This window comes from Pedococcus sp. P2_E2 (assembly GCF_056403955.1).
The window spans coordinates 341872-451616 of record NZ_JBFUEM010000002.1 but is presented as its reverse complement, the minus strand read 5'-3'; the positions used below and the strand labels follow the sequence as shown (position 1 = coordinate 451616).

At 69.5% G+C, this 109745-nt stretch carries 123 protein-coding genes (2 of these 123 only partly in view); 40 read left to right on the top strand and 83 right to left on the bottom strand.

The window, feature by feature from the left end:
- A protein-coding gene (locus tag AC1DWR_RS07765; protein ID WP_477624149.1) for an HpcH/HpaI aldolase/citrate lyase family protein crosses the window boundary here: on the bottom strand, positions 1-335 show its 5' portion. It extends 757 nt beyond the left edge of the window; only the first 335 of its 1092 coding nucleotides appear in the window; the start codon lies at positions 333-335; its stop codon lies off the left edge, out of view.
- A gap of 51 nt (positions 336-386) precedes the next feature.
- Here AC1DWR_RS07765 and AC1DWR_RS07760 point away from each other — a divergent pair, with 51 nt between their 5' ends.
- The 4 genes from AC1DWR_RS07760 to AC1DWR_RS07745 are packed head-to-tail and all read left to right on the top strand — an operon-like array spanning position 387 to position 3994.
- The gene (locus AC1DWR_RS07760; protein WP_477624148.1) at positions 387-968 is read left to right on the top strand and encodes a hypothetical protein; all 582 of its coding nucleotides are present in this window, start codon (positions 387-389) and stop codon (positions 966-968) included.
- Positions 969-990: 22 nt separating this feature from the next.
- Positions 991-2265 (top strand): magnesium transporter MgtE N-terminal domain-containing protein, encoded by a 1275-nt coding sequence (locus AC1DWR_RS07755; RefSeq protein ID WP_477615638.1) that lies wholly within the window; start codon positions 991-993, stop codon positions 2263-2265.
- On the top strand, positions 2258-2827 hold the full coding sequence (locus tag AC1DWR_RS07750; protein ID WP_477615637.1) for a DUF1003 domain-containing protein: 570 nt from the start codon (positions 2258-2260) through the stop codon (positions 2825-2827). The genes AC1DWR_RS07755 and AC1DWR_RS07750 overlap by 8 nt, the downstream gene beginning before the upstream one ends.
- Before the next feature lie 9 nt (positions 2828-2836).
- Complete coding sequence (locus AC1DWR_RS07745) at positions 2837-3994, top strand: Mrp/NBP35 family ATP-binding protein (protein WP_477624147.1); 1158 nt, start codon at positions 2837-2839, stop codon at positions 3992-3994.
- A gap of 40 nt (positions 3995-4034) precedes the next feature.
- Here the strand turns inward: AC1DWR_RS07745 and AC1DWR_RS07740 are convergent, their stop codons facing one another.
- From AC1DWR_RS07740 to sigE, 4 genes are read right to left on the bottom strand one after another with little or no spacing between them, the layout of a single operon-like run.
- Positions 4035-4385, bottom strand: a complete 351-nt coding sequence (locus AC1DWR_RS07740) for a twin-arginine translocase TatA/TatE family subunit (RefSeq protein WP_477615635.1) — start codon at positions 4383-4385, stop codon at positions 4035-4037.
- A gap of 14 nt (positions 4386-4399) precedes the next feature.
- Positions 4400-5959, bottom strand: coding sequence for a S1C family serine protease (locus AC1DWR_RS07735; protein WP_477624146.1), 1560 nt, complete (start codon positions 5957-5959; stop codon positions 4400-4402).
- Complete coding sequence (locus AC1DWR_RS07730) at positions 5956-6588, bottom strand: anti-sigma factor (protein WP_477624145.1); 633 nt, start codon at positions 6586-6588, stop codon at positions 5956-5958. Before AC1DWR_RS07730 ends, AC1DWR_RS07735 begins: the two co-directional genes overlap by 4 nt.
- Positions 6585-7259 carry an RNA polymerase sigma factor SigE gene (gene sigE / locus AC1DWR_RS07725; RefSeq protein WP_477624144.1) on the bottom strand — a complete coding sequence of 225 codons (675 nt, stop codon included), beginning with the start codon at positions 7257-7259 and terminating at the stop codon, positions 6585-6587. The genes AC1DWR_RS07730 and sigE overlap by 4 nt, the downstream gene beginning before the upstream one ends.
- Before the next feature lie 149 nt (positions 7260-7408).
- Here sigE and AC1DWR_RS07720 point away from each other — a divergent pair, with 149 nt between their 5' ends.
- A complete protein-coding gene (locus tag AC1DWR_RS07720; RefSeq protein WP_477615631.1) occupies positions 7409-8041 on the top strand; it encodes an O-methyltransferase in 633 nt (210 codons plus the stop codon).
- A gap of 3 nt (positions 8042-8044) precedes the next feature.
- Here AC1DWR_RS07720 and AC1DWR_RS07715 read toward each other — a convergent pair whose 3' ends face one another.
- The 3 genes from AC1DWR_RS07715 to AC1DWR_RS07705 form a co-directional block, all read right to left on the bottom strand.
- Positions 8045-8401 (bottom strand): hypothetical protein, encoded by a 357-nt coding sequence (locus AC1DWR_RS07715; protein WP_477624143.1) that lies wholly within the window; start codon positions 8399-8401, stop codon positions 8045-8047.
- Positions 8398-9921 carry a leucyl aminopeptidase family protein gene (locus tag AC1DWR_RS07710; protein ID WP_477624142.1) on the bottom strand — a complete coding sequence of 508 codons (1524 nt, stop codon included), beginning with the start codon at positions 9919-9921 and terminating at the stop codon, positions 8398-8400. Before AC1DWR_RS07710 ends, AC1DWR_RS07715 begins: the two co-directional genes overlap by 4 nt.
- 105 nt (positions 9922-10026) lie before the next feature.
- Complete coding sequence (locus AC1DWR_RS07705; protein WP_082592686.1) at positions 10027-10200, bottom strand: DUF3117 domain-containing protein; 174 nt, start codon at positions 10198-10200, stop codon at positions 10027-10029.
- A gap of 156 nt (positions 10201-10356) precedes the next feature.
- On the opposite strand from AC1DWR_RS07705, the gene AC1DWR_RS07700 reads away from it, so the two are divergent.
- Entirely contained in the window at positions 10357-11220 is an 864-nt protein-coding gene (locus tag AC1DWR_RS07700; RefSeq protein ID WP_477624141.1) for an enoyl-CoA hydratase/isomerase family protein, read from the top strand.
- Between the two features lie 92 nt (positions 11221-11312).
- Here the strand turns inward: AC1DWR_RS07700 and AC1DWR_RS07695 are convergent, their stop codons facing one another.
- The 7 genes from AC1DWR_RS07695 to AC1DWR_RS07665 all read right to left on the bottom strand — a co-directional run bounded on the left by AC1DWR_RS07695 (position 11313) and on the right by AC1DWR_RS07665 (position 16332).
- On the bottom strand, positions 11313-12587 hold the full coding sequence (locus AC1DWR_RS07695) for a hypothetical protein (protein ID WP_477624140.1): 1275 nt from the start codon (positions 12585-12587) through the stop codon (positions 11313-11315).
- Positions 12584-13774, bottom strand: coding sequence for a hypothetical protein (locus AC1DWR_RS07690; protein ID WP_477624139.1), 1191 nt, complete (start codon positions 13772-13774; stop codon positions 12584-12586). The genes AC1DWR_RS07695 and AC1DWR_RS07690 overlap by 4 nt, the downstream gene beginning before the upstream one ends.
- Entirely contained in the window at positions 13774-14355 is a 582-nt protein-coding gene (locus AC1DWR_RS07685) for a DNA-3-methyladenine glycosylase I (RefSeq protein ID WP_477624138.1), read from the bottom strand. The genes AC1DWR_RS07690 and AC1DWR_RS07685 overlap by 1 nt, the downstream gene beginning before the upstream one ends.
- Complete coding sequence (locus AC1DWR_RS07680; RefSeq protein ID WP_477624137.1) at positions 14352-14807, bottom strand: SRPBCC family protein; 456 nt, start codon at positions 14805-14807, stop codon at positions 14352-14354. Before AC1DWR_RS07680 ends, AC1DWR_RS07685 begins: the two co-directional genes overlap by 4 nt.
- A 3-nt stretch (positions 14808-14810) precedes the next feature.
- Complete coding sequence (locus AC1DWR_RS07675) at positions 14811-15083, bottom strand: DivIVA domain-containing protein (RefSeq protein ID WP_477624136.1); 273 nt, start codon at positions 15081-15083, stop codon at positions 14811-14813.
- A gap of 37 nt (positions 15084-15120) precedes the next feature.
- Positions 15121-15375: a hypothetical protein gene (locus AC1DWR_RS07670; protein WP_477615622.1), complete on the bottom strand. Its 255-nt coding sequence runs from the start codon at positions 15373-15375 to the stop codon at positions 15121-15123.
- A gap of 108 nt (positions 15376-15483) precedes the next feature.
- Entirely contained in the window at positions 15484-16332 is an 849-nt protein-coding gene (locus tag AC1DWR_RS07665) for an LOG family protein (RefSeq protein ID WP_477624135.1), read from the bottom strand.
- Positions 16333-16389: 57 nt separating this feature from the next.
- Here AC1DWR_RS07665 and AC1DWR_RS07660 point away from each other — a divergent pair, with 57 nt between their 5' ends.
- The gene (locus tag AC1DWR_RS07660) at positions 16390-17742 is read left to right on the top strand and encodes a serine hydrolase domain-containing protein (protein ID WP_477624134.1); all 1353 of its coding nucleotides are present in this window, start codon (positions 16390-16392) and stop codon (positions 17740-17742) included.
- A gap of 43 nt (positions 17743-17785) precedes the next feature.
- Here AC1DWR_RS07660 and dapE read toward each other — a convergent pair whose 3' ends face one another.
- On the bottom strand, positions 17786-18874 hold the full coding sequence (gene dapE, locus AC1DWR_RS07655) for a succinyl-diaminopimelate desuccinylase (RefSeq protein WP_477624133.1): 1089 nt from the start codon (positions 18872-18874) through the stop codon (positions 17786-17788).
- Positions 18875-18989: 115 nt separating this feature from the next.
- Between dapE and dapD the strand changes: the two genes are divergently transcribed.
- From dapD to AC1DWR_RS07640, 3 genes are all read left to right on the top strand, one after another.
- Entirely contained in the window at positions 18990-19922 is a 933-nt protein-coding gene (gene dapD / locus AC1DWR_RS07650; RefSeq protein WP_477624132.1) for a 2,3,4,5-tetrahydropyridine-2,6-dicarboxylate N-succinyltransferase, read from the top strand.
- A complete protein-coding gene (locus tag AC1DWR_RS07645) occupies positions 19909-20796 on the top strand; it encodes a hypothetical protein (protein ID WP_477624131.1) in 888 nt (295 codons plus the stop codon). The genes dapD and AC1DWR_RS07645 overlap by 14 nt, the downstream gene beginning before the upstream one ends.
- 163 nt (positions 20797-20959) lie before the next feature.
- Positions 20960-21859, top strand: a complete 900-nt coding sequence (locus AC1DWR_RS07640) for a DUF559 domain-containing protein (protein WP_477624130.1) — start codon at positions 20960-20962, stop codon at positions 21857-21859.
- 70 nt (positions 21860-21929) lie between these two features.
- On the opposite strand, the gene AC1DWR_RS07635 is transcribed toward AC1DWR_RS07640, so the two are convergent.
- The 3 genes from AC1DWR_RS07635 to fdxA all read right to left on the bottom strand — a co-directional run bounded on the left by AC1DWR_RS07635 (position 21930) and on the right by fdxA (position 24826).
- A complete protein-coding gene (locus tag AC1DWR_RS07635) occupies positions 21930-23225 on the bottom strand; it encodes a citrate synthase (RefSeq protein WP_477624129.1) in 1296 nt (431 codons plus the stop codon).
- 112 nt (positions 23226-23337) lie between these two features.
- Entirely contained in the window at positions 23338-24492 is a 1155-nt protein-coding gene (dapC, locus tag AC1DWR_RS07630; RefSeq protein ID WP_477624128.1) for a succinyldiaminopimelate transaminase, read from the bottom strand.
- A 7-nt stretch (positions 24493-24499) separates the two neighbouring features.
- A complete protein-coding gene (fdxA, locus tag AC1DWR_RS07625; protein WP_066673553.1) occupies positions 24500-24826 on the bottom strand; it encodes a ferredoxin in 327 nt (108 codons plus the stop codon).
- A gap of 21 nt (positions 24827-24847) precedes the next feature.
- Here fdxA and AC1DWR_RS07620 point away from each other — a divergent pair, with 21 nt between their 5' ends.
- A complete protein-coding gene (locus tag AC1DWR_RS07620; RefSeq protein WP_477624127.1) occupies positions 24848-25882 on the top strand; it encodes a GNAT family N-acetyltransferase in 1035 nt (344 codons plus the stop codon).
- Positions 25883-25935: 53 nt separating this feature from the next.
- A complete protein-coding gene (locus tag AC1DWR_RS07615) occupies positions 25936-26349 on the top strand; it encodes a VOC family protein (protein WP_477624126.1) in 414 nt (137 codons plus the stop codon).
- A gap of 14 nt (positions 26350-26363) precedes the next feature.
- On the opposite strand, the gene AC1DWR_RS07610 is transcribed toward AC1DWR_RS07615, so the two are convergent.
- The 6 genes from AC1DWR_RS07610 to AC1DWR_RS07585 all read right to left on the bottom strand — a co-directional run bounded on the left by AC1DWR_RS07610 (position 26364) and on the right by AC1DWR_RS07585 (position 33848).
- Positions 26364-28043 carry a VanW family protein gene (locus AC1DWR_RS07610; RefSeq protein WP_477624125.1) on the bottom strand — a complete coding sequence of 560 codons (1680 nt, stop codon included), beginning with the start codon at positions 28041-28043 and terminating at the stop codon, positions 26364-26366.
- 13 nt (positions 28044-28056) lie between these two features.
- A complete protein-coding gene (locus tag AC1DWR_RS07605; RefSeq protein ID WP_477613448.1) occupies positions 28057-28593 on the bottom strand; it encodes a flavin reductase family protein in 537 nt (178 codons plus the stop codon).
- Positions 28590-29528, bottom strand: a complete 939-nt coding sequence (gene mshB / locus AC1DWR_RS07600) for an N-acetyl-1-D-myo-inositol-2-amino-2-deoxy-alpha-D-glucopyranoside deacetylase (RefSeq protein ID WP_477624124.1) — start codon at positions 29526-29528, stop codon at positions 28590-28592. Before mshB ends, AC1DWR_RS07605 begins: the two co-directional genes overlap by 4 nt.
- 4 nt (positions 29529-29532) lie before the next feature.
- The gene (locus tag AC1DWR_RS07595) at positions 29533-31311 is read right to left on the bottom strand and encodes an ABC transporter substrate-binding protein (protein WP_477624123.1); all 1779 of its coding nucleotides are present in this window, start codon (positions 31309-31311) and stop codon (positions 29533-29535) included.
- A 16-nt stretch (positions 31312-31327) separates the two neighbouring features.
- The gene (gene typA, locus AC1DWR_RS07590; RefSeq protein ID WP_477613451.1) at positions 31328-33211 is read right to left on the bottom strand and encodes a translational GTPase TypA; all 1884 of its coding nucleotides are present in this window, start codon (positions 33209-33211) and stop codon (positions 31328-31330) included.
- A 193-nt stretch (positions 33212-33404) separates the two neighbouring features.
- Positions 33405-33848, bottom strand: coding sequence for a (deoxy)nucleoside triphosphate pyrophosphohydrolase (locus tag AC1DWR_RS07585; RefSeq protein ID WP_477624122.1), 444 nt, complete (start codon positions 33846-33848; stop codon positions 33405-33407).
- Positions 33849-34099: 251 nt separating this feature from the next.
- Here AC1DWR_RS07585 and AC1DWR_RS07580 point away from each other — a divergent pair, with 251 nt between their 5' ends.
- The 8 genes from AC1DWR_RS07580 (at position 34100) to AC1DWR_RS07545 (ending at position 42226) form a co-directional block, all read left to right on the top strand.
- Entirely contained in the window at positions 34100-35092 is a 993-nt protein-coding gene (locus tag AC1DWR_RS07580; protein ID WP_477613453.1) for an ABC transporter permease, read from the top strand.
- 55 nt (positions 35093-35147) lie between these two features.
- Positions 35148-36845, top strand: a complete 1698-nt coding sequence (locus AC1DWR_RS07575) for an ABC transporter substrate-binding protein (protein WP_477624121.1) — start codon at positions 35148-35150, stop codon at positions 36843-36845.
- A 9-nt stretch (positions 36846-36854) separates the two neighbouring features.
- On the top strand, positions 36855-37868 hold the full coding sequence (locus tag AC1DWR_RS07570; RefSeq protein ID WP_477624120.1) for an ABC transporter permease: 1014 nt from the start codon (positions 36855-36857) through the stop codon (positions 37866-37868).
- Complete coding sequence (locus tag AC1DWR_RS07565) at positions 37865-38956, top strand: ABC transporter ATP-binding protein (protein ID WP_477613456.1); 1092 nt, start codon at positions 37865-37867, stop codon at positions 38954-38956. Before AC1DWR_RS07570 ends, AC1DWR_RS07565 begins: the two co-directional genes overlap by 4 nt.
- 58 nt (positions 38957-39014) lie before the next feature.
- Positions 39015-40073: an ABC transporter ATP-binding protein gene (locus tag AC1DWR_RS07560; RefSeq protein ID WP_477613457.1), complete on the top strand. Its 1059-nt coding sequence runs from the start codon at positions 39015-39017 to the stop codon at positions 40071-40073.
- Positions 40074-40126: 53 nt separating this feature from the next.
- Positions 40127-40435 carry a 4a-hydroxytetrahydrobiopterin dehydratase gene (locus AC1DWR_RS07555; protein ID WP_477613458.1) on the top strand — a complete coding sequence of 103 codons (309 nt, stop codon included), beginning with the start codon at positions 40127-40129 and terminating at the stop codon, positions 40433-40435.
- Positions 40428-41156 (top strand): VIT1/CCC1 transporter family protein, encoded by a 729-nt coding sequence (locus AC1DWR_RS07550; RefSeq protein ID WP_477624119.1) that lies wholly within the window; start codon positions 40428-40430, stop codon positions 41154-41156. The genes AC1DWR_RS07555 and AC1DWR_RS07550 overlap by 8 nt, the downstream gene beginning before the upstream one ends.
- Positions 41157-41365: 209 nt before the next feature.
- Positions 41366-42226, top strand: a complete 861-nt coding sequence (locus tag AC1DWR_RS07545; RefSeq protein ID WP_477624118.1) for a trypsin-like serine protease — start codon at positions 41366-41368, stop codon at positions 42224-42226.
- Positions 42227-42284: 58 nt separating this feature from the next.
- Here the strand turns inward: AC1DWR_RS07545 and AC1DWR_RS07540 are convergent, their stop codons facing one another.
- From AC1DWR_RS07540 to AC1DWR_RS07490, 11 genes are all read right to left on the bottom strand, one after another.
- A complete protein-coding gene (locus tag AC1DWR_RS07540; RefSeq protein WP_477613461.1) occupies positions 42285-42527 on the bottom strand; it encodes a hypothetical protein in 243 nt (80 codons plus the stop codon).
- Positions 42528-42630: 103 nt separating this feature from the next.
- Positions 42631-43287, bottom strand: a complete 657-nt coding sequence (locus tag AC1DWR_RS07535; protein ID WP_477624117.1) for a TOPRIM nucleotidyl transferase/hydrolase domain-containing protein — start codon at positions 43285-43287, stop codon at positions 42631-42633.
- 49 nt (positions 43288-43336) lie between these two features.
- A complete protein-coding gene (locus tag AC1DWR_RS07530) occupies positions 43337-44416 on the bottom strand; it encodes a GmrSD restriction endonuclease domain-containing protein (RefSeq protein WP_477624116.1) in 1080 nt (359 codons plus the stop codon).
- 147 nt (positions 44417-44563) lie between these two features.
- Positions 44564-45259 (bottom strand): hypothetical protein, encoded by a 696-nt coding sequence (locus AC1DWR_RS07525; RefSeq protein WP_477613464.1) that lies wholly within the window; start codon positions 45257-45259, stop codon positions 44564-44566.
- 158 nt (positions 45260-45417) lie between these two features.
- Positions 45418-46305: a hypothetical protein gene (locus AC1DWR_RS07520; protein ID WP_477624115.1), complete on the bottom strand. Its 888-nt coding sequence runs from the start codon at positions 46303-46305 to the stop codon at positions 45418-45420.
- Positions 46292-47236 carry a hypothetical protein gene (locus tag AC1DWR_RS07515; protein ID WP_477624114.1) on the bottom strand — a complete coding sequence of 315 codons (945 nt, stop codon included), beginning with the start codon at positions 47234-47236 and terminating at the stop codon, positions 46292-46294. Before AC1DWR_RS07515 ends, AC1DWR_RS07520 begins: the two co-directional genes overlap by 14 nt.
- 242 nt (positions 47237-47478) lie before the next feature.
- Positions 47479-48564, bottom strand: a complete 1086-nt coding sequence (gene ychF, locus AC1DWR_RS07510; protein WP_477613467.1) for a redox-regulated ATPase YchF — start codon at positions 48562-48564, stop codon at positions 47479-47481.
- A 63-nt stretch (positions 48565-48627) separates the two neighbouring features.
- Positions 48628-49494 (bottom strand): thioesterase family protein, encoded by an 867-nt coding sequence (locus tag AC1DWR_RS07505; RefSeq protein ID WP_477624113.1) that lies wholly within the window; start codon positions 49492-49494, stop codon positions 48628-48630.
- Between the two features lie 69 nt (positions 49495-49563).
- Positions 49564-51873 carry a zinc metalloprotease gene (locus AC1DWR_RS07500; protein WP_477624112.1) on the bottom strand — a complete coding sequence of 770 codons (2310 nt, stop codon included), beginning with the start codon at positions 51871-51873 and terminating at the stop codon, positions 49564-49566.
- A gap of 120 nt (positions 51874-51993) precedes the next feature.
- Positions 51994-52656: a peptidoglycan-binding protein gene (locus tag AC1DWR_RS07495; RefSeq protein WP_477624111.1), complete on the bottom strand. Its 663-nt coding sequence runs from the start codon at positions 52654-52656 to the stop codon at positions 51994-51996.
- Positions 52657-52865: 209 nt separating this feature from the next.
- Positions 52866-53759, bottom strand: coding sequence for an NUDIX hydrolase (locus tag AC1DWR_RS07490; RefSeq protein WP_477624110.1), 894 nt, complete (start codon positions 53757-53759; stop codon positions 52866-52868).
- Between the two features lie 48 nt (positions 53760-53807).
- Here AC1DWR_RS07490 and AC1DWR_RS07485 point away from each other — a divergent pair, with 48 nt between their 5' ends.
- A complete protein-coding gene (locus AC1DWR_RS07485) occupies positions 53808-55004 on the top strand; it encodes a DNA recombination protein RmuC (protein WP_477624109.1) in 1197 nt (398 codons plus the stop codon).
- On the opposite strand, the gene AC1DWR_RS07480 is transcribed toward AC1DWR_RS07485, so the two are convergent.
- Both AC1DWR_RS07480 and AC1DWR_RS07475 read right to left on the bottom strand, forming a co-directional pair.
- The gene (locus AC1DWR_RS07480; RefSeq protein ID WP_477624108.1) at positions 54941-56227 is read right to left on the bottom strand and encodes a cytochrome P450; all 1287 of its coding nucleotides are present in this window, start codon (positions 56225-56227) and stop codon (positions 54941-54943) included. The two genes, AC1DWR_RS07485 and AC1DWR_RS07480, sit on opposite strands and share 64 nt — an antisense overlap.
- Positions 56228-56365: 138 nt before the next feature.
- Positions 56366-57391: a 4-hydroxy-3-methylbut-2-enyl diphosphate reductase gene (locus tag AC1DWR_RS07475; protein ID WP_477613474.1), complete on the bottom strand. Its 1026-nt coding sequence runs from the start codon at positions 57389-57391 to the stop codon at positions 56366-56368.
- Between the two features lie 116 nt (positions 57392-57507).
- Here AC1DWR_RS07475 and xseA point away from each other — a divergent pair, with 116 nt between their 5' ends.
- On the top strand, positions 57508-58770 hold the full coding sequence (gene xseA / locus AC1DWR_RS07470) for an exodeoxyribonuclease VII large subunit (RefSeq protein WP_477624107.1): 1263 nt from the start codon (positions 57508-57510) through the stop codon (positions 58768-58770).
- An 11-nt stretch (positions 58771-58781) separates the two neighbouring features.
- Complete coding sequence (locus AC1DWR_RS07465; RefSeq protein WP_477624106.1) at positions 58782-59102, top strand: exodeoxyribonuclease VII small subunit; 321 nt, start codon at positions 58782-58784, stop codon at positions 59100-59102.
- Between the two features lie 18 nt (positions 59103-59120).
- On the opposite strand, the gene AC1DWR_RS07460 is transcribed toward AC1DWR_RS07465, so the two are convergent.
- Entirely contained in the window at positions 59121-59678 is a 558-nt protein-coding gene (locus AC1DWR_RS07460; protein WP_477624105.1) for a DUF4245 domain-containing protein, read from the bottom strand.
- 96 nt (positions 59679-59774) lie between these two features.
- Here AC1DWR_RS07460 and glpX point away from each other — a divergent pair, with 96 nt between their 5' ends.
- From glpX to AC1DWR_RS07440, 4 genes are read left to right on the top strand one after another with little or no spacing between them, the layout of a single operon-like run.
- Entirely contained in the window at positions 59775-60818 is a 1044-nt protein-coding gene (glpX, locus tag AC1DWR_RS07455) for a class II fructose-bisphosphatase (protein WP_477613478.1), read from the top strand.
- The gene (locus AC1DWR_RS07450; RefSeq protein WP_477624104.1) at positions 60815-61735 is read left to right on the top strand and encodes a carbohydrate kinase family protein; all 921 of its coding nucleotides are present in this window, start codon (positions 60815-60817) and stop codon (positions 61733-61735) included. Before glpX ends, AC1DWR_RS07450 begins: the two co-directional genes overlap by 4 nt.
- A gap of 22 nt (positions 61736-61757) precedes the next feature.
- Entirely contained in the window at positions 61758-63443 is a 1686-nt protein-coding gene (locus AC1DWR_RS07445; protein ID WP_477624103.1) for a fumarate hydratase, read from the top strand.
- On the top strand, positions 63440-63952 hold the full coding sequence (locus AC1DWR_RS07440) for a beta-class carbonic anhydrase (protein WP_477613481.1): 513 nt from the start codon (positions 63440-63442) through the stop codon (positions 63950-63952). Before AC1DWR_RS07445 ends, AC1DWR_RS07440 begins: the two co-directional genes overlap by 4 nt.
- 6 nt (positions 63953-63958) lie before the next feature.
- Here the strand turns inward: AC1DWR_RS07440 and AC1DWR_RS07435 are convergent, their stop codons facing one another.
- Positions 63959-64381, bottom strand: a complete 423-nt coding sequence (locus AC1DWR_RS07435) for an Ohr family peroxiredoxin (protein ID WP_477613482.1) — start codon at positions 64379-64381, stop codon at positions 63959-63961.
- 147 nt (positions 64382-64528) lie between these two features.
- Between AC1DWR_RS07435 and lhgO the strand changes: the two genes are divergently transcribed.
- The 4 genes from lhgO to AC1DWR_RS07415 all read left to right on the top strand — a co-directional run bounded on the left by lhgO (position 64529) and on the right by AC1DWR_RS07415 (position 67837).
- Complete coding sequence (gene lhgO, locus AC1DWR_RS07430) at positions 64529-65728, top strand: L-2-hydroxyglutarate oxidase (protein WP_477624102.1); 1200 nt, start codon at positions 64529-64531, stop codon at positions 65726-65728.
- A gap of 146 nt (positions 65729-65874) precedes the next feature.
- Positions 65875-66234, top strand: a complete 360-nt coding sequence (locus tag AC1DWR_RS07425; RefSeq protein WP_477624101.1) for a GntR family transcriptional regulator — start codon at positions 65875-65877, stop codon at positions 66232-66234.
- The gene (locus AC1DWR_RS07420; protein WP_477624100.1) at positions 66231-67148 is read left to right on the top strand and encodes an ABC transporter ATP-binding protein; all 918 of its coding nucleotides are present in this window, start codon (positions 66231-66233) and stop codon (positions 67146-67148) included. Before AC1DWR_RS07425 ends, AC1DWR_RS07420 begins: the two co-directional genes overlap by 4 nt.
- Positions 67145-67837 (top strand): hypothetical protein, encoded by a 693-nt coding sequence (locus AC1DWR_RS07415; protein ID WP_477624099.1) that lies wholly within the window; start codon positions 67145-67147, stop codon positions 67835-67837. Before AC1DWR_RS07420 ends, AC1DWR_RS07415 begins: the two co-directional genes overlap by 4 nt.
- A 151-nt stretch (positions 67838-67988) precedes the next feature.
- On the opposite strand, the gene glmM is transcribed toward AC1DWR_RS07415, so the two are convergent.
- The 3 genes from glmM to rplM form a co-directional block, all read right to left on the bottom strand.
- The gene (gene glmM, locus AC1DWR_RS07410; protein ID WP_477613484.1) at positions 67989-69344 is read right to left on the bottom strand and encodes a phosphoglucosamine mutase; all 1356 of its coding nucleotides are present in this window, start codon (positions 69342-69344) and stop codon (positions 67989-67991) included.
- A 163-nt stretch (positions 69345-69507) separates the two neighbouring features.
- The gene (gene rpsI / locus AC1DWR_RS07405; protein WP_477613485.1) at positions 69508-70011 is read right to left on the bottom strand and encodes a 30S ribosomal protein S9; all 504 of its coding nucleotides are present in this window, start codon (positions 70009-70011) and stop codon (positions 69508-69510) included.
- Positions 70012-70020: 9 nt separating this feature from the next.
- Complete coding sequence (gene rplM / locus AC1DWR_RS07400) at positions 70021-70464, bottom strand: 50S ribosomal protein L13 (protein WP_140743592.1); 444 nt, start codon at positions 70462-70464, stop codon at positions 70021-70023.
- Positions 70465-70750: 286 nt separating this feature from the next.
- On the opposite strand from rplM, the gene AC1DWR_RS07395 reads away from it, so the two are divergent.
- From AC1DWR_RS07395 to AC1DWR_RS07385, 3 genes are read left to right on the top strand one after another with little or no spacing between them, the layout of a single operon-like run.
- Positions 70751-71362, top strand: coding sequence for a helix-turn-helix domain-containing protein (locus AC1DWR_RS07395; protein WP_477624098.1), 612 nt, complete (start codon positions 70751-70753; stop codon positions 71360-71362).
- Positions 71359-72705 (top strand): MFS transporter, encoded by a 1347-nt coding sequence (locus AC1DWR_RS07390; RefSeq protein WP_477624097.1) that lies wholly within the window; start codon positions 71359-71361, stop codon positions 72703-72705. The genes AC1DWR_RS07395 and AC1DWR_RS07390 overlap by 4 nt, the downstream gene beginning before the upstream one ends.
- A gap of 35 nt (positions 72706-72740) precedes the next feature.
- The gene (locus tag AC1DWR_RS07385; RefSeq protein ID WP_477624096.1) at positions 72741-73400 is read left to right on the top strand and encodes an LmeA family phospholipid-binding protein; all 660 of its coding nucleotides are present in this window, start codon (positions 72741-72743) and stop codon (positions 73398-73400) included.
- 4 nt (positions 73401-73404) lie between these two features.
- Here the strand turns inward: AC1DWR_RS07385 and AC1DWR_RS07380 are convergent, their stop codons facing one another.
- Complete coding sequence (locus AC1DWR_RS07380; RefSeq protein ID WP_477624095.1) at positions 73405-76497, bottom strand: pullulanase X25 domain-containing protein; 3093 nt, start codon at positions 76495-76497, stop codon at positions 73405-73407.
- A 113-nt stretch (positions 76498-76610) separates the two neighbouring features.
- Positions 76611-78293, bottom strand: coding sequence for an ABC-F family ATP-binding cassette domain-containing protein (locus tag AC1DWR_RS07375; protein WP_477624094.1), 1683 nt, complete (start codon positions 78291-78293; stop codon positions 76611-76613).
- A 190-nt stretch (positions 78294-78483) separates the two neighbouring features.
- Between AC1DWR_RS07375 and AC1DWR_RS07370 the strand changes: the two genes are divergently transcribed.
- On the top strand, positions 78484-79356 hold the full coding sequence (locus tag AC1DWR_RS07370) for a hypothetical protein (protein ID WP_477624093.1): 873 nt from the start codon (positions 78484-78486) through the stop codon (positions 79354-79356).
- 89 nt (positions 79357-79445) lie between these two features.
- On the opposite strand, the gene AC1DWR_RS07365 is transcribed toward AC1DWR_RS07370, so the two are convergent.
- Positions 79446-80096 (bottom strand): TetR/AcrR family transcriptional regulator, encoded by a 651-nt coding sequence (locus AC1DWR_RS07365; protein ID WP_477624092.1) that lies wholly within the window; start codon positions 80094-80096, stop codon positions 79446-79448.
- A 62-nt stretch (positions 80097-80158) separates the two neighbouring features.
- Between AC1DWR_RS07365 and AC1DWR_RS07360 the strand changes: the two genes are divergently transcribed.
- On the top strand, positions 80159-80749 hold the full coding sequence (locus AC1DWR_RS07360) for a dimethylsulfonioproprionate lyase family protein (protein WP_477624091.1): 591 nt from the start codon (positions 80159-80161) through the stop codon (positions 80747-80749).
- A 20-nt stretch (positions 80750-80769) separates the two neighbouring features.
- Here the strand turns inward: AC1DWR_RS07360 and truA are convergent, their stop codons facing one another.
- Positions 80770-81639: a tRNA pseudouridine(38-40) synthase TruA gene (gene truA / locus AC1DWR_RS07355; protein ID WP_477624090.1), complete on the bottom strand. Its 870-nt coding sequence runs from the start codon at positions 81637-81639 to the stop codon at positions 80770-80772.
- A 66-nt stretch (positions 81640-81705) separates the two neighbouring features.
- Between truA and AC1DWR_RS07350 the strand changes: the two genes are divergently transcribed.
- Complete coding sequence (locus AC1DWR_RS07350) at positions 81706-82905, top strand: MFS transporter (protein WP_477624089.1); 1200 nt, start codon at positions 81706-81708, stop codon at positions 82903-82905.
- 419 nt (positions 82906-83324) lie between these two features.
- On the opposite strand, the gene rplQ is transcribed toward AC1DWR_RS07350, so the two are convergent.
- From rplQ to rpsJ, 31 genes are all read right to left on the bottom strand, one after another.
- Positions 83325-84044 carry a 50S ribosomal protein L17, sunset domain variant gene (rplQ, locus tag AC1DWR_RS07345; protein WP_477624088.1) on the bottom strand — a complete coding sequence of 240 codons (720 nt, stop codon included), beginning with the start codon at positions 84042-84044 and terminating at the stop codon, positions 83325-83327.
- Positions 84045-84109: 65 nt separating this feature from the next.
- On the bottom strand, positions 84110-85144 hold the full coding sequence (locus AC1DWR_RS07340; RefSeq protein ID WP_477613497.1) for a DNA-directed RNA polymerase subunit alpha: 1035 nt from the start codon (positions 85142-85144) through the stop codon (positions 84110-84112).
- Positions 85145-85286: 142 nt separating this feature from the next.
- Positions 85287-85895 (bottom strand): 30S ribosomal protein S4, encoded by a 609-nt coding sequence (gene rpsD / locus AC1DWR_RS07335; protein ID WP_477624087.1) that lies wholly within the window; start codon positions 85893-85895, stop codon positions 85287-85289.
- A 35-nt stretch (positions 85896-85930) separates the two neighbouring features.
- The gene (rpsK, locus tag AC1DWR_RS07330; protein WP_057378146.1) at positions 85931-86335 is read right to left on the bottom strand and encodes a 30S ribosomal protein S11; all 405 of its coding nucleotides are present in this window, start codon (positions 86333-86335) and stop codon (positions 85931-85933) included.
- Positions 86335-86712, bottom strand: a complete 378-nt coding sequence (gene rpsM / locus AC1DWR_RS07325) for a 30S ribosomal protein S13 (protein WP_477613499.1) — start codon at positions 86710-86712, stop codon at positions 86335-86337. Before rpsM ends, rpsK begins: the two co-directional genes overlap by 1 nt.
- Before the next feature lie 236 nt (positions 86713-86948).
- A complete protein-coding gene (rpmJ, locus tag AC1DWR_RS07320; protein ID WP_010148647.1) occupies positions 86949-87062 on the bottom strand; it encodes a 50S ribosomal protein L36 in 114 nt (37 codons plus the stop codon).
- 68 nt (positions 87063-87130) lie between these two features.
- The gene (gene infA, locus AC1DWR_RS07315; RefSeq protein ID WP_006946284.1) at positions 87131-87352 is read right to left on the bottom strand and encodes a translation initiation factor IF-1; all 222 of its coding nucleotides are present in this window, start codon (positions 87350-87352) and stop codon (positions 87131-87133) included.
- 140 nt (positions 87353-87492) lie between these two features.
- Positions 87493-88335, bottom strand: a complete 843-nt coding sequence (gene map, locus AC1DWR_RS07310) for a type I methionyl aminopeptidase (protein ID WP_477624086.1) — start codon at positions 88333-88335, stop codon at positions 87493-87495.
- Positions 88335-88910 (bottom strand): adenylate kinase, encoded by a 576-nt coding sequence (locus tag AC1DWR_RS07305; RefSeq protein WP_477624085.1) that lies wholly within the window; start codon positions 88908-88910, stop codon positions 88335-88337. Before AC1DWR_RS07305 ends, map begins: the two co-directional genes overlap by 1 nt.
- Positions 88910-90223 carry a preprotein translocase subunit SecY gene (secY, locus tag AC1DWR_RS07300; protein ID WP_477613502.1) on the bottom strand — a complete coding sequence of 438 codons (1314 nt, stop codon included), beginning with the start codon at positions 90221-90223 and terminating at the stop codon, positions 88910-88912. The genes AC1DWR_RS07305 and secY overlap by 1 nt, the downstream gene beginning before the upstream one ends.
- A gap of 213 nt (positions 90224-90436) precedes the next feature.
- Positions 90437-90922: a 50S ribosomal protein L15 gene (rplO, locus tag AC1DWR_RS07295; protein WP_477613503.1), complete on the bottom strand. Its 486-nt coding sequence runs from the start codon at positions 90920-90922 to the stop codon at positions 90437-90439.
- A gap of 2 nt (positions 90923-90924) precedes the next feature.
- Entirely contained in the window at positions 90925-91107 is a 183-nt protein-coding gene (gene rpmD, locus AC1DWR_RS07290) for a 50S ribosomal protein L30 (protein WP_056924254.1), read from the bottom strand.
- Positions 91104-91760, bottom strand: coding sequence for a 30S ribosomal protein S5 (gene rpsE, locus AC1DWR_RS07285; protein WP_477613504.1), 657 nt, complete (start codon positions 91758-91760; stop codon positions 91104-91106). Before rpsE ends, rpmD begins: the two co-directional genes overlap by 4 nt.
- A gap of 40 nt (positions 91761-91800) precedes the next feature.
- Positions 91801-92175, bottom strand: a complete 375-nt coding sequence (gene rplR / locus AC1DWR_RS07280; protein WP_477613505.1) for a 50S ribosomal protein L18 — start codon at positions 92173-92175, stop codon at positions 91801-91803.
- Positions 92176-92178: 3 nt separating this feature from the next.
- Entirely contained in the window at positions 92179-92715 is a 537-nt protein-coding gene (gene rplF, locus AC1DWR_RS07275) for a 50S ribosomal protein L6 (protein ID WP_477613506.1), read from the bottom strand.
- Positions 92716-92726: 11 nt separating this feature from the next.
- Positions 92727-93125: a 30S ribosomal protein S8 gene (rpsH, locus tag AC1DWR_RS07270; RefSeq protein ID WP_477613507.1), complete on the bottom strand. Its 399-nt coding sequence runs from the start codon at positions 93123-93125 to the stop codon at positions 92727-92729.
- A gap of 78 nt (positions 93126-93203) precedes the next feature.
- Positions 93204-93389 carry a type Z 30S ribosomal protein S14 gene (locus AC1DWR_RS07265; RefSeq protein ID WP_035902511.1) on the bottom strand — a complete coding sequence of 62 codons (186 nt, stop codon included), beginning with the start codon at positions 93387-93389 and terminating at the stop codon, positions 93204-93206.
- A gap of 1 nt (position 93390) precedes the next feature.
- Entirely contained in the window at positions 93391-93981 is a 591-nt protein-coding gene (gene rplE / locus AC1DWR_RS07260) for a 50S ribosomal protein L5 (protein ID WP_477624084.1), read from the bottom strand.
- Positions 93982-93986: 5 nt separating this feature from the next.
- A complete protein-coding gene (rplX, locus tag AC1DWR_RS07255) occupies positions 93987-94346 on the bottom strand; it encodes a 50S ribosomal protein L24 (protein WP_477613509.1) in 360 nt (119 codons plus the stop codon).
- A 3-nt stretch (positions 94347-94349) separates the two neighbouring features.
- The gene (gene rplN / locus AC1DWR_RS07250) at positions 94350-94718 is read right to left on the bottom strand and encodes a 50S ribosomal protein L14 (RefSeq protein WP_056923992.1); all 369 of its coding nucleotides are present in this window, start codon (positions 94716-94718) and stop codon (positions 94350-94352) included.
- Positions 94719-94859: 141 nt separating this feature from the next.
- Complete coding sequence (gene rpsQ, locus AC1DWR_RS07245) at positions 94860-95150, bottom strand: 30S ribosomal protein S17 (protein ID WP_477613510.1); 291 nt, start codon at positions 95148-95150, stop codon at positions 94860-94862.
- Entirely contained in the window at positions 95147-95401 is a 255-nt protein-coding gene (gene rpmC, locus AC1DWR_RS07240) for a 50S ribosomal protein L29 (RefSeq protein WP_477613511.1), read from the bottom strand. Before rpmC ends, rpsQ begins: the two co-directional genes overlap by 4 nt.
- On the bottom strand, positions 95401-95820 hold the full coding sequence (gene rplP, locus AC1DWR_RS07235; protein ID WP_477613512.1) for a 50S ribosomal protein L16: 420 nt from the start codon (positions 95818-95820) through the stop codon (positions 95401-95403). Before rplP ends, rpmC begins: the two co-directional genes overlap by 1 nt.
- A 1-nt stretch (position 95821) precedes the next feature.
- The gene (gene rpsC, locus AC1DWR_RS07230; RefSeq protein ID WP_477613513.1) at positions 95822-96643 is read right to left on the bottom strand and encodes a 30S ribosomal protein S3; all 822 of its coding nucleotides are present in this window, start codon (positions 96641-96643) and stop codon (positions 95822-95824) included.
- The gene (gene rplV, locus AC1DWR_RS07225; protein WP_477613901.1) at positions 96643-97011 is read right to left on the bottom strand and encodes a 50S ribosomal protein L22; all 369 of its coding nucleotides are present in this window, start codon (positions 97009-97011) and stop codon (positions 96643-96645) included. The genes rpsC and rplV overlap by 1 nt, the downstream gene beginning before the upstream one ends.
- A gap of 32 nt (positions 97012-97043) precedes the next feature.
- Positions 97044-97325: a 30S ribosomal protein S19 gene (rpsS, locus tag AC1DWR_RS07220; protein ID WP_056923996.1), complete on the bottom strand. Its 282-nt coding sequence runs from the start codon at positions 97323-97325 to the stop codon at positions 97044-97046.
- A gap of 18 nt (positions 97326-97343) precedes the next feature.
- A complete protein-coding gene (rplB, locus tag AC1DWR_RS07215; protein ID WP_056923997.1) occupies positions 97344-98180 on the bottom strand; it encodes a 50S ribosomal protein L2 in 837 nt (278 codons plus the stop codon).
- 35 nt (positions 98181-98215) lie between these two features.
- A complete protein-coding gene (gene rplW / locus AC1DWR_RS07210; protein ID WP_477613514.1) occupies positions 98216-98527 on the bottom strand; it encodes a 50S ribosomal protein L23 in 312 nt (103 codons plus the stop codon).
- Positions 98524-99576 (bottom strand): 50S ribosomal protein L4, sunset domain variant, encoded by a 1053-nt coding sequence (rplD, locus tag AC1DWR_RS07205; protein ID WP_477624083.1) that lies wholly within the window; start codon positions 99574-99576, stop codon positions 98524-98526. The genes rplW and rplD overlap by 4 nt, the downstream gene beginning before the upstream one ends.
- Before the next feature lie 5 nt (positions 99577-99581).
- The gene (gene rplC / locus AC1DWR_RS07200; RefSeq protein WP_477624082.1) at positions 99582-100238 is read right to left on the bottom strand and encodes a 50S ribosomal protein L3; all 657 of its coding nucleotides are present in this window, start codon (positions 100236-100238) and stop codon (positions 99582-99584) included.
- A gap of 10 nt (positions 100239-100248) precedes the next feature.
- Positions 100249-100557 carry a 30S ribosomal protein S10 gene (gene rpsJ, locus AC1DWR_RS07195; RefSeq protein ID WP_009775966.1) on the bottom strand — a complete coding sequence of 103 codons (309 nt, stop codon included), beginning with the start codon at positions 100555-100557 and terminating at the stop codon, positions 100249-100251.
- 279 nt (positions 100558-100836) lie between these two features.
- Between rpsJ and AC1DWR_RS07190 the strand changes: the two genes are divergently transcribed.
- Genes AC1DWR_RS07190 through AC1DWR_RS07180 form a run of 3 tightly spaced genes read left to right on the top strand, consistent with a single transcriptional unit; the run spans position 100837 to position 102844 of the window.
- Positions 100837-100983: a hypothetical protein gene (locus AC1DWR_RS07190; protein ID WP_477613517.1), complete on the top strand. Its 147-nt coding sequence runs from the start codon at positions 100837-100839 to the stop codon at positions 100981-100983.
- On the top strand, positions 100980-102287 hold the full coding sequence (locus AC1DWR_RS07185) for an alpha-hydroxy-acid oxidizing protein (RefSeq protein ID WP_477624081.1): 1308 nt from the start codon (positions 100980-100982) through the stop codon (positions 102285-102287). Before AC1DWR_RS07190 ends, AC1DWR_RS07185 begins: the two co-directional genes overlap by 4 nt.
- A complete protein-coding gene (locus AC1DWR_RS07180; protein ID WP_477624080.1) occupies positions 102287-102844 on the top strand; it encodes a GNAT family N-acetyltransferase in 558 nt (185 codons plus the stop codon). Before AC1DWR_RS07185 ends, AC1DWR_RS07180 begins: the two co-directional genes overlap by 1 nt.
- A 267-nt stretch (positions 102845-103111) precedes the next feature.
- Here the strand turns inward: AC1DWR_RS07180 and tuf are convergent, their stop codons facing one another.
- The 5 genes from tuf to AC1DWR_RS07155 form a co-directional block, all read right to left on the bottom strand.
- Positions 103112-104308 carry an elongation factor Tu gene (gene tuf, locus AC1DWR_RS07175; protein ID WP_477613520.1) on the bottom strand — a complete coding sequence of 399 codons (1197 nt, stop codon included), beginning with the start codon at positions 104306-104308 and terminating at the stop codon, positions 103112-103114.
- 123 nt (positions 104309-104431) lie between these two features.
- Positions 104432-106549, bottom strand: coding sequence for an elongation factor G (fusA, locus tag AC1DWR_RS07170; RefSeq protein ID WP_477613521.1), 2118 nt, complete (start codon positions 106547-106549; stop codon positions 104432-104434).
- A gap of 120 nt (positions 106550-106669) precedes the next feature.
- Positions 106670-107140 (bottom strand): 30S ribosomal protein S7, encoded by a 471-nt coding sequence (rpsG, locus tag AC1DWR_RS07165; protein WP_056915473.1) that lies wholly within the window; start codon positions 107138-107140, stop codon positions 106670-106672.
- The gene (gene rpsL / locus AC1DWR_RS07160; protein WP_056883290.1) at positions 107140-107514 is read right to left on the bottom strand and encodes a 30S ribosomal protein S12; all 375 of its coding nucleotides are present in this window, start codon (positions 107512-107514) and stop codon (positions 107140-107142) included. The genes rpsG and rpsL overlap by 1 nt, the downstream gene beginning before the upstream one ends.
- Positions 107515-108079: 565 nt before the next feature.
- Positions 108080-109745 carry the final stretch of a DNA-directed RNA polymerase subunit beta' gene (locus tag AC1DWR_RS07155; RefSeq protein ID WP_477613522.1) on the bottom strand. The gene runs 2213 nt beyond the window's last position, so 1666 of the gene's 3879 nt are visible here — the last part of the coding sequence; its start codon lies off the right edge, out of view — the gene reads right to left on this strand; it ends in the stop codon at positions 108080-108082.

The following is a 109745-nucleotide window of genomic DNA, read 5'->3' as shown; positions in this document are numbered from 1 at the left end:
ATCTCGGTGACGAGCGTGGTGAGGTCGTCGAGCACCCACGGGCTGTCGAGGGAGTTGACCCGGGTCCACAGCTGGGTCGCGTCGCCGAAGTCGGTGGCCTTGGCGATGGCCACCAGACCGGCGCGGGCCGCCTCCTTCTGGTCCGCCTTGACGGCGTCCTCGAGGTTGCCCAGCAGCACGTCGACCGTGCCGACCATCGCCGGGACCTTGGCGGCCATCTTGTCGTTGCTCGGGTCGAAGAAGTGGATCACTCGTGAGGGGCGGGAGGGCACCTGGGTGAGGGGCGCCGGAGCACCCACCGCGAGAGGGGCGAAGAAGTCCTTGGGGCTGCGCACGCGGCGACGCTAGCAGCGACAGTCACGTGGCGGTTATGACACAGTTCACGTGTGACCGAGCCCGCGCGAGAGCCCGCTGCCGACGCTCCCGCAGCCCCGGCGCCGCTGAACGTCACCGCGCTGTTCGCCGAAGCCGCCACCAAGTCCGGGCTGATGTGGGTTCAGCCACCGGACGACCGCGCGTGGCCGTTCTGGCACGCCTGGGCGGACGAGACCGTGTATGCCGTGTCGGGCCCGGGCGAGCAGACCCTGCCCTGGCTGCCCGAGCAGGTCCGGCTGATCCTGCGCAGCAAGGACACCGGCGGTCGGTTGCTGACCGTGCAGGCGACGGTCCACGAGGTCGGGCCCGCCGACGAGCGCTGGGCCTCGGCCACCGAGGCCCTCAAGGCAGGACGCCTCAACACCCGCAACGACGGTCCGACCGACGACGTCGTCGACCGGTGGGCCCGCGAGTGCACCGTGCGTGCCCTGCAGCCGTTCGGCGCCCCCCTCGAGGCACCCGGTTCGTACCCCACGACCTCGGGTGCGGCGCCGGTGCCGCCGAGCGAGGCGACGACGGCGACCTGGCGTCCCTGGCACTGGCGCGGACGACCGCGCCGACGGCGCGGCAACCGCCTCCCCGACGACGGCTGACCGGACGGATAACCTTGGCCGCGTGAGCACTCCGTCGCGCGTCTTCGTCGGCCGCCTGACCAGCCTGAGCGTGTTCGACCCGCTCGGTGACCAGGTCGGGCGCGTTCGCGACGTCGTCGTGACGTTCGGGGCCTCCCGTCGCCGCCCCCGCATCATCGGTCTGGTGGTCGAGGTGCCGGGCAGGCGTCGCGTCTTCGTGCCGATGACCCGGGTCACCTCGGTCGACGGTGGCCAGGTCATCACCACCGGTCTGGTCAACATGCGTCGCTTCGAGCAGCGCACCAACGAGGTGCTCGTGATGGCCGAGATCCTCGAGCGGCCGGTCACGGTCAACGACCCCGAGGGTGCCTATGAGGCCACCGTCGAGGACGTCGCGATCGAACAGGAGCGAAGCCGCGACTGGGCCATGTCCAAGGTCTACGTGCGCCAAGGTGCCGCCCGCGGCTCGCTCGGCGCGTTCCGGCGTCGCCGCGGCGCCACGGTGCTCGTCCCCGTCGAGGACGTCACCGGCATACACCAGTCCACGGCCGGACAGTCGGCGGCGATGCTGCTCGAGACCTATGACGACCTGAAGTCCGCCGACCTCGCCGACGTCATCCACGACCTGTCGCCCAAGCGTCGCGCGGAGGTGGCCGAGGCGATGGCCGACGACAAGCTCGCGGACGTCCTCGAGGAGTTGCCCGAGGACGACCAGGTCGAGATCCTCGAGACGCTGCCCGTGGGACGCGCCGCCGACGTCCTCGAGGCGATGGAGCCCGACGACGCCACCGACCTGCTCCACAACCTCACGGCGGAGAAGCAGGAGGAGCTGCTCCAGCTCATGGAGCCCGACGAGGCCGCCGACCTGCGCCGGCTGCTGACCTACGACGAGGAGTCCGCGGGCGGCATGATGACGACCGAGCCGGTCATCCTCGGCCCAGAGGCCTCGATCGCCGAGGCCCTGGCCGTCGTGCGTCGCGTCGAGCTGTCTCCCGCGCTGGCCTCCACCGTCTACGTCTGCCGGACGCCGCACGAGACACCCACCGGCAAGTACCTCGGCATGGTGCACATCCAGCGGCTGCTGCGCGAACCGCCGCACGGCGCGGTGGGCAGCATCCTCGACAAGGAGATCGAACCGCTGCGGGCCGATGCTCCGCTCGGCAAGGTCACCCGCATGCTGGCGACCTACAACCTGGTCGGCGTCCCGGTGGTCGACAGCGACGGCCGGCTCATCGGCGCCGTCACGGTCGACGACGTGCTCGACCACATCCTTCCCGACGACTGGCGCGAGGAACGCCACGAGGTGACCCATGGCTGAGCGCGACCGGAGGATGGCCTCCAGCCGGCTGGACCAGCCCCGCGAGACCCGCCGGGCGCTGCTGCCGCGACCCGCCATGAACCAGGAGACGTTCGGGCGATGGAGTGAGCAGTTCGCTCGATTCATGGGCACCGCCCAGTTCCTGCTCGCGATGACGGTGTTCGTCGCCTTCTGGCTGACCTGGAACCTCGTCTCGCCCAAGGACTGGCGCTTCGACAACTACCCGTTCATCTTCCTCACGCTGATGCTCAGCCTCCAGGCCTCGTATGCCGCGCCGCTGATCCTGCTCGCGCAGAACCGTCAGGCCGACCGCGACCGCGTCGCCCTGGAGCAGGACCGTGCCCGCGACGAGCGCAACCTCGCCGACACCGAGTACCTCACCCGCGAGGTGGCGTCGCTGCGGCACGCCATGGGCGACGCCGCCACCCGCGACTTCCTCCGGTCCGAGCTGCGGGGCCTGCTCGAGGAGCTCGAGGACCGTGGGCTGGAGGTCCGGCGACGTGAGCCAGATGACAGCGTGAGCGGACCCACCGGTTCTTCGAAGGACCAGGGCGCGACCTAGCATGGGGGCATGTCCCCCAGCCCGACCGACGCTCCCGCCACGGTGACCGACGACGCCCTGCACCAGGCGCTCACGACCGTCATCGACCCGGAGATCCGCAAGCCGGTCACCGAGCTCGGCATGGTCGAGAGCGTGACGGTCGACGAGACCGGCCGCGTGGCCGTGACCATCCTGCTCACCGTCTCGGGCTGCCCCATGAAGGACACCCTCACCAAGGACACCACCGCCGCCCTGGCCAAGGTGCCCGGCGTGACCGCCGTCGACGTCACCCTCGGGGTGATGAGCGACGAGCAGCGCGTTGCCCTGCGCACCCAGCTGCGTGGCGGCAACGCCGAGCGCGAGATCCCCTTCGCCAAGCCCGGTTCGCTGACCCGCGTGTATGCCGTGGCGTCCGGCAAGGGTGGTGTCGGCAAGTCCTCGATCACCGTGAACCTCGCCGCGTCCCTCGCGCAGAGCGGACTGCGGGTCGGTGTCGTCGATGCCGACGTCTACGGCTTCTCGGTGCCGCGCATGCTCGGGGTCGAGCACCGGCCGACCCAGGTCGACGACATGATCCTGCCGCCCATCGCCCACGAGGTGAAGGTCATCTCGATCGGCATGTTCGTGCCGGGGAACCAGCCGGTCGTCTGGCGCGGACCGATGCTGCACCGCGCGCTCCAGCAGTTCCTGGGCGACGTCTTCTGGGGCGACCTCGACGTGCTGCTGCTCGACCTGCCTCCGGGCACGGGCGACATCGCGATCTCCGTCGCCCAGCTGATCCCCAACGCCGAGATCCTCGTCGTGACCACCCCGCAGCAGGCCGCCGCAGAGGTCGCCGAACGTGCGGGATCCATTGCGTTGCAGACACATCAGCGCATCGTCGGCGTGATCGAGAACATGTCCTGGCTGGAGCTGCCCGACGGTTCGCGCCAGGAGATCTTCGGTTCCGGTGGCGGCAAGGTCGTCGCCGAGTCGCTCACCAGGTCGGTGGGCGCCGAGGTGCCGTTGCTGGGTCAGATCCCCCTCGACACCAACCTGCGTGAATGCTCCGACCAGGGCACCCCGGTCGTGCTCCGCGACCCCGAGTCGCCGGCCGCCGTCTCGCTGCGGGCCATCGCCCGGGGTCTGGGCACCCGGTCGCGCGGACTCGCCGGTCGATCCCTCGGCCTGTCCCCCGTCGGTCGCTAGCTCCCGCTCCTGACCCCTACCCGGGTCTGGCCTCGCCGGTCTAGGTGGCGTCGTCGTCGAACGGCGTCGGCCTGGCAGCGTCGTGGCCGCCCGTGCTCGTCGAGTAGGTCGGACCGTCCCCGTCGGGCTGGACCGGCGTCGGGTCGAGCAGAGCCTCGCGGACGATCCGGCGTGGGTCGTACTGCCTCGGGTCGTACTGCCGCCAGTCGATGTCGTCGAACTCCGGTCCCATCTGCTCGCGCAGCTGGCCCTTGGCGCCCTCGGCCAGGGCGCGGGCCTGACGGACGAGCTGCGCCAGCTTCGACGCGTACTCAGGCAGTCGCTCGGGTCCGAGGATCACCACGGCCAGCACGATCAGCGCGATGAACTCCCAGCCGTTGACGCCCGCCATGCCAGCCCCTGCCGCTACTTGCCCGAGCCGGACAACGTGAGTGTGACGCTGATCGTCTCACTCCCGCGGCGGACCTTCATCGAGACTGCGTCGCCGACGCTCTTGGCGCGGATCGCCACGACGAGGTCGTCGGGGTCGGTCACCCGCCGACCGTCGAACTCGATGATGACGTCCCCTGCCTTGATCCCTGCCTTGCCTGCCGGGCCGTTGGGGTCGACCGGCGGGCCGCTGCTGGTGCTCGGCTTGGCCAGGATGCGCACGCCGTCACCGGTGAACTCGCGGTCGAGCACGACCCCGATCACCGGGTGCTGGGCCGAGCCGGTCTTGATGAGCTGTTCGGCCGTCTTGAGGACCTGGTCGCTCGGGATCGAGAAGCCGACACCGATGTTGCCCGACTGGGTGTCGGTGGTTCCGGGGATCCGTGCGATGGCCGAGTTCACGCCGATCACCTGGCCGGCCATGTTGAGGAGCGGCCCACCGCTGTTGCCGGGGTTGATCGCCGCGTCGGTCTGGATGGCGTTGATGTACGACTGCTGGTTGCCGTCACCGCCGGGGCTCACCGGGCGGTTGAGGGCGCTGACGATGCCGCTGGTGACGCTGGACTCGAGACCGAGCGGCGCACCCACGGCGATGACCTGGTCCCCCACGACGACGTCCTTCGACGAGCCGATGACCAGCGGAACGAGGTCGGTGCGGTTGGTCTTGAGCACCGCCAGGTCGTAGGACGCGTCCCGGCCGGCGATCGTGGCAGCGATCTCGGTGCCGTTGGACAGCTCGACCTTGATCGTGCCCCCGCCGGCCGCGCTGGCGACGACGTGGTTGTTGGTGATGATGTGGCCGTCCCGGTCGAGCACGAACCCCGAGCCGGTGCCGCCGCCGTCGGCGCCGTCGACCTTGATGGTCACGACACTGGGCAGTGCCTTGGCCGCGATGTTGGCGATGGAGCCTTCGGGGCGTGACGTGGCACCGGCGCCGGCGCGTGGGATGGACGAGGGTGTGCGGTCGAGCGAACCGAAGTCGACCCGTCCTGTCGCCCCGAGCCAGCCGCCGAACAGGCCACCGAGCCCCGCCGCGACCAGCGCCGCCACCGCAGCCACCGCGACCAGGGCGCCCCACCCGGGGCCCTTCTGCTGGGGGGCCGTGGCCTCCGCCGGGTGGTGGCCGACCCACGGTGCCGGCTGGCCGGCATACCCCGCATCGGCGGTGGGGGCGGTGATGGGGTCCCAGCCCGCGCCTGTCGGGGCCTGCGTGACCGGATCGCTCGAGGGGTGTGGCGCGGGTCCGGCGGGTGCCTGGTGTGCCGAGGCGTCGCTCGGCCAGCCGGTCGGTTCAGCGGCCCAGACCGGGTCGACGGGTGGCGGCTCGGACGGTGCAGTGCCCGACGCGGGCACACCGGTGGCCCCATGGAGCTCCTGGGTGTGCGACAGGTCGACCGGCTGGGTGCTGTCAGCGGCGGTTCGCCCCGGGGGCGCCCAGGGGTCCCAGGCGGATTCGGCCAGGGGGTCGGGAGCGGACTGGCCGGGGTCGGCCGAGACTGGCTGGTCGGCGCCCGCCGGGTCTCGCTCGTCGCTCATGGAGACGATTGTGCCGAACGACCGCGCCCGGTGCCCACGGCGGGTGCCACGGACGTCGCGGACGGGGTGCCGCCGAGCCCGGGAACGGTGAACGAGGCAGTGGCGAAACCCGGGGTCGCCGGCCTGGCGCGCTGCACCGCCGGAGAGACCGGCTGCGTGGTCGGGGCCAGGCCACCGGTCACCACGAGGCTCAGGGCCGCCGCGGCCGTGGCTCCGGCCGCCAGTCCGGCGTAGACGGTCGCCCGGCCGGCCGAGCGGTGCTGCGCCGGGGCCCCACGGTCGACGACCCGCACGGGCGCGGCCGGGATGGGTGGGAGCAACGGGCCAGACGTGACAGGCGAACCGTCAGGGGCGCGACCCGGGGTCTGGGTGCCCAGGGCGAGCAACATGCCGCGCAGGTCTCCGGGCACGGCGGCACCGAGCGAGGACCGCAGGGCCATCAGCACGCGCCGCTCCTCGTCGACAGCTCCGCGGCAGCACTGACACGCGACCACGTGACGGTCCCACCGCAGCAGGGTCGCCTCGTCCATGGCGCGGTCGGCGTAGGCCGTCAGCTGGTCGCCGAGACACCGGCCGCGTCCCCCCGCGAGGGCCGCACCCGGCATACCTGCCCACAGCGGGCGGTTCATCGCGATCCGTGCACCGCCCGGCCGAGCACCGGCAGGCGGCGCTTGGCGACGGACGCGCGGTCGGCGTCCACTGCGGGGCGGGCGAGGGTGGGGTCACGGTGGGCGAGGGCTTCCCTCAGCTGGGCCCGGCCGCGGTGGATGCGCGAGCGCACGGTGCCGAGCTTGACGCCGAGCGTGGCGGCGATCTCCTCGTAGGACAGGCCCTCGATGTCACACAGCACGACAGCGGCCCGGAAGTCCGGCGACAGGGCGTCGAGCGCTCGCTGCACGTCGTCGTCGAAGTGGGTCGCCTCGAACGTCGCCTCGGGCCCCGCCTCACGGGTGGGCAGGCGCGCGGCGGACTCGTCGGAGAGGGCGTCGAAGCGGATCCGCTGCTTGCGGCGCATCTTGTCCAGGAAGACGTTGGTCGTGATGCGGTGCAGCCAGCCCTCGAACGTGCCGGGCTGGTAGCTGTGCAGCGACCGGAAGACGCGGATGAACACGTCGTGGGTCAGGTCTTCGGCGTCGTGCGGGTTGCCGGTGAGGCGGTAGGCCAGCCGGTAGACGCGCGCGGAGTGCTGCTCGACGATCTCCTCCCACGTCGGGGGCACCCACGCGGTCGCCTCCTGGGTGCCCGGGACGTCCCCCTGGGCAGCCTGTCGGGCCGAACCGATCGTGTCGGTCGCGGTCACGTCCCTCACCTCCGTCGGGCGCCTGGCGGCGCGCACACCCTGCATTCGGTCCAGACGACCGAACGGCTTGCATCGTTCCCCAACAACCTGAGCGTTTCCTGTATGCCGCGTGCCCGGTTCGTCGTGCTTGCGGCAGTAGGGTTTGCCGCATGAGCGCACAGAAGCCGGCCAGCTGGGCCTACGCCGAGGAGTTCGTCACCGAGAACGAGGTGATCGAGTCTGCGCGGCGCCGCGGCGAGGAGCTGGGTGCCGTGCCGGTCGGCAACGGTGCGGGGGTGCTGCTGCGACTGCTGGCGGCCGCGGTGAAGGCGAAGTCGGTCGTCGAGGTGGGCACCGGTGCCGGCACCTCGGGACTGTGGCTGCTCCAGGGCATGCCCGAAGACGGCATCCTCACGACGATCGACGTGGAGGCCGAGCACCAGGGCGTGGCCAAGAAGGCCTACGCCGAGGCGGGCATCGCCCACCAGCGCACCCGCGTCATCACCGGCCGGGCGCTCGACGTGCTGCCCCGGATGACCGACGGCGCCTACGACATGGTCGTGATCGACGGCGACAAGGTGGAGTACCCGGAGTACGTCAGCCACGGGATTCGTCTCCTGCGCTCCGGCGGCGTGCTCGTGCTCGACAACATGCTCTGGCACGACAAGGTGGCCGACCCGGCTGCGCGCGACCAGCAGACGTCGGTGCTGCGCGACCTGGGCAAGGCCCTGCGCGACGACGATCGGTTGATCCCCGCCCTGCTGCCGGTCGGTGACGGCGTCCTGGCGGCCGTCAAGCGCTGACGGTCAGGCGGTGCCCGGACCGGGGCCGCGACGGAACCGACCCGGACCCTCGGCGATCGCCACGACCTCGAACGGCTCGATGAGGGTCGGGGCGGACCCGATGATCCCGCTGCCCGCGGACTCGGCCGCGGTCGCGGTGAACTCACGCTGGAAGTCGTCGCGGTAGACCTTCTCGTCGAAGACGTAGGTGCCCTCGAACCACTTGCCCTCGACCATCCGCCAGGTCTTGAAGGCGAGCCCGTCGAGGAACATGAACCTCGCCATCGACGTGCCCACGACGTAGTCACGCAGCTCCTGGGCGACGCCGTCCGGTGCGGTCTCCAGGGACCATCGCACGCTCAGGCCGTATCCCGCGTTCATGACATCTCCTCCAGCCAGGTGAGCAGCAGGCGGGCACCGAAGCCCGTCCCGCCCTTGGTGAGGAGTCCGCGGTCGACGTCGGAACGACCCACCCCGGCGATGTCGAGATGTGCCCAGCGTCGCGCACCCACGAACTCGCGCAGGAACAATGCTGCCGAGATCGAGCCGCCGCCGCCTCCGATGCCCGCGATGTGGTTGATGTCGGCCACGTCGCTGTCCAGGCTCGGCCGGTAGTCCTCGACGAGTGGCATGGGCCAGAGCAGCTCCCCGGTCGCCTCGCCGGCCCCGACGAGGGCGCGGGTGAGGTAATCCTCGGTCGCATAGACCGGAGCCATCGACCGCCCCAGCGCCACGCGGGCAGCGCCCGTCAGGGTCGCGATGTCGAGGAGCACCGTGGGGTCGAGGCGCAGGTCGGCATAAGCCAGCGCGTCGGCCATCACGATCCGCCCCTCGGCGTCGGTGTTCCCGATCTCGACCGTACGTCCGCCGTACTGCGTGATGACGTCCGAGGGACGGTATGCCGCGCCGCCGACGCCGTTCTCGGCGAGCGCCAGCAGGCCGGTCACCTTCACCGGTACGGCCAGCTCGCGACAGGCCGCGAGCACGGCGAGGACGACCGCCGCACCACTCATGTCCGTCTTCATCGCGAGCATGCCCTCGGCAGGCTTGATGTCGAGCCCACCGGTGTCGAAGGTGATTCCCTTGCCCACCAGGACGACTCTCGGCGTCCTGGCCGTCGCGCCCTGCGGTGCGTAGTCGAGCTGGACCAGTCGGGGAGGCGACGCAGAGGCGGCACCGACGGCCAGGAGACCGCCGAACCCCTCGGCGCGCAGCTCCCTCTCGGACCACACCACCACGTCTAGCCCGGCCCGGCCTGCGAGGGTCCTCGCCTGGGCGGCGAGCCAGGCGGGGTTCTTGATGTTGGACGGAACCACCGCGAGGTTCCGAGCCAGCATCGTGGCTCTGGCGCGCACGACCGAGTGCCGGACCGAGGGCTCGTCATAGGAGCCGACCAGCGCGATCTCCCCCGCCGGACCGGTCGCCGGCTCGGCGTCGTCGCCCACCCATCGCGGGCTGGAGTAGCCACCGAGCGCGAGTCCCTCGGCCAAGGCCGACTGCGCACCTCGGGCGGCGCCGCTGCCGAGGGTGGTCACGAGGGAGGCGTGCCCCTTGGCAGCCCGCCCCAGGGCGGCACCGGCCGTCCGCAGGTCGGACGGGCTCGCGTCACCGACTCCCACCAGGAGCACGGTCCGGGCCGGTCGCTCCCCCGGGACCAGGGGGATCCGTGTGACCGAGCCGGCACCCTCCTTGGGTTCGTGGGCCGCCACCACGTCGGCGGCGTCGAGGCCGACCAACGCCAGGGCTGCCGCGCCGGCGCCCGTCGGCGGCAGACCACCCCTGGGAACCGGGAGCGCCAGCAGCAGGTCGCTGGCGTCGAGGTCCGCGAGGACGTCGGTGAGGGGCTCGGCAGAGATGGTCCAGGCGCTGGAAGCGGGATCGAGCAGTTCGGGTGCACGCACGGACCCGACCCTACCCACCTGTGGTTCGGCCGCGGCATACCCCTGGACTCGCGAGGACCCCCGTCGGACACTGCCGACGGGGGTCCTCGAAACGTGCGGTGAAGGCTACTTGAGGCCCTCGCAGTTGGTGATCGCGTCGCCGAGCGCGCGAACCTCGTCGGGGGTCATCTCGACGACGAGCCGGCCGCCACCCTCGAGCGGCATGCGCAGCACGATGCCCCGACCTTCCTTGGTCACCTCGAGCGGGCCGTCGCCGGTCCTCGGCTTCATTGCCGCCATGAGTGTCCCTTCCGTTTGGCGTGGTCTGCTGCTGGCCACGCGGATCCACGCCAGTGCTTGTGATCATCCCCGCGCGCGCCAGATTTGCTCCATTATCCCGTGAACCCGCTCACAGGCGAAATCCGGGTCGGACGACGGTCCGGCAGGATGGCGCCCATGACCGACACCTCCGACACCGTGGGCACAACGCCCGCCACCAGCGGCAACGCCGCCGCCGACCCGACCGTCCCCCAACAGTCCCCCGTCGTCGTGGAGCGGGAAGGCGCGGTGGCCACGGTGCGGCTCAACCGCCCCGAGGCGATGAACTCGCTCGACATCGCCACCAAGGAAGCGCTCGTCACAGCGCTGACCGACGTCGCGCAGGACCCGACGGTGCGGTGCGTGGTGCTGACCGGCAGCGGTCCCGCGTTCTGTGTGGGGCAGGACCTGCGCGAGCACGTCACCTTCCTGCAGCGCGACGACCCGGCGCTGTGGGACACCGTCGCCAAGCACTACAACCCCATCGTCGAGCTCCTCGCCACCATGGACAAGCCGGTCATCGCGGCGGTCAACGGGGTGGCCGCCGGAGCAGGTGCCGGGTTCGCGCTCGCAGCGGACTTCAGGGTGCTCGTGGACACCGCCGGCTTCAACCTCGCCTTCGCCGGCATCGCACTGTCCTGCGACTCGGGAACCTCCTGGACGCTTCAGCGGATCGTGGGCCCGGCCAAGGCCAAGGAGCTCCTGCTGCTGCCCCGCACGGTGCCGGCCGACGAGTGCCTGGCCCTGGGCTTGGTCACCAAGGTCGTCCCGGCCGAGGAGCTCGAGGCGACGGTGCGCGAGCTGGCGACAACCCTGGCCGCCGGACCGACCCTGGCCTACGGGTCCATCCGGCGGGCCGTCGCGTTCAGCGCAGGGCACGGACTCACCGAGTCCCTCGCCCAGGAGGGCGAGTACATGACGCTCACCGGCGGGACAGCGGACCACCACGCTGCGGTCGCGGCGTTCCTGGCCAAGGAGAAGCCAGTCTTCACCGGCGAGTGAGCCTTCGCCCGACCGAGCACAGGTTCCTCGTTGACGGACGCGTTGCGACCTGTCCCTCAGCGAGCAACCTTTGCTAGCAAGGGTTGCTCGGGTCAGGGTGGGGTGGACGCCCAGGGCGTGTAGGTCAGCAGCGTGCAGGTGAACCAGAAGAGCCCGACGAGCAGGACCACGCCGACGACGCCCACCCGGCGGCGCCAGTGCGTCACGATCTTGGCGCCGGTCGACGTGCGCATCGCCACTGAGGCGACGACCGCGGCGATCGGGAAGTCCAGCAGCAGGAAGCGCCACATGCTCGTGATCGGTCTCACCACGGCGAGCAGGTAGAGCGGGTAGGCCAGCGCCCACACCCGCAGCTCGACCGCCAGCCAGCGACCGTGCCGACCCACGATGAGGGCGATGTAGGTCGCCACGAGGGCGACCAGGATCGTCACGCCGACGATCCCGTGTCCCTCCCACGCCCAGGAGAGCCAGAGCACGAAGGGACCGGACTCGGGCTTTTGCCCCCAGGCCGCCTGCACGTCGAAGAACGCCATCGGCAGCCCGCTGATGAAGCCCACGACGACCGGCCAGGCGAGGGAGGAGATGCCGGTCGCCACCAGCATCAGGACCGCCGAGATGCGGTGGCCCCGTAGTGGCACCACTCCCGCCACCCTGTCCTCACGCCACCGCAGCACCAGGTGGGCGATCGCCGCACACGCGATGGCGGGAGCCGCGGCGCGGGTGAACCCGAGTGCGAGCGTCAGCACGGCCACCCAGGCGTAGCGACGTTGCATGAGCAGCAGGAGCGACCCGGCGATCAGCACACCCGCCAGCGCCTCGGTGTAGGGCATCACGAGGATGCCGGTCGCGGGATAGAGGCACCACAAGACGCCGGTGACCAGCGCGAGTCGTTCGCGAGCCGGCTGGGGGGACGCGTGCATGGCGTAGTTGAAGCACCGCCACACCAACAGGGTGCAGCCGGCACCGAGCACGAGGTTGAGTCCGACACCCGCCACCTCGAACGGCAGGCCGATGGCCATCAGCCCCCGCACCATCATGGGGAAGGCCGGGTAGAACGCCCAGGCGCTGTAGGTGAGCAGCCCGCTGTCAGGGTCCGCAGGCAAGGGGACGGGGTAGCCCTGCGTGGCGACGCGCCGGTACCAGATGCTGTCCCAGCCGCTGAGGATGTCGCCCACGGTCGGGTCGAGGTGACCGACCCCCGCCGGCGTCTGGAACCACGTCGCCGCCACCCACATGGCGAGGAACGCGAGCGCCCTCGTCACGGCATACACGAGCAGCAGGAACACCACTGGACGGCGCAGCGCCCACCGCCCCACGGCGCTGCGGCCCTGCGACGTCACGACGGCCCGCAGGCCGGTCACGGTCACGGCGGGTAGTCCGAGGGCGGCACGAACACGAGCAGCTTCCAGATCCACAGGGCCTGCCCGACGATGCCGAGCGCGACGAGGACTGCGGTGCGAGTCCACAACCACCTCGCCGAGCGCTCCACCCAGCCCCCACCGAGGACCACCGCCACGAGCGGGAAGAGGGGAAGGACGTAGCGGAAGATGCTCGTGAAGGGGTCGAGCACGACGGCGAGGTATGCCGGGTAGGCCAGCGACCAGGCGCGCAGCTCCGGGCCCAGCCGGGTCGCCCAGGGACCGCAGGTGAGCACGACGATGGTGGTGGCGAGCGCCGCGAGGGCGACCGGTCCGTAGACAGCGCCGCCGTCGAAGTCGCGAAACACCCACTGCGACATGCCCAGCCAGGGCTTGAGCGGCGCGATCTCACCCCCGGCCCGCCAGGCGGCCATCGTGTCGGTGTACGCGCTGCGCGACCCTGTGACCCGCCACGTGATGAGGGGCCAGGCCACGGCGCCGACGCCGGAGGCGACCAGCGCGAAGGTTCCCGCGGCGTACTCGGCGCGGTCGATCGGGTCGGCGGCCCGACGGCGCCACCGCAGCCAGAGCATCGCCGCAACCACGGCGGCCACGGGCACGGCAATCGGTCTGGTCACGCCGAACAGCAGTGCAAGGGTTCCCACGGCGAGCCAGTTCCGCCGCATCAACGCCCACAACAGGGCGCACAGGAGGACCATCGCGAGGGACTCCGTGTAGGCGAGCTGCAGGGCGACCGCCGCCGGGAGGGCACCCCAGACGACGACCGTCGCGAGCGCCACCCGGTCGCCGACCCGCTCGGCGAGGAGCCGGGCCATGATGACGGCCGCCCCCAGACCGCACACCAGGGACAGGGACGACGCCACGACAGGGAAACCGAGCCCGGTGGCGGACATGAGCAACCGGGACAGCAGGGGGAACAAGGGGAAGAAGCCCCAGGCGTTCTGGGTGACGCGGCCGGTCGACGCGTCGACGGGCAGCACGTGCGGATAGCCGTGCTCGGCGATGTAGCGGTACCAGCTGCCGTCCCACAGCACCGTCATGTCGATGGGTTCGACGGTCGGGCCGGTCCAGTCCGGCATGACGACCTGGTCGTGGCTCGCGAGCACGAGCAGCACGGCCGAGACGGCACGCAGCGCCAGGTAGGTCAGCACCACCCTCGCCGTGAGGGTGCGCATCACTGGTGTCCGCCCGCCCGGTGGCAGCCGACGAGGTGGTCGTCCACCAGCCCACAGGCCTGCATCGCGGCATACATCGTGGTGGGGCCGACGAAGACGAACCCGGCCTTCTTCAACGCCTTGGCGAGGGCCACCGACTCGGGCGAGGTGGCCCGCAGCTGCTCGGTGGTGGCCGGCGGGGTGTGGTGGGCCGGGGCGTGCGACCAGATGAGCTGATCCAGCCCGCCGAGGTCGCGCAGGGCCAGCACCGCGCCGGCGTTGTGGATGGCGGCGTTGACCTTCAGGCGGTTGCGCACGATCCCCGCGTCGGCCATCAGGCGGGCGCGGTCGTCCTCGCCGAAAGCCGCCACGACCTCGGGGTCGAAGCCGGCGAAGGCCGACCGGAACCCCTCGCGCTTGCGCAGGATGGTGATCCAGGCGAGCCCGGACTGGAAGGCCTCCAGGGTGAGCCGTTCGTAGAGCGCCTGCTCCCCGTGGACCGGCACTCCCCACTCGGTGTCGTGGTAGGCGAGGTAGTCGGGCGTCCAGCCGGCCCACGCACACCGGGCGAGTCCGTCCTCGCCCACGACCAGACCGCTCACCGGTGACGCTCTTCGGCCCGGGCGACCATGGCGTCCACGGCCCGCCCGTAGAGCCAGTCGCTGGCCCTGCGCAACAGGGGCGTGAAGACGCGCTTGAACGGCAGCGGCCGCACGACGACGTCCTCACGCCAGTCCAGACGGGTGCCCTCGCCCGCCGGTTCAACGCAGATCTCAGCCCAGCCGCCCAGCAACCATCCCGTCTTGACGACCCGGAAGCGGCCGACTCCCCCGGCGTCCGGAGGCTCCCACACGGTCACCAGCATCGAGTCCGAGAACCCGACTCTGCCGATCCCGCTGAACCCCGCGAAACCCCAGCCCGGCCGCGGACCGCCCGCGTCCACCCGCATGCGGGTGAGCGGCATCCAGTCCCCGTATGCCGCGAAGTCGCTCACGACGTCCCACACCGTGGTGGGCGGCGCGGCACAGTGCCGGGTGAGGTGGAGGTCGGCCATGGGTCAGCGGCGGGGATCGCTGCCGGCCTCGAGCTCCGCGATCCTGGTCTGCAGCCGGTCGAGCACAGCGTCCACCTGGTCCATGCGATAGCCGCGCAGCGCAGTGTCGAAACGAACAGCCGAGATCTCTCCGGAGCCGAACTCCTCGGAGAGGATCGGATCCGCCTGGGTCGTCGTCGCCTCGGCCAGGGGGTCGTAGCCCACCCGTCCCAGGACGAGAGCGGCGATCGCGCCGATGACCAGCACGCCGACGGCGATGAAGAAGACCCAGATCACGGGGCGATCGTCGCACGAACTCCTGACGACGACCTAGTCAGCCCGCCGTGCTGAGGTCACGGACCTCGTCGGGGGCTCCGTCGGACCGCGCGATCGCCGTGCGCGTGAGCATCTCGACGAACTGCGGGACGTCTTCGGGCGTCAGTCGGAGCGTGGCGCGACACACCGTGTCCTGCCAGATCGACAGCACCACGCGGCCGGACTCGGGGTGACCTGAGATGCGCAGGGTGCGCCCGGCGACGTCTCGACCGACGATGACGTCGCCATGTCGCGGCAGGGGCGAGATGGTCACGCCTCCATCATCGGCGGCGGCAACCGTCCCGTCCACCCTCCGTCCACCACCGCTACCTGGGTCCGGCGCGGCTCGGGCCGGGCAAAGGGGACTCGGCGAGGTGGCGGGCTACTCCGGGCGCTTGGGCGCGACCGGCTCCTCCGCGTCGGTGACGATGCGGACGGCTTCGTCCACGTCGTCGGTCAGGTGCAACAGGTCGACGTCCCTGGCACTCACGGTGCCGGCGTCCAGGACGGTGCTGCGCAGCCAGTCGAACAGGCCACCCCAGTACTCGGTGCCCATCAGCACGATCGGGAACGACGTGACCTTCTGGGTCTGGACCAGGGTGACTGCCTCGAACAGCTCGTCCAGCGTCCCGAACCCACCCGGCAGCACGATGAACCCCTGCGCGTACTTGACGAACATGGTCTTGCGGGCGAAGAAGTACCGGAAGTTCACGCCGAGGTTGACGTACTCGTTGAGACCCTGCTCGAACGGCAGCTCGATGCCCAGGCCCACCGAGGCACCGCCGGCGTCGCGGGCACCCTTGTTGGCCGCTTCCATGGCGCCGGGGCCGCCGCCGGTGATCACGGCATACCCCTCCTCGACGAGGCGACGACCCACGTGGGCGCCCATCTCGTAGAAGGGGGTGCCGGGCTTGGTGCGGGCCGACCCGAAGACGCTCACGGCGGGGCCGAGCTCCGCGAGGGCACCGAAGCCCTCGACGAACTCGCTCTGGATCCTCATCACTCGCCACGGGTCCGTGTGGACCCACTCACTCGAGCCACCGCTGTCGAGCAGTCGCTGGTCGGTGGTCGACGCCGGGACGCGCGAACCCCGCAACGTGACCGGGCCCGTGTGGTAGTCGAACCCGGGGTACTCGTGGTCGCGCTCGGTGGCGCCTGCGGTCTGCGTCCGGTCATCGGGCGTCTGGTCGTCAGGCGTCTGGTCGTCGGGCTGCTCGCTCACGGGGGCCAACCTACGCGAGGACGGCTGGTCGGCGAGCGGCGACCGGACCCTCGCTAGGGTCGACGGGTGGACACCACTGTGCAGGACGCCACCCGTCGCCAGCTGCGAAACCTGGCGCTGGACCGCCAGCGGACAGGTCGCGTGCCGGGCCTCGCCGCCGCCGTGGTCCGTCGCGGAGAGCCGGTCTGGACCGACGGCATCGGCACCGTCGACGTCGCCTCGCCGCGGGTCCCCGGCCCCGACGACCAGTTCCTGATCGCCTCGAACACCAAGAGCTTCACCGCCGTCCTGGTGATGGCCCTGCGCGACGAGGGGCGCCTCGACCTCGAGGACACCCTCGACCAGCACCTGCCCGGCGTGACGCAGCGGGCCACGGTGCGACAGGCCCTCTCCCATGCGACCGGCCTGGCGCGCGAGCCGCTCGGTGACATCTGGGAGACCTTGGAGCAGCCCGACGCCGCCACGCTGATGAGCGACTTCAACGCGATCGAGCGCGTCGGCCGGCCCCACGACCACTGGCACTACTCCAACATCGTGTATGCCGTGCTGGGCCAGCTCGTGGAGCAGCTCGAGGGCCGCTCGTGGGAGGAGTCACTGCGCGCCCGCATCCTCGAGCCGCTGGAGATGACCCGCACGAGCGTCGGCTTCGACGGCGGGCCACGGGCGACGGGCTACCACGTGCAGCCCTTCCACGACGTGCCCCGGGTGGAGCCGGTGCTCGACCTCCGGGCGATGGGGCCGTGCGGGGCACTGGCCAGCACGGTCACCGACCTCGCCCGGTGGTCCGGCTTCGTGGCCGCCCCGGATGCGGCCATCCTGTCCCCCGACACGCTCGAGGAGATGTGCCAGCCGCAGCTGCTCGTCGACCCCGAGGGGTGGGGTGGCGCGATGGGTCTGGGCTTCTTCCTGATGCGCTCGACCACCCGACGCACCTGGGTCGGGCACACGGGCGGGATGCCGGGTCAGGTGTCCGGCGTCTTCACCCACCGCGAGAGCGGCACCGGAGGCATCGTCCTGATGAACAGCTCCTCGTCGCCCGACCCAGCGGCCTTCGCGATCGCCCTGGGCGACCACGTCCTCGAGAACGACCCTGCGGAGGAGGAGCCCTGGCATGCGGGCACGTCCGTCCCGGAAGACCTCGCACCCCTGCTGGGCCGGTGGTTCTCAGAGGGTTCGGGGTACACCTTCTCGGTGCGCGAAGGGCGGCTCGAGGCACGCGCCGACTCGGCTCCGGCCGACCGCGCGCCATCGGTCTTCGAGCGGCTCGACGAGAGCACCTTCCGCACCGTGTCGGGTCGCGAGCGCGGCGAACAGCTGCGGGTCACCCGCGCCTCCGATGGCACCGTGATCAAGATGAACTGGGCGACCTACCTCGTCACGCGCGCGCCGCTGGGCTTCGGGGAGTCGCTCGAGGGATGACCGCGGGGTGTGCGGAGGCGTCTCGCGGCCGGGCCTCAGGCGCTCACGCGAGCCAGCGCAGCAGGGCGGCCTCCGCGGACTCGAGCTGGCTGACGGGGCAGCGCTCCTCGTCGTGGTGGGCCAGGTTCGGGTCGCCCGGGCCGAAGTTCACGGCCGGCACACCCATGGCGGAGAACCGCGCGACATCGGTCCAGCCCTGCTTGGCCACGACATCGACACCCAGGGCCTCGACGAAGGCCTTGGCTGCCGGCAGGTGCAGGCCGGGCCGGGCGCCGGGGGCGTTGTCCTTCACCTCGACGACGTAGCCGCTGAACAGCTGGTGCACGACGGCGAGCGCGTCCTCGGGAGACTTGTCGGGGGCGTAGCGGTAGTTGACCGTGACGACGCACCGGTCGGGGATGACGTTGCCGGCGATGCCACCCGTGATGCCCACGGCGTTCATGGCTTCGCGGTACTCCAGGCCGTCGACCACCACGGTCTCGGGCTGGTAGGTCGCGAGGCGGGTCAGGACCTCGCCCGCGTCGTGGATGGCGTTGTGGCCGTTCCAGGGTCGGGCGGAGTGGGCGGCGATGCCCTTGGTGACGACCTCGGCGCGCAGCGTTCCCTTGCACCCGCCCTCGACGATCGAGCCGGTCGGCTCGAGGAGCACCGCGAAGTCGGCGTCCGCGATGAGGTCCGGACGTTGCCGGTCGATGTGAAGCAAGCCGTTGAACTCGCTGTCGATCTCCTCGCCCTCGTAGAACACGAACGTCAGGTCGCGGCTCGGCTCGGCCACGAGGGCCGCCTTGAGCTGGACGGCGACGCCACCCTTCATGTCGACCGTTCCGCGGCCCCAGAGGTCGTCACCCTGCCGGTGGGTCGGCAGGTTGGCGGGGTCCTGGGTCAACGGCACCGTGTCGATGTGGCCGGCGAGGACGACCCGCTCGTCGCGACCGAGGTCGGTCCGGGCCACCAGGGTGTTCCCGATCCGGGTCACCGTGAGGTGGGCCAGCGGGGCGAGGGCCGACTCGATGGCGTCACAGATCGCAGCCTCGTCCAGGGAGACCGACTCGATGTCGCACAGAGCCGCCGTGAGGGTGACGATGTCCGCCGACAGGTCGAGCGGCACGGTGTCGACAGGTGAGTTCGCCATGCCAGAACCCTATCCACCGCCACTTCTTCGGAAGATCCGCCAGGTCCCTGGCACGGCGCATCTTCCGAAGACCCATGGGTCTGGGCGACACCACCCCGTCTCGTAGGCTGGTCCCATGAGCAGCGAACGCACCGCATGGGGTTTCGGCCTGGCGACCATCCACGACGACGGTGCGGTCCTCGACGCGTGGTACCCGCAGCCCACCCTCGGTGCCCGACCCGCTGGGAGCCACGCCCCGGCCGAGCTCGAGGCGCTCGTCGGCAAGGACGACGTGCGGCACGTTCGCCGCGAGGTCGTCGCGACCGAGATCGACCTCGACGCCGCCCCGGCCGACCCGGCCGACGCATACCTGCGCCTGCACCTGCTCTCCCACACCCTGGTGCAGCCCAACACGATCAACCTCGACGGCTTGTTCGGCGTCCTGGTCAACGTCGTCTGGACGACCCAGGGACCGTGCTCGGTGGACGGTTTCGAGCTGACTCGTGCCGGCATGCGCGCCCGTGGTCCGGTGCAGGTGCTGGGCGTCGACAAGTTCCCGCGGATGACCGACTACGTCGTGCCCGCCGGCGTCCGGATCGGGGACGCCGACCGCGTACGCCTCGGCGCGCACCTCGCCTCGGGCACGACCGTCATGCACGAGGGCTTCGTCAACTTCAACGCCGGCACGCTCGGCCACTCCATGGTCGAGGGTCGGATCAGCCAGGGCGTCGTCGTCGGCGACGGCTCCGACATCGGTGGTGGCGCCTCGACGATGGGCACCCTGTCCGGCGGCGGCACCGAGCGGGTCAGCATCGGCGAGCGCTGCCTGCTCGGCGCCGAGTCGGGCCTGGGCATCGCCCTCGGCGACGACTGCGTCATCGAGGCCGGTCTCTACCTCACCGCCGGCACCAAGGTGACGTTGACCGACGACCGGGTGGTCAAGGCCCGCGAGCTGTCGGGCCAGTCCAACCTGCTGTTCATCCGCAACTCCGTGACCGGCACCGTCGAGGCCCGCGCCCGCGACGGTCACGGCATCGTCCTGAACTCGGCCCTGCATGCCAACGACTAGGCGCGGCGGGGTCGTGCTCTCGGAGCAGCGGCCACCGTCGCGCAAGCGCCGGCTCGCCACCCGACTGGTCGTGCTGGTCCTGGCGGGCGGAGTCGTCGGGGCCGGCATCGTCGGCGCTCGGGGTGTGATCAGCAACTTCGGTGGGCCCCGCTGCCAGGCGACCGCCTCGGGGACCAGCGTCGACTTCGACCCCAGCCAGACGGCATACGCAGCCACGATCGAGGCGGTCGCGGAGAAGCGCGGTCTCCCCGCGAGAGCCGCCACGATCGCGATCGCGACAGCGATCCAGGAGTCCAAGCTGCGCAACCTCAAGTACGGCGACCGCGACTCCGTGGGGCTGTTCCAGCAGCGGCCGAGCCAGGGCTGGGGCACCGTCGACCAGATCCTCGACCCCGTCTACGCGACCAACAAGTTCTACGACGCGCTCGTGAAGATCGACGGCTACGAGGGCATGCGGATCACCGAGATCGCGCAGAAGGTGCAGAAGAGCGCCTACCCCGAGGCCTATGCCGACCACGAGCAGGAGGGGCGGCTGCTCGCCTCCACGCTGAGCGGCCACTCCCCCGAAGGTCTCGGCTGCCGGCTCAACGACGCGACCACCGGCGACCCGGCAGCCCTCAAGGCGGCACTCAAGACCGAGCTCGGTGTGACCTCCGCGGTCAGCGGCCGGACCCTCACCGTGACAGCCGGCTCCGAGCGCGCCGCCTGGAGTGCCGGGGCGTATGCCGTGGCGACGGCCTCGCTGCACGGCGCCACGTCCGTGCGCGTCGGGTCGCGGGAGTGGACGCGGACGCGCGACTCCTCCGGCTGGGAGTGGCACGACGCCAAGGCCGGCGGCAAGGCCAGCACCGTCACCATCACCTTCGCCGCCTGACGCCTGACGCACCCCTCCCCCTGCCCTGCCATGCGAGGGAGCCCGTCACCTGAGTGAGCGCCAACCCACTCTCTGGACGGGCCAGAGAGTGGGTTGGCGCTCACTCACCCAGGCCCTGTGGAGAACGTCGGCCACGCGCGCCCGCCGCCACCATGCTCGGACGATGCCGCTCCCGCGCCGTCCACTGCCACCTACGCTGACGGGCCGGTCGTTCACGGTGGCCCAGGCAGTCGAAGCCGACGTCCCGGAGCACCGCCTCCGGTCACCGGACCTCCACCGCCCGACCAAGGGGGTCCGGTGCCACCGGGACGCCACCACGCTCGACGACCTGGCCGCCGACCTGGCCCTCGCACTGCCCGCGCCCTGGGCCTGGTCCCACCTCACGGCCGCTCGGCTCTTCCGGCTCCCCCTCCCGACGTCGTGGACACGCCATGAGCCGCTGCACGTTGTGCGCCCCACCGAGTCCGCCCAGGTCAGGAGACCCGGCCTGGTCGGCCACCGCGGCCTCGAGAACCGCGAGGCACACTTGCTGCGCGGCCACCCGACGACGACCGCAGCGTGGACGTGGGCCGACCTCGCCAGCCTGCCGACCCTGTCGGTCGAGGATCTCGTCATCGCAGGGGACGCGTTCGCCACCCGCGACCCCGACCTGTTGGATCAGCTCGTCACGATGGGTCGCGGCGGCAGGACCCGACGCGGAGCACGAAAGCTCAGGGCAGCGGCGGCGCTGCTGAGGTCCGGGAGGGGGTCGCCGATGGAGACGCGGGCACGGCTGGCGTTCGTCGAGGCGGGTCTGCCCGAGCCCGAGCTGAACGCGACCGTGAGCGGTCCGGACGGTCACTTCCTCGCGCGGGTCGACTTCCTCTGGCGTGCGGCCGGCGTGGTCGTCGAGTACGAGGGCGACCAGCACCGGACTGATCGACGGCAGTGGCAGAACGACATCGCCAGGGTGCGCCTGCTGGAGGAGAGCGGGCTGCGGGTCATCCGCATCACGAGTCTCGACCTGTTCGACGCCAGCCGGCTGCGGGTCCTGGTCGCGCTCCTGCGCAGCCTCGTCACGTGAGTGAGCGCCAACCCACTCTCAGGACGGGCCGGAGAGTGGGTTGGCGCTCACTGAGCAAGCCCTCGAGGGGTCAGCGGCCGCCCATGGCGACGTAGTCGCGCTCGGTCGCGCCGGTGTAGATCTGGCGCGGGCGGCCGATCTTGGTCTGCGGGTCCTCGATCATCTCGCGCCACTGGGCGATCCAGCCCGGGAGGCGGCCGAGGGCGAACAGCACGGTGAACATGCGCTCGGGGAAGCCCATCGACTTGTAGATCAGGCCGGTGTAGAAGTCGACGTTCGGGTAGAGCTTGCGCTCCACGAAGTAGTCGTCCTCCAGGGCCCGCTGCTCGAGCTGGAGCGCGATGTCGAGCAGGGGGTCGGAGACGCCGTCCTTGGTGAGGATCTTGTCGGCGGTCTTCTTGATGATGGCGGCGCGCGGGTCGTAGTTCTTGTAGACCCGGTGGCCGAAGCCCATCAGCTTGACCCCGTCCTCCTTGTTCTTGACCTTCTTGACGAAGGTGTCGACGTCGCCACCGTCCTGGTGGATCGTGTTGAGCATCTCCAGGACCGCCTGGTTGGCCCCACCGTGCAGCGGGCCGAACAGCGCGTTGATGCCGGCCGAGACCGAGGCGAACAGGTTGGCGTTCGAGGAACCCACGAGTCGCACGGTCGAGGTGGAGCAGTTCTGCTCGTGGTCGGCGTGCAGGATCAGGAGCAGGTCGAGGGCCTTGACCATGTCCTCGTCCATGTCGTACGGCTCGGCCGGGAAGCCGAACGTCATGCGCAGGAAGTTCTCCGGCAGCGACAGCGAGTTGTCGGGGTAGAGGAACGGCTGGCCGACCGACTTCTTGTAGGCGTAGGCCGCGATGGTCGGCAGCTTGGCCAGCAGGCGGACCGTCGAGATCTCGACCTGCTCCTTGTCGAACGGGTCGAGGCTGTCCTGGTAGAACGTCGACAGCGCGGACACGGCGGACGACAGCACCGGCATCGGGTGGGCGTCGCGCGGGAAGCCGCCGAAGAACGCCTTGAGGTCCTCGTGCAGCAGCGTGTGGCGCCGGATCTTCTGGTCGAAGTCGTCGAGCTGGGTCTGGCTCGGCAGCTCGCCGTAGATGAGGAGGTACGACACCTCGAGGAAGCTCGACTTCTCGGCAAGCTGCTCGATCGGGTAGCCGCGGTAGCGCAGGATGCCCTCGTCACCGTCGATGTAGGTGATCGCGCTGCTGCACGACGCGGTGTTGACGAACCCGGAGTCCAGGGTGACGTTGCCCGTCACCTTCATCAGCTTGGAGACGTCGTAGCCGTCGTTGCCCTCGGCTGCCTTGACCAGCGGGAGCTCGAGGGTCTTGCCCCCGGCCGTCAGGGTGGCGCCAGCGGTTGCGTCTGTCATCCGAAATCCATCCTCCACGTCGTGCGGGCGCCCCGATCTGGTGTGCGTGCCGGGCGCTTCTCGCGCACTGCGACGCTACCCCAACTCACGGGGCTGTCGGGAATCGGCCCGGCTACCTGGCGAGACGCTCGGCGGCCGCGGCGATGCGTTCGTCGGTGGCGGTGAGGGCGATGCGCACGTGCTCGCGGCCAGCGGCGCCATAGAAGCTGCCAGGAGCCGCGAGTATGCCGCGGGCGGCCAGCGCGCCGATGGTCACCCAGGCGTCCTCGCCCCGAGTCGCCCACAGGTAGAGGCCGGCGTCGGAGTGGTCCACCCGCAGGCCGAAGGCCTCGACGGCGGCACGGAGGGTGGTGCGCCGCGCGGCATACCGGGCCTTCTGCTCGGCAACGTGGGCGTCGTCGCCGAGGGCGACCGTGAGGGCCTGCTGCACCGGCCACGGCACGATCATTCCGGCGTGCTTGCGCACCTCGAGCAGTCGGCGAACCAGCGTCACGTCGCCGGCCACGAAGGCAGCGCGGTAGCCCGCGAGGTTGGACTGCTTGCTCAGCGAGTAGACAGCCAGCAGTCCCTCGTGGCTGTCACCGCAGACCCGCGGGTCGAGGATGCTCGGCGTCGTGGGGACGTCGGGGTCGCGCTCGGAGTCGGGCCGCCAGTCGAGCTCGGCGTAGCACTCGTCACTGGCCACGACCACACCGTGCTGGCGAGCCCAGGCGACGACCTTGGCCAAGTGCGACACACCCAGGACGCGACCGGTCGGGTTGCTGGGACTGTTGAGCCACAACAGCTTCGGCGTCGTGGCAGGAGTCAGGGGTCCCAGCGCGGCGAGTCCGTCGACCACCTGGGGTCGCGCCCCGGCCAGCCGAGCACCGACGTCGTAGGTCGGGTAGGCCACGCCCGGGAAGCCCACGATGTCACCGGCACCCAGGCCCAGCAGGGTCGGCAACCAGGCCACCAGCTCCTTGGAGCCGATGGTCGGCAGGACCCCGTCCGGGTCGACGCCAGGCACGCCGCGACGTCGGGCGAACCACGCCGCCACCGCCTCGCGCAGCGCGGGCGTGCCGTAGGTCTGCGGGTAGCCCGGCGCGTCGGAGGCGGCACGCAGCGCCTCCTGGACGACGGCGGGTGTCGGGTCCACGGGCGTGCCGACGGACAGGTCCACCAAGCCACCGGCCGGTCCTCCAACAGCGAGACTCGCCCGCTCCTTGTACGGAGCGAGCGAGTCCCAGGGAAAGTCAGGCAGGGCGCGCAGGCCCTCGCCGCCGATCACCCGTCGATCACTCGTCGTGGGACTGCGGCGGCAGGTCGGCGATCAGCGGGTGGTCCTTGGGGATCAGGCCGAGCTTGGCCGCACCGCCGGGGCTGCCGAGGTCGTCGAAGAACTCGACGTTGGCCTTGTAGTAGTCGGCCCACTGCTCGGGGGTGTCGTCCTCGTAGTAGATCGCCTCGACCGGGCAGACCGGCTCGCAGGCACCGCAGTCGACGCACTCGTCGGGGTGGATGTAGAGCGACCGCTCCCCTTCGTAGATGCAGTCGACCGGACATTCCTCGATGCAGGCCTTGTCCTTGAGGTCCACACAAGGCTGGGCGATCACGTACGTCATGGCGCACATACTATGCGGCCCATGTCGACCGACGTCAGCAACCTCCCCCTCGGGTCCCGAGTCGTGGTCAGGTGGCGACTGGAGAACCCCGACGCGGCCACCGGAGCGACCCTCACCGACAGCGTCGGCACCCTCGTCGGACGCGATGCCGACACCGTGTCGGTCGAGACCTCACGCGGCCCGGTCACCATCGCGGTGGACCGGATCACCGCGGCCAAGGAGGTCCCTCCGAAACCCTCGCGCCGCGGCGCAGCGCACCTCGCTCTGTCGATCGAGGACCTCCAGCGCGTGATGACCCCCTCCTGGGGTGCCGTCGAACGGGGCACCCTGGGGGACTGGGTGCTCCGCGCCTCCGCCGGCTACACCCAGCGCGGCAACTCCGTGGTGCCCGTCGGCAGCCCCGGCAAGCCCCTCGAGGACGCCGTCAGCGAGGTCGAGGCCTGGTATGCCGCGCGCGGCCTCCCAGCGAAGTTCGCCCTCGCGGGGCCGCAGGGCTTCGACCCCGCAAGCGACCCGTTGGGCGCGTTGCTCGTCGCCCGGGGCTATGCCGCGGGGAGCCGCACCCTCAACCTGACGGCAGCCCGCGAGACCATCGCGGCCGCCGACCCCGGGGGTCCGAGCCTGACCCTCAGCGACGAGCTCACGCCGGAGTGGCTGGAGGCCTACCGGCGCACCCGGGCCACGGTGCCCGGAGCCACCGAGGCGGTGCTGCGCGACAGCCCCCGGGTCGTCTTCGCCAGCATCGCACCCGGTGGCGGGCTCTCGCAGCAGCTGGGCCTCCGTGCGCCCGGCGCGGCAGGCACCACGCCGATCGCGTTGGCACGACTGGGGATCGGCGCCGGTTGGGCGGGGCTGGGTGCGGTCTGGACGGACCCGGCATACCGGGGACGCGGCCTGGCCGCGCACCTCACCGCCGCCCTGGCCGCCTTCCTGCGCCACGAGGACGTCGCCCTGATCCACCTCCAAGTGGAGCACGACAACGACACCGCCATCCGGCTCTACCGACGGCTCGGCTTCGACGTGCACTCGTCCTACGTCTACCTCACGCAGCACTGACCGCAGCCGAAACCCGCTGGCGCACAGGTGGCCCCGGCCGACAGAGTCGTCGCATGACCTCCCGCATCTCGCACACGACCGTCGACTCCCGCAACGCCCACGACCAGTCCGTCTGGTGGGGCCGCCTACTCGGGTTCTCGGAGGACCCGCGCGACCCCAACCTCCCCGGTCACGAGGAGTGCATGATCTTCTCCCCCGACGGGCGCCAACGGGTGCTGTTCATCGAGGTGCCCGAGGGCAAGACCGTCAAGAACCGGATCCACTTCGACCTCTGGCCGACCGACCGGACGATGAACGAGGAAGTCGAACGGCTGCTCGCCGACGGAGCCACGCTGGTCCACGACCTGCGCGACCACCACGGTCCGGGCACGGGCTGGGTCACGCTGGCCGACCCCGAGGGCAACGAGTTCTGCGTGCTGCGCAGCGAGTCCGAGCGTCCCGACCCCTATGCCCACCTCGTGAGCTGACCTCAGCCGAGACGTCAGCTGGCGCTGGGGTGCGTGCAGGTGACCTTGTCCTCGGGGATGTAGTGCGTCGAGAAGCTCGACGTCTTCACCGTCTTGCCGCCCTTCTTGAAGACCCGCGTGACCGTCACGTCGAAGCCGGTGCTCGCCGACTGCGTGACGCAGCCCGGCCGGTCGTCGACGATGGTCTTGGGCTGCACGACGTTGCGGCGCGGGCCCTTCACGGACTCGATGTCCCAGACCTTCGTGCCGTGGAAGGTCACGGTGATGGAGCTCGAGGACACCGAGGCCTGGATGAGGATCCCGTAGTTGGTGTCGTTGGTCCACTTCTGGTCCACGTCCGGCCAGGAGACCGTCGCCTCGCGGCCCTCGGGGTAGCGCGAGATGTAGAAGCTGTGCGGCAGGTACTGGTCGATCCGCACACCGGAGAAGAAGGCAGCGTTGAACGTCGTCGTGGACACCTGCGAGACGCCGCCGCCGTAGTCCTTCTTCAGCCGGCCGTCCTCGATGACGGGGGCCGACATGTATCCCTTGGCCGCCGTGCGCTGGCCCAGCGTGGCGTTGAGGCTGAACTGCTCGCCGGGACCGACGTAGGTGCCGTTCAGGGTGCGCGCCGCGATCGTGATGTTGTTGGTGCGCGGCGGGTTGTAGGGGAAGTTGGTCGTGAAGGTCGAGACCACCTCACGTGGCTTGATCTTCTCGGCCTCCGCGGTCGTCAGCTTGGGCTGCACGACCGTCGTGACGACCGTTGCGGTCCGGGCCGGGTCGGTCATGGCCGGGACGAAGGCCGCGACCACAGACTTCTCCTCGAGGGTCGCCCCAGCAGCGGCAGGGACCACGACGACCTTGGTGCCCTTGAAGGTGATCTTGGCGTCTCTGGGCTTCGCCTCGAGACCGGCGGCCGCGGCAGCCTTGCGCACTGCCGCAACGAGCTTCGCGTTGTCGACCACCGGTGCGAGCTTGCCCGTGGGGTCGGCCTGCATCGAGATGCTGGGCGCGTAGGCAGCGGGCGCGACGGCGAAAGACTTGGCGCCGACCTTGACCGTCACGGGGCCCGACATGGCTGGGTTGGCGAACTCGGCCACGGCCCGGTCGACCTCCTCGGCCGACACCGCGGGGGCAACCTGGTGCAGACGGGGAGCGATCCCTGACGTGGTCGGCCATCGCGCAACGATCTCGTCGGCGGTCTCGGCGACCGAGAGCGTGGCGCCCGCCTCGGGCTTGACGACGGCGACCTTCCCACCCGGGAACGTGATGGCAGCCTGCACGACGGGGGTGTCCAGGGTCGCTTCGGCCCCCTTCACCGCCGCCTCGAGCCGAGGCCGGTCCACAGTGGTTCGCAGCTTCTCGTCCGAGCCGCCCGTGAGCTTGTCCCAGAGGTCCGCCGGCTGGGCGCTGAAGCCGGAGAGCCCGTCGACCGTGCCGGCGTAGTCGATGGCCAGCCCGGCAGACCTGGGGTCGATCTCGAACGTCTTGTCACCGGCCTTGAGGGTCAGCTTGGCCGACTCCTTGGCCCCCAGGGCGCGCCGCAGCGTGCTCTCGGCCGAGTGGGGCGACATGCCGCCCACGGGCACGCCCGCGACCGTCGAGTTGGCCGGGATGTGCCGGCCGAGGAACCAGGCCATGCCCAGATAGGCGGCCAGCAGGACCGCCACGGCGACCCCGAGACGCAGCGCCGATGAACCGCTGTCCTTCACGGGTGGACTCCCATCACTTCAGCGCCTGGTAGCGGCTGCGGTAGTACACCAGCGCATCTGCGGGGTGCTCGTTGCTCGACAGCGAGACTACTTCGCCCAGGACGACGCTGTGGTCTCCCGCCGGGTGCACGGCCGTGGTGCGCAGCTCGATCGTGGCGAGCGCGTCACTCAGCAGCGCGACGCCGGTGGCCGGACCTCGACCGTGCGCGATCCGGTCGAGCTGGCCGTGCAGCGGTCGCCCCTGCGTGGACAACCAGTCCGCCACGGGCCGCTGCGCCGCCCCCAGCACGCTGACTCCCCAGACCCCCGAGTCGATGATCGCGTCGTGGAACCGCGCATCCACCTCGACGCACACGAGCAGGAGCATCGGGTCCATCGACACCGAGGTGAGGGCGTTGGCGGTCATCGCGTGGTCGTGTCCCCCGCTGAAGGTCGTCAGGACGGCGACCCCCGTGGCGAACCGCCCCATGGCCAGCCGGAACTGGTCGGGGTCGACCGGGCCCACGCCCAGCGGCAGCGCGGAGTCCCCCGCAGCGTCCAGCGGGCTCATCGCGGCCCACCCAGCGGCCCAGCGAGAAGCCCGGTATGCCGCGTGGTCGCCCCCGCGCCGCCTGCCGCCTCGTCGTGCGCCCCGGCTGTCGCCAGCCGCCCGGTGACCGGGTCGAGCAGCGCGAAACCCTCTCGCCCGGGGATCCGGGCGGCGATGTCGTTCGACAGGGCGTACACGTCTCCCGTGTCGGCCACGGTGACCTGCGTGACGTGGTGCCGCAGGGCGTCAGCCTGCACGGGCACCAAGGCGGGGTCGACCACCTCGTGGGTCACCAGGGCGTCGGCCACGACCGACGGCGGGTACTCCCCGTCGGGGTCGGGCAGCGACCAGCCGGTCCCGACGGGCGGGTGCTCGGCCAGCCACTCGCGGTCCTCACGGGCCCACGAGGCCGGTGTCAGCACGGCATACAAGGGCGGTCGTTCGTCCTCGGGCAGGGCGCGGAGGGCCGCGCAGGTGACCCGATGGGTCTGGATGTGGTCGGGGTGGCCGTAGCCGCCCTGCTCGTCGTAGGTGACGACGACGGCCGGCCCGACCCGGCGCACGACGCCGGCGACCAGGTCGGCGGCCTCGCCGAGGTCGGCGTTGACGAACGCGAGGGGGTTGGCGGCGCTGGGCGTGCCGGCCATGCCGGAGTCGCGGTAACGCGACAGTGCGCCCGTCTCGGCGTCCTCCCCCAGCACCTCGTGGGTGACCCCGAGCGTCTCCATGGCGGCCCGCAGCTCGGCGAGGCGATGGGGCCCGAGCGCGTCTTCGTGCGCCGCGTCCAGGTGCAGGAGCCCGGGCGGGATGACCTCACCCTCCTCGCCCAGCGTGCACGTGAGCACGTGCACGGGGTGACCGGCCCGCACGTAGTGGGCCATCGTGAGGCCAGCCGTCAGCGTCTCGTCGTCGGGGTGGGCGTGGACGAAGAGCAGCGGCTGGGCGGGGACGGTCACGGCGCTATTTCACACCCACCGTGGCGAGGTCGACGAACCCGCCCAGCGCCTCGTTGGCGCCCAGGCCGGTCACCGAGCTGCCGGCGACGTAGAGCGCCTTGCGCTGCGCGAGGGCGATGAAGGCGCCGCGCTCGGCCAACGACGCGTCCAGGGCTGCCCACGCCGTCGCCTGGCTGCTGAGGTCGTGCAGGGCCCCGATCCGAGTGATCTCCTGGTTGACCGCCGGGTCGGAGAAGCCGCCGAAGTCGCGGCCGTTGCCGTTCTTGGTCACGTTGATCCGGCTGTCGAACAGGGGCGGGATCACCGTCGAGGCGGAGGGCCAGGCTGGCGCCCAGTTGGCCCAGAACACGTCGGTCTGGTCAGTGCGGCCGGGAGCCGACACCTCGGCGAAGTAGTCCTTGGCGATCGGCTGGAGCTGGATGGCAAAGCCCGCCTCCTCCCACCCGTTCACGAGGGCGGCCAGTGCCTTGTCGGACGTGGGGGTCGACCGGTAGGCGACGCGGACCTTCACCGGCAGGGTGAGTCCCGACTCCTGCAGCGCGGCCCGGGCCCGGGCCGCGTCACCGGACGGACCTGACCCCACCGGGTCGGCGTCGCTGTGTCCGGGCAGGGAGGGACCGATGAGCGTGTGGGCCGCGCTGGCTGCGCTCGCGCCGCCCAGAGCCGTGACGTACCCCTCGCGGTTCGTCGCGAGGGCAAAGGCCTGGCGCACCTTGGCGTTGCGCATCACGCCCTTGACCTGGTTGGGGGCCAGGTAGTCCACGAACTGTGCCGAAGGGTTGACCGACCGGGCCGAGAGGGCTGCGTCGGAGAGGATGTGCTGCTGCATCGCCGGGGGCGCCGAGTCGAGGGTCAGCGACTGTCGGTTTGCCTCGTCGTCGTTGACCACCCGTTGCACCGCGGTCTGCGACTCCGTGCCCTCGACGTAGTCGATGGACGTCGGCCGTCCTTGGCGAATGGGGTCAGATCCCTTGTCCCACTTGGGGTTTCGCACGAAGGTGCCGCCGGAGCTCGGGTCCCAGGGCGTCTTGAGCTGGTAGGGGCCGTTGGAGAACACGGCATACGTGCCGTCCTTGCCCTTGTCCTGCGACTGCTTGAAGGGGGCGAAGACGGGCAGTGCGACGACCTGGTTGAAGTCGGCCATCGGCGTGCTCAACCGGTAGGTGACGGTCGAGCCGTCGCAGGACACCGCCTTGTCGAAGGCCGCCTGGCCCTTGGGGTCCTTGGCATCCGGACCGGAGTAGCTGGAGGACCCGTCCGCCTTGCGGGGGATGTCGAGGTAGGCCAGCGGGTAGTTCAGGCCCTCGGAGGCAAACGGCTCCGCGAAGGACCGGGAGGCGCCATAGCGCAGGTCCTCGCACGTGACCGGCGACCCGTCCTGCCAGGACACACCGCTGCGGAGGGTGAAGGACCAGGTCTTCAGCGTGGGGTCGACCGTGCCCGCCGTGGTGGCGAGGTCACCCTCGACAGTGCGCTGGTGGGCTGCGTCGGCACGCGCCGGGAACGCCGTCAGGGTGCGCACGAAGACCCTGCCCGCGAAGGCGATGTCCTGCGCCGTCGACATGCGCTGCGGGTCCCAGGTCGCGACCGGTCCCAGGCTCAGGACGGACAACCGGCCCGCCTCGGCGGCACCGCCGCCGCCATCGGACCCGACTCCCGTGCAGCCGGACACCCCGAGGGCGGCAACGGCCACCCCCACGGCGAGGGCCTGAACCCTGCGGACGCATTCCCCGAGGATGCCGCCCCGGAGGGCGGCCGTCCTCGGGATCCGCTGTGCCTGCATCGCTCCCAGCACGCGCTCAGGCGTTGCGGGCCCGAGCCGCGCTGCGCGCGCGCACGGTCTGGTCGAGCTCCACCTTGCGGATGCGGACCGCCTCGGGTGTGACCTCGACGCACTCGTCCTCGCGGCAGAACTCGAGCGACTGCTCCAGGCTCAGCTTGCGCGGGGGCACGATCTTCTCGAAGTTGTCCGAGGAGGAGGCGCGCACGTTGGTGAGCTTCTTCTCCTTGGTGATGTTGACGTCCATGTCGTCGGCGCGGGAGTTCTCGCCGATGATCATGCCCTCGTAGACCTCGGTGGTCGGGTCGACGAACAGGGTGCCGCGCTCCTGCAGGTTGACCATGGCGTAGGCCGTCACGACGCCGGTGCGGTCGGAGACGAGCGAGCCGCTGGTGCGGGTCGTGATGGTGCCGAACCACGGCTCGTAGTCCTCGAACACGTGGTGGGCGATGCCCGTTCCGCGGGTCTCGGTGAGGAAGAGCGTGCGGAAGCCGATGAGGCCGCGCGACGGCACCAGGAACTCCATCCGGACCCAGCCGGTGCCGTGGTTGGTCATCTGCTCCATGCGGCCCTTGCGAGTCGCCAGGATCTGGGTGATGGCGCCGAGGAACTCCTCGGGGGTGTCGATGGTGAGGCGCTCGACCGGCTCGTGGGTCTTGCCGTCGACCTCGCGGGTGACCACCTGCGGCTTCCCGACGGTCAGCTCGTAGCCCTCGCGGCGCATCTGCTCGACGAGGATCGCCAGGGCCAGCTCACCACGGCCCTGCACCTCCCAGGCGTCGGGGCGCTCGGTGGGGAGCACGCGCAACGAGACGTTGCCGACGAGCTCCTTGTCGAGGCGGTCCTTGACCATGCGGGCGGTGACCTTGGAGCCACGGACGCGACCGACCATAGGGCTGGTGTTGGTGCCGATGGTCATGGAGATCGCGGGCTCGTCGACGGTGATGACGGGCAGCGGGATGGGGTTCTCGGCATCGGCGAGGGTCTCGCCGATCATGATCTCGGGGATGCCCGCGATGGCGATGATGTCGCCGGGACCGGCCGACTCGGCAGGCTTGCGCTCGAGGGCCTCGGTCATCAGCAGCTCGGTGATCTTGACCCGCTCGACGGTGCCGTCGACCTTGCACCAGGCCACGAACTGACCCTTGCGGATCGTGCCGTTGTGGACGCGCAGGAGAGCCAGGCGGCCCAGGAAGTTGGAGGCGTCGAGGTTGGTGACGTGGGCCTGCAGCGGCGCCTCGTCGTCGTAGACCGGGGCGGGGATCGTCGACAGGATCGTCTCGAACAGCGCCTCGAGGTCCTCGGCGTCCGGCAGGCCGCCGTTCTCGGGGCGGTTCATGGACGCGCGGCCGTTCTTGGCCGAGGCGTAGACGATGGGGAACTCGATCTGGTGCTCGTCGGCGTCGAGGTCCATGAACAGCTCGTAGACCTCGTCCACGACCTCCGCGATGCGGCTGTCGGGACGGTCGACCTTGTTGATGCACAGGACGACGGGCATCTTGGCCGCGAGCGCCTTGCGCAGCACGAACCGGGTCTGCGGGAGCGGCCCCTCGGACGCGTCCACGAGGAGGACGACACCGTCGACCATGCTGAGGCCGCGCTCGACCTCGCCACCGAAGTCGGCGTGACCCGGGGTGTCGATGATGTTGATGGTGGCACCGTCGGGCAGACCGGCCTCTGCGGCCGCCTTGCCGGCGTAGTGGATCGCGGTGTTCTTGGCGAGGATCGTGATGCCCTTCTCGCGCTCCAGGTCACCGGAGTCCATCGCCCGCTCGTCGACGTGCTGGTGCTCGCCGAAAGCGCCGGCCTGCCAGAGCATCTTGTCGACCAGAGTGGTCTTTCCGTGGTCAACGTGGGCAACGATGGCGACATTGCGGATGTCATCGCGGGTCTTCATAGGCATGAGCACCATTGTCTCAGGCTTTTGAGCACGCGCTGACCATGCGCGCCTGCGCGCGTGAGCACGCCCACACCGCCACCACGGGTGGTGAGGTATGCCCCACCGGGCCCACCCGGCATACCTCACCTTTATCGGGTCTAGGGGTTTAGGGGGACTTCACCCCGGAACCGTTTCGGGGTGAAGGCAGCCTTTGTCCCTAGACCCGATAAAGGTGGGGCGCGATCGCGTCGACGATCGGCAGGTCTGCGGGCAGCCACGGGACGTCGTGGAGCTCTTGCCGGCGCAGCCAGCGCAGCTGGTCATGGTCCTCGATCGGAGCCGCGACACCGGCGGTCACACGAGCCAGCCACACCGTCATGGCGAACGCCTCGCCGAGGGGCCAGCGGCCGTCCTGGAGCGGGCCCGGCACCTGCGCCCCGAGCTCCACCTCGACGCCGAGCTCTTCGCGAACCTCGCGATGCAGCGCCTCCTCCTGGGTTTCTCCCGGGTCGACCTTGCCGCCGGGGAACTCCCAGCCGCCGGCGAGCGCCGGTGGCTCCGTCCGTCGGGCAGCCAGCAACACCGTGGGGTGCAGGAGGTCGTCGACGATGGCCGCGCCGACCACTGCCGCCACGCGAGCCCCCTCCGGCCGGGTCGTCATGCGTCCCACTGTGCCAGTTTTGTCCGTGCTCGCCGCGGACTCGGGATTTCGTGGAGCGGCGGTGGCGGTCCGGAGGATCTCCGTCGCCGCGTCACGATTCGGCATCAGGTTGTTGTGAGGGACCCACGCGAGCCGGATGATGGGCGCCGAAGGGCTCAGCGCGTTCCGTCCCACAGTCGGGTTGTCCGACGCTACGCTGCCCGACGAACAGGCAGGGACACGGTCGTCAACAATGGAGGTGTGCGCCACCCATGAGTGCTCCCCTAGAGCTCGAGCCGGGCGCCACGACAGCGACGCCCGAGAGCGTGCTGGAGGGTGCCGGCAAGATCGAGGGGCGCTCGCTGGGCCAGATCGCGTGGGGTCGCCTCAAGCGCGACAAGCTTGCGCTGGCCGGTGGGCTCGTCGTCCTGGCCCTCATCGTGATCGCGGTGTGCGCGCCCCTGATCGTCGGTCTGCTGGGCCACCCCCCGAACGAGTTCCACCAGAAGCTCATCAACCCCGACACGCAGGTGCCGATCGGCAAGTACGGCGGCGCCTCCGCGGACTACCCCTTCGGCCTGGAGCCGGTCAACGGCCGTGACCTGTTCAGCCGCGTCCTCTACGGCTCGCAGATCTCGCTGCTGATCGCCTTCCTGGCGACCCTGGTCTCGGTGGTCATCGGCACCGCGCTCGGTGCCATCGCCGGGTTTGCCGGGGGGATCGTCGACACGATCATCAGCCGCGTCATGGACATCTTCCTCGCGTTCCCCATCCTGTTGTTCGCGCTGGCCCTCGCCGGCGTGATCCCGGACCGCGCGTTCGGCCTCAGGGGCGATGCGCTGCGGATCTCCGTCATCGTCTTCATCATCGGCTTCTTCAACTGGCCCTACGTCGGCCGTATCATCCGCGGACAGACCCTGTCGTTGCGCGAGCGCGAGTTCGTCGATGCGGCACGCAGCCTCGGCGCACGGTCGCCGCGTGTGCTCGTCAAGGAGCTGCTCCCCAACCTCGTCGCGCCGATCCTCGTCTACTCGACGCTGCTCATCCCGACGAACATCCTCTTCGAGGCAGCACTGTCCTACCTGGGGGTCGGCGTCCAGCCGCCGCGCGCCACCTGGGGCGGCATGCTCTCCGACGCCGCCCAGTGGTACCAGGTGGACGCCTGGTTCCTGCTGCCTCCCGGCCTGGCCATCTTCGTGACGGTGCTGGCCTTCAATCTGTTCGGGGACGGCCTTCGTGACGCCCTCGACCCACGGGCGCGGTAGAACCCACCGCACCCACGCAGTTCCCTCCTACACCGAACAAGGAGCGCAACCACACATGAAGAACAAACGCATTCTGGCGATCGCCTCGGCATCTGCCCTTGCCCTGGGGTTGTCCGCGTGTGCCGACAACTCGGGTGGCTCGGGCAGCTCCGGCAGCTCGAGCGGCGGATCGGACGCCAAGCCGGCTGCCAACGCCGCGGTTGGCAAGATCTTCCGGCCCTCCGACACCAAGGGCGGCACGCTCCGTTTCGGTATGGCGGGTGACTGGGACTCGGTCGACCCCGGGGACACGTACTACGGACTCTCCTGGAACTTCCTGCGCAACTACGCACGCACCCTGGTCGTGTTCAAGTCGGCACCCGGTTCGGGTGGCACCGAGCTCGTTCCGGACCTCGCGACGTCCTTGGGCAAGGCGAGCGACGGCAACAAGACCTGGACCTACACCCTGCGTGACGGGCTGAAGTACGAGGACGGGTCCGCGATCACGTCCAAGGACGTCAAGTACGCCGTGGCGCGCCAGCTCGACAAGGACACGTTCCCGAACGGGCCGACCTACTTCAACGACTTCCTCGCGGACGTCCCGGCGGGGTACTCGGTCTACAAGGACAAGAACCTCGACAACCTCAAGGCCATCGACACCCCGGACGACAAGACCATCGTCTTCCACCTGAAGACGGCCTTCTCCGGGTTCGACTACTTCGCCCAGCTCCCGGCCACCTCGCCGGTCCCCGTGGCGAAGGACACCGGTACCAAGTACCGCGAGCACGTCATCTCGACGGGTCCGTACAAGTTCACGACCTACCAGTTCGGCAAGCGGTACGAGCTCGACCGCAACCCGAACTACGACCCCAAGACCGACCCGGAGTCCGGCCGCAAGGCTCTTCCGGACAAGCTCACGGTCGAGCTCGGTCTCAACGCGCCCGACATCGACAACCGCCTCGAGGCGGGTGACCTCGACGTCGACATCGCCGGTACCGGAGTCCAGGCCGCGTCGCAGGGCAAGATCCTCGCGAACGCCGACCTCAAGGCGAAGACCGACAACGCCGCCGCCGCGCGCACCTGGTTCACCGTCATCAACAGTGACGTCGCACCGTTCGACAACGTGGACTGCCGCAAGGCGGTCGAGCTGGCCTACGACAAGACCGGTTACCAGCGCGCCTACGGTGGCGCCACGGGTGGCGACATCGCGACCAGCCTGATGCCGCCAGTCGTCCCGGGTCACGTCGACTTCGACCTCTACAACTTCAAGTCGAAGCCTGAAGGCGATGTCGAAGGCGCCAAGGCCGCGCTCGCCAAGTGCGGTCAGCCGAACGGCTTCGAGACCACCGTCTCGTACCGTGCCGAGCGCCCGAAGGAGAAGGCAACGGCCGAGTCGCTCCAGCAGTCGCTGGCCAAGGTCGGCATCAAGCTGAACATCAAGCCGTTCCCGACCTCGGACTACACCAAGCTCTACGCCGGCAAGCCCGACTACGCCAAGAAGAACAAGCTCGGCCTGATCATCTACGGCTGGGGCGCTGACTGGCCGGACGGCTTCGGCTTCCTGAGCCAGATCATCGACAGCCGGGTCATCCGTCCGTCGGGTAACACCAACCTCGGTATCAAGATCCCCGCCGTCGACGCACTGATCGACAAGGCTCTCGCCGAGAACGACAAGACCGCGCGCGAGAAGATCTGGGGCGACGCCGACAAGCTCGTCATGGACAACGCCGGTGGCGGTCAGCCGGCCAGGCTGGCTGACCGCCACCGCGTCTAGCCACTCACAGTGCTGACCTACATCATCCGGCGAGTCTTCGGCGCGGCGATCCTGCTCTTCATCGTGAGCGCGGTCGTGTTCTGCATCTTCTTCCTCGTCCCCCGTATCGGCGGCGCCACCGCCGATGACCTCGCCTCCCGCTACGTCGGCAAGAGTGCCGGCCAGGAGCAGATCCACGCCGCTGCCCTGCGCCTCGGCTTCACCGACCCCCTCTGGGAGCAGTACGGACGGTTCGCCAAGGGCATCGTCGCCGGGGCCGACTACAGCACGGGCGCGGGTGTGGACCACTGCCCCRCACCCTGTCTCGGGTACTCCTTCGTCAGCCAGAACCCTGTGCTGCCCGATCTGCTCGACCGGCTACCGGTCACCCTCTCCCTCGCGTCCGGCGCGGCCTTCCTGTGGCTCCTCGGCGGGGTGGCGACGGGTGTCGTCTCGGCGCTACGCCGAGGCACCGCCCTTGACCGGTCGATGATGGGCGTCGCCCTCGCCGGCGTCTCCCTCCCCATCTTCTTCACCGGACTGCTCAGCCTGAGCGTCTTCAGCTACGCCCTCGGCATCACTGCGCCCGGCGGCGCGAACCCGATGGACGCGAGCAACCCCCTCGACTGGGCCTACCGCCTGCTCCTCCCGTGGATCACCCTGGCCTTCCTGTATGCCGCCGCCTACGCGCGGCTCACCAGGGCGGGCATGCTCGAGACCATGAGCGAGGACTACATCCGCACCGCCCGGGCCAAGGGGCTCGGCGAGCGCGACGTCGTCATCAAGCACGGCCTCCGGGCGGCCCTCACCCCGATCCTGACCATCTTCGGCCTCGACCTCGGTCTGCTTCTCGGCGGCGCGATCCTCACCGAGACGACCTTCTCCCTGCCGGGCATCGGGCAGTACGCAGTGCAGGCCGTGACCAACAACGACCTGCCCAAGGTGCTCGGTGTGACCCTGATCGGCGCCTTCTTCATCATCCTGGCGAACCTGGTCGTGGACCTCCTGTATGCCGTCATCGACCCGAGAGTGCGAGCCTCATGACCCAGACCACCGACCGCACGGCAAGCCGCCCGGACACGGTGGGCATCGGCGGTATGGGCGCGCCGGCCAAGGATGCGTTCCTGTCCGTGCGCGACCTGCGCGTCCACTTCCCCACCGACGACGGAGTGGTCAAGTCCGTCGACGGGCTGTCCTTCGACCTTGCCCGCGGGAAGACGCTCGGCATCGTGGGCGAGTCAGGCTCCGGCAAGAGCGTGACGAGCATGTCCATCATGGGCCTGCACAAGCCGGGAACCGTCAACATGTCCGGGTCCATCCTGCTCGACGGCGAGGAGCTCGTCGGCGCCACGCCCAACCAGATCCGGGCCCTGCGGGGCAAGAAGATGGCGATGATCTTCCAGGACCCGCTGTCGGCGATGCACCCGTTCTACACGGTGGGCCACCAGATCATCGAGGCCTACCGGGTCCACAACGACGTCCCGAAGGCGACCGCCCGCAAGCACGCGATCGACCTGCTCAAGCGCGTCGGTATCCCCCAGCCCAGCTCGCGGGTGGACGACTACCCCCACCAGTTCTCCGGTGGGATGCGGCAGCGCGCCATGATCGCGATGGCCCTGTCGTGCGACCCAGACCTGCTCATCGCCGACGAGCCGACGACCGCACTCGACGTCACGGTCCAGGCCCAGATCCTCGACCTCGTCCGCGACCTCCAGAGTGAGTTCAACTCGGCGGTCATCATCATCACCCACGACCTGGGGGTCGTGGCCGAGCTGGCCGACGACATCATGGTGATGTACGCCGGCCGGTCCGTGGAGTACTCCTCCTCCGAGGAGATCTTCGAGCGACCGCAGCACCCCTACACCTGGGGCCTCCTCGGGTCGATGCCACGGCTGGACCGCGAACGCACCGAGCGCCTGCTCCCGATCAAGGGCACTCCGCCCAGCCTGATCAACGTTCCCTCGGGCTGCCCCTTCCACCCACGGTGTGCCTTCGGGGACCGCACCAACGGCCTGGCCACGAGTGAGCGCCCGGCGTTCCGCGAAACCCTTCCTGGCCACTACGTTGCGTGCCACCTCGACGACGGGGAGCGTGGCCGGATCTGGGAGACGGAGATCCTCCCGAAGCTGTGATCCCGTCACCGCCGCCCGACGAACCCATCGCTGACCCCACCCACCTGGGAGCCACATCGTGAACACAACGTCCGACACCACCGAGGCCACGCCGTCGCGGCCCGCGACGAGCGGTGATGCGCTGCTGTCGGTCACCAACCTGACCAAGCACTTCCCCATCAGGCGCGGGCTCCTGCAGCGTCAGGTGGGGGCCGTGCAGGCAGTCGACGGTCTCACCTTCGACGTCGCCAGGGGCGAGACCCTCTCGCTGGTCGGCGAGTCCGGCTGCGGCAAGACCACGACGGGTCGGATGCTCACCCGGCTGATCGAGCCCACGGATGGCAAGATCGTGTTCGACGGCCGGGACATCACGCACCTGTCGACAGGGAAGATGCGGCCGCTGCGACGTGACGTCCAGATCATCTTCCAGGACCCCTACGGCTCGCTGAACCCACGGCACACGGTCGGCACCATCGTGGGCGCCCCCTTCCAGCTCCAGAGGGTCAAGCCCAAGCAGGGCACCAAGAAGGCGGTGCAGGAGCTGCTGGAGCTGGTGGGGCTCAACCCCGAGCACTACAACCGCTATCCGCACGAGTTCTCGGGCGGCCAGCGGCAGCGCATCGGCATCGCCCGCTCGCTCGCCCTGCGGCCCAAGCTGATCGTGGCCGACGAGCCGGTGTCGGCCCTCGACGTCTCGATCCAGGCCCAGGTCATCAACCTCCTGGAGGACCTCCAGAACGAGCTCGGCCTGACCTACGTGGTTATCGCCCACGACCTGTCGGTCGTGCGGCACATGTCCGACCGCGTCGCCGTCATGTACCTCGGCAAGATCGTCGAGCTGGCCGACCGTGACGACCTCTACACGCGCCCCATGCACCCCTACACGACCGCACTGCTGTCGGCCGTGCCGATCCCGGACACCAGCCGCCGGACCAAGCGCGAGAGGATCCGCCTCCAGGGCGACGTCCCGAGCCCGATCAACCCGCCGCCGGCCTGCCGCTTCCACACACGCTGCTGGAAGGCCCAGGAGATCTGCAGCACGCAGGAACCACCCCTGGTCGACCTCGCCCCGCGGCACCAGGTCGCCTGCCACTTCCCCGAGAACGTCTCACCGGCAGCCCCCGCAGCCGGCGGGTGAGGTGAGGCTCGGCTTCGGTGACAGGTGCGGACTTCCTTGCCAGAGTGGGAGGCATGAGCCGACTGCTGACTGACGAGGAGATCGGGCGCCAGCTGGGCGACCTGCCAGGGTGGACCCGCGACGGTGACGAGATCTCGGCGAGCTACGAGGCGCCGGACTTCCCCACGGCGATCCGACTGGTTGACGAGGTCGCGATCGAAGCCGAGGGCATGGACCACCACCCAGACATCGACATCCGTTGGCGCACAGTCAAGTTCGTGCTGTCGACCCACTCCGAGGGCGGACTCACCCAGCTGGACGTCGAGCTCGCCCACCGCGTGGCCCAGGCATCGGCACGGCTGGGGGCGACCAGCGGTGGCTGAGGCCGTGGCCGCCGAGCTCGAGCCGCACGAGGGTGAGGAGCACAGCCATGGCATCGGGGCCCGCCTGAACTGGCTGCGCGCCGGCGTGCTCGGAGCCAACGACGGCATCGTCTCCACGGCAGGCATCGTGATCGGTGTCGCTGCCGCCACTGTCGAGCGCTCGACCATCGCGACGGCCGGGATCGCAGGGCTGGCCGCTGGCGCGATGAGCATGGCCGCGGGCGAGTACGTCTCGGTCAGCACCCAACGTGACACGGAGCAGGCCTTGCTGGACAAGGAGCGCGGCGAGCTGCGGGACATGCCCGAGGAGGAGCTCGAGGAGCTCACCCAGATCTACCAGGACAAGGGGCTCACGCCCGGCCTCGCCGCCGAGGTGGCGCGCCAGCTCACCGCCCACGACGCGCTGGGCGCTCACGCCGAGGCCGAGCTGGGCATCGACCCGGAGGAGCTGACCAACCCCTGGCACGCCGCCTTCGCGTCGATGGTGTCGTTCACCCTCGGCGCCCTGCTGCCCCTCGTAGCGATCCTGCTGCCACCGGTCGGCGCCCGCGTCTGGGTGACCGCGGTGGCCGTCGTGACCGCCCTGGCCCTCACCGGGTGGGGAAGCGCCAGGCTCGGCGAGGCGCCGCCGCGACCCGCGGTGCTGCGCAACGTTGCCGGTGGCGTCCTGGCGATGCTGGTCACCTACGGCATCGGCGCCCTCGTCGGCACCCAGGTCTGAGTCGCCCACACTGGCGCGACACCCGGCCTTCGAGCTGCGGCGGAGGCCGAACACCCGGCGGCGAGCAGCTCGCACGGGTGAGCACGCGGCACACGTGAGCACACGGCATACCTGCGGGGAATCCCCTCGATGAGTCTGGACAGGTGGCGACGCTCGCTGTTGAATGCGGGTCGTCGCCCACCGGGGCGACACGACCGCAGGGAGTCCGCATGAAGCTTCGCCGCGCACTGGCCGTCTTCGGCATCACCACCGCCATGGTCGGGGGCACGACCCTCGCCGCATCAGCCATCACCGGGGGCGACCTCGACGGCAACGCCCACCCGAACGTGGGCATGATCGCGTTCTACGACGGGACCGGACGGTTCCGCTGCAGCGCCACCCTCGTCTCACCGACGGTGCTGGTCACCGCCGCGCACTGCACCGACGGGACGGTCGGCAAGACCCTCGTCACGTTCAAGTCCGTCGTGGCAGAGGCGCCGCCGTCGCCGCTTCCCATCGCAGCCGACACTGCCGCGGGCTACACCTCCGCGGAGCTCGCGGCCGCGGGCTACCTCAGCGGCACCGCGCACACCCACCCGGGCTACTCGAACTTCACCGACCTCAGGAACTGGAACGATGTCGGGGTCATCGTGCTCGACGCCCCAGTGACCGGAATCGTGCCAGCCACCATCGCCCCGACGAACTACCTCGACAAGTACACGCCCAACGTGCTGAACAAGACGCTGTTCACGGCGGTCGGCTACGGCACCGAGGTCCGTCAGGCCGCCAGCGGTCCGCAGAAGCCGACGCCGATGTCCTACCCGATCGTGCGTCGGGTCACCGACGAGGTGGGCCAGAAGCTCACGCCGCAGGTCCTGCAGGTCAACGGCAACGAGAACGACCCGCGTGGTGGCGGTGGCACCTGCTTCGGTGACTCCGGAGGCCCGTCGTTCAACGGTGGCTACCAGGTGACGGTGACGAGCTACGGCTACACGAACAACTGCCGCTACCTCGGTGGCCTCCAGCGGATTGACATCCCCGTCGTCCAGACCTGGCTGCTCACCGAGTTCGGAGTGAGCCACGCCGGCTGATCCCGCACCTTTTTCGCCGAAGCGGCGGCGCCCCACGAGGGCGTCGTCGCTTCGGCGTCTACACATCGTGCTTGCCGGTGGCGACGGCTCCGACGACGGCATCGGCGACGGCGGCGACCTTGACCTGGGCGGGGGCGTGGGTGGCGCCGACTGCCCTGCCCGTCCCCGTGAGGGGGATGGACAGCCCGGCCAGGACGAGGGCGGTGGCTGCGAGGCGATGGCTGCGCTGACGGAAGGACACCGGACGCACGGCGGCTGACGTGAGGGGCACGGGACGGAGGGTGGCGGCTGCGGTGGTCATGGCTCCACCCTCGGTGGTCGGGCTCCGGCCCCGGTATGCCGCCGCTGTGGGGTTGCTGTGGACGTCACCCGGGCCCGCGTGGCGGGCAGACCGGACTCCGGCGTCAGTCGCCGAGCCGGTCGGCAAGCCGGTCGCCGAACTGGTCCGGGGGCGCACCGCGGAGCTGCTCGAATGTCGGCCCGGCGCCGGTCAGTGCCTCGATCAGGCCGGCGAGGGGGGTGGGCAGCGCAGCCATGTCCAGCGTCGCCGCCATCGCGGCCGCCATGAGCTCCTTGCGTCCGGATGCCGCACCGGCGAACCGGTGCACCTGTTCGTGGAAGCTCCCGGACACCCAGGCGGGCTGCTGGGTGAGCATGGCGAACCGCTGCGTGAGGCCGAGGTGGTCCAGCAGGGTCCGGAGACCGTGCTCGCCCAGGTCTCTCATCAGCTCGTCCTCGAGATCGCGGTCGCAGACCTGGAAGCCCCACCAGCGGAGCTCGTCCACGGTCGCGACGGCACACCCGACTCGTCGAAGGGCGCGGACGAAGAAGCGCGCCTCGGGGGCGTCGCACATTCCCAGCACGCGCGGGCTGTCGGTGGCCTCTACCGCGGCCAGCAGGTGCCGCCGGATGTTGGTGGCCCCGTGCATGTCGACCAGCTGGATGCCCTCGTCCGCGAGGCTGACCCCCGAGCGCTCGGCCACCACCCGCACGGCCGCCACGTCGCTGGCGCCCTCGAGCAGGACCCACACGCGACACCCCACGGGCACCGAGACGGTCATGGACCCAATCTGCCAGAGTCCCCACGCCGGGTGGCGTCCGGTGGTGACGTCAACGTTCGCAGACGATCCCGTCGTGGTCGCGGTCCTGGTACCAGGCGTACTCGGGGTCGATGCCGCTCCGGTAGGGGCCGTATCCTGCCGCGTTGGCCTCGCGGCAGGTGCCGAACCTGGGGTCGGTGCCGCCGGAGGTGGAGGGCTCGGGGGTGGTGGTCCGGCTGGGTGTCGAGGCAGCCTGCTCGCGGCCACCGCCGAGCGGAATGGCCCCAGCCTTGGGCAGTGGCTGCCCGGGACAGGCCGTGAGCACCCGCACCATGGCGTCCCGCTCCGCGGTGGTCACCGTCAGTCCGTAGCGGAGCTTCACCGCGATCTGGCGGGCCACGTAGGCGCAGCGGGTGGCCTTGCGCGGCGGCAGCCAGGTGGCGGCGTCTCCGTCACCCTTGCGCAGGTTCGTGGGCCCGTCGACGGCGAGCAGGTTGAGCGGGTCGTTGGCGAAGGCTGTCCGCCGGGTCAGTGACCACTGCTGGGCGCCCTTCTGCCAGGCGTCCGACAGGGCGACGACGTGGTCGATCTGGACGGCGTTCGACGTGCCCTGCCCGCGGACGAAACTGATCGTGGAGCCGGTGTAGGGGTCGTTCAGCGTGCCCTTGAGGACGAGACAGCCGTGGGTGCCGGCCTTGAGGGTGAAGCGCTCGAGGTCGCGGCGAAGGATGTCGTTGCGGGTGTCGCAGCCGTTGCGGTCGACATCGGCCCAGGCCTGGCCGAAGCGGGCACGGTCGTAGCCGGTCCTGGGCGCTCGTCCCTTGATGACCAGCGTGGCCAGCGTGGTGACCGCGGTGCCGGGTCGGACGGTCCTGCTCGGCGTGGGCGTGGCCTGCGGGGTGGCCCTCGGGGTCGGGTCCGTCGGGAGGAGGCCTGCGGCCGGCGTCTGCGCCGTTGGCTCGGCGCTCGAGGTCGCTGACGACGAGGAGGCGGCGACGGCGACGGTCGGCGTTGCGGACGCAGACGCCGGCCCCGCTGAGGTGTCGGGGCTCAGCGAGTCGGCAACCGCAGGGCCGCAGGCCGACACGACAAGCGCCGTCAAGAGTGCACCGGCAGCGGTGGGCCAGTGGAGGTCAGGACGGCGGATCATGAGGCGGGACAGGCACTTTCGCTCGGCAAGGTCGCAATGTCGCAACGCTAGGCGCGGCCGACATCCTTGTGGACCGAACGGGACAATCCTGCCCAAACAGACGATCCAAACCTGGCCGGACTCGCGACGGCGACGCCCGCGCAGCCCCTACTTCAGCAGGCTGACCCCGCGCGCGATGACGAGGACCGACAGCATGAGGGCGGAGACCGACTCGAGTGCCATCAACATCTTGGCGCGCGGCGACAGCGGCATGGTGTCCGTCGGGCTGAACGCCGAGGAGTTCGTCACCGAGACGTACAGGTAGTCGACGAACCCCGGCACCCACCCCGACTTGGCCGCCGAGCGGGCGGCCACCTCGTAGATCGCGTCGTGGTCCTCGTCCTGCGGGAAGCGGAAGTCCGCCACCGGAAGGCCCGGCCGTGCGGTCTGCGTGCGCTTGACGGGACCGCCGCGGTCCAGCTCCCAGTAGGCGAGCGCGAAGACCAGGACGTTGGTCAGCCACACCTGACCAGCGGCGAGCAGTAGTCCGGGTCCATCCTCGGCGGTTCCGCCCACCAGGGCTCGCACGAGCAGGACCAGGGAACCGGCGTTCGTCGCGGCGATGAGCAGCACCAACGCGATCGAGACCCTGCGCAGCCAGCGGTTGTCACGGGTCATCCGGCGCGGGTTGGCGGCCACGAGCGGGATGAACAGGACCGCCTCGAGCACGGGCACGGCAAGGCGCGGGCCGAGCACCAGTCCCGCAGGCAAGGCTGCGTAGAGGCTGATGGCCACGAGGACCGCCAGGGCTGCGGGAAGGCGGACCTCGCCCGGGTGCTGCTTGCGGTGGATCTGGGTGCTCACACGTTTGGTCTAGTGCCCCAAGTGACGAGGATCCGGCTGCCACACCGGAGACGACCGACGATTTACGCGGGCCTGACCTGCAGGTTTGCTGTTCACCCTGCTGCTCTTCGCCTTCGGCTGGCTCTGGACCAACCCGCGCAAGGTCCTCGAGGTGTGAGTCAGGCGGGTGGGTCCTCGGCATCCAGCGCCTTGCGGGCACCGCGTTCTGCCGCGGCCTCGATCTCGGCGTCGGTGAGCTGGTTGCTCTGTGCCGCAGCAAGGGCCTTGATGATCTCTAGTCCCGACGCCGCATCGCGGGCAGCGGCCTGCGCCGCGTTGCGGCCCGCGAGGGACCACTGCATGGCGAACTTGAGTGCGGAGCGCACGCTGACGGTCGGGTTGTCCGGGAACATCGGCGACGGGACGGTGTCGAAGTCCATCAGCTCCTCTGGGGTCGTGTCGACCTCGACTGCCAAGATGCCAGCCGCGTCCGCAGCCGGGATCAGCTGTCGGTCGAGCATCCGCTTGAGCAGCGCCAAGCCACCACACTGCTCGGAGACCGCCGTGGCACTGAAGTTGCCGTCCGACACGAACTTGCCGCGGGTGTAGTGGTTGGTGAAGCTCCAGAGGTACGGCGAGAGGACCTCGGGATGAAAGTCGCGATAGCCGAAGCCGTTGTACTCCTCGAGCTTGAAGAGCAACACGGGGACCGTCCAGGTACCGACCTCATGGAAACCGTGGCCCCTCAGGGCATCCTCGGCGCTCTCCTCCCAGGTGAAGGGAGGGTTGCCATGACTCGGTCGGCCCGGTGGAAACTGGACCGTCCGGGCGGTCAGCGGATCTCCGTTGTGCAGGTGGCCGTTGAAGCTCTGGCCCGACTCGAGGCTGTGGATGGCCGCCACGACGTACCAAGGGGTTCCGACCTTGTTGGCGACAGCTTCATAGCGGCTCTGGTTCGCGACCGCCCGGTCGGCGACCGCGTCGATCGTGGCCACCCGTGCAGCGCGGACGGTGCAGGACGCGAAGAGCTCGTTGTACTCCTCACGGAGGGCATCAGACAGGGCCATTGCCCTCCTCCACCGCCTTGCGGGCACCGCGTTCGGCCGCGGCCTCGATCTCGGCCTCGGTGAGCTGGTTGCTCTGTGCCGCAGCAAGGGCCTTGATGATCTCGAGCCCCGACGCCGCATCGCGGGCAGCGGCCTGCGCCGCGTTGCGGCCCGCGAGGGACCACTGCATGGCGAACTTGAGTGCGGAGCGCACGCTGACGGTCGGGTTGTCCGGGAACATCGGCGACGGGACCGTGTCGAAGTCCATCAGCTCTTCGGGTTTCATGTCATCCTCCTGTGCTGCGATAAACATGGCGTCTGCTGCCGCGAAAATGGCGGCTTGGTCGATGTCGCCGGGGTCCCAGTGGTCGTTGCCGGGCACCTGGCAGTGGCCGAACCACCCGGCCCTGCTGTAGTTGGCCCACGTCCGCGGCACTGGGTCGAACTGCGTCTTCGAGAGTCGGCCATTCCACTGGTCCGGAACTCCCCAGGAGTGGATCGCGCGCATCATGGCCCGGTAGCCGGGTCCTGGCTTCCACTCGTCCGTGAAGACCGCGTGTTGCGTCGTGACGCCGTGGGCGTCGGTGATCGGGCCCGGCCAGGCGATGAACTCGATCTGGATGTTGACGAGCCCGGACCCGTTGGTGCGACGCTTCACAGTCAAGTCAGGGTTGAGCTCGTTCGACAGAGCCCGCGCAGACCGGTCGAGCGGGAAGTACTGACCCAGCCGGTCCGTGACGGGGTCGTAGAGGAAGTGCGGCTCGGCTCTCTTCTCGGTGAGCACGTCATGCATGTCGTCGAAGAGCGCGGTTCCGTCAGGGTTCAACCCCGAGGGGCAGACGGTGACATGGGCAGTGACCTTGGGGTTGCCGCCTTCCATGACGCCGGAAGATCCCGAAGGTGTGAGATCTTCGGCCTCCGGCACCCGCCGCTCACCGTTCACGGTGGACACCAGCCGGTGGGCAGCCGAGCATGCACTCGCGCGCGCCCACGTGGGCGTTCCCGCCACCTGAGCCCGGTGCGGTGCGGTTGCACGGGCGTGAACTGCGTTTGCCCACGCTTCGACTCTCCACGCCCGGGTGAGCCCTGTCATCGCGCGTTTGGCGTATTTTGCGTGAGGGGCGTCGCCACCACACTGACTGTGCTCGCGACCGATCGACGGGGTCCGCTCAGCGACGGACCTGCACAGATGCGCTACACGTTGAAGCGGAACTCGACTACGTCGCCGTCGGACATGACGTAGTCCTTGCCCTCGATGCGCACCTTGCCGGCAGCCTTGGCCGCGGCCATGGAGCCGGTGGCGTCCAGGTCCTCGAACGAGACGATCTCGGCCTTGATGAAGCCGCGCTGGAAGTCCGTGTGGATGACCCCTGCGGCCTGAGGCGCCGTCCAGCCCTGCCCGATCGTCCAGGCGCGGGACTCCTTCGGACCGGCCGTCAGGTAGGTCTGCAGGCCGAGGGTGTGGAACCCGGTCCGCGCCAGCTGGGTGAGCCCGGACTCCTCCGCGCCGAAGGACTCCAGCATCTCCATGGCCTCGTCGGGCTCCATCTCCATGAGGTCGACCTCGAGCTTGGCGTTGAGGAACACCGAGTCCGCCGGTCCCACGAGCTCACGCAGCGAGGCGTGCAGCTCGGCATCGGCCAGCTGGTCCTCGTCGAGGTTGAAGACGTAGATGAACGGCTTGGTCGTGAGCAGGCCCAGGCTCCGCGCCTCGGCGAGGTCGACCCCGGCAGCCGCGCCCGCGGCATACAGGGTGTTCCCCTCCTCGAGCACCTTCTGGGCGAGCACGGCGTTGTCGAACGACGCCTTCTTCTCCTTCTGGATCCGCGACTCCTTCTCGAGGCGCGGCACGGCCTTCTCGAGGGTCTGCAGGTCGGCGAGGATCAGCTCGGTGTGGATGGTCTCGATGTCGGACGCGGGCGAGACCTTGCCGTCGACGTGGACGACGTCGCCGTCCTCGAACGCGCGGACCACCTGGCAGATGGCGTCGGCCTCGCGGATGTTGGCGAGGAACTTGTTGCCCAGCCCCTCACCCTCCGAGGCGCCGCGCACGATCCCCGCGATGTCGACGAACGACACCGTCGCAGGCAGGATCCGCTCGGAGCTGAAGATCTCGGCCAGCCGTTGCAGTCGTGCGTCGGGCAGGGGGACGACCCCGACGTTCGGCTCGATGGTCGCGAACGGGTAGTTCGCGGCGAGCACGTTGTTCTTGGTCAGGGCGTTGAACATCGTGGACTTGCCGACGTTGGGCAGTCCGACGATTCCGATAGTGAGGGCCACGAGGCCGAGAGTCTACCGGCGCCCCGCACGCCGACCGACCACGCAAGGGCAGGGGTATGCCGGTCAGCCGGCCTTCGGGGGCGTCGCCCGGGCGAGCTGGCGCGAGAGCGCCACCAGCCGACCCTCGCTGTCCCAGACCTCCGCGTCCTCCTCGAGGAAGCCTCCAGCCAGCGTCCGGTTCGTCAGGCTGACCCTGAGCCACCCCGGAGCGGGCCGCGCGCGCACGTGGGCGGTCAGCTCGAGCGTCGGGGTCCAGCCCGGCAGCCCGAGCTCGAACGCCACCGGAGGGAGCGCATCGACGGCCAGGAGCAGCAGGAGCGGGTCCGGCTCGCGGCCGTCGGCCATGCGCAGCCAGCCCCGGATCACGCCGTTGCCCGACGGCTTGCCGACCGCCCACCCGGTCGTCGCCGGGTCGAGCCGCATGTCGAGGCGCTCGAGCAGCGACGCGTGCTTGAGGAAGTCGGGCGGCGCCTGGGCGGCGGAGACACACTGGTCCGGTGGAGGCAGCTCCGGTGGCTGGGCTGACGTCGTGAGGTCGCCGTCGACGGACTCCAGGTCGCCATAGGTCGCGAGGAACCGGACCCGCTCGACCTCGCCCCCCGAGCCGTCTTCCTGGAGCAGGGACGCCTGGCCGGTCGACACCGCACGTCCGCGGCGCACGATCGAGGTGCGCACCGTCGCCGGGCCCGGGGCACCCGGCGTCAGGTAGTAGGCACTGATCGCCAGGGGGTCCGGATGGGCGGGACGGCCCGCATCCGCCGTGCCGAGCTCAGCGGCCAGGGCGCGGCCTGCGATGGCGAGCAGCACCCCGCCGTTGACTCCCCCACCGATCCGCCAGCCCTCGCCGAGGACGGCGTCGTAGGCCCCAGCCTCCCCCACCCGTGCCGAAACCGCTGTCCCCGTGTCGAACTCGCTGGCCCCGTTGACCATTCGCTGCTCCCATCCGTGCGCCGCGCGGCATACCTGACGTCACTGGAGGGTATGCCGCGCAGCCGCCCGTCAGGGCGTGGCCGTGGCCTCCGCCACGTCCGCAGGGGCCACCGACGCAGTCGGCGAGGGTTCGGACGAGGGGGCCGTCGGGTTCGTGCTGTCCGTCGGGCTGGTCGAGCCCTCCGGGCCGGTGGACGTGCTCGACGACGACGGGCTGCCGGTCGACCCCGTGGGTCCGGCGGTCGGGGACACCGTGCCGGCCTGGCCTCCTGACTGCGAGGTTGCGGACGAGGTGCCCGTCGAGGGCGCGGTCGGACTCGGCGGGTTGCCCCCGGCCGGGGCAACCCAGGCCGGGTCCTGCTGCACGATCGCCAGGATCTGTCGCTCGTACTCAGTGAGCCGATCCTGAAGCTCGCTGAGCGGGACGCCCCTGATGGACTCTCCGAAGGCCGCGATCTCCTTCCACAGCGCGCCGAGGTCGGCGGTGCTCTGCTCGGTGAGCGGACCGGAGAGGGTCACCACGAGCTGCGTCGCGAGCGCCGCGGTGACGCACTGGACACAGCTGTAGTTGACGGCTGCCGCGACGTTCTCCGGCACCACGACGTGGGCATTCCCGAGGACGAGGACGACCTGGAAGGCCACGGCCACCGTCTGGCACCCCGCGCAGGATGCCAGGGCATAGGCCTCATTGGTGTTGGCCACCGTGTCGCGATCCGCCCAGACGAGGGCGAAGGCCACGTCGTAGAGCGTGGACCCGTCCGTGGTGTTCACGGCCATGGCCTGGTTGCCGCCCTCACCGGGCGGCAACGGTCGGTTGAACGGGAAGACCCAGGTCGGCGGCTCCTGGCCGCCCCGGGGCTGACCGCTCCGCGGCACCATGACCACGGCCAGCTCGGGTTCCTCGGCCGTCGGCAGGGCGTCTCCCTGCGGCCAGACCGCTTGCCCGGCGCCCTCTCGACCTTCCTGCAGCGTGGCGGGCACTCCTGAGCGCAGCGTGCTCGAGACCGCGTCGGCCAACGTTCCCCGCTCGTAGGCCTGGACGGGCCGGTAGGTGCCCGGCTGCGGCCACCAGGACCAGGCGAGCCCGGCCACCACTGCCAGCGCGACCACGCCGGCGAGGGCACGCCGCACCGGACGGTCCTCCGTGGCCCGCCACGTGCCCGCGACGACCTGCCGCACGACCCGGGTGACGATGAAGACGACGCCGAGGACGGGCAGGGCGATGGCGACGATGGACAGCGCCCGCACCAGCACGGCGAGCAGGTCGCCGTCTCCGAGCTGGGTCTCCAGCCGCGCCCACTGCCGACCGACGGACGCCCACGCGGTCCCCGCCACCCGAGGGAAGCTCAGGACCATCATCACGAGGGAGAACAGCAGCAGCGGCACGACGACGACCACCCACAGGGTGACGACCGCCCGGGCCCACGGCTTGAGCACCGTGGCCTCCGGGTCGTTCCAGTGCCGGGGAAGCAGGCCCACGAGGGTCGGCTTGATCCGGTGGTAGAGGTCGGGCACCCCTGTGAGGTCGGCCAGGACGTGGTAGCCGTCGAAGCGCACGAGCGGCGCCAGCTGGCGCACCATCTGGAGCACCTGCGTCGCGATGATCAGGAGGATGGCATCCCATCCGGTGGCCCACCACACACCGAACATCGCGACCGCGACGATCGCGTTGAAGTAGAGGCCGCCGAGGTCGGTGCGGACCCGCCCAGCGCGACCCAGGCGATAGCTGTCGGTCACGTCGGTGTAGAACGCCGGCCAGACGAGGTACAGGCCAGTCCCCATCGCCCCTGGTGTGGCCCCGCCGTAGCGGGCTGCTGCGGCATGCCCGAACTCGTGGAAGCCAGCGGAGACGACGGTCAGGGCGAAGACCGCCAGCAGCAGGGCCGGCTGGTCGAAGGCCTGATGGGTGGCCGACGCGAGTCCCTTGTGGAGCAGCACCCAGCCGCACACCGCGAAGAAGGCGACCACGAGGACCACCACGACGACGGGGGCGAAGAGCAGGGCGAACGGGGCGGTGACTCGCCTGGTCGCCTCCGGGTCCGAGACGACGTACTTGAACCGCAGCGCGAGCAACGGGTTCGAGCGGCGCACCTCCGGGTCCGAGCCATCGACCTTCGTGAGGAGCCCGAGGGTGCGCAGCTTGCTGTCACACAGCGTCTCGACGTCCGCGGCGGAGACCTGACGACCGACGGCCTCTCCCACTGCCTCGGCCACCTCTGCCAGCGACCGGCGGCCGTCCACCTGCTCCAGCACGGCGTAGAGCAGCGGAGTGAGCTGGATCGTCTGGCCGTCGCCGCGGCGCACGAGAGCGGGCGCCACGCGGTAGCCAGACCCGGGCACCGCGCCGAGGAGCTGCACTCCGTCCGCACGCACCGGCACCGCACCCCCATCGGAGAGTGGGGGTGCGGTACCTGCGGGGGTCTGGTCTGGGGCAGGTGCCGGTGCAGCGGGGGCCCCTCGGCCCTCGAAAGGTGTCACGTCAGGAAGACTCCGCGCCGACTACTGGGAGATGTCCGACGACTGGTCGGTCGTCGCGTTCGCGTCGGCGTCGATGTGCTGCACGATGATCGCGTCCTGCTGGGCGAGCGCCGCGGCGTCGGAGTCGATCGACCCGATGTTGGCGGCGACCGCGGCGTCGATGGGCGCAGCCACGTTGGCGTTGGCGGCCACGGCCCCGGCGATCGGGGCAGCGAGGTCGAGGTCGGCGGCGAGGTCGACGTCGACGTTGAGCAGGTCGCCGTCGAGCGCACCGTCGCTGGTGACAGGAGCCGCCGCGTCCGTGGCTCCGCTCGCCGGCGTGGTCGCGTCGACGGGCGCGTCAGCCGCTGCGGCGTCCGGTGCCGCCTGGTCGATGGTCGAGTCCTGACCAGCGTCGGCCACGGCCTCGCCGGTGATGCCCTGGTCGATGACGACACCCTGGTCGGCGAGCGCCTGGGCCTCGGAGCCCACGGAGAGGACGTTCGCGCCCACCGCGGCGTCGATCGGCGCCGCCACGTTGGCGTTGGCGGCGACCGCCAGGTCGATGGGGGCCGCGGCGTCGAGGCCGATGTCGAGGTCGGCGTTCAGGTCCAGGAGGCTGATGACCTCCTTGTCGGGCAGGGCGGTGGCGCCCTCTGCGGCCAGGTCGTCCGCGGTCAGCGGCGGCATGCTCGAGTCAGTCATGGTGCACTCCGTGTTCGACGGTTTCCCCGGCCCGATGACCTTGTGAGGCTATCGGGCACAGTCCCTCAATGCACATCGAAGAGCCCTCTGACCTGCGGCGATGCCCACGGAGACGGCCCTCCCAAGACTCCCCCGGGCCGCCGCAGCGGCGGCTGCCGCGCGGCATACGCAGCGGCGGCTGCCGCGCGGCATACGTGGTCGACCTCACCTCACAGGGCCGGGAGTCCGTCCTCGAGGTATGCCGTGGGGCCCGCATGGACGGCGAGGAAGGCGAGCAGGCGCTGGTTGTAGGGCGCGACACGTTCCTCCCACTCCTCTTCGCCCGCGAAGTGCAGCGAACGAATCTCCCGGCGTTCCAACGTGGTGCGGGCGATGAGGTCGTCAGGTGCGACCCCGAGGTCGAAGACGAAGACCGTCGCGTCGGTCCAGCCGCGCCACGGCGGCAGCCAGTTGACCGCGAGCAGTCCCTTGACCTCCACGTCGATGGCGAGCTCCTCCTTGACCTCGCGCACCACGCAGTGGGCGGGCGACTCGGACGGGTCGACCACACCGCCCGGCAGGTCCCACTCGGCCTTGTAGGTCAGCTCGCACAGCAGGACCCGGCCCTCGGAGTCCCGGAGCACCCCCTGGGCGATGGCGCGCTTGGTCGGGAGTGAGGAGTTGAGCAGCGCGATGAAGCCGTCGCGACTGTCGGGTGCGGCGTCCGTGCGCAGCCGGGCCAGGACCATGGTGTCGCGGCGGTCGCCCGGGCCGGAGAGTGCACCGCGCGCGACCCCCTCCTTGCGCAGACCGGCCCGAAGCGCAGCGCGCACGCCTGCTCGGTCGGCATCGTCGACCCGCGCCTCGATGCGCTGCACATCGAGGGCTTCGAAGGTCCAAGCGACGGTGAGGCGCAGGGCGCGTTCGATGATGCCCACCTCGCGGTACTCCGCGACGACCGCCCAGATCAGGTCGGCGTCACCGGACCCGTCCTCGATCACCTCGATGCGCCCCACCTGCTCGCCCTCCCACACGACCGCGAAGGCGTGGTCACCAAGGCCACCGTCGTCCTCGATGACACGCAGGCTGAGGTCGTCTCCGTCCGTCAGGTGTGGGGTGGGCACCCGGCCAGCCTAGACACGGCTGTCGGCGCCAGGTGGGAAGGTCGGCGCATGGAACTCGTGGGCATCCTCATCCTCGGCCTGGTCGTCGGCGCGGCGGCCGGGTGGTGGGTCGCGCGCACCTCCGGCGCCGCCGCCCTCGCGTCGGCGCGCACCGAGTCCGACCTGCTGCGCGAGCGCGTGGTCGACCTCGAGGCGGCCCTCTCCGACGACGCGCAGACAGCAGCGGCACTGCTCCCCCTGCGCGACGCCCTGGCCCGGGTCGAGCAGCAGGTCGGCACCCTGGAGCGCGACCGCACCAGCCAGTTCGCCGCCCTCGAGACCACGATCGCCGCCGTGCGCGAGTCCACCACCGCCCTCGGCCGCCAGACGCAGTCACTGGCCGGTTCGCTCAACTCCTCGACGGTCCGCGGTGCATGGGGAGAGGTGCAGCTGCGCCGGGTCCTCGAGCACGCGGGGCTGCTCGCGAGGTGCGACTTCGACGAGCAGGTGTGCCGCGTGAGCCGGCACCAGCGTCAGGTGCGCCCCGACGTGGTGGTGCGGCTGCCCGGGGACAAGTACCTCGTCATCGACTCCAAGGCGCCGATGGGCGCGTTCCTGTCGGCCCAGGCGGAGGACCTGTCGGCGACTGAGCGCGCGACCTTCCTGCGAGCCCACGCGGCGTCCCTGAAGTCGCACGTCACGGCCCTGGCCGCCAAGGACTACTGGACCGCCTTCGAGAACTCGCCCGAGATGGTCGTCTGCTTCGTGCCCAGCGACGCGATGCTCGCCGCCGCCCTGTCGGCCGACCCGGCGCTGCACGAGGACGCCATGGCCCGACGGGTCGTGCTGGTCGGCCCGGGGTCGTTGCTCGCCCTGCTGCGCACCGTCGCCTTCACCTGGCAGCAGTACGCCCTCACGGCCCACGCGCGGGAGGTGATGACCCTGGGCCGCGACCTCTACGACCGGCTGGGCACCCTGGGAAGCCACACCATGAAGATGGGCACCGCGCTGCAGAGGTCCGTCGAGGCCTACAACCAGATGGTCGGGGCGCTGGAGTCGCGCGTCCTCGTCTCGGCACGCAGGATGCACGAGGCAGGGATCGTCGAGCAGCCGCTGCCCAGCCCCCAGGCGCTCGAGGCCGGGCCCCGGGTCCTCACGGCGATGGAGCTCATCGAGGCCGCCACCGCCGACGCGGAGCGTCCTCAGCTCGCCTTCGACGACCTCGACGCCGCACCGAGGTGGACCGGCAGGGAGTCCACCGCATAGACGATCGACTTGTCGCGGAACGCCAGGGTCTCCGGCTTCACCGCCAGAGCCAATTCCGGGAACCGGCGAAGCAGCCTGGGGAACGCGATCCGCAGCTCCAGGCGAGCCAGCTCGGCGCCGACGCAGCGGTGGAAGCCGTAGCCGAACGCCACGTGGGGCGACGGTGGCCGGTTCGGGTCGAAGGTGCCGAGGTCAGGCCCGACCCGGTGGTCCCGGTCCGCCCGGCTGAGGGCGGCGATCACGACGTCACCCTTGTGGATCCGCTTGCCGAAGAGGTCGAGGTCCTCCTTGGCGAACCGGGGGAAGGCGATCTGGACGACGCTGAGGTAGCGCAGCATCTCCTCCACCACCCGGTCGATCGCACTGTCTTCGTCGCGGACCAGCTCGAAGTGCTTTCGGTCCTGCAGCAGGACCAGTGAGCCGAGCGCCAGCATGCTGGCCGTCGTCTCGTAGCCGCCCGTGAAGACACCGTCGGCCAGACCGGCAACCTCCTCGTCGCCGACCTCGTCGCCCACTGCGGCGAGGATCCGGCCCAGCAGACCGTCGCCCGGGTCGGCCCGCTGCTTGCGGGTGGCATCGAGGAGGAACAGCTGGCTCTGCGAGATGGCACCGAAGGCGCCCGCGCCGCCGGCCGTCACGTCGAACCTGGCGTGGCTGAGGGTCATGAACCGCGCGCGGTCCTCGGCCGGCAGCCCGAGCAGCTCACAGATGACGAGGAACGGGATCGGGAACGCGAACCGCTCGACGAGGTCGACGACCGGGCCGCCGGCCTCCATCTGGTCGAGCTGCTCGTCGACGATCGCCTCGATGCGAGGCGTCAGCCGGTTGATCCGGCGCATGGTGAACTCCGGGGTGAGCAGGGTCCGCAACCGGGTGTGCTCGGGTGGGTCGCTGAACCCGAGCCCACCGACGCTCGCCCCTGCCGCGCCGACATAGGGACGGATGTCGTTGCTGAACCGCCTCTGGTCGGCCAGCACGGCCTTGACCTCTTCCTGGCCCGACACGAGCCAGATGTTCATGCCGAACATGTGCGCCAGCCGGTGCACGGGGTCCGGGGCCGAGGAGCCGATGCGGTGGACGGGGTCCAACCCGGACCGTCGCAACGGTCGCAGGAGCCGGCGTGGGACGGCCTCCAGGCTCGTCAGGTCGACGGGCCCGCCACCCGTGGCCCGGGCGACGAGCCGCTGCGTCAGCCGCGTTCGCGCACTCGTCAGGCCGATCATGGCTCAGACGGTACCCGCGCCGGGTCCATCTCGTGGTCACCATCGTGCTGGACAGCGCGCGTCGTGACCGACCTCTCGCTGCCCGGTCGTTCCTCGTGCGCCACCTCGGACGCGACCAAGCCCTTGGTCAGCTCGGCATCAGTGGAGCGAGCCGGCCTCTTCGAACGCCGCGTCGTGGCGCATCTTGTCGCTCAGGCCGCGGGCCTTGAGGTCGCGCCGGATCTCGTTGGGCAGCGAGAACAGCAGGCTCTCCTCGGCTGCGACCACCGGCGCGACGTCGGCGTAGCCGCGCTCCGCCAGGTAGGTCAGCACGTCACGGACGAGCAGCTCGGGGACCGAGGCGCCGGACGTGACACCCACGGTGGCCACGCCCTCGAGCCACGTCTCGTCGATCTCGTCGGCGTAGTCCACGAGGTGCCCCGCCTTGGAGCCGTGCTCCAGGGCGACCTCGACGAGGCGCACGGAGTTCGAGGAGTTGCGGGAGCCCACGACGATCATCAGGTCGCAGTCGGGAGCCATCTGCTTGACGGCGAGCTGGCGGTTCTGGGTGGCGTAGCAGATGTCGTCGCTGGGCGGGTCCTGCAGCGAGGGGAAGCGCTCCCGCAGCCGGCGCACCGTCTCCATGGTCTCGTCGACCGACAGGGTGGTCTGCGACAGCCAGACGACCTTGTCGGGGTCGCGGACGGTCACGTTGGCCACGTCATCGGGCCCGTCGACGAGCGTGATGTGCTCGGGCGCCTCACCCGAGGTGCCGACCACCTCCTCGTGCCCCTCGTGGCCGATGAGCAGGATGTCGAAGTCGTCGCTGGCGAACCGCACCGCCTCGCGGTGCACCTTGGTCACCAACGGGCAGGTCGCGTCGATGGTCTTGAGGTTGAGGGCCTTGGCCTCCTCGTGGACCACGGGGGCGACGCCGTGCGCCGAGAAGATGACCGTGGCGCCCTCGGGCACCTCGTCGGTCTCCTCCACGAAGATCGCGCCGCGCTTCTCCAGTGTCGTGACCACGTGCTTGTTGTGCACGATCTCCTTGCGCACGTACACGGGCGGGCCGTACAGCTCGAGGGCCTTCTCCACGGTCACGACGGCCCGGTCGACGCCGGCGCAGTACCCCCGCGGGGCCGCGAGCAGCACGCGCTTGGTGGGTCGTTCCGTGGCGTCAGTCATGGGTCCATCGTAGGTTGCCTCCGCACGGCACCCCAATCGCCGGTGAGGGTATGCCGCGTGGTCACCACGCGGCATACCCGAAGGACTGTCGGTGGCCACGTCCTAGAGTGAGCCGCGTGAGCGGCCCAGAACAGCGACCGGCGCTGCCCGAGAAGGCCGCAGACACCTCGGCCGAGTCGCCGTGGCCGGTGCGCCTGCTGAGCATGCGCATCGCCGTGTACGTCGAGAAGATGTCGGTCCTCTGGGTCGAGGGCCAGGTCGTCCAGCTCACCCGCCGACCGGGCCAGCGCACCGCCTACCTCACCCTGCGCGACCCCGACGTCGACATGTCGCTGTCGGTCGCGATCCAGGTCAACGCCCTCGACGCGATGCCGACCCCGCTGACCCAGGGCGCCCGTGTCGTGCTCCAGGCCAAGCCGGTGTTCTGGACCCAGCGCGGCTCGCTCATGCTCGACGCCCGCCAGATCCGGCCCGTGGGGGTGGGCGAGCTCCTCGCGCGCGTCGAGCACCTCAAGCGAACCCTCGCCTCGGAGGGACTGTTCGACGCCAACCGCAAACGACCGTTGCCGTTCCTGCCACGCACCGTCGGCCTCATCTGCGGCCGGGCTGGTGCCGCCGAGAAGGACGTCGTCGAGAACGCGCGCCGGCGCTGGCCGACGGTCCGGTTCGCGATCCGGGAGGTCGCCGTCCAGGGTGGCACAGCCGTGCAGGAGGTGATGGCAGCGCTGCAGGAGCTCGATGCCGACCCCGAGGTGGACGTCATCGTCATCGCCCGCGGCGGCGGGTCGGTCGAGGACCTCCTGCCGTTCAGCAACGAGGCACTGGTCCGCGCCGTCGCCGCGGCCCGCACGCCGGTGGTCTCGGCGATCGGCCACGACGTCGACACCCCTCTGCTCGACCACGTCGCGGACTGGCGCGCCTCGACACCGACCGACGCGGGCAAGCGGGTGGTCCCCGATGCGCAGGCCGAACGCCATGGCGTACGCCACTCCCGCGACCGCGGACGACGCGCACTGCACGCGCGAATCGCCAGCGAGCGCAGGCACCTCATCGCGCTGCGCTCCCGCCCCGTGATGGCACGTCCCGCCGCGATGATCGACGCCCGCCGCCAGGAGCTGGACGCACTCACCGACCGCGCGCACCGCCGCGTGCTCGCGTCCGTGCACCGCGCCACCGACCAGATCGCCCACCTCCGAGCCCAGGTGCGGACCCTGTCGCCGTTGTCCACCCTCGAGCGCGGGTATGCCGTGGTGCAGCACCGCGACGGACGCGTGGTCATGGACCAGGCCGACGTGACGGTCAACGAAGTGCTGCGGGTTCGGGTGGCCCGTGGTGACTTCGCGGCGAGCGTCGTCGGGCTCCCGGACTCCTCCGGTTAGGCTCCTTCACCATGGCCAAGGGAGCAGACAAGGCGACGGCGGCCGCCGTCGAGAGCGACAGCACCGTCGGGAGCGACGGTGCCGTCGAGACGGACAGTGCCCTCGAGACGGACAGCGCCTTCGACGACGTGGCGGAGCTGTCCTACGAGCAGGCGCGCGACGAGCTCATCGACGTGGTCGCCCAGCTCGAGGGTGGACAGCTCGGGCTCGAGGAGAGCATGCGCCTGTGGCAGCGCGGTGAGGCACTGGCAGCGCACTGCAGCACCTGGCTCGACGGAGCGGAAGCCGCCCTCACGCAGGACGACGCCGAGCAGCCCGGCCGGTCCGGCTGACCCGTCGGGGGCGCGGCGTCAGCCGGTCGCGACCGGCCGCAGCGTCTCGGCGAAGGCCGTGAGCTCTTCGAACGTGCCGGTACCCGTGACGATCGTGGTGAGCTCGGTGGGGGTCTGCGCCCGGTGGACCAGGCTGTTCTGCAGCTTGCCGCTGCGCACGTAGGTGCCCCACGTCTTGCCGGCGGCCTGCACCTCACCGGTCCTGGTGGCCCGGTTGGTCTGGGCGGAGACCCACTCGTCGCTCGCGTCCTTGGTCTGCTCGATCGCGATGTAGTTGCCCGTCGGCGACTGGTAGCCCGCGTGCCAGGTCATCAGGCCGTCCGTGGAACGCACGTAGCGCACGCTGGTCGCCTTCCAGCCGTCGGGCAGCGCCTCGGGCCGGTCGATCGGCCAGCCGCTCTCCCTGGCGACCTCGACGGAGGCTCCAGCGACGTCGACCGGAGGCTGCGACACGCTGTTGACCCGGGGCACGATGGCGATGAGCGCCGCCACGATCACGCCGATGACCACCAGGGACCGGACCATGTTGGCCGCGGAGCCGTTGGCATAGGAACTACGGGGTGCGGGCGCGCTCACACCCCCATCGTCCATGACGCGCACCGCTCGGCGCCAACCGCCCCTGCCACCGATAGGCTGCACGCGCTCACCCGTCGCCGTGTGAAGGATCGATGCATGTCCGAGCAGCACCTCCCCTCGTCCCTGCGCGTGGGTGTCGAGGCACCTGACCGCAACCTCGCCCTCGAGCTGGTGCGGGTGACCGAGGCAGCCGCCATGGCCGGTGGCCGCTGGGTCGGCCGCGGCGACAAGAACGGCGCCGACGGTGCCGCCGTCGAGGCCATGCGCGCGCTCATCAGCACGGTGTCGATGAAGGGTGTCGTGGTCATCGGCGAGGGCGAGAAGGACGACGCCCCCATGCTCTACAACGGCGAGGAGGTCGGCGACGGCGTCGGTCCCGAGTGCGACGTCGCCGTCGACCCGATCGACGGCACGACGCTCACGGCCAAGGGCCAGTCCAACGCCGTCTCGGTGCTCGCCGTGTCGGAGCGCGGCTCGATGTACGACCCCAGCGCCGTCTTCTACATGGACAAGCTCGTCACCGGTCCGGAGGCCGCCGACGTCGTCGACATCCGCCTCCCGGTCGCCGAGAACATCAAGCGGATCGCCAAGGCCAAGAAGGAGACCGTCGAAGACGTCACGGTGGTCATGCTCGACCGCCCCCGCCACCAGCAGCTCGCCGCGGACGTGCGCGACGCCGGGGCACGGCTGCGCTTCATCTCCGACGGCGACGTGGCCGGCGCGATCATGGCGGCCCGCGACGACACCGGCATCGACCTCCTCCTCGGCATCGGCGGGACGCCCGAGGGGATCATCACGGCCTGTGCGATCAAGTGCCTCGGCGGCGTCATCCAGGGCCGGCTGTGGCCGCAGGACGACGACGAGCGCCAGCGCGCCGTCGACGCGGGGCACGACCTCGACCGGGTGCTGTCGACCGACGACCTGGTCACCGGCGAGAACTGCTTCTTCGTGGCCACCGGCATCACCGACGGCGAGCTGCTCAAGGGGGTTCGCTACCGCGCGGGCGGGGTGACGACCCACTCCCTGGTGATGCGCTCCAAGTCCGGAACCATCCGGCTCATCGAGAGCCACCACCAGCTCGCCAAGCTGCGCGCCTACTCGTCCATCGACTTCGACCACGCGCGCGGGGCCTCGTCGTGACCCGCCCCCGCGTCCTCGTGGTGGGCGAGGCCCTCATCGACATCGTGATCGACCCGGACGGCGAGTTGGTGGAACACGTCGGAGGCAGCCCTGCCAACGTCGCGGTAGGCCTGGCCCGGCTCGACCACCCCGTCGACCTCGCCACGTCGCTGGGCCACGACCCGCGCGGGGAGCGCATCGCCGGGCACCTGGTCCGCCACGGCGTGACCGTGCTCTCCACGAGCCGCGGGGACGACCCCACGTCCACGGCCGTGGCTCGGCTCGACGCGTCGGGTGCCGCCACCTACGTGTTCGACCTGCACTGGAACCTCCCGCCCATCCAGCCCGCGGACGGTACTGGCCACCTGCACACCGGTTCGATCGGGGCCGTCCTGGCGCCCGGTGCCACCAGCGTGCTCGAGGGCCTGCGCACCATGCGTGAGCTGGGCACCGTCTCCTACGACCCCAACATCCGCCCGGGGATCATGGGCGACCTCGACGACGTGCGCGAGCAGGTCGAGGGCATCATCGCCCTCGCCGACGTGGTCAAGGCCAGCGAGGACGACCTCGAGCTGCTGTATGCCGGGCAGTCACCCTCCGAGGTGATGGCCCACTGGGGCGAGCTCGGCGCCTCGCTCTGCGTCGTCACGCGCGGCGAGCACGGCGTCGTCTTCCGCGTGACGGGGACCGGAGAGGAGGGCAGCGCCGCAACCGCAGCCGAACGGGTCGTCGACACCGTCGGGGCCGGCGACTCCTTCATGGCCGGGCTCATCTCCGGCCTGCTCGCCTCCGGCCTGCTGGGCGACCCGGGTGCGCGCGAGCGCCTCCGCAGCGCGACACTGGAGGACGTCCGACCGGCCGTCGCCCGTGGCACAGCCACCAGCGGGGTCACGGTCGGGAAGGCCGGGGCCTACGCCCCCGCCCTCGACGAGCTGTAGACCAAGGAGAACACCCCCAACCATGCCCGAGAACGACTTCGACTACGCGGACCTGTTGCCGATCGGCCCGGACGAGACCGAGTACCGCCTGGTCACCACAGAAGGCGTCTCCACCGTCGAGGGACCAGGCGGACGCACGTTCCTGCAGGTCGAGCCCGAGGCGCTGCGGACGCTCACCGAGACGGCCATGCACGACATCGCGCACTACCTGCGCCCCGCGCACCTGGCCCAGCTGCGTCGCATCATCGACGACCCGGACGCGAGCAACAACGACAAGTTCGTGGCGCTGGACCTCCTCAAGAACGCCAACATCGCCGCCGGCGGTGTCCTGCCCATGTGCCAGGACACCGGCACGGCGATCGTGATGGGCAAGCGCGGCCAGCACGTGCTCACGGCCGGCACCGACGAGCGCGCCATCGCCGGCGGGGTCTACGACGCCTACACCCGCCTCAACCTCCGCTACTCGCAGATGGCGCCCATCACCACGTGGGAGGAGAAGAACACCGGCTCCAACCTCCCCGCCCAGATCGAGCTCTACGCCGACACCGCCGAGGGGCACGAGACGGCATACAAGTTCCTGTTCATGGCCAAGGGCGGTGGCAGCGCCAACAAGTCGTTCCTCTACCAGGAGACCAAGGCGGTCCTGAACCCCGAGCGCATGCTCGCCTTCCTCGACGAGAAGCTGCGCAGCCTCGGCACCTCCGCGTGCCCGCCGTACCACCTGGCCATCGTCATCGGCGGCACGAGTGCCGAGTTCGCCCTCAAGACAGCCAAGTACGCATCGGCCAAGTACCTCGACGAGCTGCCCAGGGAGGGGTCCATCGCGGCGCACGGGTTCCGCGACACCGAGCTCGAGGAGCAGGTCCTCGAGCTGACCCGCAACTTCGGCATCGGCGCCCAGTTCGGCGGCAAGTACTTCTGCCACGACGTCCGGGTCGTCCGGCTCCCGCGCCACGGCGCGTCGCTCCCCATCGCCATCGCCGTCTCCTGCTCGGCCGACCGCCAGGCGCTGGGCAAGATCACCCCCGACGGTGTCTTCATCGAGGTCCTGGAGCGCGACCCCGCGCGGTTCCTGCCCGAGACGACCGAGGAGCACCTCGAGGACGAGGGCGACGACGTCGTGCGCATCGACCTCAACCGGCCGATGGACGAGATCCGCGAGGAGCTCACGAAATACCCTGTCAAGACACGACTTTCGCTCTCCGGTCCGTTGGTCGTAGCCCGCGACATCGCGCACGCCAAGATCAAGGAGCGGCTCGACGCCGGCGACGGCATGCCTCAGTACCTCAAGGACCACGCCGTCTACTACGCCGGCCCGGCGAAGACGCCGGAGGGCTATGCGAGCGGCTCGTTCGGCCCGACGACAGCCGGTCGGATGGACTCCTACGTCGACCAGTTCCAGGCCGCCGGTGGCTCGATGGTGATGCTGGCCAAGGGCAACCGCTCCAAGCAGGTCACCGATGCGTGCGACACGCACGGGGGCTTCTACCTCGGTTCGATCGGCGGTCCGGCCGCCCGGCTCGCCCAGGACTGCATCAAGTCGGTCGAGGTGCTGGAGTACCCCGAGCTCGGCATGGAGGCCGTCTGGAAGATCGAGGTCGAGGACTTCCCCGCCTTCATCGTCGTCGACGACAAGGGCAACGACTTCTTCGCGTCCACCATCAAGCCGATGGCCATGTCCATCCCCAAGCGACCGGGACTCCTGTGAACGAAACTCCTGCCCCCCAAGGGTTCGACGACCTCCTCGCCGCGAACGAGGCGTTCGCCGCCCGCTTCACGCTCGGCGGCTTCGACGGCATCGCGCACCGCGGCGTCGCCGTGGTCACCTGCATGGACTCGCGCATCGACCCGCTGCGGATGCTCGGCCTGTCCCCGGGCGACGCCAAGATCTTCCGCAACCCCGGTGGGCGCATCACGGCCAACGCCCTCGAGGCGCTGGTCCTCGGCGTGCACCTGCTCGGGGTCGAGCGCATCCTCATCGTCCCCCACACCAGGTGCGCGATGGCGAGCAACACCGAGGCCGAGCTGCGCGAGCGCGTCGGTGCCTCGGCCGGTCAGGACGCCTCGTGGCAGGGGTTCCACGTCATCGACGACCAGCGGGAAGCGCTGCTCGCCGACGTGCGCGCCGTCCGGTCGCACCCCCTCATCGGCGACCAGGTCGCCGTGGGCGGCTTCATGTACGACGTCGACACCGGCCTGCTGTCGCGGCTGGTCTGACCGCACTCAGGCGAGGGCGACCGTGACGTCGATGTTGCCGCGGGTGGCCTTGGAGTAGGGGCAGCGCTCGTGGGCGGCGTCGACGAGCTGCTGGGCGGTGCCGCGGTCGAGGCCCGGCACGTCCGCGACGAGGGCGACCGCGAGACCCACACCCGTGTCGGTCTTCCCGAGCGTCACGGTGGCGGTGACCGTCGAGTCCGAGGTGTCCAGACCCATCGCCGTGGCCACCGAGTTGAGGGCGTTGCCGAAACAGGCGGCGAAGCCGGAGGCAAAGAGCGTCTCGGGGTTGGCCTTGGGGTTCGCCTTGCTGCCGGGCTTGCCCAGCTTGAGGTGGACGACTCCGTCCTCGCTCGTGACGTGGCCGGCCCTGCCGCCCTGGGCGGTGGCCGCGATGGAGTAGAGCGGTTCGGTGAGTGACTCGTGGGGCATGGCGCTCGCCTTCGGTGGGGTGACGGGTGGTGACATCCTCGGCTCACCAACCGGTCGTGACAACCGCTGGCCGGCCATGGGCATTCCGGCGCGACGATCATGGTCGTTCCGCCACGGGTCCGTCCCGGCCGGTTCTACGCTGGGCGCATGCCGACGCCGCTGCGCTATCTCGTGATCGGCGGCGGGATCATCGGGCTCGCCGTCGCGGAGCGGCTGTGCCGAGAGCACCCTGACGCCCACGTCACGCTGGTCGAGAAGGAGCACCGCTGGGCGGCCCACCAGACCGGGCGCAACAGTGGGGTGATCCACTCCGGGCTCTACTACGCGCCCGGCTCGAAGAAGGCTCTGATGTGCCGAGCCGGCGCCGCATCGATGGTTGCCTTCGCCGAGGAGGAGGCCATCCCCCACGAGATCTGCGGCAAGCTCGTCGTGGCCACGCGCGAGGACGAGCTGCCGGGCCTGGCGCGCCTGCAGGAGCGCGGCCTCGCCAACGGTCTGGTCGTCGACAGGCTCACCGGGGAACAGGCCAGGGAGCACGAACCGCACGTCAGCGCCCTCGCCGCCCTCCACGTTCCCGCGACGGGGATCATCGACTACGGCGCCGTGTGCGAGGCCCTCGTGCGGCGCCTCGAACGGGCAGGCGCCACCCTCATACTGGGGGCCGAGGTCCTCGGTGCCGTCCGCTCGGCGGCCACGACCATCGTGCGCACCACGGCGGGCGACATCGCGGCGGACCTCGTCGTGGCCTGCGCCGGTCTGCACTGCGACGAGGTCGCGCGCCGCCTGGGCCACCAGCCCTCGGCCCGCATCGTGCCGTTCCGCGGCGAGTACTTCGAGCTGACGCCCGAGGCGACACCGCTCGTGCGAAACCTCATCTACCCCGTACCCGACCCGGACTTCCCGTTCCTCGGCGTGCACCTCACCCGTGGCATCGGTGGGCACATCCACGCCGGGCCGAACGCCGTGCTCGCGTTCGCCCGAGAGGGGTACGACTGGCGCACGGTCAAGCTGCGTGAGCTGCGTGACACCCTGACGTACCCGGGCTTCTGGCGGCTCGCAGCCCGCAACTACCGCGCCGGCTCTGCGGAGATCGCGCGGTCCCTGTCCCGCCACCGGTTCGCCGACAGCCTGCGCCGCCTCGTCCCCGACGTGCGCGACGAACACCTGGTGCCGGCCCCGGCAGGGGTGCGCGCGCAGGCCATGAAGCGCGACGGCTCGCTGGTCGACGACTTCCTGATCGAGCGGTCCGGGTCGGTGGTGCACGTCCTCAACGCCCCGTCGCCGGCCGCGACCAGCTCCTTCGAGATCGCCCGGCACATCGTCGGCCTTCTCGACGAGTCCGCTTAGCCAGCAACGCGTTTCCGAGCAGGTATGCCGGGTGGGGACCACACGGCATACCCACACCCGAACCACCGGGCTTGACATCGGGCGGTGATTGGTTGCATGGTTAGTTACTCGACTAACTAACCGGCTAACTGAAGGGGCGCCCACTGATGGACGACGGCCGGCCGATCTTCCTCCAGATCGCCGAACAGATCGAGAACTCGATCGTCGACGGGTCGATCGACGAGGAGAGCCAGGTCCCCTCGACCAACGAGCTCGCCGCGTTCCACCGGATCAACCCGGCCACGGCGGCCAAGGGCGTGACCCAGCTCGCGACCGACGGGATCATCTACAAGAAACGGGGAATCGGGATGTTCGTCGCCACCGGGGCGCGCTCGCGCCTGCTCGAACGGCGCCGGGAGGACTTCGCGCGGCAGTTCGTCGCGCCGCTCATGACCGAGGCGCACAAGCTCGGCATCGAGCCTGACTACGTGAGAAAGCTGATAGACGTGTGGGAGGAAGACCAGTGAGCATCATCGAGCTCGACCACGTCAGCAAGCGGTTCGGAGACGTCAGCGCCCTGGAAGATGTCTCAATTCGCTTGGAGGAGAACGCCATCCACGGCCTCCTCGGACGCAACGGCGCCGGCAAGACGACCCTGATGCAGATCCTGACGGCACAAGCCCTCGCGACCTCCGGCGACGTGCGGGCCTTCGGCGAGGACCCGTGGGAGAACGCCAACGTCCTCGACCGGGTCTGCTTCGTCAGGGAGGGACAGCACTACCCCGACAGCTTCACGGTGCGTCACGTCCTCTCGGCCGGCCGGATCTCGTTCGCGAGGTGGGATGAAGACCTCGCGCAGGAGCTCGTCGACCAGTTCCGGCTCCGGACGACCCAGCGGGTCAAGAAGCTGTCGCGTGGCCAGCTGTCGGCGGTCGGTGTCGTGCTCGGCCTCGCGTCACGCGCTCCCCTGACGATCTTCGACGAGCCCTACCTCGGGCTCGATGCCGTGGCTCGGCAGCTGTTCTACGACCGGCTGCTGGCCGACTACGCCGAGCACCCGCGCACCATCGTGCTCTCGACCCACCTCATCGACGAGGTGAGCGACCTGCTCGACCACGTCGTGGTGCTCGACCACGGGCGGGTGGTCGTCGACGAGGACACCGACGTCCTGCGAGGGAGCCTCGTCGTGGTCAGCGGCCCGAGCGGGGCGGTCGACGACTTCGCCACCGGTCACGAGGTCGTGCACCGAGAGAGCCTGGGCGGCTTCACGCGGTTGACCGTCCGAGGTGCACCCACCGGTATCGCCGAACGGCATGGGCTCCGCCTCGAGCCTGTTTCGCTCCAGCAGCTGGTTGTGCGCACCACCACCGGCCCACCACCGCACCCCGACACTCTCCAGCCCGACACCGTGATCCAGCACGAGGAGGCCCACCACTCATGAGTGCAGCCCTGAAGACCCTGCGGATCCACCTGCTCCCTGGACCGATCGCCATGTTCTGGCCGTGGATCATCCTGGCCATCTCGTTCTTCGCCAACCTCGCGATCTTCGGCCTCACCGACGTGCCCGTCGCCGACCGGCAGACCGGTGGTATCGCCTCGCTCTACGGCGTTGCGATCTTCGCGAACCTGTCGCTGTGGACGCAGGTGTTCCCCCTGGCGATGGGGTTGAGCTCCACCCGTCGCAGCTTCTTCCAGGGAACGTGTCTGTACGTCCTGGGGCAGTCCGTGCTCGCGGGTGTCGTGCTCACCGCCCTCCACGCCATCGAGGCGGCCACACACGGCTGGGGCGTCCACATGCGGTTCTTCGGTCCCTGGTTCCTGGACCGCGGCAACCCCGTCGAACTGTTCCTCACCTACACCGTGCCCTTCATCTGCGTGTCGGCGCTGGGAATGCTCATGGGCACCGTCTTAAAGCGGTGGGGGCAGACCGGGATGTTCTCCTTGTCGACGGCCAGCCTCCTGCTGGGATGTGGCGCGGCCCTGCTCGTCACCTGGCGCCACGCGTGGAACACCGTCGGGCGATTCTTCACCGACACCGACCCGTTGGCCCTGACCAGTGGCTACCCGCTCCTGCTGGCGGTGGCGCTCGGCGCGGCCGCCTGGGTGGTGCTTCGCCGGGTCACGCCCTGATCCCAGCTTTATCGGGTCTACCGGGAAGGGTCGGCTTCACCCCGAAACGGTTCCGGGGTGAAGCCGACCTTTGTCCCTAAACCCGATAAAGGCGGGGTATGCCGGGTGGGGACCACCCGGCACGCCTCGCCTCGCGGCGCGCGGTGTGGCGTCAGAGGGAGAGGCGGGCCTTGACGACCTCGACGAGACGGTCGGCCACTGCCTGGGCCTGCTGCTGCTCGCCGGCTTCGACCATGACACGGACGACAGGCTCGGTGCCCGACTTGCGCAGCAGCACGCGACCGGTGCCGGCGAGCGCCACCTCCTCGGCCTTGACGGCCTGCTGGAGCTCCTCGTCGGACTCGACGCGAGACTTGTCGACGTCCTTGACGTTGATCAGGACCTGAGGCAGGCGGCGCATCACGGTGGCCAGCTCGGAGAGCGGCCGACCGGTCTCGGCCACGCGGGCAGCCAGCATCAGGCCGGTGAGGACGCCGTCGCCCGTGGTGCCGTGGTCGAGGAAGATGACGTGGCCGCTCTGTTCGCCACCGAGGGAGTACGACGACGCCCGCATGTCCTCCAGGACGTAGCGGTCGCCCACCGCGGTCTGTCGCATGGCGATCCCCTCGCGCTCCATGGCCTGGAGCAGACCCAGGTTGCTCATCACCGTGGCGACCAGCGTGTCCTTGGCGAGGGCTCCCCGCGACTTCAGGGACACCGCGAGGATGGCCATGATCTGGTCGCCATCGACCTCGACGCCGTTCGCGTCCACCGCGAGGCAGCGGTCGGCGTCACCGTCGTGAGCGATGCCGAGGTGTGCACCGCGGCGGAGGACGGCGGCCTTGAGGTGGTCGAGGTGGGTCGAGCCGTAACCGTCGTTGATGTTGAGGCCGTCCGGCTCGGTGCCGATCTCGAACACCTCCGCGCCGGCCAGCCGGAACACCTCGGGCGAGACCGAGCTCGCCGCTCCGTGGGCACCGTCGATGACGACCTTGATGCCGTCGAGCCGGTTGGGCAACACCGTGAGGAGGTGGGAGATGTAGCGGGTGTGTCCGTCGGGCATGGTCACGACCCGCCCCACGTCGGCGCCGGTGGGGCGGTCCCACTCCTGGTCGAGCCGGGCGGCGATCTCGTCCTCGATCTGGTCGTCGAGCTTGTGACCGCCTGCGGCGAAGAACTTGATTCCGTTGTCGGGCATGGCGTTGTGCGACGCCGACAGCATCACGCCGAAGTCGGCATGGGTGTCCCCGGTGAGGAACGCGATGGCGGGCGTCGGCAGCACGTTCGCGTGGTAGACGTCGACCCCGGCCGAGGCCAGGCCCGCGATCACGGCGGCGGAGAGGAACTCACCCGAGGCGCGGGGATCCCGGCCGACCACGGCCTTGGGGCGGCGACCGGCGCGGCGGGCGTCGTCACCGAGGACGTGCGCTGCCGCCACGCTGAGCCGCAGCGCGAGCTCGGCCGTGATGTCGACGTTCGCGAGGCCGCGAACACCATCGGTACCGAAGAGTCGTGCCGTTGTGGGCATGGAGGGGAGCCTTTCCGACGATCAGGGTGCGCACCCGGCATACCTCGTCGGCCTGGCCCGGGCACACGGACGCAACTGGAGCGAACCTACTCCTGACAACGCCGCAGGCGGCACCCGAACTGTCGGGTGCCGCCTGGGGCGGTGCTGCTGGCAGGAGCCAGGATCAGCGCTTGGAGTACTGCGGAGCCTTGCGGGCCTTCTTGAGACCAGCCTTCTTGCGCTCCGGGACGCGGGCGTCACGGGTGAGGAAGCCGGCCTTCTTGAGCGCCGGACGGTTCAGCTCCTCGTCGATCCCGTTGAGCGAGCGGGCCACGCCGAGGCGGACCGCGCCCGCCTGGCCGGAGGGGCCACCACCGTGGACGCGCACGAGCACGTCGTAGGCACCGTCGAGCTCGAGCAGCGTGAGCGGCTCGTTGACGATCTGCTGGTGGACCTTGTTGGGGAAGTACGCCTCGAGCGTGCGGCCGTTGATCTTCCACTCGCCGGTGCCGGGGACGATGCGCACGCGGGCGATGGCCTGCTTGCGTCGACCGGTCGCGGCGCCGGGCGCCGTGGCGCTCGCGCGACGGGTGGGCTCGTCGGAGACGGGGCCCTCGGACTCGGAGGTGTACTCGGTCAGCTCGACCTCGTCACCCTCGACAGGGGTCTCAGTGTTGATGTCAGTCACAAGAAATCCTTACTGGGAGACCTGGGTGATCTCGAACGGGACGGGCTTCTGGGCGCTGTGCGGGTGCTCGGAGCCGGCGTAGACCTTGAGGTGGGTCAGCTGCTCACGACCGAGCGTGGTGTGCGGGAGCATGCCGCGGACGGCCTTCTCCACGGCCTTGGCCGGGCTCTTGGCGAGCAGCTCGGTGTAGGAGGTGCTCTTGAGGCCGCCCGGGAAGCCGGAGTGGCGGTAGGCCTTCTTCTGCTCGAGCTTGGCGCCGGTGAGGGCGACCTTCTCGGCGTTGATGATGATGACGAAGTCGCCACCGTCAACGTGCGGGGCGAACGTGGTCTTGTGCTTGCCGCGCAAGAGGATCGCGGTCTGGCTCGCCAGGCGACCCAGGACGATGTCCGTGGCGTCGATGACGTGCCAGGTGCGAGTGACCTCGGCCGGCTTCGGGGTGAAGGTGCGCAAAGTTCTGAACCTTTACATCGGTCATGTCGGGAAATGCGGTGGTCATGAGGAACTGCGATGGTTCGGTATGCCGTGTGCGCCCGAGGCGCACGGACCGCTGGGCGGTCCGGGGTGTCGCCTTTCGAGGGCGCACGGCACAACAGTGCTCAAGTTTACGGGCAACGCGCTGTGCACCCAAATCGCCTCTGACAGCCCAGAAAACAGCCCCTGACCTGCGGCGATACCCATGCACATTTTCCTTGCACACTACTTGTGCAAACGAACTGTGCAAAGGTATTGTGCACGCATGGCCACCTCCACCACGAAGATCGGCGACCTGACCGGCCTTCGGCTCGACGCCGCCGCGCTCAAGGTCCTCGCCCACCCCCTGCGGTCACGACTGCTGAGCGCACTGCGCGTCGACGGCCCGGCGACCGCCACCGACCTCGCCACCCGGCTCTCGACCAACTCGGGGGCGACGTCCTACCACCTGCGCAAGCTCGAGTCGGTGGGCCTCGTCTCGGACACCGGCGAGGGTGAGGGCAAGCGACGGCTCTGGCAGGCGGCCACCGACTTCCACACCTGGGAGGCGAGCGACTTCGCCGGCGACGAGGACTCCGAGACGGCGCTCAACTGGCTGGTGCGCGACTACGCCCGCCACTTCGCCCAGCAGTTCGAGCGCTGGCTCGACGTCCAGGAGACCTGGCCCCTCGAGTGGCGGGACGCGGCGGGGATGAGCGACAACTTCGTCGTCGCCACCCCCGAGCAGGTGGAGCAGCTGAAGGTCGAGCTCGACGAGCTCCTCCTCAAGTACCGCCGCGTGGGGCAGGGCAACCCGAAAGCACGGCGGCTGGCCGTCTACAGCGCCATCTACCCGCTGGACCTCGACCGGGTCCCGACCGGCAAGGACATGTCGTGACCGCCCTCTCCCCCACAGCCGCCAAGCGGGTCTTCCTGATCCTCAGCACGACCCGGTGGCTCCCCGTCGGTTTCGTGGTCGGCATCTTCACCCTCGTCGCCCGCGAGCGCGGCCTCACCATCCAGCAGATCACGCTCTACATGACCGCGCAGGGGATCATGGTCTTCCTGCTCGAGCTGCCGACGAGCGGCTTCGCCGATGCGCTCGGCAGACGTCCGCTCCTGCTGGTCGCCGGGGTGGTCAACATCGGCGCCGGCGTGGCCTTCCTCTTCGCCCAGTCCTTCTGGCAGTTCGCCCTGTCGGCCGGCCTGATGGGGGTCTACCGGGCGCTGGACTCCGGGCCCCTCGAGGCCTGGTACGTCGACACGGTTCACGAGCGCGAACCAGGGGCCGACGTCCACCGCGCCATGTCTGCCCAGGGCGTGCTGGTCGGGATCGGCATGGGTGGCGGTGCACTCGTGTCGGGTGCATTGGTCGCCTGGCACCCGTTCCGCGACTCGAGCGCGCTGCTCCTGCCGATCCAGGTCTTCGTGGCCTTGTGCGTCGTGCACCTGGTCGCCACCGTCGTGCTGCTGCGCGAGACCCCGCGCAGCGACAGCAGGATGCGGGCCCGGCTGGCCGACTCGGTCCGTGAGACGCCCGTGGTGGTGCGCGACGGCGTCCGCCTGGTGACCCGCAACCGCGTGTTGGCCGGGCTGGTCACGGTCGAGCTCTTCTGGGTCATCGGGATGATGGCCTACGAGACGCTGATGCCCCTGCGCCTGTCCGACCTCCTCGGCTCGGAGGCCAGGGCCGGAGCGTGGATGGGCCCGGCGGCGGCGGGAGGCTGGGCGCTGTTCTCGGTCGGGTCGTGGCTCGGCGGCCGCGCCGCCGACCGCTTCGGGCTGGTGCAGGCCGCCGTGCTCGGTCGCGTGCTCAACGGCCTCGGCGTCGTGGCGATGGGCCTGGTCCTCGGACCTGCCGCCCTGATCGCGGCCTACCTCGTGACCTACTCGCTGCACGGGGCTGCCAGTCCCGCGTACATGGGCCTGATGCACCGCGAGGCGAGCGCGAAGAACCGAGCGACGATCCTGTCCCTGGGCTCCCTCGTCATGCAGGCGGGCGGCGCTGTCGCGGGTCCCCTGCTCGGCCTCCTGGCTGCGCGCACGTCGATCGCCACGGCGATGGTCGTCGCGGGGGCCATCAGCACCCTGGGCTTCGTCTGCTTCCTCCCGGCCTGGCGCCGGCGGCACGCCCAGCCGGTCGAGGGGCGCGACGTGGAGGAGCGCGAGGTGGAGGGGCTCGACGTGGAGGAGCTCGAGGTGGGACAGCGCGAGGTCGAGGACGCCGCCACCACCCAGTGAGCCGGCAGGGTCGCCAGCACGGGAGAGGATGGGGCATGCGCAGGTTCCTGCTCGGTCTCCTCACCGGACTGCTGGCCGCTGCCCTCCTCCTCGCGGCAGGGGTTGCGGCCCTGGTGCTGTCCGTCCCTCACGACGACCCGCCACCGAGCCCGCCGCCCGTGGCGATCCCCGGCGCGCCGACGCGGCTCGGACAGGGACAGACCTGGCTGTCGACAGTCGCCCTCGACAGCGCCGCCGTCCTCACGGCTGACGGCCCGCTCACCGACGTGCGCGCGACAGGGCGCGAGGTGAGCCTCACCGAGCGGGGCCTCACCGCGGGCAGCCTGACCATCGACGCCGTCCTCCCCTTCGCGTCCGCCGGCGCGCAGGTGGGCGACGGCGTGGTGCTGTATGCCGCGGGGTCGGGCCACGCGGGCCTGCGCCGGACCGTGACGTTGCTGGGTCGCGACGTACCGGTGACCGCGACGGGCACCGTGCGCGCCGAGGACGGCCTGCTCGTGATCGAGCCGGAGACGGTGGACCTGGGTGGCCCGGACCTCCTCAACACCGCGGCCTCGGCTGCCGTGCGACGCCTCGTGACCGTCCGTCAGCAGGTCGAGGGACTGCCCCAGGGCATGCGCCTGACCAGCGTCGAGGTGGTCGCGGGAGGCTTCCGCGTGCACCTCGAAGGCCGTCGCATCGCGTTGGTCAGCTAGCCCCTCACTCGCTCGTCACCGTCGTGAGGTGCGACACCGAGTCGAAGCTGAAGGTCGTCGTCGCGCCGGCAGCAGGCACGGTCAGTGCGATGTTGGCCGCACCACCGCCGTCCCCGTAGCTCTCGGCGAACGACAGCCCGTAGGCCACCTTGAACTCGTAGTCGCCGGCGGGGATCAGCTTCGTGGACCACGTGAAGACACCGTCACCGTCCTTGTCCTGCAACCACGGTCGCATGCAGGCGGGCTGCCAGTCGGCGGAGCAGCCGAGCTCGGACTGGAAGGTGCCCGGCGCCGTGACGATCAGCCCCTGCTCGTCGGACGTCGCCCAGTGGGTCGTGGGGTCGTAGTAGAAGGTCACCTTGCCGTCGTCGGTGTCGTAGGAGATGTTCGCGCCGTCGCGAATCCCCTTGTCGCCGTAGTTGTCCGCCCAGCCGCCGTCGAGAGCGGCCTTGTAGGAGTAGGACCCTGCGGGGAGGGTGAAGGCCTTCTTCCAGATGCCGTCGTTGGGGTCGAACGCCAGCATGGCCTGGGTGCACGCAGGCATCCAGTCCTCCGAGCAACCCATCTCGGAGTTGTGCGTGCCGGCCACAGTGACGCTGGTCGGCTGCGTGGCAGGCCGGTCACCGTTGTCGATCACCGGCTGGGGCGGGTTCGCGACCACAGCCCAGGTGGAGTCGGCGGCGACCCGGCCAGCGGCGTCCTTGGTGACGGCGCGGTACTCGAGGTAGGTGTCGACCGGGAAGCCCGAGACGTCGTGGAACACGCGGAACGGAGCGTTGTCGTCGGTGCCCAGGGTCGTCCAGGTCGACGTCCCGACCGGCCGGTAGAGGAAGGTCGTCTGGGCGAAGGTGCTGGCCTGGACCTTCGCCGTGATCTCGGCGCGGCCGTAGATGCCGTGGCCTCCGTCGGCGCCGACCACCTCGGCCTGGACGGTCGGGACCGCGCCGGAGGTGGCGATGGCCTTGTTGGCCCGCCACACGCTCACCGTGAGCGGCGGGACGGTGACGGTGACCGACCCGTCAGCCTTCGGCTTCGTCGCGGTGTCGGTGCCGAACACCGGCGTGAACACCACCCCGTTGCCCTTGCTCCACGTCGGGAACGTGGCCGTGGAAGCCTTGGTGTCGTTGTTGGCCGCGACCACGTACTCGACCTTCTGCCCCGCGTCGATGCGGGACACCGCGAAGATTCCGGCACCGTCGGCGGCATACCTGTTGATCTGGGCACCGTCGGCGAGCGCAGGGTGCTTGGCCCGGACCTGGGACAGTGCCGCGATGTGCTGGTAGATCGGGTTGGTGGTGCCGTACCGGTCCATCGAGCCGTCGGGGCCGCCGAGCACCGTCTCGTTGTTGTAGAGGGCGACCTTGCTCGCGAACATGTCCTCGCGCGCGGCCTGGTCACCACCGGTGCTCACGAAGCCCTGCTCGTCGCCGTAGTAGGTGACCGGGTTGCCACGTGTCGTGAACATGAGCGAGTCCGCGAACTGGACCCGCTTGAGGTGCTCGGCCTCGGTGGTCGCCGAGTCCTTGAGGAACATCGCGACGCGGCCCATGTCGTGGTTCCCGAGGAACGTCGGCAGCTGGTAGGCGTTGCTGTCGGCGTCGGTGTACCAGTCGTCCTTGGCGAAGAAGTCGGCCAAGGTCTTGGCGGGCCGGCCCTTGGCGAAGTCGACGCCCTGCTGCTGGAACCCGAAGTCGAGGGTGGCCTGGAGCTTGCCGGCCGTCGTGTACTCGGACATGACCGCGGGGTTTCCGTCGAAGACCTCGCCGAAGGCGAAGAAGTCCTGCTTCCCGGCCTGCTTGGCATGGCCGAGGATGTCGGGGATGAACTTCTGCCAGAACTCGAGGTTCACGTGCTTGACGGTGTCGATGCGGAACCCGTCGATGCCGAAGTCGACCCACTTCTTGTAGATGTCGCCCATGCCCTTGACGACCTCGGGGCGCTCGGTGAACAGGTCGTCCAGTCCCGAGAAGTCGCCGTAGGTCGAGGACTCGCCGGCAAAGGTCGAGTCACCTCGGTTGTGGTACATCAGCGGGTTGTTCAGCCACGCCGGGACCTTGGCGGTGTCGCCGCCCGGGTGGAAGAAGGGCACGTACGGGAACGACGTGGCCGGGTTCATCTCCGGGAACGCCTTGTCGATGTAGGCACGGTCGTCGAAGGTCGTGCCCGAGGCGTCCTTGTAGGGGAACCTGCCCTTGGACCGGTAGGTGTACTTGCCGCCCTCGTAGTCGATGACGTCGGCCGTGTGGTTCGTGATGATGTCGAAGAAGACCTTCATGCCCTTGGCATGGGCCGCGGCGATCAGCGACGTCATGTCGGCGTTGGTTCCCAGGTGCGGGTCGATCTGCGTGAAGTCGGTGACCCAGTAGCCGTGGTACCCGGCGCTCTCCTGCCCCGGGCCGCCCTGCACCGCCTTGTTCTTGAAGCTCGGCGTCAGCCAGATCGCTGTGGTGCCAAGGCCTTTGATGTAGTCGAGCTTGCTCTCGACGCCCTTGAGGTCGCCACCGTGGTAGAAGCCCTTGGCGGTCGGGTCCAGACCCGTCGTCAAGGGTCCACCCGTCAACCCTCCGGCGTCGTTGGCCGTCGAGGCGTTGGCGAACCGGTCGGCCATGACGAAGTAGAAGCGCTCACGCGTCAGGGAGGAGCGCAAGGAGCTCTTCGCGTATGCCGCGTCGGCGGCCGTCGTGCCCCCGGCCAGGTCCGCGGGGGCGAAGGAGACCACGTGGCTCGTGTCGTCGTAGCTGAACGCCACCCGCATCGGGCTGAGCAGCTTGAGCGAGAGGTTCGCCCCGTCGGGCTTGCCGTCCACCCCGTAGTTGACCGCCCACGAGTCGTTGATGGCGACCTTGAAGGCCCACGTCCCCGCTGGCACGGTGAAGGTGCTCGCATAGGTGGCAGTGGTGCCGACCCGGGCCAGCTTGGAGGCGTCGCACGGAGGCGACCAGTCCTCGAAGCAGCCGAGCTCGGTCTGCAGGTCTCCGACGAGGGTGACCGTTGCGGTCGGTGGCACCGCCACCGCGGGAGACCCCGACACCACCCCCGAACCGATCGCGAGGGCTGCACCCAGCAGCACGGCATACAGACGGCGTGGACCTGGCATGTGATGCTCCTCCGAGGTCGCGGCGCGACTCCTTCGGCGCGCTGCGGTGCCTCGCACGCTAGCTGCGAAAACCTTTACACGCATCCCCACGGTGACGCTCCGTGGGGGCCGGTTCAGCGGGCGCGGACGACCCGGCCCTCGTCCCAGACCGGTTCGTCCGATTCGTACACCCGCCCGTCGGCACCGAAGACCAGGAACCGGTCGAAGCCACGGGCGAACCATCGGTCGTGGGTGACGGCGATGACGGTCCCCTCGAACGCCTCGAGCCCCTCCTCGAGGGCCTCGGCCGAGTGCAGGTCGAGGTTGTCGGTCGGCTCGTCGAGCAGCAGGCAGGTCGCGCCGGACAGCTCGAGGAGCAGGATCTGGAACCTCGCCTGCTGGCCGCCCGAGAGCGACTCGAAGGTTTGCTCGCTGGCGCGGGCCAGACCGTACCGGTCGAGAACCCGGGCCGCCTCCTCGCGGGGACGTCCGGTGCGGTGCTCGTCGCCGCGGTGCAGGATCTCGAGCAGGGTCCGGCCGACGAGGGCCGGCTGCTCGTGGGTCTGGGCGAACCAGCCGGGCCGCACCCTCGAGCCCAGCCGCAGGCGACCCGTGTGCGTCACCGACACCGGCTGGATGTCGCCGACCGGGCGGTGCTCGGCGTCCGGATCGCTCCCGCCGGCGGCCACGAGGCGCAGGAAGTGCGACTTGCCCGAGCCGTTGCTGCCCAGGACCGCGACCCTCTCGCCGAACCAGATCTCGAGGTCGAACGGCTTCATCAGGCCGGTCAGCTCGAGCCGCTCGGCGATGACGGCTCGCTTCGCGGTGCGACCACCCTTGAGCCGCATGTTGACGTTCTGGCGCAGGGGCGTCTCCTGCGGGGGCCCGACCTCCTCGAACTTGCGCAGGCGCGTCTGGGCGGCGTGGTAGCGCGGCGCCATCCCGTCGTTGTACTTGGCCTTGACCTTGAGCATCTGCACCAGGTCCTTGATCTTCTGATGCTCCTCGTCCCAGCGCCGACGCAGCTCCTCGAGGCGTGAGTTCCGGTCCTCGCGGGCCTGGTGGTAGGTCGCGAACCGGCCCGGGTGGACCCACAGGGTCGAACCGGCCCCGCCTGGTTCGAGGGTGGCGACCCTCGTCGCCACGCGGTTGAGCAGCTCCCTGTCGTGGCTGACGAACAGCACGGTCTTCGGCGAGGCGATGAGCTGGTCCTCCAGCCACCGCTTGGCCGGCACGTCGAGGTAGTTGTCCGGCTCGTCGAGCAGCAGCACCTCCTCGGGGCCGCGCAGCAGCGCCTCGAGGACGACCCGCTTCTGCTCTCCACCTGACAGGGTGGTGACCTTGCGCCACTGGGCCTTGTCGAACGGCATACCAAGGGCTGCGACGGTGCAGACGTCCCACAGCGTCTCGTAGTCGTAGCCGCCCACGTCGCCCCACGCCACCAGTGCGTGGGCGTAGGCCATCTGGTCGGCCTCGCTGTCACGCTCCATCATCAGCAGCTCGGTGCGGTCGATCTCGGCCGCAGCCTCGCGCACCGGCGCCGGCGCCACGGAGAGCAGCAGGTCACGCACCGTCGACTCGTCGCGCACCTGGCCGACGAACTGGCGCATCACGCCGAGGCCCCCGGAGCGGGTCACCGCCCCCTCGTGGGCCACCAGGTCCCCGGCGATGATCCGTCCGAGCGTCGTCTTTCCCGTGCCGTTGGGACCGATGAGCGCGACCTTGGCACCCTCTCCCACCCTCAGCGAGACGTCGCTGAGCAGCGGCCTGCCGTCGGGCAGGGTGAAGTTCACGGTGTTGATGTCGAGGTGTCCCACGGGGTCAAGGGTGCTCTACGCGGCCACCGCACGTCATCTCAGTTGTCTGGCTGGGCGAACCAGCACAAAGGGACTAGACGACCTTAAAGGCTTGGCCAAGTTGGTCAGGGGCACTGCGGCCGGCCCCCGATGATGGGCGAGGTCGTCGAAAGGACAACGTGTGCCACGCCCCGCATCTCCCCTCCGCCTCATGGCTAAGGTCGCCCTCGTGGCGATCGTCGGTGCCGTCGGTGTGACGGTGGCAGGTCAGGCAATGGCTGCCCCGCTGACCGCGGTCGACCGCTCGGGTCGCCCTGCGGCCGCACGAGCCATGTGGGTCTGGGACACCTCCGACCCACAGGCGGTCGTCACCCTCGCGACGGCCCGCAGGATCGGCCAGCTGTATGCCGCCGTGCCCCCGCACGTGGACACCTCGCCGAAGCTCGCCGAGCTGCAGCAGCTCGTCGCCCTGGCCGACGCGGCCGGCTTGCGCGTCGACGCCCTCGGCGGCGACCCGGGATGGGTCGACAACCCGGCGTGGGTGGTCACCAACTGGCTGCGACCGACGCTCGCGACCGGACTGTTCACGGGTCTCCACGTCGACATCGAGCCCTACACGACCCCCGCCTGGACGAAGAACCGCAAGGCCGTCATCACGAAGTACCTCGCCACCCTCGACACCCTGCGCACCGCCGCGGCGGGCACGGCGATCGAGGCGGACATCCCCTTCTGGTTCGACGAGGTCGCCGCGAACGGCTCGACGCTGGACCGCGAGATCATGCGACGCACCGATGCGGTCGCCGTGATGGCCTACCGCAACCACGCCGACGGACCGGACGGCACGATCGCCCTGGCCTCGGCCGAGGTGGCGGCGGGCGCCCAGCTCGGCCGCCCGGTGCGGATCGGCCAGGAGACGAACGTCCTGGGCGTCGACCCCACCGAGGTCAAGCAGACCTTCGCCGGGATGACCCGCACCCAGATGGAGGTCCAGCTGGCTGCGGTCACGGCGGCCTTCTCGACGTCGCCCACCTTCGCCGGTCTGGCGATCCACGACTCACGCGGCTACGCGTCCCTGGCTCCCTGAGCCCCGGGGCGAGCCGGCCTGCTCCCGCGTGGCTGGCTCGCCCCCGCACCCTCACCCTCACCTGGCGAACCGCACGCGACAGGGGCCCCTCAGGGGTCGCCGCTGAGCAGCATCCGACACCACAGGTCGTCAAGGTGGGCGGCGTAGCGCTGCGCCGACCAGCCGCGTGAGTCCAGGAGCAGCCAGTACTCCGGCCCGTTGGTCGACCAGACGATGTCGGCGACCTCGCGGTCGGTCAGGTCGGCCCGCAGGTGACCGGTCGACCGGAGGTCCGCGGCGAAGAGCAGCATGTTCGCTGCCCTCCGCTCCACGAGCCGGTCCCACGCCTGCGCGCACTTCTCGTCGGCGTCGCCCGCGCGACGCAAGGCGTCGATGAGCGGCGCCGTCCGCGGCATCAGCCGACCGAGCGACGCGGCATACACGGCGATCTTGGCCCGGCCCGACGGCGCAGCCCGCACCGCGCGGACGTAGTCGCGCTGCTCTGCCGGGATCGGCTCGTCGGAGGAACCCAGCACCATGTCGATCACCGCCACCATCAGCTCGGGCTTGCGCCCGACGCTGGCGTACACGGTGTCGACCGACACCCCTGCACGGGCGGCGATCTGAGCCACCGTCGTGGCGGCATACCCGTTGTCCGACAACAGGTCTCGCGCCGCCGCCAGTACCTCGCGGCGGGTGCGGGCAGCCCGCTCGGCGCGGACGGGCGAGGTGTAGCGCCGAGGCTTGACGGAGTCGCTCATCGGGCATACCTTACCAATATTCGCCCGAATCCGTTTCGGATGAATATTCGGGAGGAAACCCCATGACCGAGAAGTCGACGCCCGCCACGGCCCCCACCGCCACCGCTACCGCCACTGCCACTGCCACCGCCACCGAGCGCGACGACGAGGCCATGCCACAACCCCGGGCGGTCTTCCGGCGCCAGGGAGATGCGCGCGGCACCTGGGCCATGGGCTCGCTATTCGAGCACCTGCTGACGGCGCAGGAGTCCGGGGGCAAGCTCGGCGTTGCCCTGGTCACCCAGCCTCCGGGCATCGCGACACCCCTGCACCGCCACCACCGTGAGGCGGAGGCGTTCTACCTCCTGGACGGCAGCATGACCTACCGCGCGGGGGACGAGGTCTTCCACCTGACCGAGGGTGACTTCATCTGGTTGCCGCCGATGCTCCCCCACGCTTTCCGCGTCACGGGCGACCGGCCGGTGCGCTTCCTCGGGCTGGCCGACCCCGGTCACCTCTTCGGCCTCTACGACGAGGTCGGCCTGCCGGCCGGCGAGCTCCGCCTGCCGGGCGCTGACGGGCGACCCATGGCGGAGGAGATCCCGCGCTGGAACGCCGTCGGGCCGAAGTACGGACTCGAGGTGGTCGGGCCGCCGCTGCCCGAGGACGCCTGAGCCAAACCCGAGTGCGCGGGTCAGTCGAGGGTTCGCCTGACCCGCGACTCCCTGGCGCGGACAGCCAGCCCCGGGTCGTCGGGATAGACGACCTCCTCGAGCGAGAGACCGTGCGGCGGCATCACCACGACAGCGGCGTCCCGGACCGCCGCCCGCATCACCTCGGCCGGCCAGTCCACCGGGCGGCGTCCCTCGCCCACCGGCACCACGGCCCCCACCAGTGAGCGCACCATGGAGTGGCAGAACGCGTCAGCCACCACCGTCGCCTCGAGCGTGCCGTCGTCGGCTCGCCGCCACGAGTAGTCGAGCAGGGTCCGCACCGTGGTCGCGCCTTCCCGCCTCTTGCAGAACGCCCCGAAGTCGTTCAGCCCCAACAGCTTCTGTGCCGCCGCGTGCATGGCGTCGACGTCGAGGGTGCGCTTGGTGACAACCGTGTCGCGGCGACGAAGCGGGTCCGCCAGCTCCGGTCGGTCGGCCAGTCGGTAGAGGTACCGCCGCTGCAGCGCCGAGAACCGCGCGTCGAAACCCTCGGCGGCGACGGCCACTGCCCGCATGCCGATGTCGATCGGGAGTATGCCGCGCAGCCGGCTCAACGCCGCCTCCTCGGGAGTGCGGGTCGAGCGACCTGGCAGCTGCGCCCAGCCGGCCGGCTCCGGGTCGAGGTGTGCCACCTGACCGCGCGCGTGGACCCCGGCATCCGTGCGCCCAGCGACGGTCAGCCGCACCGGCTCCTCGGCGCGCAGGATGGTGCTCAGGGCAGCGGACAGCACGCCTTCCACGGTGCGCAGGCCCGGCTGGGCCGCCCATCCGGAGAAGTCGGTGCCGTCGTAGCCGAAGTCGAGCCGGATCCGCAGGGGCGCAGTCGTCGGCTCCCCCTGCTGCTCGTCCATACGTCAAAGCCTAGCCACGCGCGAGGGTTGGCCCCCGCCTGACCTGACGTCTGCCAGAGTGGCCGAGTGAGGAGTGCCACCGCCCCGCTGCCGACCACCGCCGCGCTGCCCCGACACCGCGCAGCGGTCGCCGCCGCCTTTGCCGTGCAGGGCCTGCTGTTCATCTCGCTGACGACGCGGCTGCCGAGGTTCCAGACCATCTGGGACCTCTCGGAGCTGTTCGTCTCGGGCCTGCTGCTCATGGTGGTGCTGCTCGCCGGCGCTGGGTCCGCCCTCGCCGAGCTGGCGGCCACCCGCATGGGCAGCGCCGGCACGCTGCGGGCCGGGTTCGCCCTGCAGGCAGTGGGCCTGGGTGCTGTCGCGGTGGCGCCGCAGCGTGCCGTCTTCGTGGCGGGCCTGGCGGTCTACGGCCTGGGGCTGGGAGCGGTCGACGCGGCCTCCAACATGCAGGCGGTGGCGGTGGAGCACCGCTACGGCCGCACCATCCTGCCGTCCTTCCACGGCGCCTGGACCGCGGGCGGGATCGTGGCGACGCTCGTCACGATCGCCGTGACCCGACTCGGACTGGTCACCGGCCTGCTGCCGCTCTGTGTGCTCGCCCTCGGACTGCTCGCGGCACCCCTGCTGCCCACGAGTGCCGACGCCCCCGCCACTGCCTCGGACAGCCCCGCCCTCGAGGTGCCCTGGCGCAAGATAGCCCTGCTCGGCGCCGCGATGGTCCTCTTCTACATGGTCGACACGGCAGCCACCACGTGGGGGCCGGTCTTCCTCAAGTCGGTGCACGATGCCCCTGACTGGTTGCTCCCCCTCGCGACCCTTCCCTACCTCGTGGCGAGCCTTGGCACTCGGCTCGCCGGCGACGCCGCGGTGGCCAGGGTCGGGGCGGTGCCGCTGCTGCGGATCGGTGCACTCGTCGCCTGCGCGGCGCTGGCCGTCATCGTCTTCTCGCCGTCGTGGCCCGTCGCCGTGCTGGGCTTCACCGTGCTCGGCGGCTCGGTGGCGGTGATCGCTCCCCTGTCCTTCTCCGCGGCGGCAGTCGTGGCCGGCGGTGGGCTCGACCCCGAGGCGCGCCGCGCGCGGGTGGACGCGGTCATCGCCCGGTTCAACCAGTTCAACTACGTCGGCGGCCTGCTCGGCGCGGTCCTCACCGGCGTCGTCGGCTCCGACTCCCTGCGGCCGGGTTTCGCCGTGCCGATGGTCCTGATCCTGGCCATCCTCCCGCTCGCCGGCGCCTTCCGCGCAGAGCCGGCCCCCCGGCATACCTGACGCGGTCGACGGCAGTCCTGACGCGCAGGACGCCCGCACTTGTTGCCACACGCACGTCACCAGACCCCCGAAACAGCCCCTCCGTGACCGCCACCCAGCAACAAGTCACAGGACGCCCGCACTTGTTGCCGGACGCACGTCACCAGGCCCCCGAAAAAGCCCCTCCGTGACCGCCGTCTGGCAACACGTCGCAGAGCGCCCGCACTTGTTGCCCCACGCACGTCACCAGACCCCCGAAACAGCCCCTCCGGGACCGCCACCCGGCAACAAGTCGCAGGACGCCCGCACTTGTTGCCGGACGCTCGTCAACGGACCCCCGAAACAGCCCCTCCGTGACCGCCGTCCGGCAACAAGTCACACGAGAAGCGGGCCGCCCACCCCGAAGGGTGGACGGCCCGCACGTGCTGCAGCGGCCTGGGTCAGGCGCCGGCCTTCGTGAAGCCAGCGCCCTCGGCGTCGGCAGCAGACTTGAACCAGAACTCGGCCACCGTCTGGTCGAACCACTGACCGTCGGCCTCGTGGTACTTGCCGGAGTCGGCGTTGCCCTTGACGGTGTACTCCGCGTCGGGGGACGAGCCGTCCTCGTTGGCGGCGACGGCGCCGGCCGGGACCTCCTTGGCCGAAGCCTCGGTGGTCTCGGTCGCCTCGGTGGTCTCCTCGGCCTCGACCTTGGCCTCGTCCTCCGCAGCCTTGGTCTCGGCAGCAGCCTCCTTGGCCTCGGCCTGCTTGGCGGAGCGCTTGGTGGCGGCCTCCGCCTCCTTGACGGTCGCCTTCTTGGCCATCGGCTCGCGGACGAGCTCGATCACGGCCATGGGGGCGTTGTCACCCTTGCGGGCGCCGATCTTGGTGATACGGGTGTATCCGCCGGGACGCTCGGCCATGTCGGGCGCGATCTCGGTGAAGAGACGGTGCACGACACCCTTGTCGGAGATGACCGACAGGACGCGACGACGGGCGTGCAGGTCACCGCGCTTGGCGAACGTCACGAGACGCTCGGCCAGCGGGCGCAGGCGCTTGGCCTTGGCCTCGGTGGTGGTGATCGAGTCGTGCTCGAACAGCGACTGCGCCAGGTTGGCCAGGATCAGTCGCTCGTGGGCCGGACCGCCGCCGAGACGGGGACCCTTGGTGGGGGTAGGCATGGTTCAGGTTCTCCTTGGTGTGCGAGGGGCGGATGGTCTCCCGCCCGCCCCTCAGCGGCGGTTGGTCAGAGCTGCTCGTCTTCGGCCAGCGAACGGCCGTCGTCAGCGAAGTCGTCGTCGTAGTCGCCGTAGTTGTCAGCGATCGCGCTCGGGTCGAACCCGGGCGGGCTGTCCTTGAGCGCCAGACCCATGCCGACGAGCTTGGCCTTGACCTCGTCGATCGACTTCGCACCGAAGTTGCGGATGTCGAGCAGGTCCGCCTCGCTGCGACCCACGAGCTCACCCACGGTGTGGATGCCCTCACGCTTGAGGCAGTTGTAGGACCGGACGGTGAGGTCGAGGTCCTCGATCGGCAGCGCCAGGTCGGCGGCCAGGGCGGCGTCGGTCGGGGACGGGCCCATGTCGATGCCCTCGGCCTCGACGTTGAGCTCACGGGCCAGCCCGAACAGCTCGACCAGCGTCTTGCCGGCCGAAGCCATGGCGTCACGCGGAGCCATCGAGTTCTTGGTCTCGACGTCGACGATGAGCTTGTCGAAGTCGGTGCGCTGCTCGACACGGGTGGCCTCGACCTTGTAGGTCACGGCCAGCACGGGCGAGTAGATGGAGTCGACCGGGATGCGGCCGATCTCCTGGTCACCGGACTTGTTCTGGTTGGCCGAGACGTAGCCGCGACCGCGCTCGACGGTCAGCTCCATCTCGATCTTGCCCTTGCCGTTGAGCGTGGCGATGTGCAGGTCGGGGTTGTGCACCTCGACCCCGGCCGGCGGCGCGATGTCCGCGGCGGTGACGGCGCCCGCACCCTGCTTGCGCAGGTACATGACGACCGGCTCGTCGTGCTCCGAGGAGACGACCAGGCCCTTGATGTTGAGGATGATCTCGGTGACGTCTTCCTTGACCCCGGGGATCGTGGAGAACTCGTGCAGCACACCGTCGATGCGGATGCTGGTCACGGCTGCGCCGGGGATGCTCGACAGGAGCGTGCGGCGCATGGAGTTGCCGAGCGTGTAGCCGAAGCCGGGCTCGAGGGGCTCGATGACGAAGCGGCTGCGGTTGTCTGCAACCACGTCTTCGCTGAGGGATGGGCGCTGTGCAATGAGCACGGGTATTTCCTTCCTCGTCGGCGACCGCTATATGACGCCGATGATGTGCCGGTCCGACCGGCTGCCGTGGTTGCCTCTGTCTGCGACCACAGCCGAAGGCGAGGTATGCCGCGTGGTCACCCACGCGGCATACCTCCTGCCGTCAGTTCTTGGAGTAGAGCTCGACGATCAGCTGCTCCGTGAGGATCGTGTCGATCTGCGCACGCTCCGGGAGCTGGTGGATCATGATCCGCAGCGTGCCCGGGACGACCTGGAGCCAGGCCGGGGTGGGGCGCTCACCGAAGGTCTGGCGAGCCAGCTCGATCGGGAAGGTGTTCACGGACTGCTTGCGAACGGTGATGATGTCGTACTGCTCGACGCGGTAGGACGGAACGTCCACGCGCACGCCGTTGACCTCGAAGTGGCCGTGCGTGACGAGCTGGCGAGCCGCACGACGGGTGCGGGCCAGGCCGGCGCGGTAGACCACGTTGTCCAGGCGGGACTCGAGGATCTGCAGCAGGGTCTCACCGGTCTTACCAGAACGCCGTGAGGCCTCCTTGTAGTAACCGCGGAACTGCTTCTCCATGACGCCGTAGGTGAAGCGAGCCTTCTGCTTCTCCTGCAGCTGGGTGAGGTACTCCTTCTCCTGCATCCGACGACGGCCGTGCTGGCCGGGCGGGAAGGGACGGAGCTCGAAGTTCTTGTCGCCGCCGACGAGGTCGACCTTGAGGCGACGCGACTTCTTGGTGATGGGGCCGGTGTAACGAGCCATGAGTTTTCTCTATCTCCCTGTTCTTTACCGACGGCTCAGACGCGGCGGCGCTTGGGCGGGCGGACACCGTTGTGCGGCGAGGGGGTGACGTCGCTGATCGCACCGACCTCGAGGCCGGTCGCAGTCAGGGAGCGGATGGCGGTCTCGCGGCCAGAACCCGGACCCTTGACGAAGACATCGACCTTGCGCATGCCGTGCTCCATCGCGCGGCGGGCGGCAGCCTCGGCGGCCATCTGCGCAGCGAACGGGGTGGACTTGCGTGAACCCTTGAAGCCGACCTGGCCGGCGGAGGCCCAGGCAATGACGGCGCCGGTGGGGTCCGTGATCGAGATGATGGTGTTGTTGAAGGTGCTCTTGATGTGAGCGTGCCCGTGGGCGATGTTCTTCTTTTCCTTGCGGCGCACCTTCTTGGCGCCGGCAGTGCGAGCCTTGGGAGGCATTACTTACCAACCTTCTTCTTGCCGGCGACGGTGCGCTTCGGGCCCTTGCGGGTGCGCGCGTTGGTCTTGGTGCGCTGTCCACGCACGGGCAGGCCGCGGCGGTGGCGGATGCCCTCGTAGGAACCGATCTCGACCTTGCGGCGGATGTCGGCGGCGATCTCGCGACGGAGGTCACCCTCGATCTTGACGTTCGCCTCGAGGAAGTCACGGAGCTGGACCAGCTCGGTGTCGGTCAGGTCGCGGACGCGGGTGTTCGGGTTGACACCCGTGGCAGCCAGCGCCTGCTGGGAGCGGGTACGACCCACTCCGAAGATGTAGGTGAGAGCGATCTCGACGCGCTTCTCGCGTGGGAGATCAACACCAACAAGACGTGCCATCTTGTGTGTTTCCTTTGTTTCACCGGAGGTCTGGAGCAGTACCGTTCCGGGCTTGGTCCCGAAGCTTTCCTCGGGGCACCGGTCCTCGGCCTCCGGGCCGGGGGTGACGTCCTGGGCTGCGTCGACGACGCTGCCTCCAGGGGCCGGGTACTGCGGTCAATTCACTTGTGCGCTTCTCGAAGAGATGCGAGTCGTGCTCAGGCGAGACCCGTTTCGGGGTCTCGCGGTACTTCTGGTCAGCCCTGGCGCTGCTTGTGGCGCAGGTTCTCGCAGATCACCATGACCCGGCCGTGACGGCGGATCACCTTGCACTTGTCGCAGATCTTCTTGACGCTCGGCTGAACCTTCATAGCCTCTGCTTCGCCTCGATCTGGCACTGCCGGTCCGGATGGGCCAGCAGGTCTAACGGGTGGTGCGTCTAGCGGTAGCGGAAGACGATCCGGCCACGGGTCAGGTCGTACGGGCTGAGCTCCACCACCACGCGGTCCTCGGGGAGGATCCGGATGTAGTGCTGGCGCATCTTGCCCGAGATGTGAGCGAGAACCTTGTGACCGTTCGTGAGCTCGACCCGGAACATCGCGTTCGGGAGAGCCTCGACGATCGTGCCCTCGATCTCGATGACACCGTCCTTCTTGGCCATATCCTCCACAATCTGTTGCGTGGTGCCCCCTGCTGGGGCGCGCACACGAATACGGCGCGCGAGGTCGCGCACCGACAGACGAGTCTACGCCAGGACGCGCTGAGCACGAAATCGTGCTCCGGACCGCCGCCCGCAGGAGGTCAGCCCAGGGGTGCGTATGCCGCGCCGGCGGCTTCCAGCCGCTCCTTGCCACCGTCGAGGGCGGTGAGCACCCACAGCCCGTCGTCGGTGACCGCCACGGTGTTCTCCCAGTGCGCGGCACGGGAGGAGTCGGTGGTCACTACCGTCCAGTCGTCCTGGAGCACCCGGGTCTCGGCGGACCCGAGCGTCACCATCGGCTCGATCGCCACCGTCACCCCCGAGCGCACCGTGGGGCCCTTGTCGCGAACGCGGTAGTTCGGCACCTGCGGGTCCATGTGCATCTCGGTGCCGATGCCGTGGCCGACGTACTCCTCGACGATCCCGTAGTCGTGGCCGTCGCGCTCGCCCGAGGCGACGATGCTGTCCTCGACACCGGCACCCACGGCATACAGCGACTCCCCCACGGACAGTGCGGCGATGCCGGCCCACATGGAGTCCTCGGTGGCGTCGATGAGCGCGAGGTCCTCGGGGCGCCCGGCGTCGCGGCCGCCCACGATCACGGAGATGGCGGCGTCACCGTGCCAGCCGTCCACGATGGCGCCGCAGTCGATGGAGATGAGGTCACCCTCGGCCAGCACCCGCGCCCCGGGGATCCCGTGCACCACCTCGTCGTTGACCGACGTGCAGAGCGAGCCGGTGAAGCCGTGGTAGCCGAGGAACGACGGGGTCGCCCCACACCCGCGGATGTGCTCCTCCGCGAGCTCGTCGAGCTGCTTGGTCGTCATCCCCGGACGGACCGTCTGGGCCATCAGCTGCAGGGTCTGACCGACCACCAGACCAGCCTTGCGCATCCGCAGGATCTGGTCTGGGGTCTTGGTCTCGATGCGGGACCGGCCGAACATCAGGATCGAGCAACCCCTTCGAGGGCGTCGGAGATGCGGGTGAAGACGTCGTCGACCGAACCCATCCCGTCGACCTGCACGAGCAGGCCACGAGCGGCGTAGACGTCGGTGAGCGGAGCTGTCTCGCGACGGTAGATCGCCTGTCGTTCGCGGATGACCTCTTCGGTGTCGTCCTCGCGACCCTCGATCTGGGCCCGCTTCAGCAGTCGCTGGACCACGGCCTCGTCGTCGACGGTCAGCTCGAGGACGGCCTCGAGCGCGTGGCCGTGCTCGGCCAGGATCGCGTCGAGGGTCTCGACCTGCGCCGCGGTGCGCGGGAAGCCGTCGAGCAGGAAGCCCTGCTCCGCGTCATCCTCGAAGAGCCGGTCGCGGACGACGGCGTTGGTGATCTCGTCGGTGACGTAGCCACCGGACGCGAGCACCTCCTTGACCTGGCGGCCCAGCGGGGTCTCGTTCTTGATGTTGGCGCGGAAGATGTCACCCGTGGAGATCGCGGGGATGCCCAGGCTCGCGGCGATCTTGGCGGCCTGGGTGCCCTTACCGGCACCCGGCGGGCCGAGGATGATGAGGCGCATCAGCGGAGGAACCCTTCGTAATGGCGCTGCTGCAGCTGCGACTCGATCTGCTTCACCGTCTCGAGGCCGACGCCGACGATGATGAGGATGGAGGTGCCACCGAACGGGAAGTTCTGGTTGGCCCCGACGAGTACCAGTGCGATGAGCGGGATCAGCGAGACGAGGCCGAGGTAGATGGCCCCTGGAACCGTGATGCGGGTGAGCACGTAGTCGAGGTACTCGGCCGTGGGTCGCCCGGCGCGGATACCTGGGATGAAGCCGCCGTAGCGCTTCATGTTGTCAGCCACCTCGACCGGGTTGAACGTGATCGACACGTAGAAGAACGTGAAGAACAAGATCAGCACGATGTAGGCGAGCATGTAGATCGGGTGGTCGCCCCGCACGAGGTGCTGGTCGATCCAGGTCACCCAGCCGGCTTGGTCACCGGTGGTCGACCGGTTGAACTGTGCCAGCAAAGAGGGCAGGGCGAGCAGGGACGAGGCGAAGATCACGGGGATGACGCCGGCCATGTTGACCTTGAGCGGGATGTAGGTCGAGGTGCCGCCGTACATCTGGCGGCCGACCTGGCGCTTGGCGTACTGCACGGGGATGCGCCGCTGGCTCTGCTCGACGAAGACGACCAGCGCGATGATCAGGAACCCGAGCAGGATGACGCCGATGAAGATGTCCCAGCGGCCGTCCTTCTGCTGGATCGCCCACAGCGAGGACGGGAACGAGCTGGCGATCGAGGTGAAGATCAGCAGCGACATGCCGTTGCCGATGCCCTTGTCGGTGACCAGCTCGCCGAGCCACATGACGACGCCGGTGCCGGCGGTCAGGGTGAGCACCATGATGACCAGGGTCACGATCGACTCGTCGGGCAGGATGCTCGTGCAGTTGGGGCCGAACAGTGCCGAGGGGTTCTGGGCGAACGTGATGAGCGTCGAGGACTGCAGGACCGCCAGGCCGATCGTCAGGTAGCGCGTGTACTGCGTCATCTTCGTCTGGCCCTGCTGGCCCTCCTTCTTCAGGGCCTCGAACCGCGGGATGACCACGGTGAGGAGCTGCACGATGATGCTCGCCGTGATGTACGGCATGATCCCGAGCGCGAAGATCGACAGCTGCAGGAGCGCGCCGCCACTGAACAGGTTGGCGAGGCCGAGCACACCGGTGGTCGAGTCCGCACCCTTGATGCAGGCCTGGACGGCCTTGTAGCTCACGCCGGGAACCGGCACGTGCGAGCCGAGCCGGAAGATGATGACGATCGCGAGGGTGAACAGCAGCTTCCTGCGCAGGTCCGGCGTCTTGAACGCACGGGTGAAGGCGGTGAGCACAGGTCCTCCTGGTGACGCGGGCCGGTTCGGCCTCGCGAGAATGATGGTCAGGCAATCCTACGAAGGTTACCCCGAGCGCCAGCGAGGGGTTGCAAAGACGTGGTCCCGAGACTTTGCGCGGAACAGGCTGACTTGCTGGAGGCCACAAATGGGGTATGCCGCGTGCTCACCTTGAGCGGTGAGCCCGCGGCATACCCTGTCGTCGTTGCGTGGTCAGGCGGAGGTGACCGAGCCGCCGGCGGCTTCGATCTTCTCCTTGGCGGTCGCCGAGAACTTGTCAGCGGTCACGTTGACCTTGACGGTGATCTCGCCGGTGCCGAGAACCTTGACCGGGGAGTTGTCGCGGACCGCACCCTTGGCCACGAGGTCGGCGATGGTCACATCGCCACCCTCGGGGAACAGAGCGGACAGCTTGTCCAGGTTCACGACCTGGAACTCCACGCGGAACGGGTTCTTGAAGCCACGCAGCTTCGGGAGACGCATGTGCAGCGGCATGGCGCCACCTTCGAAGCGCTCCGGAACCTGGTAGCGGGCCTTGGTGCCCTTGGTGCCACGACCGGCGGTCTTGCCCTTGGAGCCCTCACCGCGACCCACACGGGTCTTCGCGGTCTTGGCGCCGGGGGCCGGACGCAGGTGGTGCACCTTGAGGGTCGTGCCCTCGGGCGCGGCAGCGGCCTTGACGGCCTTCTTCTCTGCCATGGTCAGTCAACCTCCTCGACGGCAACGAGGTGCGTCACCGTCTTGACCATCCCGCGGATCTCGGGACGGTCCTCCTTGACGACGACGTCGCCAATGCGCTTCAGACCGAGGCTGCGCAGCGTGTCACGCTGGTTCTGCTTGCCACCGATCTCGGAACGGGTCTGGGTCACCTTGAGACGCATCAGGCACCTGCCTTGGCGGCTTCGCGGCCAGCAGCCTGGGCGCGCAGCATCGCGGCCGGGGCCACGCGGTCGACCGGGAGGCCGCGGCGGGCAGCCACTTCCTCCGGACGCTCGAGACCCCGCAGGGCCGCGACCGTCGCGTGGACGACGTTGATGGCGTTGTCCGAGCCGAGCGACTTGCTCAGCACGTCGTGGATGCCGGCGCACTCGAGCACCGCACGCACCGGACCACCGGCGATGACACCGGTACCGGGGGCGGCGGGACGGAGCATGACGACACCGGCAGCGGCCTCACCCTGCACGGGGTGCGGGATGGTGCCCTGGATGCGGGGGACCTTGAAGAACTCCTTCTTGGCCTCCTCGACACCCTTGGCGATCGCCGCGGGAACTTCCTTGGCCTTGCCGTAGCCGACGCCGACGGTGCCGTCGCCGTCGCCCACGACCACGAGGGCGGTGAAGCTGAAGCGACGTCCACCCTTGACGACCTTGGACACGCGGTTGATGGTCACGACGCGCTCGACGTAGGCGCTTTTCTCGGCCTGGTCACGGCCGCCGTCACGACGGTTGTCGCGGCCACCGCGGCGGTCGCCGCGCTCACCACGAGCTGCGTCGCCGCCAGCAGCGGCACCAGTGCCTCGACGCTGGGGTCCGGGCATCAGATGTTCCTCATCTCAATAACAGTTGCGGTCACGGTGCTCACAGGGCCAGTCCACCCTCGCGGGCGCCCTCGGCGATGGCAGCGACGCGGCCGTGGTACTTGTTGCCACCACGGTCGAAGACGACAGCCTCGACACCGGCGCTCTTGGCGCGCTCGGCGAGCAGCTCGCCCACCTTGCGGGCCTTGGCGGTCTTGTCACCCTCGAACGAACGCAGGTCCGCCTCCATGGTGGAGGCCGACGCCACGGTCTTGCCGAGGGTGTCGTCGACGATCTGCACGAAGACGTGGCGCGAGGACCGCGACACGACCAGGCGCGGACGAACCGTCGTGCCGGTCACCTTCTTGCGCAGGCGCAGGTGGCGACGTCCGCGTGCAGCGGACTTGCCCTTGGCGCGCTTGACGATCATTGCCATGGCTTACTTACCGGCCTTTCCGACCTTGCGACGGATGTGCTCGCCCGCATAGCGAACGCCCTTGCCCTTGTACGGGTCGGGCTTGCGCAGCTTGCGGATGTTTGCAGCAACCTCGCCAACGAGCTGCTTGTCGATGCCCTGGACCGCGAAGCGGGTCGGGTTCTCGACGGCGAAGGAGATGCCCTCAGGGGCCTTGACGGTGATCGAGTGGCTGTAGCCAAGCGCGAACTCGAGGTCCCCGCCCTTGTTGGCCACGCGGTAACCCGTGCCGTGGATCTCCATCTTCTTCTCATAGCCCTCGGTCACACCGAGCACCATGTTGTTGATGAGCGACCGGGTCAGGCCGTGCAGGGCACGCGACTGGCGCTCGTCGTTGGGGCGCTTGACCTCGAGGTCCGCGTCACCCTTCTCGACGGTGATCGGCTCGGCCACGACGTGGCTGAGCTCGCCCTTGGGGCCCTTCACCTTGACGGACTGGCCGTCGATGGTGACCTCGACACCGCTCGGGATGGAGACCGGGAGTCGTCCGATACGCGACATGTCGAATCCCCTTACCAGACGTAGGCGAGGACTTCCCCGCCCACACCCTTGGCTTTGGCCTGGCGGTCCGTGAGGAGACCAGACGAGGTGGAAAGGATGGCCACACCGAGACCGCCGAGAACCTTGGGCAGGTTCGTCGACTTGGCGTAGACGCGCAGACCGGGCTTGGAGACACGGCGCACGCCAGCGATGGACCGCTCGCGGTTGGGGCCGTACTTGAGCTCGATGGTCAGCGTCTTGCCGACCTCGGCGTCCTCGACCTTCCAGGCGGCGATGTAGCCCTCCGCCTGGAGGATCTCGGCAATGTGGGACTTCAGCTTGGAAAACGGCATGGAGACATCGTCGTGGTGCGCCGAGTTGGCGTTCCTGACGCGGGTCAACATGTCCGCAATCGGGTCAGTCATGGTCATGGGCTTCTCCGGCCCTCTCTCACCGTGGTTTCACTGCGGATGCAGCGACCTGCGATGTAAGGATGAAATCGGTGGGTATTACCAGGAGCTCTTGGTGACGCCGGGCAGTTCGCCGCGGTGAGCCATCTCGCGAAGGCAGATGCGGCACAGCCCGAACTTGCGGTAGACCGAGTGCGGTCGGCCGCAGCGCTGACAACGGGTGTAGCCGCGCACCTTGAACTTCGGCTTCTTGTTGGCCTTGTTGACCAGGGCGGTCTTCGCCATGTCAGTTCTCCTTGAAGGGGAAGCCGAGCGCCTTGAGCAGTGCGCGGCCCTCGTCGTCATTGGTGGCGGTGGTCACCACGGTGATGTCCATGCCACGCACGCGGTCGATCCGGTCCTGGTCGATCTCGTGGAACATCGACTGCTCGGTGAGACCGAAGGTGTAGTTGCCGTTGCCGTCGAACTGCTTGGGCGACAGGCCGCGGAAGTCACGGATACGGGGCAGGGCCACCGACACGAGACGGTCGAGGAACTCCCACATCCGGTCGCCGCGCAGCGTGGTGTGCGCACCGATCGGCATGCCTTCGCGCAGCTTGAACTGCGCGATGGACTTGCGGGCCTTGGTGACCAGCGGCTTCTGGCCGGTGATGGCGGACAGGTCCCTGATCGCGCCCTCGATGAGCTTGGCGTCCTTGGCAGCGTCACCAACACCCATGTTGACGACGACCTTGACCACGCCGGGCACCTGCATGACGTTCTCGTAGCCGAACTGCGTGAACAGCCCGCCCTTGATCTCGTCCGCGTAGCGCTGCTTGAGGCGCGGGGTCACCGCTGCGGAAACTTCGGTCTGAGGCTTGGTTTGAGTTTCGGTCATGTCTCTCACAGGTCCTTGCCCGAGCGCACCGCGACACGGGTGCGGACGGTCTTGGTGCGGCCGCCACGCTCGACGGTCTCGACGCGGGTCTTGATCCGGGTCGCGAGCTTCTTGTCATCGGGGTCCACGACGGCCACGTTGCTCACGTGGATCGCGGCTTCCTGGACGACCAGGCCACCGGTACGGGTACCGCGGGCGGACTGACCGGCCTTGGTGTGGCGGGTCACCCGGTTGACGCCCTCGACGAGCACGCGCTCGGTCTCGGGGTACACGGCGATGACCTTGCCGATGCTGTTGCGATCCTTGCCGGTGAGCACCTTGACGGTGTCACCCTTCTTGATCTTCATCTTCTTCTTGTCAGCCATGGGTCAGAGCACCTCCGGCGCCAACGAGATGATCTTCATGAACTTCTTCTCACGCAGCTCGCGGCCCACCGGGCCGAAGATGCGGGTGCCACGGGGGTCCCCGTCGGCCTTGAGGATGACGGCGGCGTTCTCGTCGAACTTGATGTACGACCCGTCGCCGCGACGGCGCTCCTTGGTGGTGCGCACGATGACGGCCTTGACGACGTCGCCCTTCTTGACGTTGCCGCCGGGAATGGCGTCCTTGACGGCGGCGACGATGACGTCACCGATGCCGGCGTAACGACGACCCGAGCCACCGAGAACACGGATGCAAAGGATTTCCTTGGCACCAGTGTTGTCGGCGACGCGCAGTCGCGACTCCTGCTGGATCACTGTCTAACTCCTGTCGTCGAGCTGGTTCTCACGCACGGTGAGCCTTGCCGAACTGTGGGGGGCTTGTTGTCCGTGCCCCCGCGGCATACCTGGCGTTGTTTCTCCGGTATGCCGCGTGGGCGGCGGATGCTGAGGTTGGTACTACTTGGCCTTCTCGAGGATCTCCACCACGCGCCAGCGCTTGGTGGCCGAGAGCGGACGGGTCTCCATGATCGAGACGCGGTCACCGATACCGGCGGCGTTGTCCTCGTCGTGGGCCTTGACCTTGCTCGAGCGTCGCAGGACCTTGCCGTAGAGAGCGTGCTTGACGCGGTCCTCGACCTCGACCACGACGGTCTTGTCCATCTTGTCGCTCACCACGTAGCCCTGGCGGGTCTTGCGGTAGTTGCGGTCTTGCGCCGTCACTGCCTCATCCTTCACGTCCTTGGTCATGCCGACTCCTCCTTGGCTTCGACACTCGGGCTCTGCCCGATGCCGAGCTCGCGCTCACGCAGCTCGGTGTAGATGCGGGCGATGTCCTTGCGGACGGCGCGCAGGCGGCCGTGGTTGTCCAGCTGGCCGGTGGCCGACTGGAACCGGAGGTTGAACAGCTCCTCCTTGGCCTTGCGGAGCTCGTCCACAAGGTGGTCGTCGTCGAGACCACGAAGGTTCTCGGACACCAGGTCCTTGGATCCGACTGCCATCAGATGTCACCACCCTCACGCCGAACGAAGCGGCACTTCATGGGGAGCTTGTGCATCGCCAGACGCATGGCTTCACGGGCGACCTCTTCGGACACACCGTTCACCTCGAACATCACGCGACCAGGCTTGACGTTGGCGATCCACCACTCGGGGGAGCCCTTACCGGAACCCATGCGGGTCTCGGCAGGCTTCTTGGTCAGCGGGCGGTCGGGGTAGATGTTGATCCACACCTTTCCGCCACGCTTCATGTAACGCGTCATCGCAATACGAGCGGACTCGATCTGACGGTTGGTGACGTAGGCGGGCTCGAGGGCCTGGATGCCGTAGTCGCCGAACGCGATCTTGGTGCCACCCTTGGCAGCGCCCGAACGACCCGGGTGGTGCTGCTTGCGGTGCTTGACTCGACGAGGAATCAACATGTCAGGACTGCTCTCCCTCAGTGCTGGCTGCGGCTGCGGTCGCCTCAGCGGCGGGAGCCTCAGCAGCGGTCTCGGTGGCGGCCTCCGGACGCTCGCGACGAGCGCGGGCCGGACGGTCTGCGCCGTCACGACGCGGGCCACGGCTCGGACGCGGCGCAGCAGCCTGCTGCTGAGCCAGCTCGCGAGCGGTGACGTCGCCCTTGTAGATCCACACCTTGACGCCGATGCGACCGAAGGTGGTGCGGGCCTCGTAGAAGCCGTAGTCGATCTGCGCACGCAGGGTGTGCAGCGGAACGCGACCCTCGCGGTAGAACTCGGTGCGAGACATCTCGGCGCCGCCGAGGCGACCGGAGACCTGGACACGGATGCCCTTGGCGCCGGCGCGGGTGGCGGACTGCATGCCCTTGCGCATCGCACGACGGAACGACACACGAGCAGAGAGCTGCTCGGCGATGCCCTGCGCGACGAGCTGGCTGTCCACCTCGGGGTTCTTGACCTCGAGGATGTTCAGCTGGACCTGCTTGCCGGTCAGCTTCTCGAGCTCGCCACGGATGCGGTCGGCCTCGGCGCCACGACGACCGATGACGATGCCGGGACGCGCGGTGTGGATGTCCACACGGACGCGGTCACGGGTGCGCTCGATCTCGACGCGGGAGATGCCGGCCCGCTCCATGCCCTCGGACATGAGCTTGCGGATGGCGACGTCTTCCTTGACGTAGTCGCGGTACCGCTGACCCTCCTTGGTGGAGTCAGCGAACCAGCGGCTCTTGTGCTCGGTGGTGATACCGAGGCGGAAGCCGTGCGGGTTGACCTTCTGACCCATTAGCGGGTGCCTCCCTTGGTGGTCTTCGGCGTGACGACCACGGTGATGTGGCTGGTCCGCTTGTTGATGCGTGCCGCGCGGCCCTGGGCCCGCGGGCGGAACCGCTTCATGGTCGGACCCTCGTCGACGAACGCCTCGCTGATGACCAGGTTGGTCTCGTCGAAGGCCTCAGAGGCCTTGTCCGCCTTGACCCGGAGGTTGGCGATGGCGCTCTCGAGCACCTTCTGCACCGGGTCGGAGGCGTACTGCGGCGCGAACCGGAGCACGGCGATGGCCTCAGTGGCCTGCTTGCCGCGGATCAGGTCCACCATGCGGCGGGCCTTCTGGGGCGTGACGCGGACGTGCCGCGCACTCGCCTTGGCTTCCATCACGTTGTCCTTGTTCTCGGTCGGGGCAGCCATCAGCGACGACGCCCCTTCTTGTCGTCCTTCACGTGACCCTTGAACGTGCGGGTCGGTGCGAACTCGCCGAGCTTGTGGCCGACCATCGACTCGGTGACGAACACCGGGACGTGCTTGCGACCGTCGTGCACGGCGAGGGTGTGACCCAGCATGTCGGGGCTCACGACCGACCGACGCGACCAGGTCTTGATGACGTTCTTGGTGCCCGCTTCGTTCTGGACGTCGACCTTCTTCTGAAGGTGGCCGTCGATGAAAGGGCCCTTCTTCAAGCTACGAGGCATGGTTTCTCAGGCTCCTTCTCAGCGCTTCTTGCCAGTACGACGGCGGCGAACGATCATCTTGTCGCTCGGCTTGCCGGGGCGGCGGGTGCGGCCCTCGGCCTGACCCCACGGGCTGACGGGGTGACGACCACCGGACGTCTTACCCTCACCACCACCGTGCGGGTGGTCGACCGGGTTCATGGCGACACCACGGACGGTCGGGCGCTTGCCCTTCCACCTCATACGGCCGGCCTTGCCCCAGTTGATGTTGGACTGCTCGGCGTTGCCGACCTCGCCGACCGTGGCGCGGCAGCGCAGGTCGACGTTGCGGATCTCACCGGACGGCATACGCAGCTGGGCGTAGGGACCGTCCTTGGCGACGAGCTGCACGCGCACACCAGCGGAGCGGGCGATCTTCGCACCGCCACCGGGCTTGAGCTCGACGGCGTGGATGACCGTACCGGTCGGGATGTTGCGCAGCGGCAGGCTGTTGCCGGGCTTGATGTCGGCCGAGGGGCCGTTCTCGATGTTGGCGCCCTGCTCCAGGCCCTTGGGGGCCAGGATGTAGCGCTTCTCACCGTCGGCGTAGTGCAGCAGCGCGATGCGCGCCGTGCGGTTGGGGTCGTACTCGATGTGAGCAACCTTGGCCGGCACGCCGTCCTTGTCATGGCGACGGAAGTCGATGACGCGGTAGGCGCGCTTGTGTCCACCACCGATGTGACGGGTGGTGATGCGGCCGTTGCTGTTGCGTCCACCGGACTTCGTCAGGGGGCGCACCAGCGACTTCTCAGGCGTGGAGCGCGTGACCTCGACGAAGTCGGCGACGCTGGAGCCTCGGCGGCCAGGCGTGGTCGGCTTGTACTTACGGATACCCATGTTTCGTAATCCCTTACGTCTCTTCAGCGATTCCGTCAGGCGCCGGCACCGAAGATGTCGATCGAGCCCTCGCGGAGGGTGACGATCGCACGCTTGGTGTCCTTGCGCTTGCCGAGGCCGAACCGGGTGCGGCGGGTCTTGCCGACACGGTTGAGGGTGTGGACGGAGTCAACCTTGACGTTGAAGACGCGCTCGACGGCGATCTTGATCTCCGTCTTGTTCGCCCGCGGGTCGACGATGAAGGTGTACTTGCCCTGGTCGAGCAGCGAGTACGACTTCTCGGAAACGACCGGCGCGATCAGGATGTCGCGGGGGTCCTTGCCGTACAGAGCAGACTGGGTGCTCACTTGGTCTCCTCCTCAGCCACGTCAGTGGTCTCCTGGGCAGCAGCGCCACCGGCGGGGACGAAACCTGCAGCCGCGGCGGCATCCGCAGTGCGGAACCAGACCTCGGCGACGGTCGCGTCGTACCAGCGGGAGCCGGGGACGTGGAACTTCATCGAGTCCTTGTTGCCCTTGACCTCGAAGCCCTCCGGCGCGGAGCCGTCCTCGAGGGCGACAGCCGAGTCGGCGCCGTAGCCACCGTCGGTGTCCTCGGGAGCGTCCACCAGCGTCGCGGCCTTCTCAGCCTTGGCGGGCTTCTCGGCCGTGGCGGGCTTGTCGGCCTTGGCAGGCTTCTCGGCCTTGGCAGGCTTGTCCGCCTTGGCCTCGGACTTCTCGGTCTTGGCAGCCTTGGCCGGCTTGTCGGCCTTGGCAGGTGCGTCGTCGACGATCTCGACCTCGATGACGCCGCCGACCGGCTGCGCCTTGGAGACGAACGCCTCCAGGGCAGCGGTGGTGAAGACGACATCGTCCGCGCACAGCACGTCGTACGTGTTGAGCTGGTCGGCGGCGAGCACGTGCACGCCGTCGAGGTTGCGGACCGACTTCAGCGACACGACATCGCTGCGGTCGAGCACGACGAGCAGGTTGGGACGGTCGGTCAGGCCGGCGAGCAGCGCGAGCGCGTCCTTGGTGGACGGCGCAGTGCCGGTCACGAGGGACTCGACGACGTGCACCCGGTCGTTGCGGGCCCGGTCGGAGAGGGCACCGCGCAGGGCGGCGGCCTTCATCTTCTTGGGGGTCCGCTGGGCGTAGTCACGCGGCTGCGGGCCGTGGACGACGCCACCGCCTGCGAACTGCGGGGCGCGGGTCGAGCCCTGACGGGCGCGGCCGGTGCCCTTCTGGCGGTAGGGCTTGCGGCCACCACCGCGGACTTCGCCGCGGGTCTTGGTGGAGTGCGTGCCCTGACGCGCGGCGGCCAGCTGGGCCACGACGACCTGGTGGATCAGCGGAACGTTGACCTGGACGTCGAAGATCTCGGCGGGCAGGTCAGCAGCGACGGTCTTGGTTGCCATCTGGCTCAGGCTCCCTTCGCGGCCGTGCGGACGAGGACGATGCCGTTGCGGGGGCCGGGAACGGCACCCTTGATCAGCAGCAGGCCCCGCTCCACGTCCACGGCGTGGATCGTGAGGTTCTGGGTGGTCTGGCGCTCGCCGCCCATCCGGCCGGCCATGCGCATGCCCTTGAACACGCGACCCGGGGTGGCGCAGCCACCGATCGAGCCAGGCTTGCGGTGGTTCTTGTGGGAACCGTGGGAGGAGCTGACGCCGTGGAAGCCGTGACGCTTCATGACGCCGGCAAAGCCCTTGCCCTTGGTGGTCCCGGTGACGTCGATCGCCTGGCCGGCCTCGAAGGTCTCGACCGTGACTTCCTGGCCGAGCGTGTACTCGGCGGCGTCAGCGGTACGGAGCTCCACGAGGTGGCGACGCGGGGTCACGCCGGCCTTCTCGAAGTGCCCGGTCAGGGGCTTGGTCACCTTGCGGGGGTCGATGGCGCCGAACGCGATCTGGACGGCGTCGTAGCCGTCCTTCGCAGCGGCGCGGACCTGCGTGACGACGCAGGGGCCCGCTTCGATGACGGTGACGGGGATGAGCCGGTTGTCGGCATCCCACACCTGGGTCATACCGAGCTTCTTGCCCAGTACGCCCTTCACGGTCTTGGTAGCAGTGGTGGTCATTTCGCCAGCCTCAGAGCTTGATCTCGATGTTGACGTCTGCCGGCAGGTCGAGACGCATCAGCGAGTCGACGGCCTTCGGCGTCGGGTCGATGATGTCGATCAAGCGCTTGTGGGTGCGCATCTCGAAGTGCTCGCGGCTGTCCTTGTACTTGTGGGGCGAACGGATGACCACGAAGACGTTCTTCTCCGTGGGCAGCGGCACAGGGCCGACTACCGTCGCGCCAGCACGGGTCACCGTGTCGACAATCTTGCGCGCCGAGTTGTCGATGACCTCGTGGTCATACGACTTCAAGCGGATGCGGATCTTCTGTCCCGCCATCTCCGTTACGTCTCTCTCTCGCCGAACATCTAGCTTGGCCGGCTCTTGGCCATCTCCGACCCCCGCGGTCGGGTGTGTCGCACCCGCTTCGCGGCCGGACGACACGCGTTTTCACGCAGTCGTGCGGTTCGGATTGACCGGCAGAGCCGGGGCTTGCGCTTCCCTGGAGTGTCGCCCCGCGCATCAATGCACGGTTCGAGGTGTGTCACCGGGGGTGGCGGCGTCGACATGGGTCAACGGCGCGCGTCAAGCAACCGGTCCAGTGTGCCAGAGGCGACGGTGACCTACCAAATCGAGGCCGGGCCACGCGGCATACCCGCTCCGATGGCGCGTCGCGCCGCTCTGCCCCCTCCCGGGTATGCCGGGTGCTCACCGGTGTCGTTCACCCCCAGCGGGGTGGTCCCGCTGGCAGGATCGGGGCCATGACGACGCCGCCCGAAGGTCCAGGCAGGGCCAGGCAGGGCCTGATCTACCGCGCGGGAGTGCTGGGCCACCGCCCCACGGTGCCGACCGACTTCGCCGAGCTCGAGCGACGTGCGGCAGCGACGATGTCACCACGGGCCTGGGCCTATGTCGCGGGCGGGGCGGGCGAGGGCGCGACCATGCGGGCGAACCGCGCCGCCTTCGAGCGCGTCCGGATCGTGCCCCGCCTGCTGCCCGGCAACGCCCAGCGCGACCTGTCCACCGAGATCCTCGGCCGACGGCTTCCCGCACCGGTGCTGCTCGCTCCCGTGGGTGCGGCCGGGTTGGTCCACCGCGACAGCGACCTCGAGATCGGCTCGGCGGCGGCCGAGCTCGGCCTGCCGTACATCCTGTCCAACCAGGGGTGTTCCCCGATGGAGGACGTCGCGGCAGCCATGGGGGCGGCGCCGCGATGGTTCCAGCTCTACTGGTCCACCGACGAACCGCTCGTCGACAGCTTCCTCGCCCGCGCCGCCGCGAGCGGCGCCGAGGCGATCGTGGTCACCCTCGACACGACGATGCTGGGGTGGCGCCCCCGGGACCTGAACCTCGGATCCCTGCCGTTCTCCCAGGGCATCGGCATCGCGCAGTACACCTCCGACCCGCGCTTCCAGCAGGTGGTCCGCGACCGGATCGCGGCGAAGGCGGCCGCGGCTGAGGCAGCCGTGCGCGCCAAGGACGACGTCAAGGTGACGGTGGGCGCGCTCCGGTCGCTGTTGTCGATCAGCCGCGAGCACCCCGGCGACCTGCGGGCCAACCTCCGCTCCCCCACGCCCCGGGCTGCGGTCGAGACGTTCCTCGACATCTACTCGAACCCCGGGCTCACCTGGGAGCAGCTCGCCACCCTGCGCGACCGCACGGACCTCCCGTTCCTGGTCAAGGGTGTCCTGCACCCTGACGACGCGACACGAGCCGTGGAAGCGGGTGCCAGCGGGGTCGTGGTCAGCAACCACGGCGGACGGCAGGTCGACGGCGCGATCGCCTCCCTCGACGCCCTGCCGTCGGTGCGCGCAGCCCTCGGACCCGACCTAGCGGTGATCCTGGACAGCGGTGTCCGCACCGGCAGCGACGTCGTCAAGGCCATCGCGCTGGGCGCCGACGCCGTCGCGATCGGCCGGCCCTACCTCTACGGCCTGGCCCTCGGTGGGCGGGACGGTGTCAGGGACGTGCTGGCCAACATCGTGGCCGAGCTGGACCTGACGATGGGGCTGTCGGGAGTCGGCTCGGTGGCGCAGATCGGTCCCGAGCTGTTGCAGACGCCCTCCTGATGTCCAGGCCGCACCTGACGACGCCGCGGCTCCAGCTGCGTCCACTGAAAGCGGACGACAGCGACCTGCTGGTCGAGCTCGACGGCGATCCTGACGTGATGGAGTTCCTGACCGGGAGGGCCACCGGGCCGCAGGAGGTCATCGAGGTCTGGATGCCGCACCGCACCGAACCCGCGCACGACGCGCTGGGCCTGGGCTACTGGTCCGCCTTCGAGGACGGGGAGTTCGTCGGGTGGTTCTGCCTCACCCCGGACGACGGGTTGACGAGCGAGGCTGCCGAGCTGGGCTATCGGCTGCGCAGGCGAGCGTGGGGGCGAGGGCTGGCCACCGAGGGCGCCACCCGCTTGATGGAGCACGGCTTCGTCACCGTCGGGCTCGACCGGATCTGGGCCGAGACGATGGCAGTCAACGTCCGCTCCCGGGCGGTCCTCGAACGGCTCGGCCTGCGCCACGTCCGCACCGACATCAGGGAATGGGACGAGCCGCTGCCCGGTGCCGAGCTGGGCGAGGTCGTCTACGAGCTGACCGCCGCCGAGTTCGCAGCGGCCCACGGCTGACCCCCGCCCACATGTTGCCGGCTGGTGGTCACCAACCCCCGCATTCGCCGCCCCATGACGACCTGGCGGCAACAAGTCACGAGAGGCCCCCACCTGTTGCCGGCTGGTCGGCACCAACCCCGGGAAATCGGCGCCCCGTGACGACCTGGCGGCAACACGTCGCAGGCCCGCGCGGCATACGGGACAGCGAAGGGCCCCGCAGCCGAAGCTGCGGGGCCCTCCTGTGGTGCTGGTGCGTCAGATCACCGGTGGCGAAGTCGCCGAGTGTTACTTGGTGATCTTGGTGACGCGGCCGGCGCCGACGGTACGGCCGCCCTCGCGAATGGCGAAGCGCAGGCCCTCCTCCATGGCGATCGGCTGGATGAGCTCGACGTTCATCTCCGTGTTGTCACCGGGCATGACCATCTCGGTGCCCTCGGGGAGGTGCACTACGCCGGTCACGTCGGTGGTGCGGAAGTAGAACTGCGGGCGGTAGTTGTCGTAGAACGGCGTGTGACGGCCGCCCTCATCCTTGGACAGGATGTAGACGTTGGCCTCGAAGTCCGTGTGCGGGGTGATCGAGCCCGGCTTGACGATGACCTGGCCGCGCTCGACGTCCTCGCGCTTGGTGCCACGAAGAAGCAGGCCGACGTTCTCGCCCGCACGACCCTCGTCGAGCAGCTTGCGGAACATCTCGATGCCGGTGACCGTGGTCTTGGCCGGCGGGCCGGGGTGGATGCCGACGATCTCGACCTCAGCGTTGACGTTGAGGATGCCGCGCTCGATACGACCGGTGACGACGGTGCCACGACCGGTGATCGTGAACACGTCCTCGACGGGCATGAGGAACGGCTTGTCGACGTCACGCTCGGGGATCGGGATGTGGTTGTCCACGGCGTCCATGAGCTCCAGGACGGAGTTGCCCCACTCGGCGTCGCCCTCTAGCGCCTTGAGCGCCGAGACCTTGACGACCGGCAGGTCGTCGCCCGGGAACTCGTAGTCGGACAGCAGCTCGCGGACCTCCATCTCGACGAGCTCGAGGATCTCCTCGTCGTCGACCATGTCGGCCTTGTTGAGCGCCACGACGATGTAGGGAACGCCGACCTGGCGGGCCAGGAGGACGTGCTCCTTCGTCTGCGGCATCGGGCCGTCGGTCGCCGCAACCACGAGGATCGCACCGTCCATCTGCGCCGCACCCGTGATCATGTTCTTCACGTAGTCAGCGTGACCGGGGCAGTCGACGTGGGCGTAGTGACGGCTCTCCGTCTGGTACTCGATGTGCGCGATCGAGATCGTGATACCGCGCTGCTTCTCTTCGGGTGCCTTGTCGATGTCGTCGAACGCGAACTGCGGGTTCAGGTCCGGGTACTTGTCGTGCAGGACCTTGGAAATCGCAGCCGTCAGCGTCGTCTTACCGTGGTCGATGTGACCAATGGTGCCGATGTTGACGTGCGGCTTAGTCCGCTCGAACTTTGCCTTCGCCACTTGATGTCCTCCTCAGGACTCTTCTTGGTGAAACGCCTTTTGCCCAGATGGGACGTGGCGCGGATTGGGGGTTGTGGAGCTCTGGTGGTTCGTTGCGTGGAGTGCGACCGGTAATGCTACCGGTCACTCACCACGCGTCTTCTTGATGATCTCCTCGGCAACAGCCTTGGGGACCTCGGCGTAGGAGTCAAACTCCATCGAGTAGTTCGCCCGACCCTGGGTCTTGGACCGCAGGTCACCGACGTAGCCGAACATCTCCGACAGGGGGACCAGACCGCGGACGACCTTGGCACCACTGATGTCCTCCATGGCCTGGATCTGGCCACGGCGGGAGTTGATGTCACCGATGACGTCGCCCATGTAGTCCTCGGGCGTACGCACCTCGACGGCCATCATCGGCTCGAGGAGCACGGGGTCGGCCTTGCGGACGGCCTCCTTGAGCGCCATGGAACCGGCGATCTTGAACGCCATCTCGGAGGAGTCGACGTCGTGGTAGGCGCCATCGAGCAGCGTCGCCTTGATGCCGACCAGCGGGTAGCCGGCGAGCACGCCGTACTGCATGGCGTCCTGGATACCGGCGTCGACCGACGGGATGTACTCGCGCGGAACGCGGCCACCAGTGACCTTGTTCACGAACTCGTACATCTCGCCCGACTCGGCGGTGTCGAGGGGCTCGATGCTGATCTGGATCTTGGCGAACTGGCCGGAGCCACCCGTCTGCTTCTTGTGGGTGAAGTCCAGCTTCTCCACGGTGCGACGGATCGTCTCGCGGTAGGCCACCTGCGGCTTGCCGACGTTGGCCTCGACCTTGAACTCGCGCTTCATGCGGTCCACGAGGATGTCCAGGTGGAGCTCGCCCATGCCGGCGATGATCGTCTGGCCGGTCTCCTCGTCGTGGTGGACCTGGAAGGTCGGGTCCTCGGCGGAGAGCTTCTGGATGGCCGTGGAGAGCTTCTCCTGGTCACCCTTGGTCTTGGGCTCGATGGCCACCTGGATGACCGGGTCCGGGAACGTCATCGACTCGAGCACGATCTGCTCGTTCGGGTCGCTCAACGTGTCACCGGTGGTGGTGTCCTTGAGGCCGATCGCCGCGTAGATGTGACCCGCGAGGGCCTCCTCCACGGGGTTCTCCTTGTTGGCGTGCATCTGGAAGAGCTTGCCGATGCGCTCCTTGCGGCCCTTGGTCGTGTTGACGACCGCGGAGCCGGCGGAGATCTGGCCGGAGTAGACGCGGATGAAGGTCAGCGTGCCGAAGAACGGGTGCGTGGCGACCTTGAACGCCAGCGCCGAGAACGGCTCGCTCGTGTCGGGCTTGCGCGTCATCTCGATCTCCTCGTGGTTCGGCTTGTGGCCGACCATCGGGGGGACATCGAGCGGCGAAGGCAGGTAGTCGACGACGGCGTCGAGCATCGGCTGCACACCGCGGTTCTTGAAGGCAGAGCCGCACAGGATCGGGTAGAGCTCGGAGTTGACCGTGAGCTTGCGGATGGCGCCCTTGATCTCCTCGGGCGTCAGCTCCTCGCCACCGAGGTACTTCTCCATGAGGACGTCGTCGGACTCGGCAACGCGCTCGACGAGGGCGTGGCGGTACTCCTCGACCTTCTCGAGCATGTCGGCCGGGATCTCCTGGATCTCGTACTTGGCACCCATGGTGACGTCACCCTTGGAGTCACCGGGCCACACGAGGGCACGACGGTAGATGAGGTCGACGACGCCGACGAACTCGCTCTCGGAGCCGATCGGCAGCTGGAGCACGAGGGGCTCCGCGCCGAGGCGGTCCTTGATGGTGTCGACGGTGAAGTAGAAGTCCGCGCCGAGCTTGTCCATCTTGTTGACGAACGCGATGCGGGGGACGTCGTACTTGTCGGCCTGACGCCACACGGTCTCGGACTGGGGCTCGACGCCCTCCTTGCCGTCGAACACGGCGACGGCACCGTCGAGGACGCGCAGCGAGCGCTCCACCTCGACCGTGAAGTCCACGTGACCGGGGGTGTCGATGATGTTGATCTGGGTGCCCTCCCAGAAGGAGGTCACCGCGGCAGACGTGATCGTGATGCCGCGCTCCTTCTCCTGCTCCATCCAGTCGGTCGTCGACGCACCGTCGTGGGTCTCACCGATCTTGTGGTTGACACCGGTGTAGAAGAGGATGCGCTCAGTCGTCGTCGTCTTGCCGGCGTCGATGTGCGCCATGATCCCGATGTTGCGGACCTTGGTCAGGTCCGTCAGGACGTCGAGTGCCAATGTGATCGTCTCATCTCGCTCGTTAGAAAAAGTTCGTTGTGGTGCATGGGGGCGGGGCCTCGACCACGCACCTGCGGTATGCCGCGGGCGTGTGTTGCGCCCGCGGCATACCGGTCGCTGTTACCAGCGGTAGTGCGCGAAGGCCTTGTTGGACTCGGCCATCTTGTGGGTGTCCTCACGACGCTTCACCGCGGCACCGAGGCCGTTGGACGCGTCGAGGATCTCGTTCATGAGGCGCTCGGTCATGGTCTTCTCACGACGCTGACGCGAGTAGCCGACCATCCAGCGCAGGGCCAGGGTGGTCGCGCGGTTGGGCTTGACCTCGATCGGCACCTGGTAGGTGGCGCCACCGACACGGCGGGACTTGACCTCGAGCGTCGGACGGATGTTGTCCAGCGCGCGCTTGAGGGTCACGACGGGGTCGGAGCCGGTCTTCTCCTTGACGCCCTCGAGGGCGCCGTAGACGATCGTCTCGGCGATGGACTTCTTGCCATCGAGGAGGATCTTGTTGACCAGCTGGGTCACCAACGGGGAGTTGTGGACCGGGTCGACGACGAGGGGGCGCTTGGGCGCGGGTCCCTTGCGAGGCATTACTTCTTCTCCATCTTCGCGCCGTAACGGGAGCGGGCCTGCTTGCGGTTCTTGACACCCTGGGTGTCGAGCGAGCCGCGGACGATCTTGTAACGCACGCCCGGGAGGTCCTTCACACGACCACCGCGCACGAGCACGATCGAGTGCTCCTGCAGGTTGTGGCCGACGCCCGGGATGTAGGCCGTGACCTCGATGCCGCTGGTGAGGCGCACGCGGGCGACCTTCCGCAGGGCAGAGTTCGGCTTCTTGGGGGTGGTGGTGTACACACGCGTGCACACACCACGGCGCTGGGGCGAGCCCTTGAGGGCAGGAGTCTTGGTCTTGGTGACCTTGTCCTGACGCCCCTTGCGCACAAGCTGGTTGATCGTAGGCAACCTGTTCTCCGTACGTAGTTGATGTTCCGTGTCGTCGGGCTGCGTCTCGCAACCCTCGGGCACTCCTTGGTGTGGTGCCTCGCCCGACCCCCGCACTCGGGTGTGTCGTGCTTGGCGCTCTCCCCTGCACCCTCCACGCGCGACCCAGTGCGGATCGGTTGCGGAGTGCCCGGCGAGAGGGGTGCTGGTCCAGCGGCCGACATCTTGCTGTCTGGTCGGCACCGACTCCAGCGCATGACTGAGGCAGACCTCAGACACAGTGTTCAAAGATACCGCCTGCGTGGTGGCGGTCCAAATCGGTTACACCAAGCGCCGCCGGCCCGACGTGCTGCGACTTGGTGCGCGCAGATCGTCACCGGACCCCCGAATCGCCGCCTCGTGACCACCAGCCGGCAACAAGTCGACAAGGTTGCGACTTGGTGCGCGCAGATCGTCACCGGACCCCCGAATCGCCGCCTCGTGACCACCAGCCGGCAACAAGTGGCGCTCCGGACCATGCGAAAGGGCGGGTATGCCGCGCGGTGACCACGCGGCATACCCGCCCTCAGCGGGTGGAGCCGGAGGCTCAGTCCAGGCCGAGCTCGGCGTCGTCGAGGCGGATGGCCTCGCCGGAGCCGGGACCGAACACCGGGTAGTCGTACTCGTAGCTGGGCATCGAGTACATCGCAGCCTTGGCCTCTTCCGTGGCCTCGACCTTGACGTTCCGGTAGCGCGGGAGACCCGTGCCGGCCGGGATGAGCTTTCCGAGGATGACGTTCTCCTTCAGACCCAGCAACGGGTCCGACTTGGCGTTCATCGCTGCCTCGGTCAGCACGCGGGTCGTCTCCTGGAAGGAGGCGGCCGAGAGCCAGGAGTCCGTGGCCAGCGACGCCTTGGTGATACCCATGAGCTCGGGGCGACCCGAGGCCGGGCGGCCACCTTCGGCGACGACGCGACGGTTCTCGGTCTCGAACCGACCACGCTCGGCCAGCTCACCGGGGAGCAGGTCGGCATCGGCGGACTCGATGATCGTGATCCGGCGCAGCATCTGGCGGACGATGACCTCGATGTGCTTGTCGTGGATCGACACACCCTGCTGGCGGTAGACGTGCTGCACCTCGTCGACGAGGTGCATCTGGACCGCCCGCGGGCCGAGGATGCGAAGGACCTGCTTGGGGTCGATCGAACCCTGCGTCATGCGGTGCCCGACCTCGACGTGGTCGCCGTCGGCGATCAGCAGACGCGCGCGCTTGCTCACCGGGTAGGCGTGCTCCTCGGAGCCGTCGTCCGGGGTGAGCATGATGCGACGGGTCTTGTCGGTGTCCTCGATGCTGACCCGACCGGACGCCTCGGCGATCGGGGCCACACCCTTGGGGGTGCGGGCCTCGAACAGCTCGACGACACGGGGCAGACCCTGCGTGATGTCGTCACCAGCCACACCACCGGTGTGGAAGGTACGCATCGTCAGCTGGGTGCCGGGCTCACCGATGGACTGGGCCGCGATGATGCCGACGGCCTCGCCGATGTCCACGAGCTTGCCGGTCGCGAGTGACCGGCCGTAGCAGGCGGCGCAGGTGCCGACGTGGGACTCACAGGTGAGCACCGACCGGACCTTGACCTGCTCGACGCCGGCGGCGACGAGCGCGTCGATGACGACGTCACCGAGGTCGATGCCGGCCTCGGCCAGGACGGAACCGTCCTTCTCGACGTCGGCGGCGAGCGTGCGGGCGTAGACCGAGGTCTCCACGTCGTCGTGCTCGACCAGGGCGCCGGAGGTGGTCTTCTGCGCGATCGGCATGGTCAGGCCACGCTCGGTCCCACAGTCGTCCTCGCGGATGATGACGTCCTGCGAGACGTCCACCAGGCGACGGGTCAGGTAACCCGAGTCGGCGGTACGCAGCGCGGTGTCGGCAAGACCCTTACGAGAACCGTGCGTGGAGATGAAGAACTCGAGCACGGACAGGCCCTCGCGGAAGTTCGCGCGGATCGGTCGCGGGATGATGTCGCCCTTCGGGTTGGACACCAGACCACGCATACCGGCGATCTGCCGCAGCTGCATCCAGTTACCACGCGCACCCGAGGACACCATCTTGTAGATGGTGTTGGTCTTCGGGAGGTTGGCCTCCATCTCCTTGGCGACCTCGTTGGTGGCCTGAGTCCAGATCTCGATGAGCTCCTGACGGCGCTCGTCGTCCGTGATCAGACCACGCTCGTACTGCACCTGGACCTTGGTGGCCTTGACCTCGTAGCCC

Coding starts and splice junctions, on each gene's coding strand:
- glmM (WP_477613484.1), bottom strand. CDS start 69,344: ATGCCCACAACGGCACGACTCTTCGGTACCGATGGTGTTCGCGGCCTC.
- AC1DWR_RS07495 (WP_477624111.1), bottom strand. CDS start 52,656: ATGACTGACTCGAGCATGCCGCCGCTGACCGCGGACGACCTGGCCGCA.
- rplX (WP_477613509.1), bottom strand. CDS start 94,346: ATGGCTGACAAGAAGAAGATGAAGATCAAGAAGGGTGACACCGTCAAG.
- rpsM (WP_477613499.1), bottom strand. CDS start 86,712: ATGGCACGTCTTGTTGGTGTTGATCTCCCACGCGAGAAGCGCGTCGAG.
- rplQ (WP_477624088.1), bottom strand. CDS start 84,044: ATGCCTACCCCCACCAAGGGTCCCCGTCTCGGCGGCGGTCCGGCCCAC.
- rplO (WP_477613503.1), bottom strand. CDS start 90,922: ATGGCAGAGAAGAAGGCCGTCAAGGCCGCTGCCGCGCCCGAGGGCACG.
- rpsE (WP_477613504.1), bottom strand. CDS start 91,760: ATGCCCGGACCCCAGCGTCGAGGCACTGGTGCCGCTGCTGGCGGCGAC.
- AC1DWR_RS07185 (WP_477624081.1), top strand. CDS start 100,980: ATGACGACGCCGCCCGAAGGTCCAGGCAGGGCCAGGCAGGGCCTGATC.
- AC1DWR_RS07565 (WP_477613456.1), top strand. CDS start 37,865: ATGACCCAGACCACCGACCGCACGGCAAGCCGCCCGGACACGGTGGGC.
- AC1DWR_RS07715 (WP_477624143.1), bottom strand. CDS start 8,401: ATGAACGCGGGATACGGCCTGAGCGTGCGATGGTCCCTGGAGACCGCA.
- AC1DWR_RS07750 (WP_477615637.1), top strand. CDS start 2,258: ATGGCTGAGCGCGACCGGAGGATGGCCTCCAGCCGGCTGGACCAGCCC.
- AC1DWR_RS07485 (WP_477624109.1), top strand. CDS start 53,808: ATGGAACTCGTGGGCATCCTCATCCTCGGCCTGGTCGTCGGCGCGGCG.
- AC1DWR_RS07640 (WP_477624130.1), top strand. CDS start 20,960: ATGCCGCTCCCGCGCCGTCCACTGCCACCTACGCTGACGGGCCGGTCG.
- AC1DWR_RS07380 (WP_477624095.1), bottom strand. CDS start 76,497: ATGCCAGGTCCACGCCGTCTGTATGCCGTGCTGCTGGGTGCAGCCCTC.
- AC1DWR_RS07265 (WP_035902511.1), bottom strand. CDS start 93,389: ATGGCGAAGACCGCCCTGGTCAACAAGGCCAACAAGAAGCCGAAGTTC.
- rpsK (WP_057378146.1), bottom strand. CDS start 86,335: ATGCCTCCCAAGGCTCGCACTGCCGGCGCCAAGAAGGTGCGCCGCAAG.
- AC1DWR_RS07745 (WP_477624147.1), top strand. CDS start 2,837: ATGTCCCCCAGCCCGACCGACGCTCCCGCCACGGTGACCGACGACGCC.
- rplD (WP_477624083.1), bottom strand. CDS start 99,576: ATGGCAACCAAGACCGTCGCTGCTGACCTGCCCGCCGAGATCTTCGAC.
- rplV (WP_477613901.1), bottom strand. CDS start 97,011: ATGGAAGCCAAGGCGAGTGCGCGGCACGTCCGCGTCACGCCCCAGAAG.
- AC1DWR_RS07555 (WP_477613458.1), top strand. CDS start 40,127: ATGAGCCGACTGCTGACTGACGAGGAGATCGGGCGCCAGCTGGGCGAC.
- AC1DWR_RS07705 (WP_082592686.1), bottom strand. CDS start 10,200: ATGGCGGCAATGAAGCCGAGGACCGGCGACGGCCCGCTCGAGGTGACC.
- AC1DWR_RS07680 (WP_477624137.1), bottom strand. CDS start 14,807: ATGGCCGACCTCCACCTCACCCGGCACTGTGCCGCGCCGCCCACCACG.
- rpsQ (WP_477613510.1), bottom strand. CDS start 95,150: ATGACCAAGGACGTGAAGGATGAGGCAGTGACGGCGCAAGACCGCAAC.
- rpsJ (WP_009775966.1), bottom strand. CDS start 100,557: ATGGCGGGACAGAAGATCCGCATCCGCTTGAAGTCGTATGACCACGAG.
- AC1DWR_RS07305 (WP_477624085.1), bottom strand. CDS start 88,910: ATGCGCCTCATCATCCTCGGCCCGCCGGGTGCCGGTAAGGGCACCCAG.
- AC1DWR_RS07180 (WP_477624080.1), top strand. CDS start 102,287: ATGTCCAGGCCGCACCTGACGACGCCGCGGCTCCAGCTGCGTCCACTG.
- fdxA (WP_066673553.1), bottom strand. CDS start 24,826: ATGACGTACGTGATCGCCCAGCCTTGTGTGGACCTCAAGGACAAGGCC.
- rplC (WP_477624082.1), bottom strand. CDS start 100,238: ATGACCACCACTGCTACCAAGACCGTGAAGGGCGTACTGGGCAAGAAG.
- AC1DWR_RS07580 (WP_477613453.1), top strand. CDS start 34,100: ATGAGTGCTCCCCTAGAGCTCGAGCCGGGCGCCACGACAGCGACGCCC.
- infA (WP_006946284.1), bottom strand. CDS start 87,352: ATGGCCAAGAAGGACGGTGTCATCGAGATCGAGGGCACGATCGTCGAG.
- AC1DWR_RS07730 (WP_477624145.1), bottom strand. CDS start 6,588: ATGAACCGCCCGCTGTGGGCAGGTATGCCGGGTGCGGCCCTCGCGGGG.
- AC1DWR_RS07475 (WP_477613474.1), bottom strand. CDS start 57,391: ATGACTGACGCCACGGAACGACCCACCAAGCGCGTGCTGCTCGCGGCC.
- AC1DWR_RS07435 (WP_477613482.1), bottom strand. CDS start 64,381: ATGCCCCACGAGTCACTCACCGAACCGCTCTACTCCATCGCGGCCACC.
- AC1DWR_RS07385 (WP_477624096.1), top strand. CDS start 72,741: ATGCGCAGGTTCCTGCTCGGTCTCCTCACCGGACTGCTGGCCGCTGCC.
- AC1DWR_RS07720 (WP_477615631.1), top strand. CDS start 7,409: ATGAGCGCACAGAAGCCGGCCAGCTGGGCCTACGCCGAGGAGTTCGTC.
- AC1DWR_RS07535 (WP_477624117.1), bottom strand. CDS start 43,287: ATGACCGTCTCGGTGCCCGTGGGGTGTCGCGTGTGGGTCCTGCTCGAG.
- rplP (WP_477613512.1), bottom strand. CDS start 95,820: ATGTTGATTCCTCGTCGAGTCAAGCACCGCAAGCAGCACCACCCGGGT.
- AC1DWR_RS07395 (WP_477624098.1), top strand. CDS start 70,751: ATGGCCACCTCCACCACGAAGATCGGCGACCTGACCGGCCTTCGGCTC.
- AC1DWR_RS07605 (WP_477613448.1), bottom strand. CDS start 28,593: ATGAGCCCGCTGGACGCTGCGGGGGACTCCGCGCTGCCGCTGGGCGTG.
- AC1DWR_RS07740 (WP_477615635.1), bottom strand. CDS start 4,385: ATGGCGGGCGTCAACGGCTGGGAGTTCATCGCGCTGATCGTGCTGGCC.
- dapD (WP_477624132.1), top strand. CDS start 18,990: ATGAGCAGCGAACGCACCGCATGGGGTTTCGGCCTGGCGACCATCCAC.
- AC1DWR_RS07575 (WP_477624121.1), top strand. CDS start 35,148: ATGAAGAACAAACGCATTCTGGCGATCGCCTCGGCATCTGCCCTTGCC.
- rpsD (WP_477624087.1), bottom strand. CDS start 85,895: ATGGCTCGTTACACCGGCCCCATCACCAAGAAGTCGCGTCGCCTCAAG.
- AC1DWR_RS07620 (WP_477624127.1), top strand. CDS start 24,848: ATGTCGACCGACGTCAGCAACCTCCCCCTCGGGTCCCGAGTCGTGGTC.
- AC1DWR_RS07540 (WP_477613461.1), bottom strand. CDS start 42,527: ATGACCACCGCAGCCGCCACCCTCCGTCCCGTGCCCCTCACGTCAGCC.
- AC1DWR_RS07545 (WP_477624118.1), top strand. CDS start 41,366: ATGAAGCTTCGCCGCGCACTGGCCGTCTTCGGCATCACCACCGCCATG.
- rpsS (WP_056923996.1), bottom strand. CDS start 97,325: ATGCCTCGTAGCTTGAAGAAGGGCCCTTTCATCGACGGCCACCTTCAG.
- AC1DWR_RS07595 (WP_477624123.1), bottom strand. CDS start 31,311: ATGCAGGCACAGCGGATCCCGAGGACGGCCGCCCTCCGGGGCGGCATC.
- rplE (WP_477624084.1), bottom strand. CDS start 93,981: ATGACCGAAACTCAAACCAAGCCTCAGACCGAAGTTTCCGCAGCGGTG.
- rpsC (WP_477613513.1), bottom strand. CDS start 96,643: ATGGGTCAGAAGGTCAACCCGCACGGCTTCCGCCTCGGTATCACCACC.
- map (WP_477624086.1), bottom strand. CDS start 88,335: ATGTTCGGCCGGTCCCGCATCGAGACCAAGACCCCAGACCAGATCCTG.
- lhgO (WP_477624102.1), top strand. CDS start 64,529: ATGCCGACGCCGCTGCGCTATCTCGTGATCGGCGGCGGGATCATCGGG.
- AC1DWR_RS07615 (WP_477624126.1), top strand. CDS start 25,936: ATGACCTCCCGCATCTCGCACACGACCGTCGACTCCCGCAACGCCCAC.
- truA (WP_477624090.1), bottom strand. CDS start 81,639: ATGGACGAGCAGCAGGGGGAGCCGACGACTGCGCCCCTGCGGATCCGG.
- AC1DWR_RS07585 (WP_477624122.1), bottom strand. CDS start 33,848: ATGACGACCCGGCCGGAGGGGGCTCGCGTGGCGGCAGTGGTCGGCGCG.
- rplB (WP_056923997.1), bottom strand. CDS start 98,180: ATGGGTATCCGTAAGTACAAGCCGACCACGCCTGGCCGCCGAGGCTCC.
- rpmC (WP_477613511.1), bottom strand. CDS start 95,401: ATGGCAGTCGGATCCAAGGACCTGGTGTCCGAGAACCTTCGTGGTCTC.
- AC1DWR_RS07480 (WP_477624108.1), bottom strand. CDS start 56,227: ATGATCGGCCTGACGAGTGCGCGAACGCGGCTGACGCAGCGGCTCGTC.
- AC1DWR_RS07425 (WP_477624101.1), top strand. CDS start 65,875: ATGGACGACGGCCGGCCGATCTTCCTCCAGATCGCCGAACAGATCGAG.
- AC1DWR_RS07415 (WP_477624099.1), top strand. CDS start 67,145: ATGAGTGCAGCCCTGAAGACCCTGCGGATCCACCTGCTCCCTGGACCG.
- AC1DWR_RS07505 (WP_477624113.1), bottom strand. CDS start 49,494: ATGGTCAACGGGGCCAGCGAGTTCGACACGGGGACAGCGGTTTCGGCA.
- AC1DWR_RS07370 (WP_477624093.1), top strand. CDS start 78,484: ATGGCTAAGGTCGCCCTCGTGGCGATCGTCGGTGCCGTCGGTGTGACG.
- AC1DWR_RS07465 (WP_477624106.1), top strand. CDS start 58,782: ATGGCCAAGGGAGCAGACAAGGCGACGGCGGCCGCCGTCGAGAGCGAC.
- AC1DWR_RS07690 (WP_477624139.1), bottom strand. CDS start 13,774: ATGCGCACCCTCACGGCGAGGGTGGTGCTGACCTACCTGGCGCTGCGT.
- AC1DWR_RS07635 (WP_477624129.1), bottom strand. CDS start 23,225: ATGACAGACGCAACCGCTGGCGCCACCCTGACGGCCGGGGGCAAGACC.
- dapE (WP_477624133.1), bottom strand. CDS start 18,874: ATGGCGAACTCACCTGTCGACACCGTGCCGCTCGACCTGTCGGCGGAC.
- rpmJ (WP_010148647.1), bottom strand. CDS start 87,062: ATGAAGGTTCAGCCGAGCGTCAAGAAGATCTGCGACAAGTGCAAGGTG.
- rplF (WP_477613506.1), bottom strand. CDS start 92,715: ATGTCGCGTATCGGACGACTCCCGGTCTCCATCCCGAGCGGTGTCGAG.
- AC1DWR_RS07700 (WP_477624141.1), top strand. CDS start 10,357: ATGACCGACACCTCCGACACCGTGGGCACAACGCCCGCCACCAGCGGC.
- AC1DWR_RS07365 (WP_477624092.1), bottom strand. CDS start 80,096: ATGAGCGACTCCGTCAAGCCTCGGCGCTACACCTCGCCCGTCCGCGCC.
- rplR (WP_477613505.1), bottom strand. CDS start 92,175: ATGGCAATGATCGTCAAGCGCGCCAAGGGCAAGTCCGCTGCACGCGGA.
- rpsG (WP_056915473.1), bottom strand. CDS start 107,140: ATGCCTCGCAAGGGACCCGCGCCCAAGCGCCCCCTCGTCGTCGACCCG.
- glpX (WP_477613478.1), top strand. CDS start 59,775: ATGTCCGAGCAGCACCTCCCCTCGTCCCTGCGCGTGGGTGTCGAGGCA.
- AC1DWR_RS07645 (WP_477624131.1), top strand. CDS start 19,909: ATGCCAACGACTAGGCGCGGCGGGGTCGTGCTCTCGGAGCAGCGGCCA.
- typA (WP_477613451.1), bottom strand. CDS start 33,211: ATGCCTATGAAGACCCGCGATGACATCCGCAATGTCGCCATCGTTGCC.
- AC1DWR_RS07445 (WP_477624103.1), top strand. CDS start 61,758: ATGCCCGAGAACGACTTCGACTACGCGGACCTGTTGCCGATCGGCCCG.
- AC1DWR_RS07520 (WP_477624115.1), bottom strand. CDS start 46,305: ATGGCCCTGTCTGATGCCCTCCGTGAGGAGTACAACGAGCTCTTCGCG.
- AC1DWR_RS07735 (WP_477624146.1), bottom strand. CDS start 5,959: ATGAGCGACGAGCGAGACCCGGCGGGCGCCGACCAGCCAGTCTCGGCC.
- rpsH (WP_477613507.1), bottom strand. CDS start 93,125: ATGACCATGACTGACCCGATTGCGGACATGTTGACCCGCGTCAGGAAC.
- AC1DWR_RS07360 (WP_477624091.1), top strand. CDS start 80,159: ATGACCGAGAAGTCGACGCCCGCCACGGCCCCCACCGCCACCGCTACC.
- AC1DWR_RS07530 (WP_477624116.1), bottom strand. CDS start 44,416: ATGATCCGCCGTCCTGACCTCCACTGGCCCACCGCTGCCGGTGCACTC.